Annotated in this window: 116 protein-coding genes, 1 tRNA gene and 1 other RNA gene (1 of these 118 running past the window's edge); 53 read left to right on the top strand and 65 right to left on the bottom strand. The window is 63.7% G+C overall.

Annotated elements, in window-relative coordinates:
- The 4 genes in view from cobG to ASD44_RS07505 are tightly spaced (each overlapping or abutting the next) and all read left to right on the top strand, a layout consistent with a single transcriptional unit that may run on beyond the window.
- Positions 1–50: the final stretch of a precorrin-3B synthase gene (cobG, locus tag ASD44_RS07490; protein ID WP_056110313.1), read on the top strand. 1264 nt of this gene lie to the left of the window's left edge; 50 of the gene's 1314 nt are visible here — the last part of the coding sequence; its start codon lies beyond the left edge, outside the window; the stop codon is at positions 48–50.
- The gene (locus ASD44_RS07495; protein WP_056110316.1) at positions 47–679 is read left to right on the top strand and encodes a precorrin-8X methylmutase; all 633 of its coding nucleotides are present in this window, start codon (positions 47–49) and stop codon (positions 677–679) included. The genes cobG and ASD44_RS07495 overlap by 4 nt, the downstream gene beginning before the upstream one ends.
- Positions 676–1440, top strand: a complete 765-nt coding sequence (locus ASD44_RS07500; protein WP_056110318.1) for a precorrin-2 C(20)-methyltransferase — start codon at positions 676–678, stop codon at positions 1438–1440. Before ASD44_RS07495 ends, ASD44_RS07500 begins: the two co-directional genes overlap by 4 nt.
- Entirely contained in the window at positions 1437–2198 is a 762-nt protein-coding gene (locus tag ASD44_RS07505; protein ID WP_056110320.1) for a precorrin-3B C(17)-methyltransferase, read from the top strand. The genes ASD44_RS07500 and ASD44_RS07505 overlap by 4 nt, the downstream gene beginning before the upstream one ends.
- Here the strand turns inward: ASD44_RS07505 and ASD44_RS07510 are convergent.
- Positions 2165–2932, bottom strand: a complete 768-nt coding sequence (locus ASD44_RS07510) for a cobalt-precorrin-6A reductase (protein WP_056115639.1) — start codon at positions 2930–2932, stop codon at positions 2165–2167. The genes ASD44_RS07505 and ASD44_RS07510 overlap by 34 nt on opposite strands.
- A gap of 1 nt (position 2933) precedes the next feature.
- Here ASD44_RS07510 and ASD44_RS07515 point away from each other — a divergent pair, with 1 nt between their 5' ends.
- From ASD44_RS07515 to ASD44_RS07550, 8 genes are all read left to right on the top strand, one after another.
- Positions 2934–4178, top strand: coding sequence for a bifunctional cobalt-precorrin-7 (C(5))-methyltransferase/cobalt-precorrin-6B (C(15))-methyltransferase (locus ASD44_RS07515; RefSeq protein WP_056110322.1), 1245 nt, complete (start codon positions 2934–2936; stop codon positions 4176–4178).
- Positions 4175–4729 (top strand): cobalamin biosynthesis protein, encoded by a 555-nt coding sequence (locus ASD44_RS07520; protein ID WP_082542405.1) that lies wholly within the window; start codon positions 4175–4177, stop codon positions 4727–4729. Before ASD44_RS07515 ends, ASD44_RS07520 begins: the two co-directional genes overlap by 4 nt.
- A complete protein-coding gene (gene cobM, locus ASD44_RS07525; RefSeq protein WP_056110324.1) occupies positions 4726–5490 on the top strand; it encodes a precorrin-4 C(11)-methyltransferase in 765 nt (254 codons plus the stop codon). Before ASD44_RS07520 ends, cobM begins: the two co-directional genes overlap by 4 nt.
- Positions 5487–6299 carry a uroporphyrinogen-III C-methyltransferase gene (cobA, locus tag ASD44_RS07530; RefSeq protein WP_056110326.1) on the top strand — a complete coding sequence of 271 codons (813 nt, stop codon included), beginning with the start codon at positions 5487–5489 and terminating at the stop codon, positions 6297–6299. Before cobM ends, cobA begins: the two co-directional genes overlap by 4 nt.
- Complete coding sequence (locus ASD44_RS07535) at positions 6296–7612, top strand: cobyrinate a,c-diamide synthase (RefSeq protein WP_056110328.1); 1317 nt, start codon at positions 6296–6298, stop codon at positions 7610–7612. Before cobA ends, ASD44_RS07535 begins: the two co-directional genes overlap by 4 nt.
- A 67-nt stretch (positions 7613–7679) precedes the next feature.
- Positions 7680–8444: an adenosylcobinamide-GDP ribazoletransferase gene (gene cobS, locus ASD44_RS07540; RefSeq protein ID WP_056110330.1), complete on the top strand. Its 765-nt coding sequence runs from the start codon at positions 7680–7682 to the stop codon at positions 8442–8444.
- A gap of 24 nt (positions 8445–8468) precedes the next feature.
- Positions 8469–9479, top strand: a complete 1011-nt coding sequence (cobT, locus tag ASD44_RS07545; protein WP_056110332.1) for a nicotinate-nucleotide--dimethylbenzimidazole phosphoribosyltransferase — start codon at positions 8469–8471, stop codon at positions 9477–9479.
- A 401-nt stretch (positions 9480–9880) separates the two neighbouring features.
- Entirely contained in the window at positions 9881–10954 is a 1074-nt protein-coding gene (locus tag ASD44_RS07550; RefSeq protein ID WP_056110334.1) for an HPP family protein, read from the top strand.
- Between the two features lie 20 nt (positions 10955–10974).
- Here the strand turns inward: ASD44_RS07550 and ASD44_RS07555 are convergent, their stop codons facing one another.
- Positions 10975–11841, bottom strand: coding sequence for a bile acid:sodium symporter family protein (locus ASD44_RS07555; RefSeq protein WP_056110336.1), 867 nt, complete (start codon positions 11839–11841; stop codon positions 10975–10977).
- A gap of 170 nt (positions 11842–12011) precedes the next feature.
- On the opposite strand from ASD44_RS07555, the gene ASD44_RS07560 reads away from it, so the two are divergent.
- Together ASD44_RS07560 and ASD44_RS07565 are read left to right on the top strand one after the other, a co-directional pair.
- Positions 12012–12087, top strand: a tRNA-Lys gene (locus ASD44_RS07560).
- A gap of 132 nt (positions 12088–12219) precedes the next feature.
- Complete coding sequence (locus tag ASD44_RS07565; RefSeq protein ID WP_156459806.1) at positions 12220–12582, top strand: YMGG-like glycine zipper-containing protein; 363 nt, start codon at positions 12220–12222, stop codon at positions 12580–12582.
- A gap of 30 nt (positions 12583–12612) precedes the next feature.
- Here the strand turns inward: ASD44_RS07565 and ASD44_RS07570 are convergent, their stop codons facing one another.
- Entirely contained in the window at positions 12613–13518 is a 906-nt protein-coding gene (locus ASD44_RS07570) for a PhzF family phenazine biosynthesis protein (protein ID WP_056110338.1), read from the bottom strand.
- 111 nt (positions 13519–13629) lie between these two features.
- On the opposite strand from ASD44_RS07570, the gene ASD44_RS07575 reads away from it, so the two are divergent.
- Genes ASD44_RS07575 through ASD44_RS07585 form a run of 3 tightly spaced genes read left to right on the top strand, consistent with a single transcriptional unit; the run spans position 13630 to position 16828 of the window.
- Positions 13630–14919: an efflux RND transporter periplasmic adaptor subunit gene (locus tag ASD44_RS07575; protein WP_056110340.1), complete on the top strand. Its 1290-nt coding sequence runs from the start codon at positions 13630–13632 to the stop codon at positions 14917–14919.
- A gap of 2 nt (positions 14920–14921) precedes the next feature.
- The gene (locus ASD44_RS07580) at positions 14922–15623 is read left to right on the top strand and encodes an ABC transporter ATP-binding protein (protein ID WP_056110342.1); all 702 of its coding nucleotides are present in this window, start codon (positions 14922–14924) and stop codon (positions 15621–15623) included.
- The gene (locus ASD44_RS07585; protein ID WP_056110344.1) at positions 15623–16828 is read left to right on the top strand and encodes an ABC transporter permease; all 1206 of its coding nucleotides are present in this window, start codon (positions 15623–15625) and stop codon (positions 16826–16828) included. The genes ASD44_RS07580 and ASD44_RS07585 overlap by 1 nt, the downstream gene beginning before the upstream one ends.
- A gap of 21 nt (positions 16829–16849) precedes the next feature.
- Here ASD44_RS07585 and ASD44_RS07590 read toward each other — a convergent pair whose 3' ends face one another.
- On the bottom strand, positions 16850–17572 hold the full coding sequence (locus ASD44_RS07590) for an NUDIX hydrolase (protein WP_056110346.1): 723 nt from the start codon (positions 17570–17572) through the stop codon (positions 16850–16852).
- 6 nt (positions 17573–17578) lie between these two features.
- On the bottom strand, positions 17579–18691 hold the full coding sequence (locus tag ASD44_RS07595) for an endonuclease/exonuclease/phosphatase family protein (RefSeq protein WP_056110348.1): 1113 nt from the start codon (positions 18689–18691) through the stop codon (positions 17579–17581).
- A gap of 180 nt (positions 18692–18871) precedes the next feature.
- On the opposite strand from ASD44_RS07595, the gene ASD44_RS07600 reads away from it, so the two are divergent.
- Entirely contained in the window at positions 18872–19420 is a 549-nt protein-coding gene (locus ASD44_RS07600; protein ID WP_056110350.1) for a BA14K family protein, read from the top strand.
- Between the two features lie 271 nt (positions 19421–19691).
- Here ASD44_RS07600 and ilvC read toward each other — a convergent pair whose 3' ends face one another.
- The 3 genes from ilvC to ASD44_RS07615 all read right to left on the bottom strand — a co-directional run bounded on the left by ilvC (position 19692) and on the right by ASD44_RS07615 (position 22112).
- Positions 19692–20777 carry a ketol-acid reductoisomerase gene (gene ilvC, locus ASD44_RS07605; RefSeq protein WP_274533093.1) on the bottom strand — a complete coding sequence of 362 codons (1086 nt, stop codon included), beginning with the start codon at positions 20775–20777 and terminating at the stop codon, positions 19692–19694.
- A gap of 3 nt (positions 20778–20780) precedes the next feature.
- Positions 20781–21473 carry a TetR/AcrR family transcriptional regulator gene (locus ASD44_RS07610; protein ID WP_056110352.1) on the bottom strand — a complete coding sequence of 231 codons (693 nt, stop codon included), beginning with the start codon at positions 21471–21473 and terminating at the stop codon, positions 20781–20783.
- 303 nt (positions 21474–21776) lie between these two features.
- A complete protein-coding gene (locus ASD44_RS07615) occupies positions 21777–22112 on the bottom strand; it encodes a hypothetical protein (RefSeq protein WP_056110354.1) in 336 nt (111 codons plus the stop codon).
- 186 nt (positions 22113–22298) lie between these two features.
- Here ASD44_RS07615 and ASD44_RS07620 point away from each other — a divergent pair, with 186 nt between their 5' ends.
- The gene (locus ASD44_RS07620; RefSeq protein ID WP_162246734.1) at positions 22299–23099 is read left to right on the top strand and encodes a hypothetical protein; all 801 of its coding nucleotides are present in this window, start codon (positions 22299–22301) and stop codon (positions 23097–23099) included.
- A gap of 29 nt (positions 23100–23128) precedes the next feature.
- A complete protein-coding gene (locus ASD44_RS07625; RefSeq protein ID WP_056110359.1) occupies positions 23129–23974 on the top strand; it encodes a hypothetical protein in 846 nt (281 codons plus the stop codon).
- 32 nt (positions 23975–24006) lie between these two features.
- On the opposite strand, the gene ASD44_RS07630 is transcribed toward ASD44_RS07625, so the two are convergent.
- Both ASD44_RS07630 and ASD44_RS07635 read right to left on the bottom strand, forming a co-directional pair.
- Positions 24007–25920 (bottom strand): potassium transporter Kup, encoded by a 1914-nt coding sequence (locus ASD44_RS07630; RefSeq protein WP_056115648.1) that lies wholly within the window; start codon positions 25918–25920, stop codon positions 24007–24009.
- Between the two features lie 103 nt (positions 25921–26023).
- The gene (locus tag ASD44_RS07635) at positions 26024–26764 is read right to left on the bottom strand and encodes a pyridoxine 5'-phosphate synthase (RefSeq protein WP_056110361.1); all 741 of its coding nucleotides are present in this window, start codon (positions 26762–26764) and stop codon (positions 26024–26026) included.
- A gap of 107 nt (positions 26765–26871) precedes the next feature.
- Here ASD44_RS07635 and ASD44_RS07640 point away from each other — a divergent pair, with 107 nt between their 5' ends.
- Positions 26872–27279 carry an STAS/SEC14 domain-containing protein gene (locus ASD44_RS07640; RefSeq protein WP_056110363.1) on the top strand — a complete coding sequence of 136 codons (408 nt, stop codon included), beginning with the start codon at positions 26872–26874 and terminating at the stop codon, positions 27277–27279.
- Positions 27280–27296: 17 nt separating this feature from the next.
- On the opposite strand, the gene ASD44_RS07645 is transcribed toward ASD44_RS07640, so the two are convergent.
- From ASD44_RS07645 to ASD44_RS07670, 6 genes are read right to left on the bottom strand one after another with little or no spacing between them, the layout of a single operon-like run.
- The gene (locus ASD44_RS07645) at positions 27297–28424 is read right to left on the bottom strand and encodes an ATP-dependent RecD-like DNA helicase (protein ID WP_056110365.1); all 1128 of its coding nucleotides are present in this window, start codon (positions 28422–28424) and stop codon (positions 27297–27299) included.
- Positions 28425–28478: 54 nt separating this feature from the next.
- A complete protein-coding gene (locus ASD44_RS07650; RefSeq protein ID WP_056110367.1) occupies positions 28479–29075 on the bottom strand; it encodes a LysE family translocator in 597 nt (198 codons plus the stop codon).
- Positions 29076–29129: 54 nt separating this feature from the next.
- On the bottom strand, positions 29130–29702 hold the full coding sequence (gene ilvN / locus ASD44_RS07655) for an acetolactate synthase small subunit (protein WP_056110369.1): 573 nt from the start codon (positions 29700–29702) through the stop codon (positions 29130–29132).
- Positions 29703–29725: 23 nt separating this feature from the next.
- Positions 29726–30082 carry a type II toxin-antitoxin system VapC family toxin gene (locus ASD44_RS07660; protein ID WP_162246417.1) on the bottom strand — a complete coding sequence of 119 codons (357 nt, stop codon included), beginning with the start codon at positions 30080–30082 and terminating at the stop codon, positions 29726–29728.
- A 22-nt stretch (positions 30083–30104) separates the two neighbouring features.
- Positions 30105–30389 carry an AbrB/MazE/SpoVT family DNA-binding domain-containing protein gene (locus ASD44_RS07665; RefSeq protein WP_056110373.1) on the bottom strand — a complete coding sequence of 95 codons (285 nt, stop codon included), beginning with the start codon at positions 30387–30389 and terminating at the stop codon, positions 30105–30107.
- Positions 30390–30448: 59 nt separating this feature from the next.
- Positions 30449–32230 carry an acetolactate synthase 3 large subunit gene (locus tag ASD44_RS07670; protein WP_082542407.1) on the bottom strand — a complete coding sequence of 594 codons (1782 nt, stop codon included), beginning with the start codon at positions 32228–32230 and terminating at the stop codon, positions 30449–30451.
- A gap of 421 nt (positions 32231–32651) precedes the next feature.
- Between ASD44_RS07670 and ASD44_RS07675 the strand changes: the two genes are divergently transcribed.
- Positions 32652–34478, top strand: a complete 1827-nt coding sequence (locus ASD44_RS07675) for an ATP-binding protein (RefSeq protein ID WP_056110375.1) — start codon at positions 32652–32654, stop codon at positions 34476–34478.
- A gap of 146 nt (positions 34479–34624) precedes the next feature.
- Here ASD44_RS07675 and ASD44_RS07680 read toward each other — a convergent pair whose 3' ends face one another.
- On the bottom strand, positions 34625–35416 hold the full coding sequence (locus ASD44_RS07680) for a GGDEF domain-containing protein (protein WP_056115654.1): 792 nt from the start codon (positions 35414–35416) through the stop codon (positions 34625–34627).
- Positions 35417–35542: 126 nt separating this feature from the next.
- Positions 35543–36484: a tRNA (adenosine(37)-N6)-dimethylallyltransferase MiaA gene (miaA, locus tag ASD44_RS07685; protein WP_056110377.1), complete on the bottom strand. Its 942-nt coding sequence runs from the start codon at positions 36482–36484 to the stop codon at positions 35543–35545.
- Between miaA and serB the strand changes: the two genes are divergently transcribed.
- Both serB and ASD44_RS07695 read left to right on the top strand, forming a co-directional pair.
- Positions 36474–37361, top strand: a complete 888-nt coding sequence (gene serB / locus ASD44_RS07690) for a phosphoserine phosphatase SerB (protein ID WP_082542554.1) — start codon at positions 36474–36476, stop codon at positions 37359–37361. The genes miaA and serB overlap by 11 nt on opposite strands.
- On the top strand, positions 37358–37930 hold the full coding sequence (locus ASD44_RS07695; RefSeq protein ID WP_056110378.1) for a GNAT family N-acetyltransferase: 573 nt from the start codon (positions 37358–37360) through the stop codon (positions 37928–37930). The genes serB and ASD44_RS07695 overlap by 4 nt, the downstream gene beginning before the upstream one ends.
- Positions 37931–38010: 80 nt before the next feature.
- On the opposite strand, the gene ASD44_RS07700 is transcribed toward ASD44_RS07695, so the two are convergent.
- From ASD44_RS07700 to ASD44_RS07725, 6 genes are all read right to left on the bottom strand, one after another.
- Positions 38011–39585 (bottom strand): DegQ family serine endoprotease, encoded by a 1575-nt coding sequence (locus ASD44_RS07700; RefSeq protein ID WP_056110380.1) that lies wholly within the window; start codon positions 39583–39585, stop codon positions 38011–38013.
- 152 nt (positions 39586–39737) lie between these two features.
- Positions 39738–39923: a DUF2065 domain-containing protein gene (locus tag ASD44_RS07705; protein ID WP_056110382.1), complete on the bottom strand. Its 186-nt coding sequence runs from the start codon at positions 39921–39923 to the stop codon at positions 39738–39740.
- 5 nt (positions 39924–39928) lie between these two features.
- The gene (locus tag ASD44_RS07710; protein ID WP_056110385.1) at positions 39929–40882 is read right to left on the bottom strand and encodes a protease modulator HflC; all 954 of its coding nucleotides are present in this window, start codon (positions 40880–40882) and stop codon (positions 39929–39931) included.
- Positions 40882–41994 carry an FtsH protease activity modulator HflK gene (gene hflK, locus ASD44_RS07715; RefSeq protein ID WP_056110387.1) on the bottom strand — a complete coding sequence of 371 codons (1113 nt, stop codon included), beginning with the start codon at positions 41992–41994 and terminating at the stop codon, positions 40882–40884. Before hflK ends, ASD44_RS07710 begins: the two co-directional genes overlap by 1 nt.
- Before the next feature lie 206 nt (positions 41995–42200).
- Positions 42201–42707 carry a dihydrofolate reductase gene (locus ASD44_RS07720; RefSeq protein ID WP_056110388.1) on the bottom strand — a complete coding sequence of 169 codons (507 nt, stop codon included), beginning with the start codon at positions 42705–42707 and terminating at the stop codon, positions 42201–42203.
- Complete coding sequence (locus tag ASD44_RS07725; protein WP_056115663.1) at positions 42704–43738, bottom strand: DUF4424 domain-containing protein; 1035 nt, start codon at positions 43736–43738, stop codon at positions 42704–42706. Before ASD44_RS07725 ends, ASD44_RS07720 begins: the two co-directional genes overlap by 4 nt.
- Before the next feature lie 122 nt (positions 43739–43860).
- Here ASD44_RS07725 and cobF point away from each other — a divergent pair, with 122 nt between their 5' ends.
- Positions 43861–44631, top strand: a complete 771-nt coding sequence (cobF, locus tag ASD44_RS07730; RefSeq protein ID WP_056115667.1) for a precorrin-6A synthase (deacetylating) — start codon at positions 43861–43863, stop codon at positions 44629–44631.
- 54 nt (positions 44632–44685) lie between these two features.
- Here cobF and ASD44_RS07735 read toward each other — a convergent pair whose 3' ends face one another.
- From ASD44_RS07735 to ASD44_RS07785, 11 genes are all read right to left on the bottom strand, one after another.
- A complete protein-coding gene (locus ASD44_RS07735) occupies positions 44686–45099 on the bottom strand; it encodes a type II toxin-antitoxin system VapC family toxin (RefSeq protein WP_056110390.1) in 414 nt (137 codons plus the stop codon).
- Positions 45096–45341 carry a type II toxin-antitoxin system VapB family antitoxin gene (locus tag ASD44_RS07740; protein WP_056110393.1) on the bottom strand — a complete coding sequence of 82 codons (246 nt, stop codon included), beginning with the start codon at positions 45339–45341 and terminating at the stop codon, positions 45096–45098. Before ASD44_RS07740 ends, ASD44_RS07735 begins: the two co-directional genes overlap by 4 nt.
- 96 nt (positions 45342–45437) lie before the next feature.
- The gene (locus ASD44_RS07745; protein WP_056110395.1) at positions 45438–45779 is read right to left on the bottom strand and encodes a winged helix-turn-helix domain-containing protein; all 342 of its coding nucleotides are present in this window, start codon (positions 45777–45779) and stop codon (positions 45438–45440) included.
- A gap of 82 nt (positions 45780–45861) precedes the next feature.
- A complete protein-coding gene (modC, locus tag ASD44_RS07750; protein ID WP_056110397.1) occupies positions 45862–46977 on the bottom strand; it encodes a molybdenum ABC transporter ATP-binding protein in 1116 nt (371 codons plus the stop codon).
- Positions 46974–47678, bottom strand: coding sequence for a molybdate ABC transporter permease subunit (modB, locus tag ASD44_RS07755; protein ID WP_056110399.1), 705 nt, complete (start codon positions 47676–47678; stop codon positions 46974–46976). Before modB ends, modC begins: the two co-directional genes overlap by 4 nt.
- Positions 47679–47710: 32 nt before the next feature.
- Positions 47711–48520 (bottom strand): molybdate ABC transporter substrate-binding protein, encoded by an 810-nt coding sequence (gene modA, locus ASD44_RS07760; protein ID WP_056110401.1) that lies wholly within the window; start codon positions 48518–48520, stop codon positions 47711–47713.
- A 208-nt stretch (positions 48521–48728) separates the two neighbouring features.
- Positions 48729–49460, bottom strand: a complete 732-nt coding sequence (locus ASD44_RS07765; protein ID WP_082542408.1) for an MIP/aquaporin family protein — start codon at positions 49458–49460, stop codon at positions 48729–48731.
- Positions 49461–49465: 5 nt separating this feature from the next.
- Positions 49466–49975 (bottom strand): arsenate reductase ArsC, encoded by a 510-nt coding sequence (locus ASD44_RS07770; RefSeq protein ID WP_056110403.1) that lies wholly within the window; start codon positions 49973–49975, stop codon positions 49466–49468.
- Between the two features lie 8 nt (positions 49976–49983).
- Positions 49984–50316, bottom strand: a complete 333-nt coding sequence (locus ASD44_RS07775) for a metalloregulator ArsR/SmtB family transcription factor (RefSeq protein ID WP_056110405.1) — start codon at positions 50314–50316, stop codon at positions 49984–49986.
- A 114-nt stretch (positions 50317–50430) separates the two neighbouring features.
- On the bottom strand, positions 50431–51225 hold the full coding sequence (locus tag ASD44_RS07780) for a thymidylate synthase (RefSeq protein ID WP_056115670.1): 795 nt from the start codon (positions 51223–51225) through the stop codon (positions 50431–50433).
- Positions 51226–51407: 182 nt separating this feature from the next.
- Positions 51408–51716 (bottom strand): DUF2853 family protein, encoded by a 309-nt coding sequence (locus ASD44_RS07785; RefSeq protein WP_056110407.1) that lies wholly within the window; start codon positions 51714–51716, stop codon positions 51408–51410.
- Positions 51717–51882: 166 nt separating this feature from the next.
- Here ASD44_RS07785 and ssrA point away from each other — a divergent pair.
- Positions 51883–52241: a transfer-messenger RNA gene (gene ssrA / locus ASD44_RS18125) on the top strand.
- Between the two features lie 94 nt (positions 52242–52335).
- Here the strand turns inward: ssrA and ASD44_RS07790 are convergent.
- Together ASD44_RS07790 and ASD44_RS07795 are read right to left on the bottom strand one after the other, a co-directional pair.
- Positions 52336–54138 (bottom strand): ABC transporter ATP-binding protein, encoded by a 1803-nt coding sequence (locus ASD44_RS07790; protein ID WP_056110409.1) that lies wholly within the window; start codon positions 54136–54138, stop codon positions 52336–52338.
- A complete protein-coding gene (locus tag ASD44_RS07795) occupies positions 54128–55930 on the bottom strand; it encodes an ABC transporter ATP-binding protein (RefSeq protein ID WP_082542410.1) in 1803 nt (600 codons plus the stop codon). Before ASD44_RS07795 ends, ASD44_RS07790 begins: the two co-directional genes overlap by 11 nt.
- Before the next feature lie 403 nt (positions 55931–56333).
- Here ASD44_RS07795 and ASD44_RS07800 point away from each other — a divergent pair, with 403 nt between their 5' ends.
- The 3 genes from ASD44_RS07800 (at position 56334) to ASD44_RS07810 (ending at position 60225) form a co-directional block, all read left to right on the top strand.
- The gene (locus ASD44_RS07800) at positions 56334–57485 is read left to right on the top strand and encodes a nucleotidyltransferase family protein (RefSeq protein WP_056110414.1); all 1152 of its coding nucleotides are present in this window, start codon (positions 56334–56336) and stop codon (positions 57483–57485) included.
- Between the two features lie 519 nt (positions 57486–58004).
- On the top strand, positions 58005–59606 hold the full coding sequence (locus ASD44_RS07805) for a GMC family oxidoreductase N-terminal domain-containing protein (RefSeq protein ID WP_056110415.1): 1602 nt from the start codon (positions 58005–58007) through the stop codon (positions 59604–59606).
- Between the two features lie 67 nt (positions 59607–59673).
- Positions 59674–60225 carry an AAA family ATPase gene (locus tag ASD44_RS07810; protein ID WP_056110417.1) on the top strand — a complete coding sequence of 184 codons (552 nt, stop codon included), beginning with the start codon at positions 59674–59676 and terminating at the stop codon, positions 60223–60225.
- 39 nt (positions 60226–60264) lie between these two features.
- On the opposite strand, the gene ASD44_RS07815 is transcribed toward ASD44_RS07810, so the two are convergent.
- Complete coding sequence (locus ASD44_RS07815) at positions 60265–60930, bottom strand: NADPH-dependent F420 reductase (RefSeq protein ID WP_056115674.1); 666 nt, start codon at positions 60928–60930, stop codon at positions 60265–60267.
- A gap of 80 nt (positions 60931–61010) precedes the next feature.
- Complete coding sequence (locus ASD44_RS07820) at positions 61011–62216, bottom strand: multidrug effflux MFS transporter (RefSeq protein ID WP_056110419.1); 1206 nt, start codon at positions 62214–62216, stop codon at positions 61011–61013.
- A gap of 161 nt (positions 62217–62377) precedes the next feature.
- On the opposite strand from ASD44_RS07820, the gene ASD44_RS07825 reads away from it, so the two are divergent.
- From ASD44_RS07825 to ASD44_RS07840, 4 genes are all read left to right on the top strand, one after another.
- On the top strand, positions 62378–63058 hold the full coding sequence (locus ASD44_RS07825) for a TetR/AcrR family transcriptional regulator (protein ID WP_056110421.1): 681 nt from the start codon (positions 62378–62380) through the stop codon (positions 63056–63058).
- Between the two features lie 169 nt (positions 63059–63227).
- Complete coding sequence (locus ASD44_RS07830; protein ID WP_056110423.1) at positions 63228–63767, top strand: SspB family protein; 540 nt, start codon at positions 63228–63230, stop codon at positions 63765–63767.
- Between the two features lie 14 nt (positions 63768–63781).
- The gene (locus ASD44_RS07835; RefSeq protein WP_056110425.1) at positions 63782–63979 is read left to right on the top strand and encodes a DUF4169 family protein; all 198 of its coding nucleotides are present in this window, start codon (positions 63782–63784) and stop codon (positions 63977–63979) included.
- A gap of 4 nt (positions 63980–63983) precedes the next feature.
- Entirely contained in the window at positions 63984–64205 is a 222-nt protein-coding gene (locus tag ASD44_RS07840) for a ribbon-helix-helix domain-containing protein (protein WP_056110427.1), read from the top strand.
- 83 nt (positions 64206–64288) lie between these two features.
- On the opposite strand, the gene ASD44_RS07845 is transcribed toward ASD44_RS07840, so the two are convergent.
- The gene (locus ASD44_RS07845; RefSeq protein WP_056110430.1) at positions 64289–68194 is read right to left on the bottom strand and encodes an AsmA-like C-terminal region-containing protein; all 3906 of its coding nucleotides are present in this window, start codon (positions 68192–68194) and stop codon (positions 64289–64291) included.
- Between the two features lie 168 nt (positions 68195–68362).
- Between ASD44_RS07845 and ASD44_RS07850 the strand changes: the two genes are divergently transcribed.
- Positions 68363–68773: a DUF3011 domain-containing protein gene (locus tag ASD44_RS07850; protein WP_056206750.1), complete on the top strand. Its 411-nt coding sequence runs from the start codon at positions 68363–68365 to the stop codon at positions 68771–68773.
- A 62-nt stretch (positions 68774–68835) separates the two neighbouring features.
- Here the strand turns inward: ASD44_RS07850 and ASD44_RS07855 are convergent, their stop codons facing one another.
- Positions 68836–70251, bottom strand: a complete 1416-nt coding sequence (locus ASD44_RS07855; protein ID WP_056110435.1) for an FAD-linked oxidase C-terminal domain-containing protein — start codon at positions 70249–70251, stop codon at positions 68836–68838.
- A 110-nt stretch (positions 70252–70361) separates the two neighbouring features.
- Between ASD44_RS07855 and ASD44_RS07860 the strand changes: the two genes are divergently transcribed.
- Positions 70362–70844 (top strand): thioesterase family protein, encoded by a 483-nt coding sequence (locus tag ASD44_RS07860; protein ID WP_056110436.1) that lies wholly within the window; start codon positions 70362–70364, stop codon positions 70842–70844.
- 152 nt (positions 70845–70996) lie between these two features.
- Entirely contained in the window at positions 70997–71194 is a 198-nt protein-coding gene (locus ASD44_RS07865; RefSeq protein WP_056110439.1) for a hypothetical protein, read from the top strand.
- A gap of 196 nt (positions 71195–71390) precedes the next feature.
- Here the strand turns inward: ASD44_RS07865 and ASD44_RS07870 are convergent, their stop codons facing one another.
- The gene (locus tag ASD44_RS07870) at positions 71391–71639 is read right to left on the bottom strand and encodes a hypothetical protein (RefSeq protein ID WP_056115677.1); all 249 of its coding nucleotides are present in this window, start codon (positions 71637–71639) and stop codon (positions 71391–71393) included.
- A 332-nt stretch (positions 71640–71971) separates the two neighbouring features.
- Between ASD44_RS07870 and ASD44_RS07875 the strand changes: the two genes are divergently transcribed.
- Positions 71972–73066, top strand: coding sequence for a histidine kinase dimerization/phosphoacceptor domain -containing protein (locus tag ASD44_RS07875; RefSeq protein ID WP_244478734.1), 1095 nt, complete (start codon positions 71972–71974; stop codon positions 73064–73066).
- Between the two features lie 8 nt (positions 73067–73074).
- Positions 73075–73524 carry a response regulator gene (locus tag ASD44_RS07880; RefSeq protein WP_056115682.1) on the top strand — a complete coding sequence of 150 codons (450 nt, stop codon included), beginning with the start codon at positions 73075–73077 and terminating at the stop codon, positions 73522–73524.
- A gap of 45 nt (positions 73525–73569) precedes the next feature.
- Here the strand turns inward: ASD44_RS07880 and ASD44_RS07885 are convergent, their stop codons facing one another.
- On the bottom strand, positions 73570–74448 hold the full coding sequence (locus tag ASD44_RS07885) for a dienelactone hydrolase family protein (RefSeq protein ID WP_056110442.1): 879 nt from the start codon (positions 74446–74448) through the stop codon (positions 73570–73572).
- Between the two features lie 142 nt (positions 74449–74590).
- Here ASD44_RS07885 and ASD44_RS07890 point away from each other — a divergent pair, with 142 nt between their 5' ends.
- Entirely contained in the window at positions 74591–75025 is a 435-nt protein-coding gene (locus ASD44_RS07890; protein ID WP_056110444.1) for a hypothetical protein, read from the top strand.
- A 14-nt stretch (positions 75026–75039) separates the two neighbouring features.
- Here ASD44_RS07890 and ASD44_RS07895 read toward each other — a convergent pair whose 3' ends face one another.
- Positions 75040–75492, bottom strand: coding sequence for a pyridoxamine 5'-phosphate oxidase family protein (locus ASD44_RS07895; RefSeq protein WP_056110447.1), 453 nt, complete (start codon positions 75490–75492; stop codon positions 75040–75042).
- A gap of 67 nt (positions 75493–75559) precedes the next feature.
- Between ASD44_RS07895 and ASD44_RS07900 the strand changes: the two genes are divergently transcribed.
- Positions 75560–76144, top strand: a complete 585-nt coding sequence (locus ASD44_RS07900) for a LysE family translocator (RefSeq protein ID WP_310189099.1) — start codon at positions 75560–75562, stop codon at positions 76142–76144.
- A gap of 28 nt (positions 76145–76172) precedes the next feature.
- Here ASD44_RS07900 and ASD44_RS07905 read toward each other — a convergent pair whose 3' ends face one another.
- The 8 genes from ASD44_RS07905 to ASD44_RS07940 form a co-directional block, all read right to left on the bottom strand.
- Positions 76173–78488 carry a glucose/quinate/shikimate family membrane-bound PQQ-dependent dehydrogenase gene (locus ASD44_RS07905; RefSeq protein WP_056110451.1) on the bottom strand — a complete coding sequence of 772 codons (2316 nt, stop codon included), beginning with the start codon at positions 78486–78488 and terminating at the stop codon, positions 76173–76175.
- 255 nt (positions 78489–78743) lie between these two features.
- A complete protein-coding gene (locus ASD44_RS07910) occupies positions 78744–79175 on the bottom strand; it encodes a type II 3-dehydroquinate dehydratase (RefSeq protein ID WP_056110453.1) in 432 nt (143 codons plus the stop codon).
- Positions 79176–79185: 10 nt separating this feature from the next.
- Positions 79186–80487, bottom strand: coding sequence for a TRAP transporter large permease (locus ASD44_RS07915; RefSeq protein WP_056110455.1), 1302 nt, complete (start codon positions 80485–80487; stop codon positions 79186–79188).
- On the bottom strand, positions 80484–81002 hold the full coding sequence (locus ASD44_RS07920; RefSeq protein WP_056110457.1) for a TRAP transporter small permease subunit: 519 nt from the start codon (positions 81000–81002) through the stop codon (positions 80484–80486). The genes ASD44_RS07915 and ASD44_RS07920 overlap by 4 nt, the downstream gene beginning before the upstream one ends.
- Positions 81003–81074: 72 nt before the next feature.
- On the bottom strand, positions 81075–82061 hold the full coding sequence (gene dctP / locus ASD44_RS07925) for a TRAP transporter substrate-binding protein DctP (RefSeq protein WP_056110459.1): 987 nt from the start codon (positions 82059–82061) through the stop codon (positions 81075–81077).
- Positions 82062–82097: 36 nt separating this feature from the next.
- Complete coding sequence (gene dctP / locus ASD44_RS07930) at positions 82098–83084, bottom strand: TRAP transporter substrate-binding protein DctP (RefSeq protein ID WP_056110461.1); 987 nt, start codon at positions 83082–83084, stop codon at positions 82098–82100.
- A 45-nt stretch (positions 83085–83129) separates the two neighbouring features.
- Positions 83130–84020, bottom strand: coding sequence for an SMP-30/gluconolactonase/LRE family protein (locus tag ASD44_RS07935; protein WP_056110463.1), 891 nt, complete (start codon positions 84018–84020; stop codon positions 83130–83132).
- The gene (locus ASD44_RS07940) at positions 84017–84925 is read right to left on the bottom strand and encodes a shikimate dehydrogenase (protein ID WP_082542557.1); all 909 of its coding nucleotides are present in this window, start codon (positions 84923–84925) and stop codon (positions 84017–84019) included. The genes ASD44_RS07935 and ASD44_RS07940 overlap by 4 nt, the downstream gene beginning before the upstream one ends.
- Before the next feature lie 278 nt (positions 84926–85203).
- On the opposite strand from ASD44_RS07940, the gene ASD44_RS07945 reads away from it, so the two are divergent.
- Complete coding sequence (locus tag ASD44_RS07945; RefSeq protein WP_056110465.1) at positions 85204–85887, top strand: TetR/AcrR family transcriptional regulator; 684 nt, start codon at positions 85204–85206, stop codon at positions 85885–85887.
- Positions 85888–85914: 27 nt separating this feature from the next.
- Here the strand turns inward: ASD44_RS07945 and ASD44_RS07950 are convergent, their stop codons facing one another.
- Positions 85915–86352: a VOC family protein gene (locus ASD44_RS07950; protein WP_056110467.1), complete on the bottom strand. Its 438-nt coding sequence runs from the start codon at positions 86350–86352 to the stop codon at positions 85915–85917.
- Between the two features lie 678 nt (positions 86353–87030).
- Between ASD44_RS07950 and ASD44_RS07955 the strand changes: the two genes are divergently transcribed.
- Together ASD44_RS07955 and ASD44_RS07960 are read left to right on the top strand one after the other, a co-directional pair.
- Entirely contained in the window at positions 87031–88941 is a 1911-nt protein-coding gene (locus tag ASD44_RS07955) for a sugar phosphate isomerase/epimerase and 4-hydroxyphenylpyruvate domain-containing protein (RefSeq protein WP_056115688.1), read from the top strand.
- Between the two features lie 91 nt (positions 88942–89032).
- Positions 89033–91801 (top strand): UvrD-helicase domain-containing protein, encoded by a 2769-nt coding sequence (locus tag ASD44_RS07960; RefSeq protein WP_056110469.1) that lies wholly within the window; start codon positions 89033–89035, stop codon positions 91799–91801.
- A gap of 4 nt (positions 91802–91805) precedes the next feature.
- Here ASD44_RS07960 and ASD44_RS07965 read toward each other — a convergent pair whose 3' ends face one another.
- Entirely contained in the window at positions 91806–92846 is a 1041-nt protein-coding gene (locus tag ASD44_RS07965) for a DUF4062 domain-containing protein (protein ID WP_162246418.1), read from the bottom strand.
- An 850-nt stretch (positions 92847–93696) separates the two neighbouring features.
- Here ASD44_RS07965 and ASD44_RS07970 point away from each other — a divergent pair.
- Entirely contained in the window at positions 93697–94347 is a 651-nt protein-coding gene (locus ASD44_RS07970) for a hypothetical protein (protein ID WP_056110473.1), read from the top strand.
- A 243-nt stretch (positions 94348–94590) separates the two neighbouring features.
- Entirely contained in the window at positions 94591–95064 is a 474-nt protein-coding gene (locus ASD44_RS07975; RefSeq protein ID WP_200946454.1) for a VOC family protein, read from the top strand.
- A gap of 273 nt (positions 95065–95337) precedes the next feature.
- Here ASD44_RS07975 and ASD44_RS07980 read toward each other — a convergent pair whose 3' ends face one another.
- Positions 95338–96201 (bottom strand): DMT family transporter, encoded by an 864-nt coding sequence (locus tag ASD44_RS07980; protein ID WP_056110476.1) that lies wholly within the window; start codon positions 96199–96201, stop codon positions 95338–95340.
- A gap of 88 nt (positions 96202–96289) precedes the next feature.
- On the opposite strand from ASD44_RS07980, the gene ASD44_RS07985 reads away from it, so the two are divergent.
- The 4 genes from ASD44_RS07985 to ASD44_RS07995 all read left to right on the top strand — a co-directional run bounded on the left by ASD44_RS07985 (position 96290) and on the right by ASD44_RS07995 (position 101008).
- Positions 96290–97714, top strand: a complete 1425-nt coding sequence (locus ASD44_RS07985; protein ID WP_082542413.1) for a PLP-dependent aminotransferase family protein — start codon at positions 96290–96292, stop codon at positions 97712–97714.
- 62 nt (positions 97715–97776) lie between these two features.
- Complete coding sequence (locus ASD44_RS18355) at positions 97777–97962, top strand: hypothetical protein (RefSeq protein ID WP_156459810.1); 186 nt, start codon at positions 97777–97779, stop codon at positions 97960–97962.
- A 16-nt stretch (positions 97963–97978) separates the two neighbouring features.
- Complete coding sequence (locus ASD44_RS07990; RefSeq protein WP_056110479.1) at positions 97979–99373, top strand: DUF2778 domain-containing protein; 1395 nt, start codon at positions 97979–97981, stop codon at positions 99371–99373.
- 141 nt (positions 99374–99514) lie between these two features.
- Complete coding sequence (locus tag ASD44_RS07995; RefSeq protein ID WP_056110481.1) at positions 99515–101008, top strand: esterase-like activity of phytase family protein; 1494 nt, start codon at positions 99515–99517, stop codon at positions 101006–101008.
- A 62-nt stretch (positions 101009–101070) separates the two neighbouring features.
- Here the strand turns inward: ASD44_RS07995 and ASD44_RS08000 are convergent, their stop codons facing one another.
- The 3 genes from ASD44_RS08000 to ASD44_RS08010 all read right to left on the bottom strand — a co-directional run bounded on the left by ASD44_RS08000 (position 101071) and on the right by ASD44_RS08010 (position 102281).
- Complete coding sequence (locus ASD44_RS08000; RefSeq protein WP_056110485.1) at positions 101071–101385, bottom strand: long-chain fatty aldehyde decarbonylase; 315 nt, start codon at positions 101383–101385, stop codon at positions 101071–101073.
- A gap of 70 nt (positions 101386–101455) precedes the next feature.
- Positions 101456–101737, bottom strand: coding sequence for a hypothetical protein (locus tag ASD44_RS08005; RefSeq protein WP_056115691.1), 282 nt, complete (start codon positions 101735–101737; stop codon positions 101456–101458).
- Positions 101738–101831: 94 nt separating this feature from the next.
- Positions 101832–102281, bottom strand: coding sequence for a low affinity iron permease family protein (locus tag ASD44_RS08010; RefSeq protein ID WP_056110486.1), 450 nt, complete (start codon positions 102279–102281; stop codon positions 101832–101834).
- Positions 102282–102556: 275 nt separating this feature from the next.
- Here ASD44_RS08010 and ASD44_RS08015 point away from each other — a divergent pair, with 275 nt between their 5' ends.
- Positions 102557–103738: a hypothetical protein gene (locus tag ASD44_RS08015; RefSeq protein ID WP_056110487.1), complete on the top strand. Its 1182-nt coding sequence runs from the start codon at positions 102557–102559 to the stop codon at positions 103736–103738.
- A 76-nt stretch (positions 103739–103814) separates the two neighbouring features.
- On the opposite strand, the gene ASD44_RS08020 is transcribed toward ASD44_RS08015, so the two are convergent.
- The 4 genes from ASD44_RS08020 to ASD44_RS08035 form a co-directional block, all read right to left on the bottom strand.
- A complete protein-coding gene (locus tag ASD44_RS08020; protein ID WP_056206755.1) occupies positions 103815–104105 on the bottom strand; it encodes a hypothetical protein in 291 nt (96 codons plus the stop codon).
- Positions 104106–104289: 184 nt separating this feature from the next.
- Positions 104290–104931, bottom strand: coding sequence for a DapH/DapD/GlmU-related protein (locus tag ASD44_RS08025; RefSeq protein ID WP_056110491.1), 642 nt, complete (start codon positions 104929–104931; stop codon positions 104290–104292).
- A gap of 104 nt (positions 104932–105035) precedes the next feature.
- On the bottom strand, positions 105036–105515 hold the full coding sequence (locus ASD44_RS08030; protein ID WP_244478824.1) for a CreA family protein: 480 nt from the start codon (positions 105513–105515) through the stop codon (positions 105036–105038).
- A gap of 76 nt (positions 105516–105591) precedes the next feature.
- Positions 105592–106098, bottom strand: coding sequence for a cytochrome b/b6 domain-containing protein (locus ASD44_RS08035; RefSeq protein ID WP_056110493.1), 507 nt, complete (start codon positions 106096–106098; stop codon positions 105592–105594).
- Between the two features lie 227 nt (positions 106099–106325).
- Between ASD44_RS08035 and ASD44_RS08040 the strand changes: the two genes are divergently transcribed.
- Positions 106326–106904: an SCO family protein gene (locus tag ASD44_RS08040; protein WP_056115696.1), complete on the top strand. Its 579-nt coding sequence runs from the start codon at positions 106326–106328 to the stop codon at positions 106902–106904.
- A gap of 19 nt (positions 106905–106923) precedes the next feature.
- Positions 106924–107796 (top strand): 50S ribosomal protein L11 methyltransferase, encoded by an 873-nt coding sequence (locus tag ASD44_RS08045; protein ID WP_056110496.1) that lies wholly within the window; start codon positions 106924–106926, stop codon positions 107794–107796.
- Positions 107797–107812: 16 nt separating this feature from the next.
- Here the strand turns inward: ASD44_RS08045 and ASD44_RS08050 are convergent, their stop codons facing one another.
- Complete coding sequence (locus tag ASD44_RS08050; RefSeq protein ID WP_056110498.1) at positions 107813–107992, bottom strand: hypothetical protein; 180 nt, start codon at positions 107990–107992, stop codon at positions 107813–107815.
- 203 nt (positions 107993–108195) lie between these two features.
- Here ASD44_RS08050 and ASD44_RS08055 point away from each other — a divergent pair, with 203 nt between their 5' ends.
- Complete coding sequence (locus ASD44_RS08055; protein ID WP_056110500.1) at positions 108196–110043, top strand: aminopeptidase P family protein; 1848 nt, start codon at positions 108196–108198, stop codon at positions 110041–110043.
- Here ASD44_RS08055 and ASD44_RS08060 read toward each other — a convergent pair.
- Both ASD44_RS08060 and ASD44_RS08065 read right to left on the bottom strand, forming a co-directional pair.
- The gene (locus tag ASD44_RS08060; RefSeq protein ID WP_056110502.1) at positions 110040–110336 is read right to left on the bottom strand and encodes an AzlD family protein; all 297 of its coding nucleotides are present in this window, start codon (positions 110334–110336) and stop codon (positions 110040–110042) included. The two genes, ASD44_RS08055 and ASD44_RS08060, sit on opposite strands and share 4 nt — an antisense overlap.
- Positions 110333–111058: an AzlC family ABC transporter permease gene (locus tag ASD44_RS08065; protein ID WP_056110504.1), complete on the bottom strand. Its 726-nt coding sequence runs from the start codon at positions 111056–111058 to the stop codon at positions 110333–110335. Before ASD44_RS08065 ends, ASD44_RS08060 begins: the two co-directional genes overlap by 4 nt.
- Positions 111059–111113: the final 55 nt, after the last annotated feature.

The following is a 111113-nucleotide window of genomic DNA, read 5'->3' on the forward strand; positions in this document are numbered from 1 at the left end:
GACTGGGTGCGCAAACCATCGTCGCCTCCTTCACACAGGACCGAGCATGACCGCCTACGACTATATCCGCGACGGCAACGCCATCTACGAACGTTCCTTCGCCATCATCCGCGCGGAAGCCGACCTGTCGCGCTTTTCGCAGGCCGAGGCGGATGTCGCCATCCGCATGATCCATGCCTGCGGCCAGGTCCAGGCCGCCGCCAGCTTCGCTTTCTCCAACGATTTCGTCAGCGCCGCGCGGACCGCGCTCGCAGCCGGCGCACCCATCCTCTGCGATGCCGAGATGGTGGCGCATGGCGTCACCCGCGCCCGCCTGCCTGCCGGCAACGAGGTGATCTGCGCGCTGCGCGATCCGCGCACCGCCGAAATCGCCGCGGAAATCGGCAACACCCGCTCCGCCGCTGCGCTCGACCTGTGGGGCGAGCGCATGGCGGGCGCGATCGTCGCCATCGGCAATGCGCCCACCGCCCTGTTTTATCTGCTGGAAAAGCTGCGCGACGGCGCGCCGAAACCCGCCGCCATCGTCGGTATGCCGGTCGGCTTCGTCGGCGCCGCCGAATCCAAGGACGCGCTGGCGGAAAATTCCTATGGCGTGCCCTGGGCCATCGTACGCGGCAGGCTCGGCGGCAGCGCCATGACCGCCGCCGCCCTCAACGCTTTGGCGAGGCCGGGATTATGAATGTCATCGTTCAAGGCCGACTCATCGGCGTCGGCACCGGCCCCGGCGATCCTGAACTCATCACCCTGAAAGCGGTGCGCGCGCTGGGCGAGGCCGATGTCGTCGCCAATTTCGCCAAGCGCGGCAACAATGGCAATGCCCGCGCCAGCGTCGCCGGCCATTTGCGGCCCGATGTGATCGAATTGCCATTGCTCTATCCGGTAACCACCGAAATCGACAAGGACCACGCCGACTACAAGGCACAGATCCTCGCCTTCTACGAAGAATCCGCCGAGGCGGTCGCCGCGCACCTGGCGGCGGGGCGGACGGTCGCCGTGCTGTCGGAAGGGGACCCCCTTTTCTACGGCTCCTACATGCACCTGCATGTGCGGCTGGCGCACCGCTTCCCGACCGAGGTGATCCCCGGCGTCACCGCCATGTCCGGCTGCTGGTCGCAAACCGGCCTGCCCATCGTGCAGGGCGACGATGTGCTGAGCGTCCTGCCCGGCACGATGAGCGAGTTCGAGCTGACCCGCCGCCTTGCCGATACCGACGCCGCCGTCATCATGAAGGTGGGGCGCAATCTGCCCAAGATCAGGCGCGCGCTGGAAGCCGCCGGCAAGCTGCGCGACGCCGTCTATGTCGAGCGCGGCACCATGACCGGCAGCACCTCGATCCGCCTGGCGCAGAAAAGCGACGACAAGGCGCCTTACTTCGCCATCGTGCTGGTTGCCGGCTGGACGGGCAAGCCGAACGCCGCACTTGCGGAGAGCGCCGAATGAGCGGCCGGCTTGCCGTCATCGGACTGGGTCCCGGCAACGCCGATCAGGTGACGCCGGAGGCGAGCCGCGCCGTCGCCGAGGCGCGTTTCTTCTACGGTTACAAGCCCTATCTCGACCGGCTCGACCTCGACGCCGGGCAGACGCGCATCGCCTCCGACAACCGCGAGGAGCTTGCACGGGCAAAGGAAGCTCTTGCCAAAGCCGCCGAAGGCCATTCGGTAGCGGTGGTTTCCGGCGGCGATCCCGGCGTCTTCGCCATGGCCGCCGCGATCTGCGAGGCAATCGAGATCGGGCCGGAAGCCTGGCGCGAGATCGAGGTTGCGATGGTCCCCGGCGTCACCGCCATGCTGGCGGTCGCCGCCCGCATTGGCGCGCCGCTCGGCCACGATTTCTGCGCCCTGTCGCTGTCCGACAATCTCAAGCCATGGGAGTTGATCGAATTGCGGCTGCTGGCGGCAGCGGGCGCCGGCTTCGTCATCGCGCTCTACAATCCGATCAGCAAGGCGCGGCCCTGGCAGCTCGGCCGCGCTTTCGAATGCCTCTCGGCCATATTGCCCGGCACGACGCCGGTCATCTTCGGCCGCGCCGCCGGCCGCCCGGATGAGCGCATCGAGATCGTGCCGCTCGCGGAGGCGAAGCCTGAAAGCGCCGACATGGCGACCTGCGTCATCATCGGCTCGCCCGAAACCCGCATCATCGAGCGGCCGGGCAAGGCGGCCCTGGTCTATACGCCGCGCTCCGCGACGGGGCCGAAGTGATGATCGACCATGGCCATCAGATCGTCCACGCTCTGCCCAGCCGGTGCCTCCGGCAGGAGCGGCCGTCGCACCATGACGACTTCGATGCCCAGCGCCCGCGCCGCGGCGATCTTGCCATAGGTGGCCACGCCGCCGCTGTTCTTCGAGACGACGGCATCAATGCGGTGTTGCGCCAGCAAAGCCCGCTCGTCACCTTCGGCAAACGGCCCGCGCGCCAGCATGTAGACCGCCTCCGGCACCGCCAGCGGCGGATCGACCGGATCGACGCTGCGAACGAGATAAAAATGCTGCGGCGCGGCTTCGAACGCCGCCACCTCCTGCCGTCCGAGCGCGAGGAAAACGCGGCGTCTCGCGCCGCCCAGCGCGCGCACCGCGCCCGCCCCATCGTCCACCAGCGTCCAGCGATCGCTGCCGACCGGCTCCCATTGCGGCCGCCGCAGCGCCAGGATCGCGACGCCGGACCTTGCGGCAGCCTCTGCCGCGTTGGCGGAAATGCGCGCCGCGTAAGGGTGCGTCGCGTCGATCATCAGATCGGTAGCAGTCTTTCGCAGATAGGCGGCCAGCCCGTCCGCGCCGCCGAAACCGCCGCTGCGCACCGGCACGCCTTGTTCCACAGGACTTTCCGTGCGTCCGGCCAGCGACAGGGTGACGGCGCAATTGTCCCGCGCGGCCAGCCGCCCCGCCAGTTGTCGCGCCTCGGTGGTTCCGCCCAGGATCAGAATGCGGTGGGTCATCATGCCTGCTGAAAATGAAAAGCTCGCCGCCTGGCTGTCGCTCGTCGGCATCGGCGAGGATGGTGTAGCGGGTCTCGGCGACGAGGCCAAGCGCCGCATCGGCGAGGCGGAAATCGTCTTCGGCGGCAAACGCCACCTCGATCTCGCCGCGCCGCTCATCAAGGGCGAGGCACGCCCCTGGCCCACGCCTTTCGATGCCGCGATGACGGATGTTTTGGCGCACAACGGTCGCAAGGTCTGCGTCGTCGCCTCCGGCGATCCGTTCCTGCACGGCGTCGGCGCGACGCTTGCCCGCAAGGTCCCGGCGGCCGAGATGCATGTCATCCCCGCTCCTTCCGCTTTCTCGCTGGCAGCGGCGCGGCTTGGCTGGCCCTTGCAGGACATCGAGACGATCTCGCTGCATGGCCGCGACCATGATCTCATCCGCCCGCTGCTGCATCCCGGCACGCGCATCCTCGCCCTGACCTCCGACGCCGCCGCCCCGGCGGCCATTGCGTCCCTGTTGGCCGGTCTCGGGTTCGGTGCTTCCCGACTGACGCTTCTCGAAGCGCTCGGCGGGCCGGGCGAAACCATCCGCGCCTGCCGCGCCGATCCCTTCGACCTGCAAAACATCAATCCGCTCAACGTTCTGGCGCTGGAGCTTGAATCGGACCGCGAAGCCCGCATCCTGCCGCTGACGCCGGGCCTCGTTGACGATCTGTTCGAGCATGATGGCCAGATCACCAAGCGCGAAATCCGCGCCGTTACGATTTCTTCGCTGGCGCCCCGGCGCGGCGACCTTTTGTGGGACATCGGCGCCGGCTCCGGCTCCATATCGATCGAATGGATGCTGGCGCACCCGTCCCTGCGCGCTGTCGCCATTGAAGCCGACCCTCAACGGGCCGCCCGCATCCGCCGCAATGCCGCCGCCTGTGGCGTCCCCGGACTGACGATTGTTGAGGGTAAGGCGCCTGAAGCCTTGCGCGACTTGCCAACGCCGGATGCGGTCTTCATCGGCGGCGGCGGCACGGACAGGGGCGTGATCGAGGCCGCCATCGCCACGCTGCGCCCCGGCGGCCGGCTGGTCGCCAATGCGGTGACGCTCGAAATGGAAAGCCTTTTGCTGGCCCGCCATGCCGAGTTCGGCGGCGATCTGGTGCGGCTGGCCGTGTCGCGGGCAGCACCCGTCGGCTCGATGAATGGCTGGCGTCCGGCCATGCCGGTGACGCAGTGGAGTTGGACCAGGCCGCTTGGGGAAAAGCCATGATGGTGGCGGGCATCGGCTGCAAGAAGGGCGTCGGCGAACGCGAGGTGATGGAAGCGCTCGCGTCGGCGCTTTCCGCGCATGGCCTTGGCCTGACGGCGCTCGACGCCATAGCCACAGCCGCAGCCAAGCGCGCCGAGCCGGCCATCGGCGAGGCGGCGCGCCGCCTCGGCCTCCCGCTCCATATCATTCAGGATGACGCCTTGCAGGCCGCCTCGGACGGGTGCCTCACCGCGTCCGGACATTCGCTGGCGATTTCCGGTCTGCCTTCACTGTCGGAAGCCGCAGCCCTCGCCTCCATCGGTGCGGGTGCGCGACTTCTGGGACCTCGCACCGTGCACGGCAACGTGACCTGCGCGCTGGCAACGTTGGATGGCGTCTTCCCTTCTCCCCTTGTGGGAGAAAATGGCTCGGCGCGCAGCGACAAGACGGATGAGGGGTCGTTCGCGGCGCAAATTACCCCTCATCCGACCTCGCCCTCGCCTGGCTCGAGGTCGGCCACCTTCTCCCACAAGGGGAGAAGGTATGGCGATAAATCGGAGCCCCGCCCATGACCGTTCATTTCATCGGCGCCGGGCCGGGCGCCGCCGACCTCATCACCCTGCGCGGTCGCGACCTGCTCGCCTCCTGCCCGGTCTGCCTCTATGCCGGCTCGATCGTTTCGCCGGAACTGCTGCGGCATTGCCAGCCCGGCACGCGCATCGTCGACACCGCGCCGTTGTCGCTGGATGAGATCGAAGCCGAATATGCCGCCGCTCATCAGGCCGGCCAGGATGTCGCCCGCCTGCATTCAGGCGATCTTTCGGTGTGGAGCGCGGTGGCCGAACAGGTCCGGCGGCTGGAGCGGCTGGGCATCCCCTACACGATGACACCCGGCGTGCCGGCCTTCGCGGCGGCCGCTTCGGCGCTTGGTCGCGAGTTGACCATCCCTGAAGTCGCGCAAAGCCTCGTGCTGACGCGCGTTTCCGGCCGCGCCTCGAAAATGCCGCCGGGCGAGACGCTCGCCGCCTTCGGGCGCACCGGCGCCACCCTCGCCATCCATCTCGCCATCCACACCATCGACCGCGTCGTCGCCGAACTCACTCCGCTCTACGGCCCGGATTGCCCGGTCGCAATCGTCTTTCGCGCCTCCTGGCCGGACGAACGCGTTCTGCGCGCCACGCTTTCCACCATCGAAGAAAAGCTCGCCGCCGATCCGATGGAACGCACCGCCATCATCTTTGTCGGCCAATCGCTGGCAGCGGCGGATTTCACCGAAAGCTCCCTCTACGACGCTTATTACCAGCGCCGCTTTCGCGGTCGGGAGGGCTTGTGAGCAACGCCAGCAAAGAGCCGGAAAGCGCACTCGTTCGCGCATTTGCGCGGCTGAAACTCGAACCGAGAAAGCTCCAGGCCGGTCATGTCTGGCTGGTTGGCGCCGGGCCGGGCGATCCCGGCCTGCTGACAATCGAGGCGCTCAGCGCACTCGATCAGGCCGACGCGCTTGTGCACGACGCGCTGGTGTCGCCGGAAATCGTCGCCGTCGCCGAGCAGGCGGAAAAATTCTATGTCGGCAAGCGCGGCGGCAGGCTTTCCATCCCGCAGGGCGAGATCAACGCCTTGCTGGTGCGGCTGGCGCGGGAGAACCGCAAGGTCGTGCGGCTGAAAGGCGGACATCCCTATGTTTTCGGGCGGGGCGGCGAGGAAACGCTTGCCCTCGCACAGAACGGCATCCCCCACCGGGTGCTGCCCGGCGTCACCTCGGCCTTCGGCGGGCTGACCTCCGCCGGCATTCCGGCAACCATGCGCGGCGTTAACGGCGCGATCATCCTGGCCACCGGCTTCGCCGCCGTCTCCGACGACCGCCCGGACTGGACGGCGCTTGCCCGCACGGGCCAGCCCATCGTCATCTATATGGGCCTGACCCATATGCAGGCGACCGTCGCCGACCTGCTCGCCGGCGGCCTGCCGGAAACGACGCCGGCGGCTATGGTCGAAAACGCCACCCTGCCGCAGGAACGCACCGTGGTGGCGACGCTGGGCACACTGGTCGAGGCCGCGCAACGAGAAGCGGTCGTGTCCCCCGCCCTGATCGTCGTCGGCGGCATCGTCGCCATGCGCGACAGGCTGCGGGGCGGCGCATGAGCGCCCGCGGCATCATCGTCGGCGCGCCGCGTTCCGGCTCCGGCAAGACCAGCGTCACCATCGGCCTGCTGCGCGCGCTGGCCCGACGCGGCATCCGCGTGCGCGGCGCGAAGTCAGGGCCGGACTATATCGATCCGGGCTTCCACGCCGCCGCCACCGGCCTGCCCGGCGTCAATCTCGACAGCTGGGCGATGCCGCCGGCGCTGCTCAATGCACTGGCTGCCAGGACGGCCGAAGACGCGGATTTCGTCGTTCTCGAAAGCGCCATGGGCCTGTTCGACGGCATTCCGGGGGCGCCGGGGCGCAGCGGCGCCGCCGCCGATCTCGCGCGCCTTTACGGCCTGCCGACGCTGCTGGTGCTCGACGTTTCCGGTCAATCCACCACCGCCGCCGCCGTGGCCAAGGGTTTTGCCACCTACGATCCGCAGGTCCGTATTGCCGGCGTCGTGCTGAACCGTGTGGGCAGCGACCGTCATCGCCGCCTCTGCGCCGACGCCATCGAGGCGCTCGGCTTGCCGGTCGTCGGCGCGATCATGCGGGATCCGACGCTGACGATGCCGGAACGGCATCTCGGTTTGGTCCAGGCCAGCGAGCACGCCGGCCTCACCGCCTTCATCGATAAGATGGCGGACATGGTCGAGGCCTCGCTGGACCTGGATGCAATCATGAAACTGGCCGCGCCGCTTGCACCGCAGTCCGGAGACTTCGGTTCGGCCCTGCCGCCACCGGGCCAGCGCATCGCGCTCGCGGAAGACGCCGCCTTCACCTTCCTCTATCCGCACGTCGCAACCCATTGGCGGGACGCCGGCGCGGAGATCGTGCCGTTCTCGCCGCTGGCAAATGAAGGTCCGCGCGCCGACTGCGACGTCTGCTGGCTACCCGGCGGCTATCCGGAACTGCACGCCGGACACTTGTCCGCCGCGAACCATTTCCGTGCCGGAGTGCTGCGCTTCGCCTCGACCAAGCCGATTCATGGCGAGTGCGGCGGCTTCATGGTCCTCGGCGAATCCCTTGAGGATGCCGGGGGCGAAACGCACGCGATGCTCGGCCTGCTCGGCCATTCCACCAGTTTCGCCAAGCGCAAGATGAACCTCGGCTACCGTCAGGCGCAACTGAGGGCCGAGTGCGCCCTCGGCCGGGCGGGCGCGACCATACGCGGCCACGAATTCCACTATGCCCGAATGACGGAAACAGGCAATGACGAGCCGCTGGCCGATCTTGCCGACGGCCAAGGCAACCCGCTGGGCGCGTCAGGCTTCAGGCGCGGCCAAGTCAGCGGCACATTCTTCCACGCCATTGCGAGGGGTGAGTGATGATACTTTCCCTCAGCGTTCCTTCGCGACCTAAAGTGCCGTCGCCTCAGATGGCGAGCGGCCGCAAATGAGTATATTCCTGAAATCGTTCGCCCCGCGCGACATCCTGCTATGCCTCGTCTTCTTCACCCGGCTGCCGCTGCCGAGCCTCGATTTCCGCGGTCGCACGCTGGCGCAGGCCATATGGGCCGCGCCGATTACCGGCATTGCCATCGGCCTGATCGCCGCTCTGGTTTACGCCATCGCAAAGGCACTTGGCCTCGCCGCCGGCCCCGCAGCGGCGCTGGCCCTCGCTACCGACATGCTGGTCACCGGCTGCCTGCACGAAGACGGCCTGTCCGACGTGGCGGATGGCTTCGGCGGCGGCAGGACGCGCGAACGCAAGCTCGAAATCATGCGCGACAGCCGCATCGGCGCTTATGGAGCCTGCGCACTGGCCCTGTCGCTGCTGCTGCGCTGGACGGCGCTGGCCGAAATCGGCAGCGCCTGGTTTGCCGTTCTTGCGCTTGTCGGCGCGCATGGTGCATCGCGCGGCCTGCTCGGAGCCTTCATGCACAGACTGCCGCCGGCGCGAGAGGACGGCTTGTCTGCGAACGCTGGCATGGTCGGGCGGGAGACCGCCATGATTGGCCTGGCGATTGGCGTCGTCCTGCTCCTGCCGCTCGGCCTTGCCGGCGCGATCATCGCTGCAATCGTCCTCGCCCTCGTCTTCTTCGGCTTCCGCGCGCTGTGCCAACGCCAGATAGGCGGCCAGACCGGCGATGCGATCGGCGCCCTGCAGCAAGCCGCGGAGATATCCATCCTTCTTGTTGCTTCCGTGTGCCTGGCCTGATTCAATCCCGGAGTATTCGTCCCTATGCCCTTCAAGTCGCTCGATGAATTGCGTTCCGCCTGCCTCGATCTGCCGAACGGCGACCAATCGGCGGCTGATGCCGCCCTGCGCCGTCAGGACGTGCTGACCAAGCCGCAGGGCAGCCTCGGTCGGCTGGAATCCATCGCCGCATGGCTGGCGCGCTGGCAGGGCCGCGAAATGCCAAAGCTAAACAAGGTCAAGGTCTTCGTCTTTGCCGGCAATCACGGCGTCACCGCGCAGGGCGTCTCGGCCTATCCTGCCGAAGTGACCGTCCAGATGGTGGCGAATTTTTCCAGCGGCGGCGCCGCCATCAACCAGCTTGCGCGCATCGCCGGAGCGGAACTTGAGGTGATCCCCCTCGGCCTCGACACGCCGACCGGCGATTTCACCCGCACCGCCGCCATGGACGACGAGGCCTTCCTGGCCGCCGTATCGGCCGGCTACGACGCGGTCGATGCCGATCTCGATCTCGCCTGCTTCGGCGAAATGGGTATCGGCAACACGACGCCGGCAGCGGCGATCTCCGCTGCCCTGTTCGGCGGCGGCGGCCTCAAATGGGTGGGGCGCGGCACCGGCGTCGACGATGCCGGCCTCGACCGCAAGGTCACAGCCATTGAGGCAGGCCTCACGCTTCACGCCGCAAGCCTGACCGATCCTTTGAAGGTGGCGGCCGCGCTTGGCGGACGGGAGCTGGCCGCTATCCTTGGAGCGACCCTTGCGGCGCGGCACCGCAATGTGCCGGTCCTGCTTGACGGCTTCGTCTGCACAGCGGCGGCAGCGCCACTGGCGCGGCTGCACCCGAACGGCCTCGCCCATACGCTCGCGGCTCATGTTTCCGCCGAGGCCGGCCACCGCAGCCTTCTGGAAGCGCTCGGCCTGCCGCCGCTTCTCGACCTCGGCATGCGGCTGGGGGAAGGCTCCGGCGCGTGCCTGGCGGTGAACGTCGTCCGGTCGGCGCTGGAATGCCATGCGCGCATGGCCAGTTTCGCCGAGGCCGGCGTGTCCGAGAAATAGCACACTCGAAACCATGGCTCGGGCGCGCCGGTGCTAGCGCAGCGGCGGCACCGGCATCGGGTTCGGCTGCGGCGCGGGCGGCGGCTGCGGATCGGGGTCCGGATCGGGAAACGGATCCGGCATCGGCCGCGGGGCATTGTCGTGGTTCATGACGCTTCTCCTCAAGATGGGAGAACGCTTGCTTTCGCCCTGACGTTCCGGTGGAGCCGGCAGGAAATTGTTCCCAACGATCCAGGTCGGAAAAATCGGCGACAGGCTGAAGGGAGTCCTGAGAAAATATTTCTCCCGAGCACTGCGTTTCAGAACATTACGGCTTGTTCTCTGCCTAAATTTCGAGCATTTCGGACATACAATGCGACTTTTTTGATCGTCGCGAAACCACGGTTCAAAGTCTCGCAAGCATGGCCCTTCGTCTGTTCGTTCCGATTCTCGCCGGCGCCACCTTGCGGGAACGGCTTTTTGCATGCCTTGGCGCGGTGATCGGCATCGCCTTTACGGGCGCCGTCTGCAGCCTGATCATGAAGGGCAGCTATCACACGCCGCTGATCGTCGCCCCGATGGGCGCTTCGGCCGTGCTGCTGTTTGCGGTGCCGGCCAGCCCGCTGGCGCAACCCTGGTCGATCATCGGCGGCAATACCATTTCGGCCTTTGTCGGCGTCGTCGTGGCCTATTTCGTCCGCGATCCTGTGCTCGCATCCGGCCTTGCCGTCGGCATCGCCATCGGAGCGATGTCCTTTACCCGCAGCCTGCACCCGCCCGGCGGCGCGGCGGCCCTGACAGCCGCCCTTGCCACACCCGCCGTCATCGATGCCGGCTTCCTGTTTCCGTTCGTCCCCGTGGCCATCAACTCCGTTCTACTGGTCGGGGTGGGCCTTGTCTTCCACAAGCTTGGCAAACGCAATTATCCGCATGTCGTCCAGACCGTAGCCAGCACGCATGGGACCGCCGATCGTCCGGCGCAACTGCGCGTCGGCTTCCAGCCGGAAGACATCGATACCGCGCTGGCGGCGATCGACGAGACCTTCGACATCGACCGCAAGGACCTTGACCGGCTGGTGCGCCAGGTCGAGCTTCAGGCGCTGGTGCGCTCCAGCGCCGCCCTGCTGTGCGAAGACATCGTCTCCCGCGACGTCATCCAGGTTGAGGAGAACGCACGTGTGGTCGATGCGAGAGATATGCTCATCGACCATAATATCCGCACCCTCCCGGTCGTCACCGGCGACGGACGGCTGCGGGGGATCGTCGGCCTGCGGGAGCTAGCAGATGCCGGCGGCACCGTCGGCGCGCATATGTCGCCGGCCGCGACCGCCTCCATGTCCACGCCTGCCCTCGCCCTGCTGCCGAAGCTGACGGACGGGCGAACGCACGCCGTCGTGGTGGTCGACGAAGAGGCCCATGTTCTCGGGATCATCACCCAGACGGACCTCCTGGCGGCGACCGCGCGGCTGCAGATCGGCGAAGCCGTCGCCGCCTGATTGGACCGCGCGCCCGTCGCTCAGGCTATGTATTGCCTGTTGAGAAGCCAGACGAACATCCCGCCGACAATATAGGCGATCAACCCGTAGGCAGCCGGCGGGATCGCCATTTCGGGATTGTTGAGCATGTATTCGCTCATCGCCAGCGCGATAACGAGCGCTGCATTGTGAATGCCGATCGACATCGACAGCGCAACCGCCTGTGGCCGCGCTATTCTCAGCAGTTTCGGCACGAAATATCCGACAGTGACGCTTATCAGATTGTAGGCAAGCACGAAGAGCCCGATCGCCGGCGCCCAGACGGCCAGCAGATTCCATTGGCTGATCAGCGCGAATAGAACCACCATTCCCAGGAAAAGCGTGGCCAAAAGCTTTACCGGGCGGTCGAGACGTTTCGCCAGTGCGGGATAACGCCGGCTGATGAGAGCCCCGATAAGGGCGGGAATGATGGCGATGGCGAAGATTTGCGCCACCTGATGTATCTGCAGCCTGACGGCCCCGCCTTCCCCGTAGAAGACCAGCAGGGACAGATTGACGATGATCGGCAGGCTGACCATCGCCACCAGCGTGCCGACCGCGGTGAGCGTGATGCTTACAGCGACATCGCCCCTCGCGAGATGTGTGTAAAGGGCCGCCGATGTTCCCCCGGGGCTTGCCGCGAGCAGCATCATCCCGACGGAGATGGCCGGCGGCAAATGCGAGAAGTACACCAGGCAAAAGCAGATTGCCGGCAGGACGAACACCTGACAGCACAGGCCGACGATCACCTGCCAAGGTCTCGACAGAACACGCGCGAAATCCTCGAGCTTGAGCGATAGGCCTAGCCCCAGCATGATGATGCACAGTGCGGCGGGCAGGCCGACGCTCAAAGCGAGACTTGAATGCATGCGCCACCCATTTGACCGGGTTGCATCTTGCCAAACATATGTCTCTGAAGTCTTACCGGATGAATTCGACATCCACCCGGATGCGATTTGTCGGAAATGAACAGCGCGGGGCTGGACATGCACAGATGAGGCGGCTATATGCCCGCCGACGCTGGCTTTGCCAGTTGGTTGGGTGCGTAGCTCAGTTGGTAGAGCAGCTGACTCTTAATCAGCGGGTCACAGGTTCGATCCCTGTCGCACCCACCAATCTTTCGTTAAATATCCCAGATAAATCATTTGTTTTATTTACCTCTTCCGGTCGATAGTGGGGGCCGGCGCGAACTTCCGCCGCAATTGCACGGCTATTCGCAGCAAGAGGCTTTGACAGAGGACGGACCAATGACACTGACCAGGACCACCGCTGTCGCGGCGGCTATCGCCATTTCGTTTCTCGCCGGCTGTGCCCAGACGGAGCAGCAACAGCGCGCCACCGGTGGCGCCGCCCTCGGTGCCGTTGGCGGCGCTCTGGTTGGCCAAGCCATAGGACGCAATACGGAGAGCACGCTCATCGGCGCAGGCGCAGGCGCGCTTCTCGGCGCCGTGGTAGCCACTTCCTCCGGGCCGCAGCCGCGCGGCGAGGAAATGTGCCGCTATCGCGCCCGCGACGGACGCATCTTCGTCGCTCCCTGCGACGAGCGCTACTACAGCCGTCGAAACGACTACCGAGACGATTACCGGGACGACTACAGGCGTCGCTACTGATCCCGAGAGCCCGGCCGGGTCATGCGGCGATCAGGCGAATAGTATCCCTTCCGCTACCTTGATCGCATGGCCGCCGATGCGGCCGGCTTTAAGCCGGCCGTCTTCAACCTCCAGTTCCAGCCCAAGGCGCGAAGGCCGCCCCATTTCCAGGCCCTGCTCGATCCAGAACCGCGACAGCCCGTCCCCCGGCTGATCGAAACGCATGATCGCTCCCGCGAAGGCGGCTGCCGCCGAGCCGGTTGCGGGGTCCTCGTAGGACGGAGTTCCGGGCACCAGCATGCGGGCATGGAAGGCGCTGTCATGGTGGACCGTCTCGCGGCAGTAGACATAGGCGCTGGCGACCGCGGTATCGCTTTTGCGCGGCGCCAGTTCCAACCAGGCCTGATTGTCGAGCCGTATTCGGGATGCGGCGTCGAGCCCGGCGACCGGAATGGTCACGTAAGGCACGCCGGCCGAGAAAAGCGAGACGCGGTGATTTTCGAAGCCGATCTCGTGCGGGCCGAGCCCGAGCGCCGCGCCGACAGCTTCGGCGCTGGCGTCGAGCTTCAACGCTTCCGGCAGCTTCGGCAGGTCGAACTCGGCATAGCTTACCGCGCCGTCGGTTTTGACGGCGCAGCGTACCGGGCCGATATTCTCCTCCAGCACCAGGATGCTGTCGCCAGCGTCGGCCAGTTCCGTCAGCGCCACGGCGGAACCGACCGTCGGGTGTCCGGCGAAAGGCATTTCGTAGTCGGGCGTGAAGATGCGGATGCGCGCCCGATGGTGCGGGTTTTCCGGCGGCAGCACGAACACCGATTCGGACAGGTTGAATTCGCGCGCAATGCGCTGCATCGCCTGTGTGTCCAGGCCCGCGCAATCCAGCACGATAGCCAGCGGATTACCGGCCAGTGCTTCCTCGGTAAAGACGTCGTAGATCAGGTATTTGCGGCCGTTCATTGATCGATTCCATTGCGCCGTCGCCAACATGAGCGAAATTTAATTTGAAATTCGGGCCGTTAGGGCTGATTTGTGAATGGTAGGGATAACTTGCCACCATAGGGGCGTGCCGTGGACCAGTCTGTCAATCGGCCAGAGGCGCAAGAGGATTCCGCCATCGAGACAGCTCTTGGGCTTGACCGGGAAGGTGCTGGCAAGAGCCGGCGCAAGGGCTGGCTCTATGTGCTTGCCGCGATGGCGCTGATCGCAGCCGCCGTCGTCGCCTACCAGTGGTATGCAGCCGCCCCGGCCAAGGTCGAATACACCACCACGCCCGCCGCCGTTGGCGACCTCACGGTCGAAGTCTCCGCCACCGGCACGCTGCAGCCGCTGACGCAGGTCGACATTTCGAGCGAGCTTTCGGGCGTCGTCCGTTCCGTCGCCGTCAACGAGAACCAGCAGGTCAAGCAGGGCGAGGTGCTGGCAGCCCTCGATACCTCAAAGCTCGAAGCCCAGAACGAGCGCGCCAAAGCCTCCGCCAAGGCGGCCCAGGCCAAGGTCGAGGACGCGCGCGTCACGCTCAAGGAAAACGAGCAGGCGCTGGCGCGCAGCACCCAGTTGGCGAAGCGCGGCATGACCGCCGATCAGGCGCTCGAAACGGCCACCGCGACGCGCGACCGCGCCAGGGCGGCGCTCGATAGCGCCGAAGCGAACCTCGCCATCGCCAACGCCGATTTGAAGCTGCAGCAGGCCGACCTCGCCAAAAGCACCATCTATGCGCCCATCGACGGCATTGTGCTGACCCGCTCCGTCGATCCCGGCCAGACCGTCGCCTCCTCGCTGCAGGCGCCGGTGCTGTTCGTCATCGCCGCCGACCTGCGCAAGATGGAGCTGAAAGCGGCGATCGACGAGGCGGACATCGGCGCGGTCAAGCCTGGCCAGAACGCCCGCTTCACCGTCGATGCCTTTCCGGAACGCCCCTTCGATGCTGCGATCCGCGACATCTCCTTTGCTTCCGTCACCACCGACGGCGTCGTCACCTATGACGCGCGGCTCGATGTCGACAATGGCGAACTGCTGCTGCGCCCCGGCATGACCGCCACCGTTTCGGTCGTCACCCAGCAGGCAAAAGCCGCGCTGACCGTGCCATCCGCTGCCGTCCGCTACCGTCCCACCGAAACCAGGGAGCGCAGCTTCAGCCTGCTCAGCATGTTCACCGGCAGGCCCGGCGGCCGTTTCGGCGGCGGCCGCAACCGCACGCAGCCGCCGGCGGACGGAACCCGCACCCTCTATGTGCTCAAGAACGGCGCGCCGCAGCCGGTCAGCGTCAAGCTCGGCGCCACCGACGGCGACATGACGCAGGTGCTCTCCGGCCTTTCCGAGGGCGATCTGGTCATCACCGCCCAGCAGCAGCGCGGCTGACCATGGCCGCGCCCCTCATAAGCTTCGACCGGGTGTGGAAGACGTATGGCGAAGGCGAAGCCCGGGTTCACGCGCTCGCCGGCGTCGACCTTGCCATCCCGCGCGGCGAATTCGTCGCCATCATGGGGCCGTCCGGCTCCGGCAAGTCCACCTCGATGAACATCATCGGCTGCCTCGATACGCCCACCGCCGGCACCTATTCCTTCATGGGGGTCGATGCCGGTCGGCTCGACCGCAACCGGCGGGCGCAATTGCGCAATCTCTATGTCGGCTTCGTCTTCCAGGGCTACAATCTGCTGCCGCGCACCACCGCGGCGGAGAATGTCGAGCTGCCGCTGATCTATCGCGGCGCACCCGCCGCCGAGCGCCAGCGCCTCGCCATGCAGGCGCTGGCCGAGGTCGGGCTGCAGGGGCGTGAACATCACACGCCGGCCGAGCTCTCCGGGGGCCAGCAGCAGCGCGTGGCGATCGCTCGCGCCATCGTCACCCGACCCACCCTGGTGGTGGCCGACGAACCCACCGGCAACCTCGACACCGCCCGCAGCCACGAGATCATGGAGTTGCTGACGCGTCTGAATCAGGAACTGGGGCTGACCATCGTCATGGTCACCCATGAAGCCGACATCGCCGCCTACGCCCAGCGCACCATCCGCTTCCTCGACGGCCATGTGGCGTCGGATTCGAAGACGCTGGAGGCGGCGTGATGATCTGGGAAACCGTCCGCCTCGCGCTCCGCTCCGTCCGCCGCAACGCGCTGCGTTCCTTCCTGACGCTGCTCGGCATCGTCATCGGCGTCGCCGCCGTCATCGCCATGCTGACCATCGGCTCCGGCACCACCGCCAAGGTGAAGGAAGACATCTCCAAGCTCGGCTCCAACCTGCTCGTCGTGCGCGCCGGAAGGCCGGCGGGGCGCGGCCCCGACCAGGTGGTCAGGCCGCTGGAACAGAAGGACCTGACCGCGCTGACCGAACATCTGACCGGCGCGCGCGCCATCTCGCCTGCCGCGCAGAAGCAGGTCCGCGTCATCTACGGCACCGAAAGCATCACCGCCGGCGTCACCGGCACCGACAGCGCCTTCCTGATCGCCCGCGACTGGACGCTCGCCTCCGGCCGCGCCTTCTCGGATTCGGAGGTGCGCAGCGGCACCGGCGTCTGCCTGATCGGCGAGACGGTACGCCAGCAGTTCTTCGGCGCCGGCGATCCCGAAGGCGAGATCATCCGCGTCAACCGCAGCTCCTGCAAGGTCATCGGCCTGCTCGCGCCGAAGGGCTATACCGGCTTCGGCCAGGACCAGGACAATGTCGTCATGATGCCGCTCGCCGCCTTCCAGCGGCGTGTCGCCGGCAATCGTGACATCGACAACATCTACGTCGCCGCCGACGACGCCACGCCGACTTCGGAACTCCTGACCCGCGTCGAAGACATATTGCGCGACGCCCGCAAGACCCCGGTCGACCGCGAAAGCGACTTCGACATCCGCGACATGACGCAGATCGCCGACACGATGGCCAGCGCCACCACCACCATGACCGGCATGCTCGGCGCGGTCGCCGGCGTCTCGCTGCTGGTCGGCGGCATCGGCATCATGAACATCATGCTGGTGTCGGTCACCGAGCGAACGCGCGAGATCGGCATCCGCCTGGCCATCGGCGCACATGAAAAGCACATCCTGATCCAGTTCCTCGTCGAGGCGACGGTGCTGTCGCTGCTCGGCGGCATCATCGGCATCGCCCTCGGCCTGTCGCTTGCCGGCATTGCCTCGCTGACACTCTCGATACCGTTCGCGCCGAGCCTGGCGGTCGTCATGCTCGCCGTCGGCTTTTCCGCACTGATCGGCATGGTGTTCGGGTTCTTCCCGGCCCTGCGGGGCGCACGCCTCGACCCGATCGACGCATTGCGGCACGAATGAAAGACGGCGGGAATTCGAACTTTAACGCAGCGGCTGGTGCGAAAAGTGCCACTCGATCAGCGGCCGCATATGCGGGGCGAGATCGTCCGGCAGGTCCTCGGCGCTCTGGATCACCACCGGCCCGGCGATTTCCGGCTCCGCCTGCGTGGCGACATAGTCATTGATCCTGTTGATGATGGCGTTCGCCGTCAGCGGCATGGTGTAACGGCGGATGATCACCGTTCCGGCCTGCGTCGACAGGATATAATAGCGTCGTCCGACCTTCGCGTCGGCCAGATCGAGCCCGGTTTCCTCCCGCACCTCGCGGTGCATGTTGAAGTCGACATCGACCTTGCCGTCACGGAAATCCTCGAGCTCGAATGAGCCGGCGGCGAAATAGATGCGGCCTGGATTGGCCGTATGCGTTCCCATGCGGATCGCCACCAGGGCGTTGTCGCTGGAGATCAGCATGGCATGCGCGAAGACATGGCCGGTTCCCGGCGTCTCCCGATTCCTGCGCCAGTACAGGAAGGTGGAATACTTCACGATATGGCAGCGGCCCGTCAGCGTTCCGTCGCGGTAGGACAGTTCGGAAAGCAGTGCCACCCGTCCGTCGAAAAGATGCGGATTGATGGTGATCTCGTGGCCCCAGTTGTCCTCGATTGCCCGACTGTTGCCGATTTCGAAGGGATGCGGCGCGGAATCGAGCCGTACATCGACGATATCGACCGGAAGGATGGTGCCGCGGGGCAGATCGATGCTCATGCTACCTCAAGCCAGATCGAGTGTGACGGCGACCGGGCAGTGGTCGGAAGCCTTGGGCCGATCCCAGCCGACACGCGGGAAACGTTCGACTTCCTGACCGGCGGGAAAGGGTGTGCGGAAGGGCTGCCCGTTGCGGATGATGTCGGGCACGGCGTTGGCGTTGCGCGCGGCGAGCCCTTTCGACAGCAGGATATAGTCGAGCTGGCACAGATGCCGCTCCTGCGGGCCGCGCGTATGAAAAAGCGTCCAGCGGTCCAGTTCCGGACGCCGCTCCACCAGATTCTCGCAGAAGCCGCCCGCCGTCAGCACGTTGAGGCAGGACTGCGCATCGTCCACCACGTCGAACTGGTAGCCCGAAAAGCTGTCGCCGCCGATGACGACGCGCTGGCGGTAGTCGTTCATATCGCCGCAGATCGCCCAGCTTTTGTCGGCGGCATGGTCCTTGCCGAACCGTTCCTCGATAATCCGCCGCACCGCCTGCGCCTCGGCGATGCGAACAGGCATCGAGGCCTGCCGCCCGTCCAGCCCGTTGCGCGGCGGCCCCATCGATTTGAAATGCACGAGATAGAGCGTCAGCGGCTTGCCGCCGACTTTCAAATCGATCTCGAGGCAATCGCGGCGGAATATCCTCTCATTGGGTTCGTTGCCGAGCGCCGCCAGCTCCGGCGTGTGCAGCCCGAACTGCTCATAGGTCACATAGGCGTGGCTGGTCATGCGCACGAATTCGATCGGCTCGCCATGTTCCGTCTCGGTGCGCATCATCACCGCCACGTCGATGCCGCGCGAATCATTGCCCGACGTCGTGTATTTCTGCCGGTAGCCCTGCCCCACCATCTTGAACAGATAGCCATATTCGAACGCCTTCAGCGCCTCGATATTGTCGACCTCCTGCAGGCAGATGATGTCGGCTCGTGTCGCCGCGATGGCGAGCGCCGAAAGCTGGCGCGTGTCGTCCGACTGCGCGATTGTGCGCGCCTGCTCCAGCAACCGGTATTCCGCCTCGTTCTGGATGTCGAACAAAGCGAGCGTCCGGTCCTCGTTGAGCTGATTGCGATAGCCTGAAAAATCGAACCTGTTCATCAGGTTCTCGACATTGAAGGTGGCGAGGCGAAGCGACATGGGCACGAGCTTTGCCCGCAAGCGGCGCGGAAGACAAGGGGCCGGTCTTTGGAACCGCTTCCAGGTTCGCTTCCATCGCCGGCGCCGCAACTTATCCGTTCATCGTCCGTTCATTCGCCAGGATGCATTTTCCGTGTCACCAGGGTGCGGCGCGGGGCTGGCAATGCTGGGAGTAGTGTCATGACGTCTCTTTTAGTCTCATCACTGAGGTCGGGCCTGATCGCGCTCGGTCTGGTCGCAGGATTTGCAGCGCCTTCCTTCGCCGGTCCGGCCAATCTGGCCGTTTCGCCGGCCGAGCGGCTGGCAGGCGGTCCGGCGAGCCAGATAATCCCCATCCAGGATGCCTGCGGCACCAGACGCTGCCTGCAGCCGCAGGGCAATTATCGTGGCGATGGCGGCCGCCGTCATTTCAACCGCCGGCACGATGGCGGTCCGGCTTTCGGCGGCCACAGCAATTACCGGCGCCATTGGAACGGCAACAATGACGGCAGATGGCGCCGTCACTATCGCCACCATCGTCCCCGCTATTATGACGGTTCCGGCGTCTATCTGGGCCTTGGCTTCGGCGTGCCGGCCTATCGCTATGTCCAGCCGCGCCGCGTCTATCGTGGCGGTTCAAGCGCGCATGTGCGGTGGTGCTACAACCGCTACCGCTCGTACCGCGCCTGGGACAACACGTTCCAGCCTTACAACGGCCCGCGCCAGCAGTGCTGGTCACCCTATAGCTGAGCCGAGGCTGCGCAGACGTGAAAAAGCCGGCGGGTTGCCCCGCCGGCTTTTTGATTCACGCCTGATCGTCGTTCAGGGGCCGGAAGTTCGAAGGTAATTCGCCCTGCCCTTCTCCCCTTGTGGGAGAAGGTGGCCGAGCCAAGCGAAGCGAAGGAGGTCGGATGAGAGGTAATCCAGCCTGCTTTGCGGCGCGCCTGGCAACACCCCTCATCCGTCTCGGCCTCACCTCGACACCTTCTCCCACAAGGGGAGAAGGTAAGACAGAGGGGTCCTAATTCTTCGTCTTGTCGACCAGCTGGTTCTTGGCGATCCACGGCATCATGGCGCGGAGCTTCGAACCAACCTCTTCGATCTGGTGGTTGTCGTTGTTGCGGCGGATGCCCTTGAAGCGCGACATGCCGGCGCGATATTCCTGCATCCACTCGGAGGTGAACTTGCCGGTCTGGATGTCTTTCAGCACCCGCTTCATCTCGGCCTTGGTGTCGGCGGTGATGATGCGCGGACCCGAGACGTATTCGCCCCACTCGGCGGTGTTCGAGATCGAGTAGTTCATGTTGGCGATGCCGCCTTCATAGATCAGGTCGACGATCAGCTTCACTTCGTGCAGGCACTCGAAATAGGCCATTTCCGGCGCATAGCCGGCCTCGACCAGCGTCTCGAAACCGGCGCGGATCAGCTCGACCAGACCGCCGCAGAGCACCACCTGCTCGCCGAACAGGTCGGTCTCGCATTCCTCGCGGAAGTTGGTCTCGATGATGCCCGAACGGCCGCCGCCGACGCCGCAGGCGTAGGAAAGCGCCAGGTCGAGCGCATTACCCGATGCGTCGTGGTTGACGGCGACCAGGCACGGCACGCCGCCGCCCTTCTGGTATTCGCCGCGAACGGTATGGCCGGGGCCTTTCGGCGCGATCATCACGACGTCGATCGTGTCCTTCGGCTCGATCAGGCCGAAATGCACGTTGAGGCCGTGTGCGAAGGCGATGGCCGCGCCGTCGCGGATGTTGGGGGCGATCTCGTTCTTGTAGATGTCGGCCTGCAGTTCGTCCGGCGTCGCCATCATCATCAGGTCGGCCCACTTGGCCGCCTCGGCGACGGTCTTGACCTCGAAGCCGTCGGCTTCGGCCTTCTTGATCGTCGGCGAACCGGCCTTGAGGCCGATCACGACGTTCTTGGCGCCGGAATCCTTCAGGTTCAGCGCGTGCGCGCGGCCCTGCGAACCGTAGCCGATGACAGCCACTTTCTTGCCCTTGATGAGATTGAGATCGGCATCGCGATCGTAATAGACACGCATGTGGTTTCCTTCCTTGTTGCGTTGGTTTGATGTCTGGGTGCGCCCTTCGAGGCTCGCTTCGCTCACACCTCAGGATGAGGGAGATTGGCGCAAACCTCCCTCATCCTGAGGTGCGAAGTCTGAAGGATGAGCCTCGAAGGACGCACCGAAAAGAGCGAGAAACTGCTGCGTCGCCTGCGCGGCATCCCGCGTGATATCCGCAGCAGTCAATTTCAGCCTGTCGCCGAGCAGCAGACGGATCTGCACATCGCGGCCGACAAGCCCGAAAAAGGTCCGGAACGCCGTTTCGGTGTCGTCGAAGGCCAGGAGGCCGGCGTCCCGCGCCGCCTCCAGAAGCGGTTTCAGCCGTTCGCCGATGGCGAAGCGGCCATTGGCGAGCACAATGGCGCCGAGGTCGTCCTTGGCCGACGCCGCGTGCGAAACCGCCACCCGGTTGAGCGCGACCGAGGTCGGGCTGGAGATGACCCTGAGCCAGGTTGCAGCAAAACTGTCCAGGCTTTCGCGCAATGTGGCCGCGTCCAGCTTGTGACGGTCGTAATTGCCGGCGCGCACCTTGGACGCCTGCCACTGGACGGTGGCTGTCAGCAGGCCGTCACGGTCGCCGAACCATTTGTAGAGCGTTTCCTTGGAACAGTTCGCGCGGCGGGCGACGGCGCTCATCGTCAGCGCGTCCCCCTCCTCGACCAGCAGGCGCAGAACGGCGTCAAGCACGTCCTGCTGGCGCGCCGTCAGCGCCTCGCCTGTTTCAATCTCCGTGCCCAACTGCCAAAACCTTGCGACTGATCGGCCAGCCTCTTTGCGCCGTACCGTACGTTACGGTTCGGCATCTAGCGCATTCGATAAAGGAGGTCAATTGGTATAAATTCCCAGGAGGTTTTGTATCGTGGCCGCGGGGCCGCGCGGTAAGTACGGGGGAACGCTGCGATGAAATCCGTATGATGGCGGACCGCCGGCCGGCTAAGCCGCGACAAGGCAAAAGCCGGGGACGCCCCGGCTTTTGCTCCATACTTGTCCCGATACCTGCTGTGGACATCCACGCCAGTCAGGGCTCAGGCCTGAGGTCCACTATTTGACGACGATTGCGACTGTGCCCGACTGATAGCGCTTTACTTCGGTTCCGCTGGCGATCCCTGTGCCGTTCACCGCGCGGGTCGGAACGCGTTTCTTGCAATCTTTGCTGACGCGGCTGGACAACCCGCCGTCCGAATATCGCACCACCGCCGATTTCGGGATCCGGCCCTGGATCGCGGCAAAGCTCGGCGCCGGAGCATTGCAACCGTCACCGCGATAAGCGGTGATGTGCCTGGTCTCCCCGACGCGAAGCTCGACGCTCTTGTCGGCGCTCCCTACGGACACGCACCCACCCAGCAGCAGTCCAGCAACTACAACCAGCTTCCTCATAGGAACCCCCTTGAATCAATCGGCAACCAACCCGACGGACCATCCGCGAGCGCAACGCCGAGATACGTGCAACCGAGCGGAGAAATGGGTTCGCAGATCAAATGAAAACTTGAGCAATTCTCGGAAACTCCAGAAAAATGCGTTTCATGAAGATTGCTATCCTTATGAATTATATCGTAATTTTCCGTGACGAGAACCGGGGGCCTCGTTTTGAAGGAAGATGACTGGGACGACTTTCAGACCTGGAGCCAGTTGTTCGACGTCCTGTGCAAGCGGGACGGTCACTACGACAACGCATCGCTGGCGAGCGAATATTGCAACCATGTCGGCAAAAACGGTCGCGACAACTTCGACGCCATCCAGAAGAACTTGAGAAGCTGGCGGCTTGGTCGCCATCTGCCCTTGCGCCGCAACATGATGGTTCTGGCGAAACTGCTCGACGTCGAGCGGGACCCCTGCCTCAACAACCGGTGGATGCACCTCTATGCCGTGGCCCGGGGTGAACCCGCCATGGAGCCAGCGATGCAGCAGGAAGACGCAGGGCGACAGCCTGTCGCGGCCGCTGAACCGGCGAAGCGCCGGCGGCCGATTTGGCATTGGCTGGCAATCGGTGCCCTCGCCACCGGCACTGGTTTCACGTTCGATTTTGCGGTCGACCGCTGGGCTTTCAAGAAATTGCCGATGATCGGCTATGACGCGCGCGTGAGAATGGTGGTCGGTGAATCGCGGCTCATCCATGGCGATCGTGGCGACTGCGACGGCAGGCCCCCGGACTGGTACTATACCCTGCCGCGGGTGCCGGTCAGCGCGCTTGGCACGTTTTCGGATGGCGGCCTCGCCCGGAAAATGAGCAATTTCTGCAACCGTGTCGTTGAAGTGCGCGCCGTCCGCTTCACCGCGACCGACGCCGGCATGGAGGAGATAAGGCTGCTCGACGATTTCATGAAAATCGAGGTCACGGGCGCCGGCCATCCCAGGCAGGAGTAGCGCCTTCAGGACAGCAAGGAGGGAGCCATATGGAAGAAGCCGATTGGAGACAGTTCAGCCAGTGGCATCTGCTTTTCGACGAGCTGTGCAATCGGGCCGGCTTCTATGACGATGCGACGCTTGCTGGAGCTTACTGCACGCTCACTCAAAGCAAGGGGCAAAAGCAATTTGAAACGACGGTCCGCAACCTGAACAATTGGCGTTCGGGCCGTCATGTCCCCCGTGCGGGCAATTTGCGCATCCTGTGCAGGTTGCTGGATATCGCCGGCAATCCTGAACTTCAGGTCCAATGGAACGAACTCTACAAGCGCGCCAAGGACCTTGAAGTCGTTCGGCCGGCGGCATTCGGATCGCCTTTGCCCGTCGTGTCCCGATTTCCCGCCTCCGGCTATGTTGACTTACCCGCCACGACCTCGGCAACCCTTATCCCGACTGCCTATTACGGCTTCGGTGCAAGACCGAAGCGCTGGTCGCATCTGCAGGCGCTTTTGGGCGGGCTCGTTCTCCTGTGCATCGGTGTGGCGGCAGGCGCAGTCCTCGGCGCTTCGGGCTGGCGTCCTTGGGCCGGACCGGCGGACAACGCACCGATCATCGCCTTCAATCCAAAGATTGACATGAAGGTCGGTGAATCGCGGCCCATTTACGCGGAACGCAGCGATTGCGGAAAACTTCCGCGCGATTGGGCCGAGGTTCGGGCCGAACTGCCCTTTGCACGGACCGGCGAATTTTCGGACGGCGGACTGGCCCGCCGTTTCTCGAAATTCTGCAAAGGCTTGACCCCTGCACGCGCCATTGTCTTCACCGCTACCAAAGCCGGCATCGAGGAATTCGAAATCCAGGGCGATTTCTTCAAAATGACTGTAACGCCGCCCTAATACCCGGCGCTATTGGCCACAGAGGTTTGGCTCTAAATCGCCACCTGCGTGCCGATTTCCACCACGCGCCCGGTTGGGATCTGGAAATACTCCGTCGCGTCGGCGGCGCTGCGGGCCAGTCCGATGAACAGCTTGTCCTGCCACACCGGCATTCCGGAATTCGGCGACGATTTCAGCGAACGGCGCGACAGGAAGAACGACGTCGTCATGATGTCGAACTTCCAGCCCTGCTTGCGGCAGATCGCCAGGGCGCGCGGGATGTTGGGCTGTTCCATGTAGCCGAAGGTCAGGCTGACGCGCATGAACAGGTCGTTGATGGGTTCCATCTTGACGCGTTCACTATCGGGCACCACCGGCTGCGGCGCCGTCACGACGGACAGGATGACGTTCTGCTCATGCAGCACCTTGTAGTGCTTGAGGCTGTGCATCAGCGCCGTCGGCGCGCTTAGCGGATCGCTGGTCAGGAACACCGCCGTGCCCGAAACGAGCTGCGGCTTCTTTTTCAGCAGGTTGGCCGCGAGAAAATCGAGCGGCACCTCGTTGCGGCGCGTCTTGTCGAAGAGATAGCGGCTGCCCTTGATCCAGGTGACCATGATCAGTCCCATGACGCAGGCGACGCCGATGGAAACCCAGCCGCCCTCGAGGAATTTGACGATGTTGGCCGAGAAGAAGCCGATGTCGATGACGCCGAACAGGATCGCCAGCGCCAGCGCGCCGGCAAGCTGCCACTTCCACATGAAGCGCATGACGATGAACAGCAAAATGGTGGTCATCAGCATCTCGCCGGTAACCGAAATGCCGTAGGCGGACGCCAGCGAACTCGAATCGCCGAACCCGACGACCAGCAGCATCACCATGATCGCAATGAGCAGGTTGACGCGCGGCAGGTAGATCTGGCCGGACTGCATTTCAGAGGTGTGGCGCACTTCGAAGCGCGGCAGAAGATTTAGCTGGACGGCCTGCCGCGTCAGTGAAAACGCTCCCGAGATGACCGCCTGGCTGGCGATGACGGTCGCCGCCGTCGCCAGGGCGACCATCGGCACCAGCGCCCAGTCCGGCAGCATCTCGAAGAACGGGCTTTGCGGCATGATCACCTGCGTCAGCACGAAGGCGCCCTGACCGAAGTAGTTCAGCAGAAGGCACGGAAAGACGATGGCGAACCAGGCCATCACGATCGGCCGGCGGCCGAAGTGGCCGAGATCGACGTAAAGCGCCTCGGCGCCGGTAACGGCCAGGAAAACCGCCCCTACGGTCAGGAAGGCGACGTCCGACCGTTCCACCAGATAGGCGATGGCGTAGTAGGGATTGACGGCATAGAGCACGGTCGGATCGTCGGCGATGTGAATCAGCCCGGCCACGCCGAGCGCCAGGAACCACAGCGCCGTGATGGGTCCAAAGACGATCGCAACCCGGCCCGTGCCGAAACGCTGGACGGCGAACAGGCAGGCGAGGATCACCAGTGTGATCGGCACCACATAAGGATCGAACGCCGGCGTGACGACGCCGAGGCCCTCAACGGCGGAGAGCACCGAGATTGCAGGCGTGATGACCGCGTCGCCGAAGAACAGCGATGCCCCGCACAGGCCGATGCCCAGGACCAGCTTCGATCCGGCCGGATAGGCGCTGCGCGCCAGCGCCATCAGCGAAAGCGTTCCGCCCTCGCCCTTGTTGTCGGCGCGAAGCACGAACGCCACGTATTTGATGGTGACGATGATGGTGAGCGCCCAGACGATGAGCGACAGCACGCCGAGCACGTCGCTGCGCGATACGGCGCCCTCCGCCGTATGCAGCGCTTCGCGAAACGCATAGATCGGGCTGGTGCCGATGTCGCCGTAAACGACACCCAGAGCGCCCAGCATCAGCACGCGCGTGCTTTGTTGCTTGACCTCGGAATGGCTCGGCTGTTCGGCGGCTTCCGCCTCCCCAGCGCCATTGGCAAGGACCATCAGGTACACTCCATTAAGCGGGCGGTGCTCTACGCTTGCTGCAATGCAATATCAAGTGCCTTAACGGCATGTCGGGGTTTGCGCCTTGCGCTTGCAGCCGTCATCACCAGCCGCAAGCGGCAAGATAGCGCTTCACCGTGCCGGCCATCCCATGCTCCAGCGCATCAGCCGTCAGGCCATGGCCGATGGACACTTCCGCGAGCGCCGGAACGCGCTTTATCAGCGGCGGCAGATTGGCCACCACCAGATCGTGGCCGGCATTGACCTGCATGCCTGCGGCGAAAGCGGCGTCAGCGGTTTTTCCCAGTCTTTCCAGTTCGTTCGCGGCTTTTTCGGAATCGGAATGGAAGCCACCATAAGGGCCTGTGTAGAGTTCGATGCGGTCGGCGCCGGTGTCTCGGGCAGCGGCAATGCCTTCAGGATCGGAATCGGAAAACAGCGACACGCGAAACCCACCCGTCTTCAGCCGTGCGACGATCGGAGTGAGGAACGCGGTCTTCTCGCGGAAGTTCCAGCCATGGTCGGAGGTCGCCTGCGCCGGATCGTCCGGCACCAGCGTCACCTGTTCGGGTTGGTTCTGCTCGACCAGCCGCAGAAACTCCTCGGCCGGATAGCCTTCCATATTGAATTCCGCCTGTGGGAATTCGTCGTCGATCAGCGCGCGAATCGCCGGCAGGTCCGAATAGCGGGTGTGGCGCTGGTCGGGACGCGGGTGCACGGTCAAACCATGCGCACCGGAAGCCAGCGCAATCCTGCCGATCCCAATCATGTCCGGCCACGGCAGGTCGCGGCGGTTTCGAAGCATCGCGATGGCATTGAGATTCACGGAGAGCTTTGTCGGCATGAAGGGCTCCGGTAATGCGGGACCGCATCTATACTGCCTTTGTCGGGAACAGACAGCCCATTTCTGTGTTGCAATAGGATGATCGTGAACCTGCCAGGGAAAACGCCGTGAATTTTCTCGAATCCGTACCGGCCGTACGCCGCATTGAAACCAATAGATCCGACCTGTTTGCGATCGATATCGTCGGTCATGTCACCGCCGCGGACGCCGAAAACCTGTTTGGGCTCCTGGAGGCGGCTTACGCCCTTCATCCGCAAATCGATGTGCTTGTCCGCCTTGTCGACCATGACGGCGTTGATTGGACCGATTTCGACCCGGAAACGATGACGCAGGGCAAGGAGCACGCAGTCAAGCATGTGGGCAGATGCGCGACGGTCGGCGACCCCGACTGGACCTCGCACGTCACCGGCTTTTTTGCCGCTCCGCTGCCAATCGAAATTCGTCATTTCGCCACTGAAGACGAAGCCGCCGCCTGGGCTTGGTTGGGTGCGCGTGAAAAACCGGCCGATGTTTAACGGTCTTCGGTACGTATCTAGCGCACCACTGTCAGCCGTTCCGCCGCCCGCGTGATCGCCGTATAGAGCCAGCGCTGGCGGGTATCCTTGAACGCCCAGCTTTCGTCGAACAGCACGACGTCGTTCCATTGCGAACCCTGCGCCTTGTGGACGGTCAGCGCGTAGCCATAGTCGAAATCGTCGAATCGCTTCTTCTGCTGCCAGGAAATTTCTTCTTCAGGGCTCTCGAACGCCGCCTTGAGCAGCTTGATCTTGGCGACGCCGCGGTCGGGATCGTCCTCCTCAGGCGACACCAGAAGGTTGATGCCGGGCTTCACCGTTTCACGCGACGAGGTCATCACCTTCCACAGCGAGCCGTTAAGCAGCCCCTTGGCGGGATCGTTGCGCAGGCACACCAGCTTGTCGCCGGCCTGCGGATAGTCCGCGTTGAAGCCTTTCAGCTCGCGTAGCCGCTGATTATAGCGGCGGCGCGTCCGGTTGGTGCCGACGAGCACCTGATCGGCCTTCAGCACCAGCTCCTGGTTGACCTCGTCCTTGCCGATGACCTTGGCGGCGCCGTAGTCGCCATGCATGAACTCCCGGCCTTCCCGCACATCCAGCGCCAGCCGGATAATGGGATTGTCCCGCGCCTGACGATGGATTTCGGTCAGCAGATAATCCGGTTCATGATCGGTGAAAAAGCCACCGCCGGAAATCGGCGGCAACTGCCCCGGATCGCCCAGGACGAGGATCGGCGTGCCGAAACTCATCAAGTCGCGGCCCAGCTGCTCGTCGACCATGGAGCATTCATCGATGATGACCAGCTTGGCGCCGGAAATGGGGCTTTGCCGATTGAGCGAGAAGGTCGGCGACATCGAGGTCTTGCCGGTCGTTTCGTCCTCGACCGCCTCCTCGCCCTTGGGCCGGTAAATCAGCGAATGGATGGTGCGGGCGTTGACCGCGCCCTTCGAACGCAGCACCTGCGCGGCCTTGCCGGTGAAGGCAGCGAACTGGACCTGGCCATCGACATGCTCGGCGAAATAGCGCGCCAGCGTCGTTTTGCCGGTACCGGCATAACCGAACAGCCGGAAAAGCTGCGGGCTTCCGGCCTTCAGCCATTGCGCGACGGCTTTCAGCGCGGCGTCCTGTTGGGGAGAAAAATCCATCGTCCTGACTGACAGGATTCGCAATGGAAAGACAAGTTCGAAGCCGTTCCACCCTCACCGCAGCATTGGCCATAGCGTCGCTGCCAGAAGCACGCCCATGGCAATGTTGAACCATTTCAGCCGCACGGGGTCGGAGAGGAAGCCGCGCAGGCCCGTGCCGAAGCCGGCCCAGACCGAGACCGAGGGGAAATTGACCAGCGCGAAGACGACGCCGACCAGCAGCACTGACAGGAAAGGCCGTTCTGGATTGGTGTAGACGGCCATCGCCGTCACCGCCATTACCCAGGCCTTCGGATTGACCCACTGGAACGCGGCCGCCTCGATGAAGCGCATCGGCCTTGCTGCATCGTCTCCTGCGCTGGCCATCGAGCGTGACGTGGCGATCTTCCAGGCCAGATAAAGCAGATAGGCGCCACCGGCGACCTTCAGCGCCGTATGCAGCACCGGAAACGCCGTCAGAACCGCACCCAGGCCCGCGCCTACCGCCAGCAGCAGAATGAGGAAGCCGATGCCGATGCCGAGCATATGCGGAATGGTGCGGACAAAGCCGAAATTCACCCCGGATGCCAGAAGCATGAGGTTGTTCGGCCCCGGCGTGACCGAGGTGACAAAGGCATAGACCAGCAGGGCGAGGAAGACGTCGGGAGACATGGAATGTTTGCTCGCTCAGTCGGACGGAGCTTTGTCGTTCTATTCAAGGAACGGCTACATCCCCTGCGCGCCCCGGTTCATCGCCGCCACGCCGGTGCGGCAGATTTCCGCCAGCCCCAGCGGTCGCATGATGGCGATGAACTGATCGATCTTCGAGGTCTTGCCGGTGATCTCGAAGATGAAATGTTCTGTGTTGGCGTCGATCACGCTGGCGCGGAACGCATCGGCCAGCCGCAGCGCCTCCACGCGTGCGTCCCCCGTACCGGCCACCTTGACCAGCGCCAGCTCGCGCTCCATCGGGCGCTCCTGCCCCAGTTCCCTCGCACGGACGGTCAGGTCGACCACGCGGTGCACCGGCACGATGCGCTCGAGCTGGTGCTTGATCTGCTCCAGCACGTGCGGCGTGCCCCGCGTCACGATGGTGATGCGCGACTGGTGCTTCTCGTGTTCCGTCTCCGAGACGGTCAGGCTCTCGATGTTGTAGCCGCGGCCCGAAAACAGGCCGATGACTCGCGCCAGCACGCCGGGCTCGTTGTCGACCAGCACGGACAGCGTGTGGTTTTCCGGCTTCTCGGTCTCCTTGGCGATGAAGTAGGCGGAGCCGGTCGGTTGAAGATGGGGGTTCATGAAGGAAGCTTTCTGCGCTGCTGTTAAGGCGTAACGATTGGAACCGAACCGGCGATCTTCCTGGCGCGGCGTTTTAAACCTCTGTCGAAACTTGCGAGGCCTTCGCAGCCATCGGAAGCTCGAAGATGCATGGCGTCGGCGAAATCGAGACCCGCCCGGTGCGAGGAAATCACATCTGCAATATTACGACGGTTCGAAAACCCGATGTTGGCGCTGGCTACCAGGGTCGCGAAGGTTCGGTTGATATGCCCCTTGTCCAGCTTCATGACGCTGCGAAGCAACCATTCCGTCTCCAGAAGCACGGTGTCGGGAATAAAGACTTCCTTTTCACTCAAAAGCATGCGGGATCGTCGCGCCTGATCGGAACCGTCATCGATCAAAGCCCTCGCGAGGACATTCGTGTCAACGGCGAGTGGCATCGAACCTCCGAGCCGCCTCGGCAAGCATTGCCCGATCAATCTCTTCGTCGGTCGGGAAAGGTCTGTCGATCCGCACGACATGCTTCAGGAATTCGCCCGCAGGCACCTTGGGATACCTGGTGTCGAAATCCTCTATCGGCTGAACGAAAAAACCGCGCCCTTGCGGAACGAACTCGACCTCGGTGCCGTCGGCAATGCCCAGTCCGTCTCGAATCTGCTTCGGGATGACGACCTGCCCTTTGCTCGACACTCTTGCCCGCACATTCATCACGCACTCTCCCGGTAAAACTTAGTAAGAATATACGCCTTACCGTGTCTTACTTCAACTCAAACCAGTTCCCTGCCCTTGGCGTCGATGGCGTTGGCGACGGCTTCGTCCGTGGCCTCGTCCGGCAGCAGCATCTCGTTGTGCGCCTTGCCTGACGGGATCATGGGGAAGCAGTTCGCCAGCGACGCCACCCGGCAGTCGAACAGCACCGGCTTCCTGACGTCGATCATCTCGCGGATCGCGTCGTCCAGTTCGTCCGGTTTGTCGCAGCGAATGCCGTGTCCGCCATAGGCTTCCGCCAGCTTGACGAAATCAGGCATCGCTTCGGTGTAGGAATGCGACAGCCGGTTGCCATGCAGCAATTGCTGCCACTGGCGCACCATGCCCATATACTGGTTGTTGAGGATGAAGATCTTGATCGGCGCCTCGTACTGCACCGCCGTCGACATCTCCTGCATCGTCATCTGCACCGACGCATCGCCGGCAATGTCGATGACCAGCGCGTCCCGGTGCGCGATCTGCACGCCGAGAGCCGCAGGCAGACCGTAGCCCATCGTGCCGAGGCCGCCGGAGGTCATCCAGCGGTTCGGCTTTTCGAAGTGGAAATGCTGCGCCGCCCACATCTGGTGCTGGCCGACCTCGGTGGTGATGTAGGTGTCGCGGTCCTTCGTCAGCTCATAGAGCCGATGGATGGCGTATTGCGGCATGATGACGTCAGGGTTCGTCTTGTAGGCCAGCGAATCCCGCGCCTGCCACTTGGCGATCTGCTCCCACCACGGGTAGAGCGCTTTCTTGTCCGCCTTCGCCGTGGCGCGCCACAGCCGCACCAGATCCTCAAGCACCCGCCCGACATCGCCGATGATGCCGATCTCCGTCGGCACGTTCTTGTTGATCGAGGACGGGTCGACGTCGATGTGGATGATCTTGGAGTTCGGCGAAAACGCATTCAGGCGGCCGGTGATGCGGTCGTCGAAGCGGGCGCCGACGCACAGCATCACGTCGCAGTCGTGCATCGCCATGTTGGCTTCGTATGTGCCATGCATCCCGAGCATGCCCAGCCAGTTCTTGCCGCTGGCCGGATAGGCGCCAAGCCCCATCAGCGTCGAGGTGATCGGAAAGCCGGTCAGATCGACCAGTTCACGCAGCAGATGGCTGGCTTCCGGACCGGAATTGATGACGCCGCCGCCCGAATAGATGATCGGCTTCTTTGCCGTCGCCATCAGCGCGACCGCGGCCTTTATCTTCTCGAGGTCGCCCTGCAGCTTCGGCTGATAGCTGGTGCGCGGCGCGGTCTGTGGCGGCACGTAGGTGCCCTTGGCAAACTGGACATCCTTGGGAATGTCGACGACCACCGGCCCCGGCCGCCCGGTCGTGGCGACATGAAAGGCCTCGTGGATCGTCGCCGCCAGTTGGTTGACGTCCTTGACCAGCCAGTTGTGCTTGGTGCAGGGCCGCGTGATGCCGACCGTATCGCATTCCTGGAAGGCATCCGTGCCGATCAGCATCGTCGGCGCCTGACCGGTGATGCAGACCAGCGGAATCGAATCCGACAGCGCGTCCTGCAGTGGCGTCACCATGTTCGTCGCGCCGGGACCGGACGTGACGAGAACGACGCCCGCCTTGCCGGTGGACCGCGCATAGCCTTCGGCCGCATGGCCGGCGCCCTGTTCGTGCCGCACCAGGATGTGTTCGATCTTGTCCTGCTGGAAAAGCTCGTCATAGATCGGCAGCACCGCGCCGCCCGGATAGCCGAAGAGGTGTTGGACGCCATTGTCGATCAGCGCCTGCACCACCATCTCGGCGCCGCTCATCTCACGCCGCTCGTTCTTCTCACTGCTCATCGGTCTGCCCCGTATATCCTTGCCCGTTCCGGGCTTTTTGCTCGCCCCTTGGGCTTTTTGGTCGCATTGTCTGTTTCAGGCAATAAAAAAGGCCCCCGGAGGGAGCCTGTGTGTCGCGCATGGGGGGATTTCGCCCGGCGGTTACACCGCCTTGCCCACGCGCGTTCCTACTACGAGAATGGATGCCGTTTTCATGGGTGCGGACAATAAGTGCGAAACGAACCGTCCGTCAATGGCTCCCAAAGATTTCATCCAGCCAAGACCTGATGGACAGCCCCAAACGTCGATTCACCTCGCCATGGACCAGCAGATGCGTGCAATTTGCGGTCGTATCTTAAGGATGGCTACACCATGCGGCCTCACGGGAGTTTAACCGCGCTCGCGTAGGGTGCGATCCTAGGGAATCGGGACAGAAGCAGAAATGTTTGTCGAACGCGAAGCTTCCGCCGGCGAAGCAACATCGCAGGAACGCCGCGACGCCGCCCAGAATGACAAGCGCATTCTGGGCAATGTCGTGCAGTGCGATGGCGCGCGCGCCACGATAAGCGCTTTCGCCGACGATGCCGAGGGCACCGTCACCGCCCACTGGACCGTCGGCAAGATGATCTCGATCAATCTCGGGGCCACCCGCACCGTCGGCCTCGTCTATGCCATCGGCAAATCGCAGCGCATGTGGAACACCGACAGCCAGAACCCGATCGAAGTCGAGGTGGAACTGATCGGCGAAGTCCGTGACGGCGAAGAGCCGGGCTCCAAGCCTGTGTTCGACCGCGGCATCACCAACTATCCGCATATCGGCGCCATCGCTCACCGCATCCGCAGCCGCGACTTGCGGGCCGTCTACGATCTGGCCGGACGCCGCTCCATCAAGATCGGCTCCCTGTCACAGGATGAGGAAATCGAGGCGAATATCGCCATCGACGACACGCTCGCCCGCCACTTCGCCGTTGTCGGCACCACGGGCGTCGGCAAATCCACTGCCGTCTCGCTGCTCTTGCGCAAGGCCATCGCCGCGCGGCCCGACCTGCGCGTTCTGATCCTCGACCCGCACAACGAATTCGCCGGCTCGCTGCCGGAATATTGCGTCAGGATCGATAGCGCCTCGCTCGACCTGCCGTTCTGGATGTTCAAGCTGGAAGAATTCGCGGAAGTGCTTTTTCGCGGGCGTGAGACCGTCCCGGAAGAAGTCGACCTGCTGCGCGAACTCATTCCCCTGGCCAAGAACCTCTACAAGAACCCGGCCAGCGGAGCCTATCTGCGCCGCGGCGTCGATAACACGACCTCCGATACCCCCGTTCCCTACCGCATCGCCGACCTCATCAAGCAGGTGGACGAGCGCATGGGCCTGCTGGAAAGCAAGAACGACCGGCCGGCGCTGAAATCGCTTCGCGCGCGCATCGAATCCGCCGCCGCCGACCCGCGCTACCGCTTCATGTTCAATTCCCGGCTGATCGAGGACACCCTCCACCAGACGATTGGCAATATTTTCCGCGTGCCGCATCACGGTCGTCCGGTCACCTGCTTCGAAATGGCGGGCATGCCTTCCGAAGTGGTGAATTCGGTCTGTTCGGTATTGGCCCGGCTGGCGTTCGACCTGGCGCTCTGGAGTGAGGGCAAGCTGCAGCTTCTGCTGCTTTGCGAGGAAGCCCATCGCTATATGCCTGCCGATTCCCGGCTCGGCTTCGCGCCTACCCGTCACGCTCTGTCCCGCATCGCCAAGGAAGGCCGCAAATACGGCTGCTATCTCGGCGTTGTTACGCAGCGTCCCGGCGAGCTTGATCCGACCATCCTGTCGCAGTGCTCGACCTTCTTCGCCATGCGCCTTTCCAACGAGCAGGACCAGGCGATCATCCGCTCTGCGATTGCCGATTCCTCAGCCTCGACCCTGTCGTTCCTGTCGTCGATGGGCCAGCGCGAGGCAATTGCCTTCGGCGAAGGCGTCGCCACCACCATGCGGCTGAAATTCGAGAAGCTGGATCAGAAATTCATTCCCGGCACGGCAAAGCGAGCCGAAACCGTGGCGGATGACAGCCAGGAACTCGACCTCCCCGGCATTGTCGACCGGCTGCGCAACGTGCAGAAGCCGCAGTCCATTGCGGCACTGGCCGAGAGCATCGATCCCGGCCGCCAGGCAGGCGATCCCGACTATCGCAAGCCGGCGGCGCCCCGGCTTCATAGCGACGACGATTTCGATATGCGCTACGGCCTCAAGCCCGCGACCTTCGGCCTGCGCTCGCAGAACGATTGATGTGAGTCCTTCGAGGCTCGCCTCGCGGACGCCATTCCTTCAATTCAAAAGACTCGTGCGGAATAGCACTTCCGGACAAGGACCATCGACGCAACCTTCCTCATCCTGAGGTGCGAACGCAGCGAGCCTCGAAGGACGCATTAACCTCAGGCGCACACGCGGTTGCGGCCCTGCCGCTTGGCCTCGTAGAGCTGCCGGTCGGCGCGCCGATAGAAATCCTCGGCCGTTTCCGCGCTGTCCCACACGGCAAGACCAACGCTGGTGGTGATCTTCAGCCGCACATTGCCGGAAAGCACCGACATATTGGCGATGGCCTTGCGGATGCGTTCGGCGAACTTGGCCAGAAGGTCGGCGTCCATGTTGGGCGTGACCACCGCGAACTCCTCGCCGCCCAGCCGCGCCACCACGTCATGGTAACGGGTCATGTCCTTGAGGCAGTTCGCGACAGCCTTGAGAACCTGGTCGCCCACGTCGTGTCCATGGGTATCGTTGACCTGCTTGAAATGGTCGAGGTCGAGGATCATCAGGCCGACCGGTTTGCCGATGCGCCGGAATTCCTCGATATATTCCTTCAGGGCGTCGTCGAAATAGCGCCTGTTCTGCATGCCCGTGAGGCTGTCGGTCAGCGCCGCCTGCTCCATCGTTTCGGAGCGTGCGCTGAGCGTTTCGGTCATGGCGCGCAACTTGCCTTCCTCCTTCGCCTGCCTGCGGATCAGCGGATAGATGAAGAACATGCCGAAAAACAGCGCTGTCGCCAGAAGCACGCCGGTCGCCAGCACCAGCTTGGTCAGATGCTCGACATTGTCCGGCGTGAAAAAGCCCTGATCTTCGCCTGCGGCGGTGTGCAGATAGTCGTAAGCATGCAGCATCACCAGGCCCGCGGCCAGGATCACGAAGATGAAGACGAAGAAGGCCGACTCGGCCTGATGGAAGCGCATCGGTTGCCTGCTGCTCATACCGCTCTCTATATGCCAGCAAGGAGCTTACGTGCAGTTAATTCCAACAACCTGAGCGAGCAAATAACCGAAGGGTAAACGGTGTATTGGCGTTGCCGGAGCTTTGCATCAAAGTTTCGGCATCCGCGGATCGTTTGAACAATTTTGCCATTCCGCTCCGAACTGGTTTCGGAACCAAGTCGTCTGCCGTTTGGAATATTGCCGCGTTGCGATCTTGGCCCTTTCCACGGCCTCCTCGAGGGTGATTTCACCGGCCATGGCGGCTTGCAGTTCCGGAACGCCGATGGCCTTCATCGCCGGAAGCGCCGGGTCGAGATCGAGTGCCGCCAACTGCTTCACCTCTTCCATTGCCCCGAGATCGATCATGCGGTCGAAACGCCTGTCGATACGCGCAATCAGCTCGCTCCGTTCCGTGTCGACCAGCAGGAAACGCGCGCTGTCACGGTCTATCAAGGGCTTGCCACGCGCCGCCTGCCAGTCGAGCATGGAACGGCCCGAAGCGTCGAGAACCTCGAGCGCCCGCACGATCCGCTGCCCGTCGCTTCGCTTGAGCCGCGCCGCCATGGCGGCGTCCCGCGACGCCAGCCGCTCATGCAATTCGGGCGCGCCACGCTCCTTCAATTCGCGCCGCCAGCGCTCGCGCACAGCAACGGGTATCTCCGGCATTTCGGAAATCCCTTCCGCCAGGGCGCGGAAGTATAGCCCGGTCCCGCCCACGAAAATCGGCCGCGCGCCGGCGAAAATCCCGTCTTCGAGCAGCCGCACGACATCGCGCAGCCAGGCTCCGGTCGAATAAAGCGACGAGGGATGGACATGCCCGTAAAGATAGTGTGGCGCGCGCGCCAGCTCGGCTTGTGTTGGCCGGGCGGTGAGGACGTTGAGGATCGAGTAGCCCTGCATGGAATCGGTGTTGACGATGATACCGCCGAGCCGCTCGGCGAGACCGAGCGCCAATGCCGACTTGCCGCTGGCGGTCGGCCCGGCTATCAGGATCGCGTCCTTCACGCGGCCTTCGGTCGCCTCTTGTGCGGAAGTCTCCATGCCTCTCATCGCCACGCTTGTCTGCCATCCAGCCGCCGGCATTCTTTCGCCCGCCCTTGCGAATACGGCGTCGAGGTCGGTGAAGGCAAGCGCGCTCCGCTGGCTGGCCGATGACATCGCCTGTGACCTGCATCTTCAGGAAGACGCGGAAGCAGAAAAGGCGACCGCGGACCTGCGCGCCGCGCTTGCCGGCCAGCCGGTCGACGTCATCGTCCAGGAAGCGGAAAACCGCCGCAAGAAAATCCTCATTGCCGACATGGATTCCACCATGATCGACCAGGAATGCATCGACGAACTGGCGGACGAAGTCGGCCTCAAGGATCACGTCGCCGCCATCACCGCGCGCGCCATGAACGGCGAAATCGCTTTCGAGCCCGCGCTCCGGGAGCGCGTCGCGCTGCTGAAGAATCTGGATCTCGCGGTCATCGACAAGATCATCGCCAATCGCCTTACGCTCGCGTCCGGCGCCCGGACGCTGGTGCAGACGATGCGCGCCGACGGCGCCTGGGCCATTCTGGTTTCCGGCGGCTTCGACATCTTCACCAACCGCATCGCCGCCATGCTGGGCTTCCATGAGAACCGCGCCAATCGTCTGATCGAGGCCGATGGCCGGCTGGACGGCACGGTGGCCGAGCCGATCCTCGGCCGCGCCGCCAAGGCCGAGGCGCTGCTGGAGATATCCGCCCGGCTGGGACTGACGCCGGCCGACGCCATCGCTGTCGGCGACGGGGCCAACGATCTCGACATGATCCGGCTTGCCGGTACCGGCGTCGCACTTCACGCCAAACCGTCCGTCGCCGCGCAGGCCCGCGTCCGCATCGATCATTCAGACCTGACCGCCCTGCTCTACCTGCAAGGCTATTCCCGTAAGGATTTCGTCCGTTGACGCCGATCAACACGCAAAGGTTGATCTTGCGCAATTGGCGCGAAGCCGACCGCGACCTCTTCCATCGCATCAATTCCGACGACCGGGTGATGGCGTTCTTTCCGTTCCGCCGCAGCCGCGCCGAGGCCGACGCGAAGCTGGACGAACTCCGCGCCGCCATCGAGCGCGACGGCTTCGGCTGGACAGCCGTGGAAATCGCCACGACCGGCCAATGCATCGGCTTTGTCGGCTTGAACCGCGCCGGCCACCTGCCGAACCTGTCGGACGATGCCGTCGAGATCGGCTGGCGCCTGGCGCCGGAATTCTGGGGCCACAGCTACGTCACCGAGGCGGCATCGGCCTGGTTGGACTTCGGCTTCGAAACCTTGAAACTCGATGAGATCGTGTCTTTCGCGGTGGCGGACAATCACCGCTCGACCGCTGTCATGCAGCGCCTCGGCATGAAGCGCGACCCCGCCGCCGACTTCGATCATCCCGACGTGCCCGGGAGCCATTCGCATCTGCGCCGGCATGTCTTCTACCGGCTGTCGCGAAAGGATTGGCTGCAAGCAAAAAGGGCGGCACTCTAGCCGCCCTTTTTTATTCTAAATCAAAAACCTGAGAGCATTTCCAGATTCAGTTTATCTGGATCAGCGCGCTCTCGACCGGCCTAGTCCATACGGATCGTCACGAACCGCAGCTCGCCCGTCTTCGACGCCAGCATCAGCAGCGCATTCTTGCGGCCCTGCTCTTTCAGCGCGCCGATGCGATCCATCACGTCCTTCGGGCTGGCGACTGATTCCTGCGCGATCTCGGTGATGACCTCGCCTGCCTGGATGCCACGCTCGGCGGCGGCGGAGTCCTTGGCGACCTCGGTGACGACCACGCCCGACACGTCGGCCGCGATGCCGAACTTCGAGCGCGTCTCGTCGTTGAGTTCGCCGATGCTCATGCCGAGGACGGAAGCCGTCGCGACTTCGCCGCCATTGCCTTCGTCATCGCCCTGCTCATCGCCACTGCCTTCCTCGTTGCCGGCAAGCTTTTCGCCATCTTCGAGCCGCCCGAGCGTCACCTTGACGGTCTGCTCGACGCCCTTGCGCACGATCACCACGTCAACGGCCTTGCCCACCGGGCTCTCGGCGACGGCGCGCGGCAGGTCGCGCATCTCTTCGACGTCCTTGCCATCGAACTTGATGATGACGTCGCCAGGCTGGACCGTCCCGTTATCGACAGGGCCGCCCTTGATGATGCCGGCCACGAGCGCGCCTTTCGACGTCTTCATGCCGAGGCTTTCGGCGATGTCGTCGGTCACCGGCTGGATACGCACGCCGAGCCAGCCACGGCGGGTCTCGCCGAACTCGCGCAACTGGTCAACCACACCGGCCGCAAGCTGGGCGGGGATGGAGAAGCCGATGCCGATCGAGCCGCCCGACGGCGAAATGATCGCCGTGTTGATGCCGATCACCTCGCCATACATGTTGAACAGCGGGCCGCCGGAATTGCCGCGGTTGATGGCGGCGTCGGTCTGGATGAAATCGTCGTAGGGGCCGGAATTGATATCGCGGTTGCGGGCCGAGATGATGCCGACGGTCACAGTGCCGCCGAGACCGAACGGATTGCCGATCGCCATCACCCAGTCGCCGATGCGCATCTTGTTGGAATCGCCGAACTTGACCGCGGTCAGCTTGTGCTTCTTGGCATCGACCTTGAGCACGGCGATGTCGGTCTTGGTGTCGGTACCGACCAGCTCCGCCTTCAGCGTCACCCCGTCGGAGAAATTCACTTCGATGTCGTCGGCGTCGGCGATGACGTGGTTGTTGGTCACGACGATGCCCTGCTCGGCATCGACGACGAAGCCGGAGCCGAGCGACTGCACCTTCTGCGAGCCGCCGCCGCCATCCTTGTCGCCGCCGCGGTCCTTGAAGAAATCGTCGAAGAAATCCTGGAAGGGCGAGCCTTCCGGCAGCTGCGGCATCGGCACCGCGCCGGGGCCTTCCGTGCCCTTGACCGTCTGCGAGGTGGAAATGTTGACCACGGCGCCGAGCAGCCCGTCGGCGAGATCGGCCACCGAAGCCGGGCCGGCGGCAAGGGGCTGGGCCGAATTGGCGCGCGGCGTCGCCACCGGGGCAGACGGGGCCGGCGCGGTCTGGGCGAACGACTGGCTGGCGAAAGCGCCCGCCAGAAGCGCCGCCGCCGCGACGGTGACCGTCTTGCGCGTCGCACGCAGGAATATTTGGGGTGTCATCAACAGGCCTCCCGGCTTTTCAGGAAAAGGGCGTCGCGGTCTGGGTCGTGGACCAGATGACGCGTCGGGTCATGTTGGCAAGAAATACGGCACGTTTGCGGCTGTGCCTACAGGCTGCGGGATAAATCATCCGTTATCCGGGCAGGAAGATTTTATCCGCGAACCAGCCACACGATAAAGACACCGGCGGCAACTGCTACCAGCCCGGCGATGCGAAGCGCGTTTTCGGGCAAGGTCAGCACTTCCGTCGCCATCTTTTTGGCAAGTGCGGGAAAGCCGCCATAGACGACGCCCTCGATGACGAGGACGAGGCCGATGGCGGCCAGAAAGTCGTGCACCGGGCCTATTGCCCGGCGCCAGGCTGCGGCGCGGTTGATGCGGGCGCGGATGCTCTCGGGCCTGATGCGGCGGGAGCGTCCGAACCAGCCGGATCGCGGAAGAACCGGAAGAATTCCGAGTTCGGCGAAAGCAGCATGGTGGTGCCGGTGTTGTCCAGCGCAGTGCCATAGGCATTCATCGAACGATAGAAATCGAAGAATGCCGGATCGCGCTGGTAGGCGTTGGCGAAGGTGGAGCTTCGCTGGGCGTCGCCCTCGCCGCGAAGGATTTCCGATTCCTTCTGCGCTTCGGCGACGATTTCGACCACCTCGCGGTCGGCCCGCGCCTTGATGCGCTGCGCCGCCTCGCGGCCGCGCGCCCGCAACCGTTCGGCTTCCGCCAGACGTTCGGCCTTCATGCGGTCGAATGTCTGCTGCGACACTTCCTGGGTGAGGTCGGTACGGCGGATACGCACGTCGTCGATCTCCAGGCCAAGCGATGTCGCGTCCGGGCGCAACTGGTCTCGCACTTCGCGCATCATGTCGGCGCGCTCTTCCGAAAGCGCCGCCTCGAAGCCGCGAAGACCGTAGACCCGGCGCAGCGCCGCATCGAGACGTGTCCGCAACCGCTGCTCGGCGAGGTCGATGCTGCCGGAGACGGCAGCGCGGAACACGCGCGGATCGGAAATGCGATAGGCGAGGAAGGCATCGACTTCATAGAACTTGCCGCCCGAAACCTGGACGCGGATGTTGTCCAGTTCGAAACGCAGCAGCCGCTTTTCGATCAGCTGCACATTGTCGGCCTCGAACAGCGAGAACGGCGCCTTGAAGTAGATGCCGGGCTCGGTCTTCACTTCGACGATTTCACCGAAGCGCAGGATGATCGCCTGCTGGCGGGCGTTGACCACGAACACCGACGAGTAGATCAGGAACAGGATCACCGCGATGGCGACCACGATGAGGGGAAGACGGTTCGCCATCACTGGTTTCCTCCCGTGGCCGCGGGGGCCTTTGGCTGCAGGGCGGGCAACGGCAGGTAGGGCAGTACGCCCTGGCCGCTGCTTTCGTCCATGATGATCTTGTTGGAATCCTTCAGCAGTCGCTCCATCGTTTCCAGATAAAGACGCTTGCGCGTGACCTCGGGAGCCTTGGCGTATTCGTCATAGACCGAGATGAAGCGTTGCGCCTCGCCTTCGGCCTCCTGCATGACGCGGTTCTTGTAGGCTGCCGCCTCTTCGCGGACCTGCGCCGCCTGGCCGCGCGCGGCGCCGAGCTTCTGGTTCGAGTACTGGTTGGATTCCTCCACGAACCGGTCCTCGTCCTGTTCGGCGCGCTGTACCTCGTCGAAGGCGTCCGCCACTTCGCGCGGCGGCGCGGCGTCTTCGATGGAAATGGCGTTGACCGTCAGGCCCGACTTGTAGCCGTCGAGCGTCGACTGGATGATCTGCCGCACGGATTCGGCAATCCCTTGCCGGTCATCGCGGAAGATGTCCTGCGCCGGACGCCGGCCCACCGCCTCGCGCATGGCGCTTTCCGCCACCTTGCTCAGCATTCCGTCGGGATCGGAAACGTCGAAGAGATAGGCGCGCGGGTCGGCAACCTGATAGGCGACCGAAAACTGCACATTGACGATATTCTGATCGCCCGACAGCATCAGGCCCGACTGTCCGCCCGCGTTGGAGCCGTCGCCGATGCGGACAAGCTGCTCCGAAATCTTCGCGGTCTCGACCGTTTCGATCGGCCACCAATGGAAATGCAGGCCGGGCTCTGAAAGCTCCGGCTTCGGCTTGCCGAACCGCAGTTCGACGGCCACTTCGTCAGGCTGCACGGTATAGACGGCCTTGAATGCCCAAAGGCCGAGCAGCACCAGCACGATCAGGCCAATCATGGCGGGGCTGATGCCGCCACCGCCCGGCAAAGCCTGGCGCAACCTGTCCTGGCCGCGCCTGATGATGTCCTCAAGATCGGGAGGCGAACCTTGCGGGCCGCTCGGGCCTCGCGGTCCCTGCCCCCACGGGCCTTGATTGTTGCCGCCGCCACCGCCGCCGCCCCACGGGCCGCCGCCTCCGCCGCTTTTATCGTTCCAGGGCATGAATGTCCTTTCGCTTGCGTTCCCTCATACGCCGCGATGCAGCGCAATTGCCTAGGTTCTTCTATAGGGACGAGCCGGCGCGCTTTCAACGCGTCGCAGCCTCGAGTGGACCGTTTGCAGGCAATGAACCGCCGGATTCGGCGCGACCCTTTGTCTTGGCGGCCCATTTTACCGTTTCGGACGGACGATCCGTCCCTCGCAGCGTTCTACCGGCGGCGCTCATAAACCATGTAGCGGGTAGCGTGACTGTCCTTCTCGCCGGCTGGAATATCGGCGGCCGAGACAATCTGCCATTCATCGGGGTCGATGCGCGGGAAGAACGCATCGCCTTCGACCGAGGCCAGCACATGGGTGACATGAAGCCGGTCGGTCAGCGGCAAGGCCTGCGCATAGATTTCGGCCCCACCGATCACGCAGACCTCGTCGGCCTCGGCCATCGGACCGGTCCGCGCCACCTTGATCGCCTCGTCGAGCGAATGCGCGATGTCCGCCCCCTCGGCGGCGAAATCCTTCTGCCGGGTGATCACGATGTTCTGCCTTCCGGGCAGCGGCCGACGCGGAAAGCTCTCCCACGTCTTGCGGCCCATGACGATCGGCTTGCCCATCGTCTGTTCCTTGAACCGCTTCATGTCGGTCGACAGCCGCCACGGCAGCCCGTTGTCGCGTCCTATCACCCCGTTTTCGGCAATGGCGACGTAGATGGCGATCTTCATTGACCGCCGCTCCCGTTATCCGCATCGATCGGATTGAGGATCAATATGTCGATGTCGCGGTCGGGATAAAATTCGTCCGCCGTCATCTCGAACGTCGTCGGCCCGACCTTGCGCACATTGGTGCCGCAGAAGGACACCAGGTTCTTCGGATTGCCCTTGTCGATGGTCAGCTTGAACTTGCCGATATTGCCGAGCGCCCAGTTGCCGCCGCTGGTCAGCACATATTCGATCCGGCTTTCCCACATGTTGGCATAGCCGCCCTCGTTCATCCTGGCGGTCTTGCGCACCGCCGCCTCGAACGTCTTGTCGATGCAGTAGCGGCTCTTGTAGGCGTCATAGGAGCCCTGGAACTTGCCATCGTAGAAGAAACTCAGGCTGGAAGTCGCGCCGACACTCGGCTTGTAGCGGTGCGAAACCCGAACCGGCTTCTTCGCCGGGAACGTCGCCCGCCACCAATAGGCGGATTGCAGCCGCCAATACGGCACGCGCACCTTCTTCATGCCGCTGCCGTCATCGGATTCGTCGATGACGATGATGCCGCGCCCGATCCACTCGTCGGCGACGGTGTCGGGGAGCTTTGCCAAAGCCTCTCTGGCCTTGTCGCCGAATGGAAAGAGCGGAACGTTCTGCGTCGCGAGGTCCGCCGTCACATCGATGCCGGCGGCATAAGCCTTCTGCTCGAGTTCCGGCTTCACCGCGGCGCCGTCGATGCTCACCTCGAAACCGAGGAAATTGTCGTCCTGGGCGGCAGGCATGTCCGGCATCTCATACGGGCTGCCCTCGATATCCGGCATCGGAAACGCGACGATCGATTGCACATCCTGGTCGGAATTGTTGCGGAAGACATAGTCGACCGTCACTTTTTCCGGCGAGATGAACAGATCCTCGCTTTCCATCGCCACCGCGTCGGTGCGCGACAGCACCAGCCCGCCGGTGCCGAGCTCGGCGACGGAATCGTTGGCCAGCGCCGGCGTGGCGGCGACAGCCAAAACGGCCAACATCGGACGAGCGGCGAGCATGGCGCGAAACATCATACGATTCCCTCTGGCGAATATGCCGCCCGAGCGTACTTCTTTCGATCAAGGCAGGAAAGCGTTTGCCCGCTCTGATCGCGGCTCTGGACAGCACCACCGCCTTGGGGCAGGACTTCGCCATGCGAAATATCCTCGTCATCGGCATCGGCGCCGGCAATCCCGACCACATGACGGTCCAGGCCATCAACGGCCTGAACCGCGCCGACGTGCTGTTCATTCCCGACAAGGGCGCCAGGAAGAACGATCTGGCCGAACTGCGCCGCGAGATCTGCGACCGCTTCGTCACCAATCCGGATTCGCGCCGCGTCGAGTTCGACGTACCGGTGCGCGCCGAGCCTGCCCCCTCCTACGAAGCGACCGTGGACGACTGGCATGAGGCCATCGCCGGCATCTACGAAGCCTTGATCCGCGACGAGCTTGGCGAGGACGGCTGCGGCGCGTTCCTGATCTGGGGCGACCCATCGCTTTACGACAGCGCCCTGCGCATCCTTGAGCGGGTGCGGCAGCGCGGAAATGTCGCCTTTGAGCTGGAGGTGATGCCGGGCATCACCGCCATCCAGGCGCTGGCCGCAAGCCATGCCATTGCGCTCAACCGCATCGGCGATCCCATCCACATCACAACCGGCCGCCGGCTGACCGAGCAGGGCTTGCCCGACAATGCCGGCAGCACCATCGTCATGCTCGACGGCAAATGCGCGTTCCAGACCGTCGCCGACAAGGAAACGACCATATACTGGGGCGCGTATCTCGGTACCCCGGATGAGATCGTCGTTTCAGGAACGCTGGCGGAGGTCGGTGACGTCATCGCGAAAACCCGCGAGGACGCCCGCCGCCGCAAGGGCTGGATCATGGATACGTATTTGTTGAGGAAGGCTGCGGAAGAAGGATAAACGCTGCTGACCCCAAATCCGGAGAACGCCGTCAGGGAAGCCGAGCTGCGCCGTTCAAAACTCCCACGGAGAGATGAGCTCTAGGCCGCTCTCGCCGAAATCACGCAAATTGCGCGTCGCCAACCGGCCGCCGTTGACCCGGGCAATCGCGGCAATCATGCCATCGGGCGCCGACATGCCTCGGCCCTTGCGAACTGCGGCTCCCATGATCTCGCCATAGGCTAGGGCAGCTTCTTCGGTCAGGCCGAATATCCGGTCGGCAAACCGGCGACGCCAATCTGAAAGTCCCTGCTCCAGCCGCTCGGCGCGCTGATCGGGCCTTATCTTGTGGATGCCGAATGCGATCTCCGCGATCGTCACGGTAGACAGCGCAAGCTCTGCATCATGGCGCACCAGCCAGGCAATAACCGCCTCGTCTGGCGCTTTCTTCAAACTTTCAGAAACGACGTTGGTGTCCAGGAAAATCAAAGGTCGGGTCCACTGTGGGCCTGACGGCTTTCCTGAATGATCGTCTCGAGATCAATATCGCTGCCGTTGTTCGTCAGGCGCGCATAGAAGGTTGAGGCCGGTTCGCGGCCTGCTTCACGAATTTCGTAAGATTCAAGCGCTCGTTCGACCACGTCCGCGATCGAACGGTTTTCACGTCGCGCCAATCGATGCGCAAGATCGCGCGCCTTGGCGCTACGGACTGATAGTTGCGGTTCGGCCATGATCCAATTCCTTTCGAGAAATATAGCCGCTCGTCTATCTGCCATCAAGATGGCTATGGACGGCTAAGCATCAGAAAGGATAAACGTCGCCAAGCCTCACCCCGCGTCGATCTCCGCCTGCAGCGCCTGCATATGCGCCGTTGCGGCCGAGGCCGCCGCACGCTCGATGGCGCGGAAACGGCTGACAACCGCCAGACCCACCGCTGTGAGTTGCGCGCCGCCGCCCTTGCGGCCGCCTGTCTGCGCCGCAACCAGCGGCTTGCCGAAAACCCGGTTCATGTCTTCCACCAGGTCCCAGGCGTGCTTGTAGGACATGTCCATGCCGCGGGCCGCAGCGGAGATCGAGCCGAAGGCGGCGATGTTTTCCAGCAGTTCGATCTTGCCGGGTCCGATACGTCCCTCGGGATCGAGATTGATGCGCAGACTGAGCGAAGGCATGTCGTTCTCCCACTCTGCGCATTCATGTCACGCAGGCTTCGCCTTGAAAAGCGCTATTCCCGAATGACATAACGAAATGCACCTAGGCGTGCGCTTCCGGCAGGGGCAAACCGACCGCCATGTTTGCGCGGTCGAAGCTCACCGTCTTCACCACCGCGAATACCGCCATCCCCTTTTCAAGCGCCAGCGCCTGGCGCGACTGCTCGGTGATGCGGGCAAGCACCGCCACGCCGTTGCAATCGATGCGCACATCGACGCCCGACCCGCCGTCCGGAACCAGCGAAGCAACGCGCCCCGGCAGGATGTTCAGGGCGCTTAGGCCGCGCGGCCGCTCGGTCGCGATCATTACATCACGCGCGCGGATGCGCAGACGCACCGGCGCGCCGGCGGGCATGTCGAGCCGCGGAACGCGGATCTCGCCTGCGGGAGAGCCCAGCACGGTCATGCCGAAGGTCTCGTCATGGCCGGCCACGACCGTTTCGAGCACAGCCCCGCCCTCGCCGCGCTCCCCTGCCGGCAACAGGTCGAGCCGCTGCATGATCTCCGATGTCGGCCCAGCCGCGACGACCTTGCCCTCCGACAGCATCACCACGTCGCTGGCCAGCCGCGCCACCTCGGCCAGCGCATGGCTGACATAGACGATCGGAATGCCGGCCTCGTCGCGCAGCCGCTCGATGTAGGGCAGGATCTCGGCCTTGCGGCTATCATCGAGCGAGGCGAGCGGCTCGTCCATCAAAAGCAGTCGCGGACTGGCCAGCAGCGCTCGCCCGATCGCCACGCGCTGTTTCTCGCCGCCCGAAAGTCCGGCCGGACGCCGCTCCAGCAGGGGCCTGATGCCGAGCAGGTCGACGACCGTGTCGAAATCGGCGTAGCGCTGCGCGGCCGGCGTGAACCAGCGTCCATAGCGCAGATTGCCGGCCACGCTCATATGCGGGAACAGCCGCGCGTCCTGGAAAACCATGCCGATTCGCCGCTCGTGCCGCGGCACGAAAATGCCCTTGTCCGTGTCGACCAGCACGCGCCCGTCCACCGCCACGCGCCCGCGCTGTGGCCGCATCAACCCCGCAACCACATTGATGAGCGAGGACTTGCCAGATCCCGACGGGCCGAACAGCGCCGTCAGCCGCCCGGCGCTGTTGAAACGGGCTTCGAGTGCGAAGCCACCAAGCCTGTGGCCGATATCGATCTCGACGCTCATGCCGTTTCCAGCCGCCGTCCGACACGCCGCGCCAGCACCTCTGAAGCGATGAGCGCCGCCATCGAGATGATAACGCTGATCAGCGTCAGCCGAAGCGCGCCCGCGTCGCCGCCCGGCACCTGGGTGAAAGTGTAGATCGCCGAAGGCAGCGTCTGCGTCTCGCCCGGAATGTTGGATACGAAGGTGATCGTCGCGCCGAACTCACCCATTGCCTTGGCGAAGGACAGGATGGCGCCGGCGATGATGCCGGGGAGCATCAGCGGCAATGTCACCGAGCCGAACACCCAGAGCGGGCTCGCTCCCAGCGTGCCGGCGGTCGCCTCCAGCTTGCGGTCGACGCTTTCAATGGAAAGCCGGATAGCGCGCACCATCAACGGAAAGCCCATGATGGCGCAGGCGAGCGCAGCGCCCGTCCAGCGAAAGGAAAAGACGATGCCGAAATGCTCGGCCAGGAAGGCGCCCGCCGGCCCTCGCTTGCCGAAGCTCAACAGCAACAGATAGCCGGTTACGACCGGCGGCAGGATCAGCGGCAGATGCACGAGGCCGTTGAGCAGCGTCTTGCCCCAAAAGCGCCCCCGCGCCAGCAGCATCGCAATCAGGATGCCCGGCGGCAGGCTGAACAGCATCGCCACCGTTGCCACCTTGATCGACAGGCGGACCGCATTCCATTCGTCCGGAGTGAGGTCCGTAAGCCAGTTCATGTGCGCCGTAATGCCCCTCTTGCAGGCGGACCTTACTGCGCCCCCGGCAGCACCGTGAAGCCCTGTTCTTCATAAAGCGGCTTCGCGGTGTCGGACTCGGCGCATTTCAGCCAGGCCGACGTTTCCGCGTCCCTGGCATCGGCCGTCTCGGCAACCGGATAGACGATGGGAGGATGCGATCCTTCCGGGAACGTGCCGATGACCCGGACGCCGGGTTCGGCGTGCGCGTCGGTCTGGTAGACGATGCCGAGCGCCGCCTCGCCGGTCGAAACCAGCTTGAGCGCGGCCCGCACATTCTCGGCCTGCGCCACCTTGCCCTCGACGGATGACCAGACGCCAAGCGATTCGAGGGCCGCCTTGCCGTATTTGCCGGCGGGCACGGCTTTCACGTCGCCCATGGCAAGCTTGCCGTCGCCGAGCAGGCCGGCAAGGTCGAAACCCTTTTCCAGCTTGGCTTCGGTCGTCGAATCCCTGGCCGTCGATGCCGGGGCGATCAGCACGATGGCGTTGCCGAGCAGCAGCCTCTCGGTGTCTGGCTTGGTCAACTTCTTGTCGGAGAGATATTTCATCCAGTCGAGGTCCGCCGACATGAACACATCGGCCGGCGCGCCGCTCTCGATCTGCTTGGCCAGCGCCGATGACGCCGCGTAGGAAATGGTGGCCGCTTCGCCGACTTCCGCCGCGCAGGCCTTGTTCACCGCATCGAGCGCGTCCTTGAGGCTGGCGGCGGCAAACACCGTGACCTTGCTGTCGTCGGCCTTCGCCGCCGATGACAGCGCCAGCGCTGCAGCCAATAGTCCCGCACCCGCAAGTGCCTGGATCCCGAAACCTCTGCAATCCATGAAAATTCTCCCCTTGCGAGACCCGCTCACAGCCGAGCCGAAATCCGATATATCCAGATGAATATAACAATGGAAGGGGATTCTGGACAAAATAGCCGCCATGGCCATTCAGCATGGTCGCACCACGTCTCCTCGATAGCGTTTATGAAATATAGCGAACCGAACTTGATCCGGGAGAACCAGCATGAACAGCCGGCCTATGCCGTCATCAAGGCGTCCGACGTGATGATCGGGGTGGATTGATCGCAGCGGCGCCCTCTCCGACAGGCGCCTCAGCTGCGATTGCATCTGACGTTAACAGGTTGGCCGCGGCCATGGCGAGCAGCGCACCTGCAAATTGCGCGGCCACGAACGCCGGAATGTCCAGGGGGCGAATGCCCGCGAATGTGTCGGAAAGCGCACGCGCCAGCGTCACGGCGGGATTGGCGAAGGATGTGGAGGCCGTGAACCAGTAGGCGGCGACGATATAAAGTCCCACCAGCCAGGCAATCACATCGATGCGGTAGCGCTGCGCGGCGAGGATGGTGAAAACCAGACCGAAACTGGCGACAGCTTCGGATATCCATTGGCTCATGCCCGTGCGCGCGGTGGCGGAATACTGCAGCACCGGCAGTTCGAACATCAGATGGACGACAAGTGTTCCGGCAATTGCGCCGGCGATCTGGCATACGCCGTAGACAAGCGCGACGCCGCCCGGCATCCGCCGGTGCAACGCCGTCACCAACGTAACCGCGGGATTGAAATGGGCGCCTGATATCGGACCGAGGACCGTTATCAGCACGACCAGGATAGCGCCTGTCGGCAGCGTGTTGCACAGCAGCGCCAGCGCCCTGTCGTCGGTCAGGCGGTCGGCCATGATGCCGGAGCCGACGACCGCGGCGACGAGCATGGCCGTACCGAGCGCTTCGGCCGCGAGACGCCGATGCAACTCCGGGGCCACGGTCCTCAGCCGGCCTTGGGCAGGTCTTGACCGATCTCGTCCAACCGGCGTTTCAGACCGAGCTTGTCGATCGTCTGCATCGGCAGGCTGGCGAAGACCGAGATGCGGTTGTTCAGCATTCGATACGCCTCGGCGAAGGCCAGATGCCTTTCGGCATCGGTTCCTTCGGCCGCTGCCGGATCAGGCACGCCCCAATGCGCGGTCATCGGCTGACCGGGCCAGACCGGGCAGGATTCACCGGCTGCGTCGTCGCAGACGGTGAAGACGAAATCCATTTCCGGGGCGCCGGGGACGGCGAACTCGTCCCAGGCTTTCGAGCGCGCGAAGGCCGTGTCGTAGCCAAGGCTTTCCAGTAGACGGAGGGAGAACGGATGAACCGTTCCTTTCGGATGCGATCCGGCCGAGAAGGCGCGGAACCGCCCGTCGCCGACCTTGTTCAGGATAGCCTCGGCAAGGATCGACCGCGCCGAATTGCCGGTGCAAAGGAACAGGACATTGTAGATTTTCTGGTTCATCGAAACCTCTAGCAATCACAGGCGACGGCGTTGATGACAGGCCGGCAGAGTTCAGGCGATCCGTTGCAACAATCTTCCATCAGGAAGGCGAGCAGGTCACGGAAGCCCGTCATGTCCGCCCTGTATCGTATGGTTCTGCCATCGCGTTCGGAGCGGATCAGGCCGGCATGGACAAGGATCTTCAAATGGGCTGAGGTCGTGTTCTGGACAGCGCCGAGACGGTCGGCGATTTCGCCGGCGGCAACGCCGGAAGGCCCGGCCTTCACCAGCAGGCGAAAGACATCCAGCCTCGTCTCCTGGCCAAGCGCGGCCAAAGCTCCGGTAGCGGTCTTTCTATCCATATATCCAAAATCCTAGATACAACGATCCTTGGATAGCGCGAGCCAGGCGAATTGTAAATCCGCGGCGCGATAAATTTCGGGAACGGGAAGCCTGAAACCGAAGGCCAGGCGCGGTCAGACCGCGATCGGTGCCTTGATCGTGGCGTCGGCGACATAGTTGTCGAGGCGGAAATCCTCGAAGCGGAAGGCGAACAGGTCCTTCACCTCGGGGTTGATCCACATCGTCGGCAGCGTCTTCGGCGTGCGCTTCAATTGTTCGCGCGCCTGCTCGAAATGGTTCGAATAGAGATGCGCATCGCCCAGCGTATGGACGAAATCGCCGGGCTTCAAACCTGTCACCTGCGCCACCATCATGGTCAGCAGCGCATAGGACGCGATATTGAACGGAACGCCGAGGAAGATATCGGCGGAGCGCTGGTAGAGCTGGCACGAAAGCCGCCCGTCGGCCACATAGAACTGGAACAGGCAGTGACAGGGCGGCAGCGCCATCGCCTCCACTTCCGCCGGATTCCACGCCGAGACGATCAGCCGGCGCGATTGAGGATTCCGCTTTATCTCTTTGAGAAGATTCGCGATCTGGTCGATCGTACCGCCATTGCCATCGGGCCATGAGCGCCACTGCTTGCCGTAGACCGGGCCGAGGTCGCCATTCTCGTCGGCCCATTCGTCCCAGATGGTGACGCCATTGTCGCGCAGATATTTGACGTTGGTGTCCCCGGCCAGGAACCACAGCAGTTCGTGGATGATCGACTTCAGATGCAGCTTCTTGGTCGTCGTGACCGGAAAACCGCGCGAGAGGTCGAACCGCATCTGATAGCCGAACACCGAGCGCGTGCCCGTGCCGGTGCGGTCGCCACGGTCCGCGCCATAGTCGAGCACATGCTGGAGAAGATCGAGATATTGGCGCATCGCATTCGCCCTGATTCGCTGCTGCCCCATCATAGCGGAGGCGCAGCCGGCCCGACACCGGAAAGCAAGGCCGCCGAGGGTTGCGCCCGCTATCCCCAGCAGCGTGACAAGCGGGGACAGCGGAACAACGGCAAAAGCCGGCGCGGGTTGCGCCGGCTTGATCCGACGAGCGGCAATAACTCCTAGAGCGAGCCGAGTTTGCCGAGTTCCTTGGCGACGAGATAGTAGAAGGTCACGCGGCCCTTCGAGCTGTCGGCTGCCATCGCCTTCGCGACCTTGGCCACGGCGGCTTCCGCCTTGGCTGCATCGACGCCCAGCTTCTTTACGCCCCAATTGTCGCGGACGCGGTCGAGTTCCTTCTGGTCGGTTGCCGAAACCAGCGAGGAGTCGCGGTTGCGGAGCGCGATACCGAGATGCTTCACGATCTTGTCGACGGTCGCGGCATCGGCGGCGGCATCGTACTTCTTCACGTCTGCGAGATAATCGGCCATTTCATTCCCCTCTCGGAGTCATCGTTCAGTCGGCGCAATCCGGCCCTGGGGCCGCGCGCTGGATCGGAATCTCCTCACCAAGTGGACATTCCAAGCATCGCAAATGCAAGTCAACCCTGCGTGGCACATGCGCCGGGAGGCCCCACGGTTTTGAAGAGATTTTTACAGCCTTTTATTTTCCCGCGCCGGCCCCTATATTCGGCGGGTCGGCTTGACCGACTATGGCGATAAATGGGCGATGTAATAAGCCGTTCGGACCCGGGGGCGGTACCCGGCGCCTCCACCAAAAACCGCTGCTGGTGTCAGCGGCTTTTGCTGGGGGCGAAATAGGATCGACGAAGGTGTAAAGATCGTACTTTTGCCCGGCATTGTACCACCGTTATCGGGCTAAACTTGTAGTTGCAAACGACAACTATGCTGAGGCACGTCTCGCTGCTTAATGCGGCGCGATAGTCTCGAATCAAGTCCTAGGGGTTAGCACTTCTAGGCGGGGTCCGGAGGCACCTGGCAACAGAAGCCTCCACTTCCTTTTCCGGCCTTCACGGGCTTGTTCTGGCGTCATTTCCGCGTTTCGGTTTTACTGCTTTGGCCCGTGTCCGCGCCGACAGGGTCATTGGCGTCATCGCTCCAGCGCCAGGCCGTGTCCGTCGCGGTAGAGCGCGGCGAATTCGCCGGTGCCCTGAGCCAGCATTTCAGCCGGCGTTCCGTCATCAACGATACGCCCGTCCGCGACGACAAGCACGCGATCGGCGATCTCCACGGTCGACAGACGATGGGCGATGACCAGCGCCGTGCGGCCAGCCAGTAGCGCCCGCAGCGCCTTCTGCATCGTCCGTTCGGTTGGAATATCGAGCGCGGACGTAGCTTCATCGAGGATGAGCACCGCGGGATTGGCGAGGAACGCCCGCGCAAAGGCGACCATCTGGCGCTGCCCTGCGGACAGCCTTGTGCCGCGCTTGCGCACATCGGTCTGGTAGCCGCCGGGCAAAGCACGGATGAACGCATCAGCGCCAACCGCTGTCGCCGCGGCCTCGATCTCGGCCATCGTCGCCCCCGGTTTGGCGATACGGATATTGTCAGCCACGGAGCCCGCGAACAGAAAGCCATCCTGGGTCAGCATGACAACCGCGCCGCGCAGGTCGCGGTCTCTCAGATGACGCAGATCGACGCCGTCGAGCAGGATGCGTCCAGCCGTCGGGTCGTAGAACCGGGCGATTAGCTTGGCTATAGTCGACTTGCCGGCCCCGGTGGCGCCGAGCATGGCAACCAGTTGGCCAGGTTCGAGGCGAAGGTTCATGTCGCGAATGGCAGGCGCGCTTTCGGACAATCCGGATGTGGCGGCATGATAGCCGAACCGCACGCGTTCGAATACCACCTCGCCACGAACCGGGCTCGGCAGGGCGACTGGATGCCGTGGTTCGGCAACGCTGGACTCCTGTTCTAGTACTTCGGCCAACTTTGCCAGAGCCGTGAGTGCTGACTGCAGGGCATCCAGAATGAATGTGAGTGAAGTGAGCGGCGAAACAAGCTGGCTGATATAGAGTGTAAATGCAGCAAGAACGCCAATTTCGAGGACGCCATTGGCAACCGCCGAGCCGCCGACCATGATGACGGCGAGCGTTACAAAACTGAAGGTCAGTTCGAGAGTCGTCCAGAATGCGCCACGCACAGCCTGTATCTGGCGTCCAGATGTTCTTGCCCGCTCAATCAGGGGAGCAAACATCTCGTCGTGGCGTTTTTGCCGTCGAAATGCATGCGCTGTGCGCGCGCCATTGAGCGACTCGACCACTTGCACCGTCGCTTCGGCGATAGCTGCGCGATTGTTGACAAAGGCTTCGCTAAGCCGCCGCGCCATCCAAACCAGGAAAAAGGCGAGCGGCGCCAGCACCGCAAGGGTGATTGCCGCCAGCCACGCATCGAGCAACAGCATTGCACTAACCGTCATCAATACGCCGAGCCCAGCTTGCACCAGGGCGGCAAGGGTAACCCCGAACAAGGTATTGACGGACTCAACGTCGGTGGTCAGGCGGACAATGACCCGGCCAGAACTGAAGCGGTCGTGAAAGTCGATGGGCAGCCGTTGAATTTTCGCAAACAGCTCCGTCCTGAGGTCGAACACGACCAATTGGCCAAACGCCCCCGTGAGTTGCCGCCAGAGCAAACTGAGAGGCGCTATTGCGACCGCGCAAACCATGATGGCGGCGGTTATGCCAGCCAGCGGCCAGTAGTCGGAGGCCTGCGCGGCCGGGATCCCTGTGTCGATCGCCAGACTGACCAACCACGGCGTCGCCGCGACCAGGACCGTCTGCACAATGGCAAGAACGAAAAGAACGATGATCCGATACAGCCTGGGCCTTGCAAGCCGCCACAGAAGGCGGCGTGCAAGCCGGGGCGAACCGCCTGTCCTCTCGTCAGTCAGCATCAGCGATCTCCGCCGCTGGCCGGGCGTCCGTAGCGGCGATGAGAACCCGCCGATAGGCGGCCGAATTTGCCAGCAGTTCGTCATGCGTGCCGACGGCAACGATCCGGCCCTCCTCGAGCAGCGCCACGCGATCGGCGAGCATGGCCGTCGATGGACGACGGGCAACGAAAAGGGTGGTGACGCCCTTGAAGGCCTGGCGAAAAGCCCGCTCCAGCGCTTCTTCGGTGCGCACGTCCAGAGCGGACATCGGATCGTCGAGCACCAGCACACGAGGCCGGCCGAGCAAGGCCCTGGCCAGCGCGAGGCGCTGGCGTTGGCCGCCCGACAGCGTCAAGCCACGCTCGCCAACCACCGTGTCGAGGCCGTTCGGCAGGTCGGCGACAAATCCCGACTGCGTGACGGCAAGCACCGTCGCGATGTCATCGTCTTTGATCCCTTCGCGACCCAACGTCAGATTCTCGCGCACGCTGACGGAAAACAACAATGCATCCTCGAAGGCCATGCCGACAGCCCGGCGCAACGCGTCGATTTCGACATCGCGGACATCGACGCCACCGACGAGTACCCTTCCGCCAGTAACGTCAGCCAGGCGCCCGACGAGATTGGCGAGAGCGCTTTTGCCCGAACCTGTCGACCCGACAATTGCAATCGTCTCTCCAGCGCGGATAGTGAGATCGACCCCGGCGAGTACCTCAGCTCCTGTGCCGGGATAGCTGAAAGACACGTTTTCGAAGCGGACATCCAATGCTCCCGACGCCGGCAGCATCCGGGGCACTGCCGGATCGGCGATGTCCGATTGGGTATCGAGCAAATCAGCGACCCGCGTCATCGCATTCATCGACAACTGAAATTGGAAGAGCGTATTGCCCATCAAGTTTACGGGGCCGAGAACGCGAAAATAGAAGGTCGTGAAAGCGACGAATGCACCGACGGACACGGTTCCCTGGGCCACGGAAATGCTGCCGCCTCCGATAACCACCGCCAATAGCGCGATGGGATATCCGGCAAGAATGGCCGACACTATCGAGTTCAGCCGGATTTTTTCGATTTCGGCATTGCGCGATCGGCGCGCGGCAAGATCGAAACGATCGGTCATGAACGAACCGCCGCCAAGCGCCTTCAGCACCCGTATGGCTAACGCCGATTCTTCAACGGACGTCGCCAATGCCGCGTCGCTCTCTCTTGCCTCGTCGGCCGCTCTATAGAAAAGCTTTTGAAAAATAACGGTGGCAAAGCCAAGTGGCACCAGTCCGATCACAACCACCAAGCCAAGCACCGGATGGATAAGGATCAGCATTGCGGCTGTGAGAACAAGCGCTGTCGCGGCGGATGCCAGTTGCGGCAGAATTTGATGCAATCCGACAGCGATTTGACCTACATCGCCGATCAGATGTGACAGGGCTACCCCGCTGCCATGGCGATCATGGTACAAGGGAGAAAGCCGTTGCACGTGATGATATAAATCGCGGCGGAGGGCCATCTCCAGATTGATGATGGCCGGCGGCGGAAAAAACCTCAGCACGAAAAACAACGTTTGCGCCACAGCCAGCAAGAGCAGGATGCCGCCATATGACCAAAGGCCAGCATGGTCGCCTTTGGCGATGGGACCATCGATCATGCCGGCAACAACGAAAGGGATTATCGTTCGAATGACCAAAGCCATGACGTCCGCCGTGGGCATCAGCGCCAACGCCCACCAATAGGGGCGCCACCACGGCCAAAGCCGTAAGAATACGCGCGCCCGGGACGGCTGGTTGGACGGATTGTCAGGAGGCACGGTCAGCGAGCTCATGGAGAGTCTTTTACAAAGTCGTCGACTTAGGCTGGTTCAATCATGGCAACCTCACCGAGTTCCCGGAAAACGGCGTGATCCTCTTGAAGGCCACAAGAGGGACAAATTGCTGCGATTAGTCGCTTGAGAAGGTAAGTAGCGTGTTGCGGATCATTTGTCGTGTCCTCAAGAGCACACTCTTGCTCCAGTGAGCCGGCCCGGGGTTTCAGCAGGCCATTTGTTTTGAGTTCGAACGCAATTCACGCGCCGCATGGCCGCAAGCAACCCGCGTAGGCTGCCTCGACAATCCTGCGTGGCATGACTATGGACGAACAAGGCGCTAAACCCGGGAAACTGGATTTTTGATCCCGCGCACGACCGACACGTCGGTCCCATTTCAACTTCCCGACAACAAGAGAGATTCATGAACCAATCACTAAGCCCCGCCTTGCGTGACGTTCTCATTGGTCTGGCGCGCTTCGACAAGTCGCGTGACACGGAGGTGCGTTCCGCTCTGCACGGCCTGGAACCGGCCGACTGGGGACGATTGTTCGAACTGGCCGGCACCCATCGGGTGCTCGCAAACTTGAGTCGGATCGTAGCCGACATGGCCGACGCTCCTGCGCCCTCGAAGTACCTGGCTCGCCTGCTTCTCATGATGCTTAAGCAGCATGCGGCCATGCGGCGGTGGGAGTCGCAAACGACGGTCGCGGCACTACGGGCCGAAGGAATTAATCCTGTTGTGCTCAAGGGCTATGTGCTCGGCACGGAGTGCTATCCCGAGTTCTACTTGCGCGAGACGGTCGATCTTGACCTTTTGATTGAACGGGATCTCCTCGATCGGGCCGGGGCGGCCCTGGAATCGCAAGGCTTCACTCGTTCGCAGTTTGTGCCGGCCACCGGCGAGCTTGAGTCGCTTTCCGACGCCCGGATTGAGGGGTATCGGAACGAGCTGCAACACCTGGGAGAGTTCACGCGGCTCTCTGAGACAGGGGCGGCGCTCACGATTGACTTGCACTTCCGTCTCTCTACCGTTTTCGACCACCAGGAACCCGACACCCAATTGTTCCTCGTGAACACCGTAGACTATCCCGACGGCGGCTACCGGAAGCTCATGCCGGAATTGTTCGTCGCGCACCTCGCCTATCACGCCTGGTGGGACACGCAGGCGCTGACCAATGTGCGTAAGGGATTCGACCTGAGGCTCTTTCAGTACTCCGATATCCTGCTTGCCTTCCAGACTTGGGGCCTCAAGTGCGAGCCCGTTCTGGAGTGGGCACGCCGGGCAAACGTGTTCGAAGCCACGAATTGGGCGCTGTGGATGACGAGCGAGCTCTTTGGAGGTCTCGAAGGGGACGGCGCGCTGGACCGCGAACTCGCATCTCAGGTCGACAGCAGATTTACGGATCGTTGGCTTCAGCGCGGCACCGACACTCCGATTGGCCAGTGGGACAGACCCGGTCCGAGTCGGATCTTTGATATGCATCGGGGCGCACAGGCAACGGCGATGATCGTTGAGTGGCTCGACCGGCACACCAAACGCGGGGACGTGCTCACCTGGGTTGAACGCAACTAGCAATGAGAATCCCGTTCTCAGTCCTGGAGCACGAAGCTGGTCGGGTTGCAGCCTGATCTGGTGCGTATTGATTGGCTTTTCGGGTAGCCTTGAGAGCGGTTCCCGAGCATCAGGATTCGTTGCGGGTCTCGACGGTCCCGCAGTGATGCGTCAGCCGGGCGGGCAGTGCCATCGTCATCTCGGCGTCACCGAAGAGGTCAGGCCGCTGGCCGACGACAAGCAACGCAGGACCGATACCGCACCCGCAACGGGCGTCCCGCGGACCAGGCAAGGACATGTCACGTCCGGCGGCAGAAGGTGCGGCTTATCTGCAAGCCTCCCCTTCTCCCTCCCACCGAATCGCTGTTCCCGATCACTTTTGACGATCGATTTCCGGTCGTCTTTCCTATAATTCCTGGTTACGTGGCAATATCGGCCGACCGGCGAAGCGAGGGCTTTGCAGACGGCCCGGTATGAACTCTATTCCAGGCTGGCGAACGATCTGCCATCCTACTGGAAAGCGTACAGGGCAGGATTAGAGTGAGCGACCGGCGCAATATCGGAAGGTTCGACTACGTCATCGTCGGCGCGGGATCGGCCGGCTGCGTGCTGGCGAACCGCCTGAGCGCCGATCCGGCCAAGCGCGTCCTCCTGCTGGAGGCGGGCGGATCGGACAATTATCACTGGATCCACATTCCAGTCGGCTATCTCTACTGCATGGGCAACCCCCGCACCGACTGGGGTTATTCCACAGTCAGCGAGCCGGGCCTCAATGGCAGGTCCCTCGCCTATCCGCGTGGCAAGGTGATCGGCGGCTGCTCGTCCATCAATGGCATGATCTACATGCGCGGCCAGGCCGCCGACTACGACCAATGGCGCCAGCTCGGCAACCCCGGCTGGGGTTGGGACGATGTCCTGCCCCTCTTCGTCAAATCGGAGAACCACCATAGCCTCGACGGCCCCTTTCACGGCCAGGGCGGCGAGCTGCGCGTCGAAAAGCAGCGCCTGTCGTGGCCGATACTCGACGCCGTGCGCGAGGCCGCCGAAGAGCTTGGCGTGCCGCGGGTCGATGACTTCAACGCCGGCGACAATTTCGGCTCTTCCTATTTCGAGGTGAACCAGAAATCCGGCTTCCGCTTCAATGCCGCGCGGGCTTTCCTCAAACCAGTCCGCCACCGCAAAAACCTGACCGTCCTGACTTTCGCCCAGGCCGAACGCATCGTTCTGGATGGCCGGAAAGTCACGGGTCTCGATCTGCGCGTAAAGGGGCAGCCTGCTTATATCGACGTCGCCGGTGAACTGATCCTGTCGGCCGGGGCGATCGGCACGCCGCAATTGCTGCAGTTGTCGGGCATCGGTCCGGGCGCCCTGTTGCAGGCGCACGATATTCCGGTCCTGCACGACCTGCCCGGCGTCGGCGAAAACCTGCAGGATCATTTGCAGATCCGCACCGCCTTCAGGATATCGGGCGCGACGACGCTCAACGAGCGCCAGGCCAGGTTTTCAGGCAAGGCGCGCATCGCCCTCGAATATGCCTTGCGCCGCACCGGGCCGATGGCGATGGCACCGAGCCAGCTCGGCATCTTCATGCGATCCGACCAGCGTTTCGCCACGCCCAACATCGAATTCCACGTCCAGCCGCTGTCGCTGGAGCGCTTCGGCGAGCCGCTGCACAGTTTTCCGGCGATCACCGTCTCTGTCTGCAATTTGCGGCCGCAATCGCGCGGGCATGTGCGCATCGACTCTCCGGATTTCCTGCGACATCCGGAGATCGCGCCAAACTATCTGTCCACCGACGCCGACCGCGACATCGCCGCAACGTCCATCACCATTGCCCGCAACCTGATGCGGACGCGGCGGATGCAGGCCTTCAAACCCGAGGAATTCAAACCCGGCATCGAAATCCAGAAACCCGAGGACCTCGCCAAAGCCGCCGGCGACATCGCCACGACCATCTTTCACCCGGTCGGCACGGCGAAGATGGGCACCGACGATATGGCTGTCGTTGATCCGCAACTCAGGGTTTATGGCATCGATGGCCTGCGCGTCGCCGATTGCTCGATCATGCCGACCATCGTGTCGGGCAACACCCACGCGCCTGCGGTGATGATCGGCGAAAAAGCGGCGCAGATGCTCGCCTGACAGCTGGCCGCGAACGGCTGCCGCAATTCCTCCCCGTCGCCTCCCCTGTCATCCCCAAGGAACAGCCATGCCCAGCCATAGCGATGCTTTTTTCGTTCTCACCGGCGGACCGGGCTCCGGCAAGACAAGCCTGATCGAAGCGCTGCACGCCCGCGGCTTTCGCACCGCGCCGGAGGCCGGACGCGGCATCATCCGCGACCAGATGGAGATCGGCGGCAGCGCGCTGCCCTGGCAGGATCCGGCTCTGTTCGCCGAACTGATGCTGGCGTGGGAACTGCGCTCCTGGCGGGAGGCTCACGCCGCAGCCGGGCCGGTGGTCTTCGACCGAGGCGTGCCGGACACGCTGGGCTATCTGCGCCTGACCGCCCTGCCCGTGCCGGTGCATATGCGCGAGGCGGCAAAGCGTTTCCGTTACAATCGCCGCGTCTTCATCGCGCCGCCTTGGCCGGAAATCTTCACGCAGGACAGCGAGCGGCGCCAGACATTGGACGAAGCCTGGCGCACCCATGACGCCATGGTCGAAATCTATGCCGAACTGGATTACGAACTCGTCGCTCTGCCGCTGGCCTCAGTGGAAGAGCGCGCCGACTTCGTCACGGAACAAATCAGACAGGATTAAAGAGAGGCGAGAAGTCGGCATTGCACGCAAGCGGCGGCGTCAACGCCACCAGGAGCCATGCGGCAGCTCGACATCGCGCTGCGCCCGGCCCAGCGCATCGATGAGCCGCGCCCTGCCCAGCGGAATGCAGTAGGCCGGCTTCGCCCGCTCGAACCGCCAGCTTTCCTGAAGTCCGCCGGTATCGACCGTGTCGAAGCCGAACTGTTCGTGAAGATCGGCGACGACGCGCTTCGAGGCGACATCGTTGCCGGCTATGGGGAGCGCCCGGCGGCCCGAACCCGCCGTCAGCGGAACATTTCCCGGATTGGCGAGGTCGGCGGCGAGGATGGCGTTAAAGGCCTTCACCACCCGGGCGCCGGAAAAATGTTCGGCGACCATCTGGCTCGTCGTCTTCTTTCGCTCGTCCAGCGCGGCAATTCGCCCGTCGCGGTCTGGATAATAGTTGTTGGTGTCGATAAGGACCTTGCCGGCCATGGGTTCCGGCTCGACCGAGAACACCTTGGCGAAGGGAATGGTGACCACCACAACATCGCCGAAGCCGATGGCGTCATGGCTCGCACCCGCCTCGCAGCCTATCGAAGCCGCCGTCTCGGCCAGCGTTTCGGGCCCGCGCGAATTGCTGAGCATCACCGCGTGGCCTTTGGTGCTGGCCAGCCTGGCAAGCGCCTGCCCGATATTGCCCGCCCCGACGATGCCGATTTTCATGGGATCATTCCGCATTATTGTCTTCCGCCCACGCGCAACGCAGGCGGAAGGGAGTCAAGACCAGCACCGGAAGACGGCGTTCACTCGGCCGGCGCTTCAATCACCTGCCGGGCACGGCCAAGCGTGAACTGCGCCACGGTGAACGATATGATTGCGCAGATCGCGATGCCGGCCACCATTGGCACCGGCGTGCCATCGAAGAAGGCTCCCGACACGCCCATGGCCAGCGCGCCGATGGCGAACTGCAGCGTGCCGAGCAGCGCCGAGGCGGTGCCGGCGATGGCGCCGTGGTCATCCATGGCCAGCACCGAAGTCGAGGGGATGACCAGGCCGACGAAGCCGTAGCCGACGAACAGCAGTGCCGCCAGCACAGCCAGGCTGTCGATGCCCGACGCCATCAGCGCGAACAGCACGATCATCGTGGCGGCGTAGCCGGACACTGCGACGCGCACCACCCGGGCCAGCCCATACTTCTCGGCGAACTTGCCGGTGAGCTGCGACATGGCGAAGAACGACACCGCGTTGATCGAGAAGAACACGCTGTAGGCCTGCGGCGACAGCCCGTAATGATCGATCAGGATGAAGGACGAACTCGACAGATAGACGAAGAAGCTCGAGATCGCGAAGCCGCTGATCGCTGCGAGGCCGAGGAACTTGCGATCACGCAACAGGAAGGCGTAGGCCGAAAGCGCGATGCCCAGCGAACTGCCGACACGGTCTTTCGGCAGCCGCGTTTCCTTGATCGAGGTCGAGAGCAGCACCACCGCCAGCAGCGCCGCAATCGTCACCGCCCAGAACACGCCGCGCCAGCCGAACGCCTCGATGATGAAGGAACCGGTCAGCGGCGCCAGGATCGGTGAGATCGAGAACACCAGCATCAAGAGCGACATCAGCTTCGCCGCTTCCGTGCCGGTATGCAGGTCGCGCACCACGGCGCGCGGGATCGCCATGCCGGCGCAGGCGCCAAGGCCCTGGAAGAACCGGAACGCGACCAGCCATTCGATCGACGGCGCCAGCGCCGCGCCGATGCCGCCTGCCATGAACAGCGCCAGCCCGAAATAAAGCGGCGGCTTGCGGCCGACCATGTCGGAGATCGGACCAACAACGATCTGGCCGAGACCCATCGACAGGAAGAAGATAAGCAGGCTCCACTGTACGGCCGAAGTCGACGCATCGAGATCCTGGCCGATGGACGGCAGCGCCGGCAGGTACATATCGATGGCAAAGGGGCCGATGGCCGACAAAAGGCCGAGCACAACCGCGAGGCGGAGATAATTGGTAGGCATGACAATGGCTTCTTTCAGTCTGGTTCAGCCGGCGGGCGGCATAACCCAAGGACGTTCCATCCCTGACGATTCCGACTCGTGCGAGCCGCAATCCATATTTTGATTGACCAATTTTTTAGACACACTTGTCCAATTCGTCAATCACCTGTATATATTTTTTCATGAAAGCACACGCCTCTCCTGACACTTTCCCGCCACGCGGCCATACAGCCAAGCGCGTCTCCATCATTGATGCAGCCGGCGCGGTGTTCTGCCGGGAGGGCTTCGCAGGAGCCAATATCGACCTGATCGCGGTCGAAGCCGGCGTATCGCGGCAGACCGTATATAATCATCACGGCGACAAGGAAAACCTCTTCGTGGCGGTGGTGCGCGACCTGTCGGAACAGTCCAACGCCGGCGTGTTTGCCACGCTCGCCACCTTCCCCGATCACCCGAAGGACCTCGAGGCCGACCTCGCCGCCTTCGCGGTGCGGCTCAATTGCAACTGCCTCTGCAACCGCGAGGGCAAATTCCTGCGCAAGCTCATCCAGGCTGAGGGCGAGCGCTACCCTGAATTGTTCGCCGAGTGGCGCGACGAGGGCTCGACGAAAATCTGGTCCGCTCTTGCTGCCCGCTTCGCCCGTCTCGCCTATGCAGGGTTCCTCGACATCGACGACCCGGACCTGACGGCGCGGCAGTTCCTGGCCCTCGTCAATGCCGAATTGCAGACCAAGTTCATGTTCGGCCAGACACCGACGGAAGCCGAAATTCGCAAGGCCGCGGCCAATGCCGTGCGTACCTTCCTCCGCGCTTTCGGCAAGCAGCCGGCAAAAGCCAGACGGCGTGAAACCATCGAAGCATAGGGTCAGGACCTGTTAGTCCTGTCGCGGACGACTGTTTGTCCGACCGAATTTTCCGATCAATTTCTGTATCGGCCCCTGCCTATCGTCCGGCGGGGCCTTATATCCAGTTTACGAGGCCGCGAAGCTTGATTACAGCTATGCGGGCGATTCAAAGGACCCAGACCGCCGCATGGCCGACGACCACATCCGATACGACATCCTTACCCAGGAAGCCCTGCGCGGCGTCATGCGCAAGGTCCTGGCCGAGGTTGCGCGCACCGGTCTGCCCGGCAATCACCACTTCTTCATCACCTTCCTGACCAACGCGCCCGGCGTGCGGATATCCACCCGGCTGCGCGAGCGCTACCCGGAACAGATGACGATTGTCATCCAGTTCCAGTATTGGGACCTGAAGGTGTCGGACACCGGTTTCGAGATCGGCCTGTCCTTCTCGGACGTGCCCGAGAAGCTTGAAATCCCGTTCTCCGCCGTGCGCGGCTTCTACGATCCCTCGGTCAATTTCGAGGTCGAGTTCGACGTCCGGACCGAAGCCCCCATTGCGGCGACGGCGGAAAATGTCGAAACCGGCCCCGTCGCAATCCCGACGGAGAAAAAGCCGGAAAGCAAGAAGGCCGCCGATGCGGCCAAGACGGCCGCGGCCGCGGCGGCAGCCGATCCGTCCGGCAAAGGCGCCGACGTCGTGTCGCTCGACGCCTTCCGCAAGAAATAAGCTTCAGCACGGCCATGGCCGAAATCGTCAACCTCCGCCAGGCCCGCAAACGCAAGGCGCGCGCCGACAAGGAGCGCACGGCCGAGCAGAACCGCCTCCAGCACGGGCGCACGACGTCCGATCAGGTGCAGCGACGGCTGGCCAGCGAAAAGGCCAACCGCTTGCTCGACGGCCACCGGTTGGAGCCCCATCCTCCTTCGGAGGACGAGTGAAACCGTGAGCGCGGTCGAGAAGCGATCCGTCAGCATACGCGGGCACCGCACCAGCTACTCGCTGGAAAAGCCGTTCAACGACGAACTCATTGCTCTCGCCGCCGCACGGAACGTGACGCTGGCGGCATTGATTGCCGAGATCGACGAAGGCAGACCCCGCGAAAGCAATTTGTCGTCAGCGCTGCGGATTTATGTCCTCGAGCAGGTCAAGTCCGCCCGCCGCTGATATAGCCTGCGTCCGCAAAGGCTCGCGAACAACACCCGATCATCAGGCATCCTGGCTATCCGCATACGAATGACAGCCCAAAATCATTGAGTGTCGAACACGTCTCCCAGCGGCGACGCGTCCGGCTGGCGCAGCGGTGTTGGCTGTGGCGCCGGGGATGGCACCGGTGTCCGTTCCGCAGGAGGCGCGGGCTGGGGAGCCGGCTGAGACGCCGGGCTGCTGGCCTTGCGTTCCGCCTCCTGCCTGGCCTTTTCCTCCGACGCGATGCGCTGCGCTTCCTCGGCCTTGCGCTCGATTTCCTCGGCGACGGCTTTTTCAGCCGCCTTGCGTCCGGCTTCCTCGGCCGCAGCTTTTTCAGCGGCTTTCACCTTCTCTGCGTCCGCCGCCGCCTTCGCTTCGGCATCGGCCTTCGCCCTGGCGGCTTCTTCCGCGGCCTTTCTGTCTTCCTCGGCCTTGCGGGCCGCTTCCTCCTGCTGGCGGCGCAGTTCCGCGGCCGCACGCGTGCGTTCATCCTGCAGCGCAGCGTAATAGCGGACCTCGCGGCGCAGCCGTTGCTTTTCCAGCAATGAGGCCTGCATCGCCTCGACGCGTCGCTGCTCCTTCTCCAGCGCGCGCTGCGTCAGGAATTGCGCCAGCGGCGCACTGTCGAATGTCCGCACCGTCGCGCCAGGCGCACCGTCGAGACTGAAGTTCACGATCGGCTCCGAACCGACCAGCGCCTCGTCGCCCGGCCGGTAGGCGATCGCGCCGCGCGCCGCGACGGTGCCGGCGTTCAGGTCGGCGCTCAGATCGGCGCTCAGCGTCGCCGCCGGGTTTTCGAAGGTGACGGGCGGCGCCCGCAGCGTCCCGTTGGCAAGCGTGAAGGCGATGTCGGTATCGGCGGCGCCGAAACTGCCGGCTGCCGCCAGCGGCGGCGCAAAAGCGGCGGTTTTCCCGGCATCGATGTCGCGCCCGATGGCGTCGGCCTGCGTGATGAAAGCCGGAAACGCCTGCGGATTGACGTTGGCGATCGTCAGCCCCTTCAGCGAGACCGTCCCCGAGCCGGAAAGCGATGCGATCATCGCATCCACCGACTTGCCGCTGGTGGAAACCGTCGTCGTGAGCCCCGCCGCTCCGGTTAGGCCGGCATCGGGCAGCATCATCGTCAGGTCCGTGCCGGAAAGCGTCGCCTGGCCGGTGAAAAGGCCGGTGCCGCCATTGTTCTTCAGCTCGAACAGTCCGGCCAACTCGCCACCGAACAGTTTGCCCTTGATGTTCGAGACCGAAAGCGCCTCGTCGCCCAGTTTGAAAGCCATTGTCGCATCGTAGACCGTGGCGAAGGCGCCGGCCGCCAGCGCGCCGGTGCGGATGTCCAGGTCGGCGGTAAAGGGGGCGTTCGACTTTCCGGAGAAAGGAGCAACCGGCCAGCCCTCGGCGACGCTTTCCAAGGCGGTGCTGCCGAAAAGCATGGTCGCCACCGGTTCAAGATCCAGTTCGTCCAGTTCCAGCGCACCGGCCAGATGCGGCCGCCCGTCCTTGATCTCGGCATTGATGTCGCCCGCGACCGCCGCCTCGTTGATCGTTCCGTTGAGCCCGCTCAGCACCAGCAGGCCGCTGCCATAATCGGCGTCGGCGGCCAAGGTCGTGCCCATGCCAGCGCCCATGCCGGGCAGCGCGATGCCGGTCGTCATCAGCCACGGTTCGAGGTCGGCGGCGTCGAGGCTGGCCCTGCCCCTCGCAACGGCGCCCTGCTGACCATTCGCCACTGTTCCATTGAAGGTGAAGCTGAAATCATTGCCGGAAAGCCCGAACTGGGTGGAAAGACCGTCGCGCAACGTTCCCTTGGCGGACAGGTCGGTGCTGCCCTCGCCCGCCACCCCGAGCGGCAGAACCGGGACGCCGTAAAGCGCCAGCAGCGCGGTCGCGTCGTCATTCTTGGCGTTGAACGTCACGGTGAGTGGCGCATTCGCCAGATCGTCCGGCCTGCCCTGTCCCGAGAGCGAGGCGGAAAAGGCCGAGCCGCCGGCGCTGCCATGCGACGACAGCGCCACGCCGATGCTGCCATCGCCAGTGCCGGCCATGCTGGCGACCAGATCGACCTGCGCTTCATTGAACAGGCCCGGATAAGCCCTTGCGCGCGCCGCGAGCCCCTTCACGACCGCATTGCCCGGATAATGCCGCGCCGCCGCATCGATCAGCGGCGCAAGATCCAGCGACACGACCGATGCATCGATATTGCCGGTCGGATTGGCTGGGAAATCCTCGATGCGTCCGGTGGCGCTTATGGCCGCGCCTGCGAGCCCGTCGACCGAAAGCCGATCGATTTCCAGCGTGCCGGCGCGCAGCCGCAGCGCCGTGTCGATCCTGTCGGCGGTCAGGCCGGCGGCGGTGACGGGCCCGGCCTTGATCTGGAAATCGAGATCGCGGTCGGCAAAGCGGTTGGCGCCCTTGTCGGAAACGAAAAGCGAGACGAACGCCGTCAGCCCCTCGACGTCCAGTTCATCGCCGTCCAGCTTCATCTGCACCGAAGGCCGAGCGTTTTCCGGTTGGGCGGAATCGATCGAGCCGTGGAATCTGGCTTTGCCAAGGATCAGTTCGAGATCGCTGAAGGTCTGGCGCGCGTCGGTCATGTCGACGTTCGCCTTGAAGCCGGCGGCCGGAAGACGGCGGATCGCCTCATCGATATCCTTTGAAAGCCAGGCTGCGAAACCGGAAGGCTGCGCCACGGCAAGCAGCAGCGAACCCTTGAAGCCCAGCCGGCCGGCGACGCTCACCGCCCCGCTTGCCTCGAGTTTCGTGCGGCCGGGCAAGGTCGCAGCCAGCGATTTGACGGTCCACCCGGTTGGCGCGGGCTCTGCCGAAAGCCTGACATCGCGGATTGTCGTGTCGCCCGCCACCACCGCCGGCAGCTTCACTTCGACCGTGCCTGGAATCGTCGGCTTAGGCAGGTCGAGCAGCGCGGTTTCAAGCCCCGACACGCGTTGCGCCAGCGTCAGCGCGGCCTTGGTATCGGCGCCGACCGCCTCATCGAACTGCACCTGGGCGCCGCTGGCCTCGACGGCGAAGCGCGGAGCCGGCCCGAGATCGACCGACGCCTTTCCGTCCGCCGTGTAGGGATTGTTCAGCGGACCGGTTTCGAAACGGAAAGCGTCGACCGTCAGCTTGCGATGATCGAGTTGGAACTTGCCGTTCAACCTGTATCCGGGTTCCGCCTTGCCCGCGCTGACCTTGACCGGCTCGCCGTCGCTGCCGCGCAGTTGCGCAGTGTTCTTGTCGTCGCCGGCGATCCTGAACTGTCCTGAATAATCCGCCCCGCCCTTGTCGATGCGGGCGGTGCCGTCAGTCTCGACGGTCAGCGGATAGGCGTCGGGGTCGGCCCTGACACGGACCCTGAGCGCGCCGGTCTCATCCACTCTTCCCGTCGCCACGGCAATTTTCGTCCGCATGCCGTCGATGCGCAGCGACCCGTCCAGCCGCCAGGGACCGGCCAGCGATTTGGCCGAGATCGTGCTGTTGATCTCCGACAGCAGGTGTTTGCGCGCTCCGGACTCATGCAGAATCGTCACCTGTCCTTCGGTGACGGTGAGCTTTTCAATGGCGACGTGGCCGGCATCGAAGGGCGAGGAGGGGCGGATCGCCCAGTCGACGCCACCGTCCGCGGCGATATCCACCGTCGCCCTCGGCCGCACCAGCCGCATGTCGTAGATCAGCACTTCGCCGCGCAGGAAAGGCGCCAGCTCGGCGTCCATTGAAAAGGTTTCCACGGTCATGGCCGGCTGCCCGTCAGGGCCGCCCGCGACCGACACGTCGCTGAACGTCACCGATGGAAACGGCAGCAGCCTCGCCGTTGCGTCGCCCTTCACCGTTACCTTGCGGCCGAGTATGGCGCTCGCCTCGCGCTCGAAATCGGCCCGGTAGCCAGTCCAGTCGATAAAGGGAGGCGCCACCAGCGCCGCAAGCAGCACCAGCACGAAAAGACCGCCGAATATAACAAACAGGCGAGCGAGCATCACCCCGACATATTTTTAGGAACCCAACGCACTCTAGCCGCATTGGCGTGTCGATAAAGTGGCAATTCGTTAAGCCTGCCCTTTTCCAGGCTGCGGAGCGAAACACTGGGTGTCTTGCGCGCGTTATCGACTTTGCATAGGATTTTCCTGCGGGAGAAAGGTGAAGACATGCTGAGGTTTATTGCTGTTTTCTTCGTTGCATTCGCAGGCTGGGGATTGTCGCCTGCCGCGGCTCAGGGGCGAGCCATCGCCTGCGAATCGCAGGGCAATCAGTACACCGAGTGCCGGTCCTATTTCCGCGCCCCTGTGATCGTCCAGCAGAGGTCGAAGCGCAGTTGCGTGCGTAACCGCACATGGGGCTATGAGCGCGGCATCATCTGGGTGGACAATGGCTGCCGCGCCGTGTTCGCCGAAGGCGCCCGCCCGCGCTACCGCTCTGACTACGGCCGGAGATATGACAACCGCCGCTACGACGACGAGGACGACAGCGGCATCATGATCATGCCCGGTGACGACTTGTATGGCCGGCGTCGCGGAGAAGGCCCGCCTCCCTGCCCGTTCGGCGGGTGCCGGGACTGACGGACACCCTGCCGGACTTCAAGACCCGGCGACCCTGATTTCCCGTAAGCGCGGCAGGCCGGTCAGGTCTGCGCCGGCAGGATTTTTCCCGGGTTCATGATGTCGAGCGGGTCGAGCGCCTGCTTGATTGTGCGCATCACGTCGACGCCATGCCCGAGTTCCTTCCGCAGGAACCCGGCCTTGCCCTGGCCGATGCCGTGTTCACCCGTACAGGTGCCGTCCATGCGGATTGCGCGTTCGTTGAGCCGCGCGACGAATTTTTCCACCAGCGCGATCTCCTTCGGATCTTCCGGGTCCATCAGCGCCAGAACGTGGAAGTTGCCGTCGCCGGCATGGCCGACAATCGGCGCGATCAACCCCATTTCGGCGATGTCGGCTTCCGTTTCCGTCACGCATTCGGCCAGCCGCGATATCGGCACGCAGACATCGGTCGACAGGCCCTTGGCGCCGGGCCGCAGCGTCAGCGACGCCCAGTAGGCTTCATGCCGCGCCTTCCATAATTTGGCCCGCTCTTCCGCCACGCTGGTCCACAGAAACGGTCCGCCGCCCTGCTCCTCGGCGATCATGCCAAACGTCTCGGCCTGCTCGGCCACGCTCGCCTCGCTGCCGTGGAACTCGACGAACAGGCAAGGGCTTTCCGGATAGTCCAGCCTGGAATAGGTCTTCATCGCCCGCATCTGCAGGGCGTTCACCAATTCGATCCGCGCCACCGGGATGCCCATCTGGATCGTCGCGATCACCGCCTGGCAGGCGGCGTCGAGGCTCGGAAACGGGCAGACGCCGCCGGAAATCGCCTGCGGAATGCCCTGCAATTTCAACGTCAGCGCGGTGATGACGCCAAGCGTGCCTTCCGAGCCGATCAGTAGCCGGGTCAAATCATAGCCGGCGGCGCTCTTCTTGGCCCGCTTGCCGGTCGTGACAACTTCGCCGCTCGCCATCACCGCCGTCAGCGACAGCACATTCTCGCGCATCGTGCCGTAGCGCACCGCATTGGTGCCGGAAGCGCGCGTCGCCGCCATGCCGCCAAGCGTGGCATTGGCGCCGGGATCGATGGGAAAGAACAGCCCTGTATCGCGCAGGTAGTGATTGAGGTCTTCGCGGGTGACGCCGGGCTCGACGGTGCAGTCGAGATCCTCGGCATTGACGGCCACGATGCGGTTCATGCGCGACGTATCCACCGAAACCCCGCCGCCCGGCGCGTTGACATGCCCTTCCAGCGAAGTGCCGACGCCGAAGGCGATGACCGGCACGCGGTGCTCGGCGCAGGCGCGCACGATCTCCTGCACCTCGGCCGTGCTTTCCGGCCAGACGACGCCGTCCGGCGCCTGGTTGGGAATGTAGGTTGTGGTGTGGCCGTGCTGTTCGCGCATCGCCTGCCCGGTCTGCAGCCGCTCACCGAAACGCTGCTTCAGGATGCCGAGCACGGCGGCAATGCCTTCCTCGTTGCGGTTTACCGATGCCAGGTCGCCCAGCGCCATGTTGTTCCTCCGCATAGGGGCCGGAGCTGCCCCCAAAGATGCCCTTGTCCTTCGATCCCCGATGCGTAGTCTGATCGGCCGCAGCCTGTCCAGCCTTGGAAGACCTTTCGATGACCCCAGCGCCTTATGTTTCCGCAGCCATGAAGATAGAGCCCGAATGGATCGACTATAACGGCCACCTCAACATGGCCTACTATAATGTTCTGTTCGATCGCGGTTCCGACGCGGCCTTTGAATTGATGGGCATGGGGCCGAACTATGCCAGGCAGCGCCGCCACACCACCTATGTCGCGGAAGCCCATGTCTGCTATGTGCGCGAATTGCATTTGAAGGACAGCGTCACCGTCTCCTTCCACCTGCTCGACCATGACGAGAAACGCATACGCGCCTACCAGGAAATCCGCCACGCCGAGGGCTGGCTGGCGGCGACATGCGAGACGCTGACCCTGCATGTGGATATGGCCGGGCCGAAAGTCGTCCCCTTCCCCGCCGACATCGTGATGAACGTCGAGGCCATGCGGGCCGCCCACGCGCATTTGCCTTCTCCACAGCGCGCAGGCGCCTCGATCGGCATCCGCCGCAAATCGGCTTGACCCGCCGAGCCCGTGCTCGTTAACCTTAACAAATCTTGAAGGTGCATAAGCCGGATCGGCTCTTGAACGAATCGGCAAGGGATTCAAGAACCGTTGTCAGGATTGCGGAACCAGGCGGCGGACGAAAAAGCAGGCCGGCTTGAGGAACGAGCATGAAAATCGACATCGAGGCCGCCTCGGCAAAGCTCGCAGCCGATCCGCGCATCAGCGATTATGATTTCTGGCGGTCGCTCAAGAACCTCAACAACGAGATATTCCAGATCGCCAACAGCAACGAGCCTATCCCCATGGATATGATCCGCTGGCGCGTCATCCTCAAGCAGGCCCGCTCCAAGCGCGGCCACGCCTGAAATCTGCCCCGAGCCTAATGGCCCGAACGCATTCGTCCGCCTGAGATTTTGTATTTGCCTTGACCATTTCGTCTTGGCTGGATAGCGACTTGCCCTGATGCATGTCGCCCAAATACGCAGCGGTTTTGGGAAAGCGACATGCATAAAAACGAGAAGTTAAAGCACGTCGTTTGAATCCATTTTCATCCGGCGTGCTTTAGAACGCGTAGGCCGCCGTGGCTCCCAGGGCCAGGATGACCGCCAGCGCTACCAGCGCGGCATAGATACGCGGCAGGTCGAAGAGAATCGCGTGGCCCGCGACCCATGCGGCGGTCGCGGCGCCCACCGCCATCAGAAAACCGTTGCGGTCCCCGTTGACCAGATTCGCAGCCATCAGGCCGCCGGTGACTAGCGCCCCGAACACGATGATGACGGCGATTGCCGCCTTGTCGAAATTATCGTCCATCCGCGATTCCTCGAACTTTCGCATCTATATCGCCGGGACAGGTTTACGCCAGTTCCCATGCGGAGCAAGCGCAAAGTGAAGCCGGACAGACCCCATCCGCGCAGATTCGCAGTTTCCGTTTGCGTCAAACCCGCGCTTCAACTGCGCATAGATCGCGGATTCCAGAATTGATATGGAAATCATGACGTTATCGTCGGATCCGGAATCCATTTTTCATCTCGAAACGATTCAAGATTGAACCAAATCCGCTCCCGGCCCGTTTATGCCCGCCAGAGGCTTGGAGTGAAATGATGGAATTTAAACCGACCAGGGAATCACCTGACGCGTGGCATATGACGGACGACCTGCATGCCGAACACGGCAAGGGCGATCCATTTGCCGCAGCCATCCGTGCGACCCGCATGTCGATGATCATCACCGACCCGCGCAAGGCGGACAATCCAATCGTATTCGTGAACGACGCCTTTCTGCGGCTGACCGGATATTCGCGCAATGAGGTCCTCGGCAGCAACTGCCGGTTCCTCCAGGGCCCCGACACCGATCGCCAATCGGTCGAGCGGGTGCGCCAGGCCATCCAGGCCAACTCGGATATATCGATCGATATTTTGAACTACCGCAAGGACGGCTCGGCATTCTGGAATGCACTGTACATCAGTCCTGTTTCCAACGATCGCGGCGAGGTGCAGTTCTTCTTCGCCTCGCAACTGGATGTAACCGACCGCAAGGAGTCCGAGCACAGGGTGAAGGCGGACAAGGAGCGTTTCGAAGCCGCCGTCAAGGAGCGAACCCGGGAGCTGGAAGAGGCCCTCGAAGCGCAGACGGTTCTGATCCACGAGGTGGATCACCGGGTCAAGAACAACCTCCAGATGGTCGCGTCGCTGATCGTCATGCAAAAGCGCACCATAAAGGACGAGGAAACGCGCCATTCGCTGGATGCCATGCTTTCGCGGATTGAAGCGCTTGGCACAGTCCATCGGCGGCTCTATCAGTCGAAGGATGTCAGCCGTTTCGATCTGGCCGACTTTGCCGACGATCTGATCTCCGATCTGCTGACCGCGTCGGGCCATAGTGAAATCCGTAAGGAACTGGATCTGCAGCCAGTCATTATATCTGCTCACAAGGCGACACCTGTTGCGCTGATGATGAACGAGCTTGTCACGAACGCTTTGAAGCACGCCTTCAAGAACGGTGGAGACGAGAGCTTGAAGGGCACGTTGGGCGTGCGGCTTCACAATCACGGTGAGCACATCAATATCGAAATCGCCGATGACGGCGTGGGTTTTGACGGCAAACAGGAAAACAGCACCTCCTTCGGGACCCGCTTGATCCATTCGCTGGCCCGCCAATTGCGTGCCGAAGTGACTTGGGAGAACGCCAATCCCGGCACCCGCGTGAAGATAAAACTGCCTGCCGACGAAATGCAGTGAGGTATATGATGTTGAAGCCGCTCAAGGTGCTGATTGTCGAAGACGAGGCGCTCCTTGCCATGGAGTTGGAAAGCCTGATCGAGGACGCCGGTCATGAAGTCGTCGGCTGGGCAACCTCGTCCAGCGAAGCCCGCGAACTGATCGATACGGTCGACGCCGACATCGCCTTCGTCGATATTCACCTGACAGACGGGCCGACGGGGGTCGATGTCGCCGAGTATATAGTCGGCAAGGACAATTCGATGGTCGTGTTCATGACGGCCAACTCAAAGCGAATTCCGGAGAACTATGCCGGCGCTGTCGGCGTCATCGCCAAGCCCTATACGATGGCCGGCCTGAATTCGGCGCTGCGCTATTTGCAGGAAGGCGTGCGGGAACCACCACCGGTTTCAACCTGTCCGACCGGGTTCACCCTGTCGCCCGACTATCAATCGGCGTGGTCGCCTTCCCACAATTGATGAAAAGCCCACCCTCCGCGGGTGGGCTTTTCGAGTCGGATTGATCTAGGCCGAAAGATTTTCCTTGAAGAAGCTCACCGTCCGCTGCCAGGCAAGGTCAGCCGCCGCCTTGTTGTAGCGGGCTTCCGACGTTTCGTTGTTGAAGGCGTGGTTGGCGCCCTCATAGATGTAAAGCGTGTATTTCTTGCCGTTCTCGTCCAGCGCCTTGCGGAAGGCATCGATGCCGGCATTGATGCGCTCGTCCAGCCCGGCATAGTGGAGAAGCAGCGGCGCCTTGATCTTCGGCACGTCCTCCGGCTTAGGCTGCGCGCCATAATAAGCCACCGCCGCGGCAAGATCCGGCGCGTTCACCGCCAGCATGTTGACCGTGCCGCCGCCCCAGCAGAAGCCGACCGCGCCGACCTTGCCATTGCCGCTCTCGTGGCCCTTGAGGAACGCGACCGTGGCAACCGCGTTGGCCTGCACCTGGGCGGGATCGAGTGTGGAAAACTGTTGGCGCGCCTTTTCCTCATCGGCTGGCGTGCCGCCGAGCGGCGACATGAAATCCGGCGCCAAGGCTACATAGCCTTCCAGCGCCACCCGCCGCGCCACATCCTTGATATGGGCGTTCAGGCCACGGTTCTCGTGCACCACGATCACGGTGCCGAGCTTGCCCGACTGGTCGGCGGGCCGCGCCAGATATCCCTTCATGTCGCCACCGCTGCCCGGATAGGTGACGTCCTCGGCCTTCAGCCTGCTGTCATCATCGGCGATCACCGCCGCTCTGGCGGCATTGGTGGCAAGCATCGGCGCGATGGCGACCGCTGCTGCGCCCGATCCGGCCAGTCTGGTCAGCGTCTCCATGAAGCCGCGCCGGTCGAGCGTCAGATGCGTATATTCATCATAAGCGTCTATCATCGCCTGCGTGATCAGGGGCTTGTTCATTTTTGTGTTCTCCGTTCTGCGCCGATGCGATTAGATAGCGGTCGAACCTGCATGGTCTAATCACGACGAAGTGAGTGGCCCGTGTAGGCCGGTCATGCCGCTATCGGGCGGCGCGCTGCGGCAGGGGCGAGAGAGGAAAGACATGAACGTCCAGGAGATCATCTACGCCATCTCGAACAAGGTCGATATCGACCCGATGACCATGGAGAAAGTGGTCGGCACCATCCTGTCGGTGCTGCAGCACGAGACGGAAGGCACCAGCGCCGAACGTCTGTTCGACAAGCTGCCGGGTTCGCTGCAACTGGCCGAGCAGTATGACGTCATGGCCCCGAATGCCAGTTCAGGCGGCGGGCTTCTGTCCTCCCTGCAAGGTGCGCTGGGCGGTGCCCTCGGCGAAAAGGCCGGTGCCCTCATCAACGGCATCGCCCAGTTGAAGGCGACCGGCCTCGATATGGCACAGATCCAGCAGGCCGGCACGGCGCTGATCGAGGAGGCGAAGTCGGTCGCCGGCCCCAAGGCCATCGAGGACGTTCTGGCCCAGGTGCCGAGCCTGAAAGGCCAGCTTGGGCTCACCTGAGTGTGCGGCCCCGTTTAGGTCGCATTGACGGCTTCGCGCCCGACAACCTCATCGATGACAAGGCGGTAGAAAAGAGGGTGAGAATGATCCTCGGCTGGTGCGCCTGAGGGTTTCAATGCGCCTGGTTCCCACCAATTGGCGTACTTGCTGAGCAGGGACCAGGCCCGCTCTCGTTCAACCATCAAATCCGCGTCATCTGAGAGTTCCTCATAGTGACCCTGCACCATGACGCTCGTCCAGGAACGGTTGTCTGAGAATTGCTCGACGACCATGGCTGCCTGCGGATTGGCGCGCATGATGTCTACTTTCTTGCCGGGCATCGAGAACGAGTAGATAGCATTGTTTTCGAGTGCATAGTAAATTGGAACCACGTAGGGACGATCGTTCAAAGCACAGGCCAGATAGCCGAGGCGCTGTGTCTCCAAAAACTTGGTACACTGCAGCCTGCTCATTGTTTGAACCTGCATCCGATTCCCTCCTGCTCGAGCACCGATGCGATTGTCGCAGATATTGCCTCCTCTGACGACGCCATTCTTGATCACGGCGCTGCTGGTCGAGCTGACGCCTGGCCCGAATATGACCTATCTCGCACTGGTGTCCGCCAGCAATGGACGGCGCGCCGGATTGGCCACCGTTGCCGGTATAGCGATAGGCCTGGCGACCATTGGACTGATTGCAGCACTGGGCGTCGCTGAAATCATACAAGCCTCCGCCATTGTATACGAGATGCTGCGGTGGTCCGGCGTGATCTTCCTGCTTTATCTCGCTTGGGAAGGATGGATCAGCGGCACTGATGTGGTCGCCAGCGCCCCGACTGAACATGGCCGATATTTCACTCGAGGCTTGATTACAAATTTGCTCAACCCGAAAGCGGGCGTCTTCTATATCTCTGTATTGCCGACATTCATTGACCCGACCGTGTCGGCCACACGACAGGCGATGATACTCACAGCGGTCTACGTAACCGTTGCAACGCTTATACATCTTGTCATCGTGCTCCTGGCTGGATCGCTGGAACCCGTTTTGAACGACCCCGGACGGGAGAGACTCGCCAGGAGGTTCTTTTCCTTGCTGCTGGCTGCCGTTGCGCTTTGGTTTGCATGGACAACGGCCCGCTGACCGTCACCAATGGCAAACCTTCATACGCCTACTTCCCCAGCGTGTAGGCCATGACGTAGTCGCCCGCCTTGGTGCCGACCGAGCCATGGCCGCCGGCGACGATCACCACCATCTGGCGGCCGTCCGCAGTCTCGTAGGTCATCGGCGTCGACTGGCCGCCGGCCGGCAGGCGCGCTTTCCAAAGCTGCTTGCCGGTGGTCAGGTCGTAGGCGCGCAGATAGTCATCCACGGCAGCCCCCAGGAACACGACGCCGCCGGCGGTGATCATCGGCCCGCCGATGCCCGGCACGCCGACCTTCAACGGCAGCGGCAGCGGCGTCATGTCGTAGACGGTACCGTTGCGGTGCTTGTAGGCGATCTTGCCGGTGCGCAGGTCGGCGCCGGCGACATAGCCCCAGGGCGGCGTCTGGCAGGGAATGCCGAGCGGCGACAGGAACGGTCCCATCACCACCGCATAGGGCGCGCCCTCGTTGCGGTTCAGCCCCTGCTCCGACCCCCTGCCCTCGTCGTCGGGCGCAGGCACCTGATCACGCGGCACCAGCTGCGATTTGAACGCCAGGTAGGTCGGCATGCCGAACATCACCTGTCGCACCGGATCGACTGCGACCCCGCCCCAGTTGAACACGCCGAAATTGCCGGGATAGACCAGCGTGCCCTGCACCGAGGGCGGCGTGTAGCGGCCTTCATAGCGCAGGCCCTGGAACTCGATCCGGCAGGCCAGCTGGTCGAATAGGGTGATACCCCACATGTCCTTGCCGGTCAGCGGCTTCGGGTTGAAACTCAGCGCCGATACCGGCTGCGTCGGCGAGGTCTTGTCTTCGGGGATCGCCCCGCCCGGCGCCGGCACTTCCTTCACCGGCAGGATCGGCTCGCCGGTCTCGCGGTTCAGCACGTAGATGTCGCCCTGCTTGGTCGGCCCGACCAGCCCCGGCACGACGCCGGAGGCGGTGGTGATGTCGACCAGCGACGGCTGCGCCGGAACGTCCATGTCCCACAGATCGTGGTGCACCGTCTGCCGCACCCAGCGCACCTGCCCGGTATTCAGATCGAGCGCGGTGATCGACGATGCGTATTTCTCCACCGCCTCGCTGCGGTTCATGCCGAGCTGGTCGGGCGTCTGGTTGCCGAGCGGAACATAGACCAGCCCGAGCTTCTCGTCGGCGCTCGCCGTCGACCACATGTTGGGCGAGTTGTGCGTGTATTCCTGCCCGGCGGGCAGCGGCGTCGTCACGTCCGGATTGCCCGAATCCCAGTTCCACACCAGCGCGCCCGTATCCACGTCGAAGGCGCGAATGACGCCGGACGGCTCCTCGGTCGAATAATTGTCGTTGACCGCGCCGCCGACGATGATCTTGCCGCCGGCGATCAGCGGCGCCGAGGTCGAGTAATAATAGCCGTCCTTCGGAAACGGCATGTTGGTCATCAGATTGAGCGTGCCGCCTTCGGCAAAGCTGGGGCAGACCTGGCCGTTCGCCGCGTCCAGCGCGATCAGCCGCGCATCCGAGGTCGGCAGGTAGACGCGCTCGGCGCAGGCGCTGCCGGCGGCGAGCTTGACGTCGTGGTAGTAGGAAACGCCGCGGCAGGTCTGGTGCTGGCGCTGGTTCTCCGGCCCGATCTTCGGATCGAAGCGCCACTTCTCCTTGCCGGTCGCCGCATCGATGGCGATGGCGAAATTGTGCGGCGTGCAGATGTAGAGCGTCTCGCCGATCTTCAGCGGCGTCACCTGATAGGTGGTTTCCGTCACGTCGTCCGGCCCGCGAATGTCGCCCGTCCGGTAGGTCCAGGCCGGCTCGAGCTTGGCTACGTTGCCGGGATTGATCTTCGTCAGCGGCGAATAGCGCTGGCCGTAGGGCGTGCGGCCGTAGAAGTGCCATTCGCCGGGCGGCACCGCGCCGCCGAGATCGGCCGAGGGCGTCACCGCATCGGCCGAAAGTTCGCCCGAAATGTCGTATGGATCGACCGACATCGAATAGCCGGCCACGCCGAACGACGCCAGCACCGCAAGGATCAGCGGCGCGCGGCCGTCGCGCCCGGCAAGCCTGCGCCGCACCCACGGCGTCAAAAGCCACAGCGCGATGAGCACGATGATGCCGCCGCGCGGCCCGAGCGACCACCAGTCGAACCCCGCTTCCCACACCGCCCAGATGAGCGTCGCCAGTAAGATGCCGGCATAAAGCCAGAGCGCCGTGCTGCGCCTGCGCCACAACAGGAAAGCCGTGGCAAGAAACGCCAGTCCGGCGATGAGATAGTACCAGCTGCCGCCCGCCGCGATCAGCCATCCGCCCCCTATGCCAAGGTAAAGTCCGATGAGGGCGAGGATGATCGAGGTGATCAGGACGGCCATGGCGTGACCCCTTTGCAATTCACTGCGCGCGGACCGAAAAACCGGTCCGGATTATGTCAATCCGTCGAGCCTTTCCCGATAGCGTCGCCCTGTCAAGCAGACGGGGGTCACGCGGCGGTCACGAACAAGGGAAACCCGGACATGGTGGCTTTGGCCCATGAATGCTTTCGTGGTCCGACTGCACCCGTCGAGGCCTCGTTGCTCAGTGAAGCGCGCCGCCGGAGGAGAAACAATCCCGTACAGCCTGACGGTGTTTCAGACGTCCAGCTGCTCCACCAGCCACTGGATCGCCAGCCCGTAGCCGCGCGGCCCGAGCCCGGCCAGCACAGCCGTGGCCGCCTTCGACATCAGGGAATGGTGGTAGATTTCCTCGCGCCGGTGGATGTTGGAGATGTGGAACTCGACGATAGGCCCGGGAAACATCTTGAGCGCGTCGAGGATGGGGATGGACCGGAAGCTCAACCCGGCCGGATTGATCAGTATGCCGGAGCCCTCGTCGATCGCCTCGTGGATCCAGTCGACGATCTGGTGCTCGGCATTCGACTGGTGGAACCGCACGCTATGCGGCCCCGCCGCGTCGCGGCACAGCGCCTCGATCTCGGCAAGCGTGGTGCGTCCGTAGATTTCCGGTTCGCGCGTGCCCAGCCGGTTCAGGTTCGGACCGTTGATGACATAGATCGGCTTCATGGTTCGCGTCCTATCCCTGGTATCCCAGCAGCCGCGGCAGCCATAGCACCAGCGACGGAAAGAAGGTGATAAGCCCCAACGAAACGATCATCGCGTAGAGGAAGGGCATCGTGTCCCGCACCAGGTCGCGCAGCGGCACTTCGGCGATTCGCGTCATGATGAAAAGCAGCAGCCCATAGGGCGGCGTGATCAGCCCCAGCATGATGTTGACGACGACCATGACGCCGAAATGCACCATGTCGATGCCGAGCGCATGCGCCGTCGGGATCAGCACCGGCACCACCACCAGCAGGATCGTCGTGCCCTCGAGCACGCAGCCGAGCAGCAGCAGGATGATGTTGACCAGGATCAGGAAGCCGGTCGGCGACAGGTCCCAGCTCGTCAAAAGCACGCTGATCGACTGCGGGATGTTCTCCACCGTGACGACATAGTTGAACACCAGCGCGCCGGCGATCAGCATGCCGATCGAGGCGGTGGTGCGAGCGCTCGACAGCACCGAGCGGTAGAATTCGCCGAAGGAAACGCTGCGGTAAAGCACCACGGAAATCAGCAGCGCATAGGCGGCGGCGACGGCCGCTGCCTCGGTCGGCGTGGTAATGCCGGTATAGATGCCGCCGAGCAGCACCACCGGCATCATCAGCGACGGCAGCGCCCGCCAGGTGACGCCGGGCAGTTCGCGCACCGGTGTCGGCTTCTCGACCGGGAAATTCTTTCGCCGCGCATCGAAGAACACGATGACCATCTGCGACAGCGCCATCAGCAGGCCGGGGATGACACCGCCGAGGAACAGGTAGCCGATCGAGGCATCCGACACGAGCGCGTAGATGACCATGGGGATCGACGGCGGGATGATCGGGCCGATGACGGCCGTCGCCGCCGTCAGCGCCGCCGCGTAGCTCGCCGGATATTTCCCGTCCTTGGTCATCAGTTGCTGCATCATCTTGCCGGTGCCGGCCGCATCGGCGATGGCCGAGCCCGACATGCCTGCGAAGATGATCGACTGCAGGATGTTCACATGCGCCAGCCCGCCGCGGAAACGGCCGACGACGGCGTTGCAGAACGCCATGAGCCTGTCGGTCATCGAGCCGATGTTCATCAGTTCGGCGGCGAGGATGAACAGCGGAACCGCGAGGATGATGTAGTTCGAATACATGCCGTTGAGGAACTGCTCGGCCACCGTTCCCATGTCGAGGCCCGCGAGCAGCAGGTAGAGGATCGAGCCGGCGATCATGGCGTGGCCGATGGGCAGGCCGAGGAAGGCCAGCGCCGTGATGGCGACGATGGAAAGCGAGAATGGGCTTGTCAGGTTCATACGCCGGATCCCGCCTTGGTCGGATCGAATTCTTCCGGCGCCTTGCCGAACATGGCCTGCCACGACAGCCACAGATAGCGGGCGATGATGGCGATGACGAAGACGATGTAGATGGAATAGAGCCAGTCGAAGCGGATCTTCAGATAGGCGGTCTTCTCCACGCGCATGAAGGTCACATAGTCCCAGACTGCCGGGAAAGAGACGGCGTAAAGGACGATGAGGGCGAAGGCCGAGATGAGGAACATGACGCGCCGCGCCTTGGCGCCGACCGCCGAATAGATCAGGTCGAAACGGATTTCCTCTTCCTCGCGCACGACGAAGGCGGCGCCGAACAGCACCAGCCAGATCCACAGGATGACGCTGATCTCGTTGGTCCAGCCGATCGGCAGGTTGAGCACGTAGCGGAAGACGATCTGCAGCAGGAACGCCGCGAACATCAGCGCCAGCATTGCCGCCAGGATGTTCTCGGCGCGGCGGTAGAGCCAGCCGCCTGTCTGTTTCAGTCCGGGAGTCATGAGCCTATCCAGCGCAGCCGATTACGGTGGCGAAGATGCCGGGCCGCGAAGAGCGGCCCGGCATGATCGCATTCACATCGCGTTGATCTTATCGATCATGCCGGCCGGCCAGTCCTTGGCAAGGTCGGACGCCAGGTATTTTTCCTGCGCGAACTTGCGGAAGGCCGCGACATCCGGCTCGTACACCTTCAGGCCCTTGCCCTTGAAGGTTTCGACCAGTTCCTTCTCGTGGTCGAGATGCTTCTGCGTCGAGAACTCGATCGCGGCGTCCGCGGCAGCCTGGAACTTGGCCTGCTTGTCGGCGCCCATCTCATCCCAGACCTTCTTGGAAACCGCCAGCAGGTCGAAGCCGACGAGATGCGAAGTCATGACGATCTGCGACATCACTTCGTAGAACTTCATGTTCTCGACGTTCGGCAGCGGGTTGTCCTGGCCGTCGATGGCGCCGGTCTGCAGGCCTGTATAAACCTCGGCATAGGCCATCGGCGTCGGATTGGCGCCGAGCGCCTGGCCAAGGAACTGCCAGGCGTCGCCGCCCGGCATCCTGAGCTTGATGCCGGCCATGTCGGCGGGCGTCTTGATTTCCTTGTCGGGCTTGAGGCCGACCTGGCGCAGGCCGAAATAGGTCGGCCCGAGGATTTTCACGCCGAGCTGGTCCTCGGTCATCTTCTTCAGCTCCGCGCCCTGCTCGCTGGCGAAGAACGTCTTCAGATGCGTCGCGTCGCGGAACAGGTAGCCGGCGGTGACGATCGACCATGCCGGGATCTGCTTGGAAATGTCCTGCGGGGCGATGTTGCCCATTTCGAGGTTGCCGCGCTGCATGGCGACGAGCTCGGTGCCCTGCTTGAACAGGTTGCCGCCATAGTAGCCTTCATAGGTGAAGTCGTCCTTGATGGCGTCGGCGAACTTCTTCATCATCTCGGCGCGGATATCCTGCTCCGAGAAGACGGCCGAGAAGCGCAGTTTCGGCTTGTCCTGCGCGAAGGCAGGCAGGGCCGAGGCGATGGCGGCGGCCCCGGTCGCGGCCAGGAACAGGCGGCGGTTCATTTCAAGTTTCATGTCAGTACCTCCCAGTGTTGATCATGCACGATAATTTCAAAGCGCGTTGATCCGCTCGACCATGCCGGCGGGCCAATCTTTCGAAAGCGGCGATTCCAGGTATTTCTTGTTGGCGTAGGCGCGGAACGCATCGACGTCGGGCGTATAGACGTCCAGCTTCTGCTGCTTGAAGAAGTCGATCAGCTCGGCTTCCTGCTTGACGTATTCGGCGTCGCTCCAGGCAAAGGCGGCGTTCGCCGCGTCCTGCATCTTTTTCTGCTGGTCCGGCGTCAGGCTGTCGAACAGCTTGGCGTTGATGAGCAGCAGGCCGAAGCCGACATTATGGCCGGTGAGAACGATCTGGTTCGTCACCTCGTAGAACTTCATCAGTCTGTCGTTGGGCAGCGGATTGTCCTGCGCGTCGATGGCGCCGGTCTGCAGGCCCGTATAGACCTCCGCGTAGTCCATTGCGACGGGATTGGCGCCGATGGATTCGCCGAGGAACTGCCACGCCTCGCCGCCCGGCATCCTGAGCTTGATGCCGGCCATATCCTCCGGCTTCATGATCTTCTTGTCGCCCTTGAGGTTGACGTGCCGCGCCCCGTAATAGGCCGGCGCCAGGACAACGACGCCCATCTCGTCGCGCGCCAACTTCTTGAACTCCGCGCCGACGTCGCTATCGAAGATCGCCTTCATGTGCCTGGCGTCCCGCACCAGATAGGCTGCCGTCAGGATCGAGAAGGCCGGAACCTGCTTGGCGAAATCCGAAGGCGGCATCAGCGCCATCTCCAGGTTGCCGCGCTGCACGGCGACGATCTCGGTGCCCTGCTTGTAGAGCGACGAACCGAAATAGGGTTCGAAGGCGAAATCGGCCCCCAGTTCCTTGGCGAAGATGTTGACCAGCGCCTGCGAGCGTGGCGCATCCGCCGTCGTGGAATCGGCGAAGCGCAGCTTGATCGCCTCGGCCATAGCCGGACCGGCCATCGCCAGCACGCCGAGAGAAATCGCGCCCGCCAGCAGCGTCCGTCTTGTCACCCTGTTCATTCCAGTCCTCCCGTTTTCCTCCCGGCGTTTTCCCGCCGGCCAATTTCACGCGCCGAAACGATGCTCCGGCAGCCCCTGCCCGACGCCCTCTATGGCGAACAGCCCGCCAGCCTGCGGCTCCTCCGCGAGTTGTTCCGGGCTCAGGAATTTCCACGCCGTCGTCACGTAAAGCGTCTTCAGATCGCGTCCGCCGAACGCCAGGCATGTCGGATTGGTCACCGGCATTGCGATCGTGCGATCGATCCGCCCGTCCGGCCGGTAGCGGACGATCCGCCCCCCGGCGAAGAACGCCGCCCACAGGCAGCCGTCGGCATCCACGCACGCCCCGTCCGGCCTGTCTCCGCTGGCCGAATAGTCGGCGAAGACACGGCGGTTGGCGATCACCCCGTCGTCGAGGTCGAGATCGTAGGCGAAGCTGGTGTAGCGGCGCGTGTCGGTAAAATAGAGCGTCCTGCCGTCAGGCGAGAACGCGATGCCGTTGGAGACGACGACGCCGGTCTCGACGCGCGTCGCCACGCCGTCCGTGTCGACGCGGTAGAGCGATCCGTTCGGCTGCGACAGGCCGTTGTCCATCGTGCCGACCCAGAAGCGGCCGCGCGCATCGACCCGGCCGTCGTTCAGGCGGTTGTCGAGCCCGTGCTCCAGCGTGAGCAGGTCGCAGCGGTAGCCGGTATCGGCGTCGCGCGAGTAAAGCGTCAGGTCTTCCGCCAGCAGCCTGTCGCCGGCCTTGGTCAGCGCCTGGGTGCCGGCATAGGTGCCGGGCAGCGCCACGGCCTCCTGCGCGCCGCTTGCCGGATCATAGGATCGCAACGCCGGGTTTTCGATGTCGATCCACCACAGCTTTTGCGTGCGGTCGCACCACAGCGGCGTCTCGCCGAGGCGGTCGCGGCTTTCCACCACGCAGTCGATACGGACGTTCGGCGTCACCGCGTTCATAGCGCCGCCTCGAAATGGCCGGCCATGGCGCGCCGGTCCGCCGGGCGGCCGGTGAACAGTTCGAACGCGCGCACCGCCTGGTAGATCGCCATGCCGGTTCCCGGCAGCGTCCGGCAGCCAGCCGCCCGCGCCTGCGCGAGCAGTTCGGTGTCCGGCGGAAAATAGATGATGTCGGCGACCCATTTTTCCGGCCGCAGCAGCGCCGAATCGAACGGCGTGCCCGGATATTTGGCCATGCCCACCGGCGTCGTGTTGACGATGCCGTCGGCGGCCCGCACGGCGGCGGATGGATCGGCGCAGGCCTCGACGCGGTCGCCGAAGAAAGCGCTCATGCGCAAGGTCAGGTCTTCGGCGCGGCCGGGCTCGGTATCGACGATCGAAAGCCGCCCCGCCCCCAGCTGCATGAGAGAATGGCCGACGGCGGCCCCCGCGCCGCCGGCCCCGAACAGCGCGACGCGCCCCATCGGCGCGCCCGCCATCGATTCGTGGAAACTCTCGGCAAAACCCCAGCTGTCGGTGTTGTGGCCTTCCCTGCGGCCGCCCGCGAACACCACCGTGTTGACCGCGCCGATGGCGCGCGCCTCGTCCGACAGGGCGTCCAGCACCGGGATCACCGCCTGCTTGAACGGATGCGTGACGTTGAGGCCATGGAAACCGGCGGCTTGAGCGGCTGAGACTACCTCGCCGAGCGCCGCATCTGGCAGGCCGAGCCGGTCGAAATCGAGCAGCAGGTAGGAATAGGCAATACCGAGCCGGCGCGCCTCGCGCTCATGCATGCCCGGGGTGCGCGACGACTGGATGCCCCTGCCCGCGAGGCCGACAATAACGGTATCGTGGCCCGTTCCGGCGGCGCCGCGATGGTCGGCCACAAGTTGGCCAAGCAGGTCGACGAACGTGTCGGCCATTCCCGTCTGTTCCTCCCTCGGCGAGCCGCCTCCAGGCTCGCGGACGATCCGCGGATCGCCCTCTTCTCCCATCGCACAGTTCTTCCAGTGTCCCCTTTCAAGGCGCCATTCCTGTCAGGCGTCTCTCCCGGCGACTTGACTTCCCGGTGCTTCGCTTTCGCAGCGCTCTTGTCTTCATGCGGGACCCGCCGGTAAATGGAGCCGTCCCGATTTGCGGACAATGTACTAACTGGTTAGTTTAGTCAATTGCCGATGGAACTCGGTGGAACGGAATTGGCATGGCAGCGGTGAAACCCGGACAAAAGCCCAAGAAGGATCGGGGCGCGACACGCGTCCAGGACCCGGACGGCACGCGCCGCAACATCCTTGAGATCGCTTCGAAGGAGTTTGCGCTGAACGGCCTGTCGGGCGCGCGGATAGACGAGATCGCGGCCCAGACACGCTTCAGCAAGCGGATGATCTACTATTATTTCGGCGACAAGGAGGGGCTGTACCTCCATGCGCTGGAGAATGCCTACCGGCAGGTGCGCGAGGGCGAGGCGCGGCTCGACATCGAAGGGCTGCCGCCGGTCGCGGCGCTGACCCGCCTGGTCGAATTCACCTTCGACCACCACCATCTGCATGAGGAATTCATCCGCATGGTGATGATCGAGAACATCCATCACGGCGTGTATCTGGAACAGTCCGACGTCATCCGCGAACTGAACGTCACCGCCATCGACCACATCGCCCGCGTCTATGCGCGCGGCGTCGAGGACGGCAAGTTCCGGCCGGGCCTCGATCCGGTCGAGCTGCATTGGCAGGTCAGCGCGCTCTGCTTCTTCAACGTCTCCAACCGCGCCACCTTCTCGAAGATTTTCGGCCGCGACATCGGCGCGCCCGATCAGCTTGAGCGGCTGAAGCGCAACACCGTCGATATGGTGCTGCGGTTTGCTTCCAAGGCCGAGGTGCTGGGGGAGTGAACCTGGACAGGAAGTTCGTAATTGTCCTCAGCCCAGTTCCTGGGCGAGTCCGATGAGAAGGCCTTCAGGCCCGCGAATGTAACAGAGCCGATACACGTCTTTGTACTCGACGACCTCGCCTACAAGCTGCGCGCCGCGCTTGCTAAGCCTCTCAAGCGTGTCGTCTAAATCGTCGACGGTGAACATGACGCGGAGGTAGCCTAACGCGTTGACCGGGGCATTCCGGTGATCCGCGACGACCGCCGGCCGGATAAAGCGTGAAAGCTCGAGCCGGCTGTGGCCGTCCGGCGTGCGCATCATGGCAATCTCGACATGCTGGTCGCCCAGCCCGGTCACACGCCCGGCCCATTCTCCTTCGACCGTGGCCCGCCCTTCGAGTTCGAGGCCGAGTTCGCGAAAGAAATCGATTGTCTCCCCGAGGTCTTCGACCACGATTCCCACATTGTCCATCCGCTTGAGCGCCATTTCAGATCTCCGGTGTGCCGTTCCAGGTCATTCCAATCTAAACGTGCCCAGCATAAAGGCTGCCGCCCATTCTTCACAATCTGGAATTGCCTTCCGCCCGCCGCGACAGGAGTCCCTTCTCCCCCGAAGCGAGGTCGGATGAGGGGTGCTCCAGCCAGCGCAGCCCACGCTCCGGCCAGCACCCCTCATGCGTCTCGGCGCTGCACGCCGATCCACCTTCTCCCACAAGGGGAGAAGGCAACTCCCCACCCCGCCTGCGGCGCGACCCTTCCACAAAAGGGGACGGAAGAGGCCACACCTTCGTCATCCCGGGCGGAGCAGGCCGAAGACCGTCGCGCAGACCCGGGACCCATTGAGCAGGGCGGCCGGGTTCGAGGTTTGCACCATCAATCGCGAGGCGCGCCACCGCCCAAGAGCAGGAAGGCGCACCAACGCAAGGACCGGGCCGCGCCTGACTATCTTGCGGCCAGGGGTCCCGGATAGCCTCCGTTTCCCTCCGGCTTCCGGGATGACGCATGGTGCGCTCGGCCCGCTTCCGGATGACGAAGGGCATGCGCGGACCCCCGATGCTCCGCATCACCCTTGCCGCCCTTGCCGCCGTCTCCCACCCTTGCCGCCGCTCTCGCCCTGCCATAATGTACGAACCAGTTCGTACATTATGGCTTCGGGAGGGTCGTGGTGAAAACATCCATCGCAACGGTTTCGATTGCCGGCGACCTTGCCGAGAAATTCGCCGCCATCGCCGCCACCGGTTTCGACGGCGTCGAGATTTTCGAGAACGATTTCCTCGCCTTCGACGGCTCGCCGCGCGATGTCGGCCAGATGGCGCGCGACGCCGGCCTCGCCATCACCTTGTTCCAGCCATTCCGCGATTTCGAAGGCCTGCCCGAGCCGCAGCGCAGCCGCGCCTTCGACCGCGCCGAGCGCAAGTTCGACGTCATGCAGGAACTGCGGACCGACCTGATGCTGGTGTGCTCGTCGGTATCGCCGGTTTCGCTCGGCGGCATCGACCGCGCCGCCGCCGATTTCCACGAACTGGGTGAGCGCGCCGCCCGGCGCGGCCTGCGCGTCGGCTACGAGGCGCTGGCCTGGGGCCGGCATGTCTACGACCACCGCGATGCCTGGGAGATCGTCCGCCGCGCCGATCATCCCAATATCGGCCTGATCCTCGATTCCTTTCACACGCTGGCGCGCAGGATCGACCTCGCCTCCATCCGCTCGATCCCGAAGGACCGGATTTTCATCGTCCAGCTTGCCGACGCGCCGCAGATCGAGATGGACCTGCTCTACTGGAGCCGGCATTTCCGCAACATGCCGGGCGAAGGCGACCTGCCGGTGCGCGACTTCATGCAGGCGGTGGCGGCGACCGGCTATGACGGCTATTTGTCGCTGGAAATCTTCAACGACCAGTTTCGCGGCGGCTCCGCCCGCGCCATCTCGGTCGATGGCCACCGCTCGCTGGTCTGGCTGATGGATCAGGTGCGCCGGCAGGAGCCTGAAATCACGGCCTCCGTTCCGGCCATGCCCGACCGCATCACCGTCGAGGGCGTCGAGTTCATCGAGTTCGCCGCCGATCGGCAAGGCGCCGGGGAACTCCGGATGCTGCTCGAAACGCTTGGCTTCACCGAGGCCGGCCGGCATGTATCGAAGGACGTCACGCTCTATCGGCAGGGCGACATCAACATCGTCGTCAACACCGAGCGGCAGGGCTTCGCCCATTCCTCCTTCGTCGTCCACGGCACCTCGGCCTATGCGATCGGCCTCAAGGTCGAGGACGCCGCCGCCGCCGTGGCGCGCGCCCGGGCGCTGGGCGCGGAGGTGTTCCACCAGCCGGTGGGACCGGGAGAATTGTCCATCCCCGCCGTGCGCGGCGTCGGCGGCGGGCTGGTCTATTTCATCGACGGCAAGACCGATCTGGCCAGGGTCTGGGACATCGAATTCGCGCCGCTCCCCGCCACAAACGCTCAGGGCGGCGTCGGCCTGACCCGCATCGACCATATCGGCCAGACGATGGCGCAGGAGGACATGCCGAGCTGGCTGCTCTTCTACGTCTCGCTGTTCCAGACCACCAAGACCCCGCTGGTCGATGTGATCGACCCCGGCGGTATCGTCCGCAGCCAGGTTATCGAGGGAGCGGACAAGCGGCTGCGGCTCACCCTCAACGGCGCCGGGAGCCGCCGCACGCTGGCCGGCCATTTCGTCGCCGAGACGTTCGGCTCCGGCGTGCAGCATCTCGCGCTCGCCACCGGCGACATCTTCGCCACCGCCGAGGAGCTGCGGTTGCGCGGCTTCGAGCCGCTGGCGATATCCCCCAACTACTACGACGATGTCGAGGCTCGCTTCGGCCTCGAACCGCAACTGGCCGACCGGCTGCGCGCCGCCAGCATCCTCTACGACCGCGACGATCATGGCGAGTTCTTCCAGCTTTACGCGCCGACCTTCGGCGAGGGCTTCATCGTCGAGATCGTCGAGCGGCGCGGCGGCTATGCGGGTTACGGCGCGCCCAATGCGCCCTTCCGCATCGCCGCGCAGAAGCGGCTGATGCGCCCCAAGGGCATGCCGAAAGACGGCGCCGCCGCCTTCCTGTAGAGACGCCGGCAGAGAACACTTTGGCAACATTGCCGGGCTGCCGGACCGAGATTGCTGGCCTTTTCGCCCCGAATCACTACATTCGGAGGAAATGTCCGGCTTTCCCGACGACGACATGCCCTTCTTCGATGAACCGGGCGCGAGGCCCTCTGCCCCGTCCGGCGGGAAGAGTGCGCCCTCGGCCGCGCCGTCCGGCATCGCCGCGCGCGCCATGGCGGCCCGGCAGGGCGGCAACCAGCCGCCCGATTATCTGAACGGCCTCAACCCCGAGCAGCGGCTGGCGGTGGAAACCACGGAAGGCCCGGTGCTGGTTCTGGCCGGCGCCGGCACCGGCAAGACCCGCGTGCTCACCACCCGCATCGCCCACATTCTGGCCACCGGAAAAGCCTGGCCGAGCCAGATCCTCGCCGTCACCTTCACCAACAAGGCCGCGCGCGAGATGAAGAACCGCATCGGCCTGCTCGTCGGCGAGGCGGTCGAGGGCATGCCGTGGCTCGGCACCTTTCACTCGATCGGCGTGAAGCTGTTGCGCCGCCACGCCGAGCTGGCCGGCCTGCGCTCCGATTTCACCATCCTCGACACCGACGATGTCGTGCGGCTGATCCGCCAGCTCATCCAGGCCGAGGGGCTGGACGACAAGCGCTGGGCGCCGCGCACCTTCGCCCAGATGATCGACGGCTGGAAGAACAAGGGCCTCGGCCCCGCCGACATTCCCGAGGGCGACGCCCGCGCCTTCGCCAACGGCAAGGGCCGCGAGCTCTACAAGGCCTACCAGGACCGGCTGATCACGCTCAACGCCTGCGACTTCGGCGACCTTCTGTGCCACCCGATCCGCATCTTCCGCGCCCATCACGACGTGCTGGCGGAGTATCACCGGCGTTTCAAATACATCCTCGTCGACGAGTATCAGGACACCAACACCGCGCAATACATGTGGCTGCGCTTGCTGGCGCAACGGCCGAAATCAAGTGACGGCCTACCGGCCGAAGGCCGAGGCGGCGACCGCCGCCCGCCCGACGTTTCGGGCGCGCCCGCGCAGGCCAGTGAGCGAAGCGAACGCGCGGCCGCGAGCGAAAACAAAGTCAACATCTGCTGCGTCGGCGACGACGACCAGTCGATCTACGGCTGGCGTGGCGCGGAAGTGGACAACATCCTGCGCTTCGAGAAGGATTTCCCCGGCGCCGCCGTCATCCGCCTCGAGCGCAACTACCGCTCGACCGCCCACATCCTCGGCGCCGCCGCCCATCTCATCGCCCACAATGAGGGCCGGCTCGGCAAGACGCTGTTCACCGACCGCCCGGACCCCGAGGACCCGAAGGTCAACGTCCACGCCGCCTGGGACAGCGACGAAGAGGCCCGCGCCGTCGGCGAAACCATCGAGGCCTATCAGCGCAACAGGCACAACCTCAACGACATGGCGATCCTCGTGCGCGCCTCGTTCCAGATGCGCTCGTTCGAGGACCGCTTCATCGAGATCGGCCTCAACTACCGCGTCATCGGCGGTCCGCGCTTCTACGAGCGCGCCGAAATCCGCGATGCACTGGCCTATCTGCGCGTCGTCGCGCAGGGCGCCGACGACCTCGCCTTTGAGCGAATCGTCAATGTGCCGAAGCGGGGCCTCGGCGAAGCCACGATCAGCCAGATCCACGCCACCGCCCGCGCGCTGCGCATTCCCATGCTGGAAGCCGCCGCCAGGCTCGCCGAAAGCGACGAGCTGAAACCGAAGCCCCGCGCCGCGCTCCGCGAGGTCGCCGCCAATTTCGAGCGCTGGCAGACGGCGCTGGAAACCACGCCGCACACCGAGCTGGCCGAGACCATCCTCGAGGAGAGCGGCTACACCGACATGTGGAAGAACGACCGCTCGGCCGAGGCGCCGGGACGGCTGGAGAACCTCAAGGAGCTGATCCGCTCCATGGAGGATTACGAGTCGCTGCGCTCCTTCCTCGAACATGTCGCGCTGGTCATGGACGCCGAGCAGAACGAGGGCATGGACGCCGTCTCGATCATGACGCTGCATTCGGCCAAGGGGCTGGAATTCGAGACCGTGTTCCTGCCCGGCTGGGAGGAAGGCCTGTTCCCGCACCAGCGCGCGCTGGACGAGGGCGGCCGCTCCGGCCTGGAGGAGGAGCGGCGGCTGGCCTATGTCGGCCTCACCCGCGCCAAGAAGAACCTGCATCTGTGGTTCGTCTCCAACCGCCGCATCCACGGCCTGTGGCAGTCGACCATCCCGTCGCGCTTCCTCGACGAACTGCCGGAAGCCCATGTCGAGGTGCAGGAAGGCGGCAATTCCTATGGCGGCTACGGCAACCCCTATGGCGGCGGTAATTTCGCCGGTGGGCGGGGCGGCTTTTCCGGCGGACGCCAGAACCCCTACGGCGCCTCCCGCTTCGACACTTTGAAGACCGGTGCCGAAGGCATCGGAAGCGCCGGTGGCGCTTTCGAAGGTCGAGAAGGCCGGGTCGATGCCGGAGGCAGCGGGCACCCGGCAGGCGGCCGATCAGGCGCCTTCTCCAACACCTACGCGACGCCCGGCTGGGCGCGCGCGCAGCAAAACCGCACCGAGGCGACGAGCCGCAACTGGGGCACGCGCTCCGGCCACCAGGTCGAGCGCATCGGCTATGGCGAGACGGATTCCGGCTACGGCGCCGGACGCGGCTCGGTCAAGGGCCGCACCATCGAGGGCGAGCTGGTGGCGAAATCTGTCGCCGACACCCCCTCCCCCTTCAACGTCGGCGACCGCGTCTTCCACCAGAAATTCGGCAACGGCAACATTGCGAGCATCGAAGGCAACAAGCTGACGATCGACTTTGATAGAGCGGGGCAGAAAAAGGTTCTGGACGGGTTTGTGACGGGGGTGTGAGGTGTCAACTCTTTACTTGCGCCATTAGACGCGCGAGATAACGCTCTCCTTCTTCCGTCAGTATGATGCCTCGAAATGTTGTTCCTTTATCGTCCTCTTTCTCATCATATGCTATATATCCAAGCTCTTTGAATTGAAAAACACAAGCCTCCACTTGCCCTGGCTGAATATCAATATTTCTCTTTCCAGATCGATCGATAACTTTTAACCTAATATACTCTACTAAACTATCTTCAAACGGATATTTGTCCATCGAATTCATTTTTCTCATAATATATCCGTACATAGGGGGTGCAATTGATCGAAATATTTCATCCCATGAAACGTCCACAGCTTGCGAAACATACCTCTTCGATTCATCTTGAAAGAAAACATTAAAACGAAATTTGTCTGCCCCTTGACTCAATAGCGAGCGATCGATCTCTTTCGTCAACAGCGCACCATCACGAAGCCGTCTCTCAAGTTTCTTTATCTTGTTCGTAGCCTCCTCTAGAGAAGCTTCCAATTTTCGCTCTCGTATCTTGTCTTCCTCGCTCCTAGCTTGGTCGGATCTAAGCCATCCTACCCTTGGCCGTACTCGAGTTTCATGCATCAAGCTCTTGATGACGGCCATTCCCAACTCAAGCGGATCGGCAAATTTTCGACAGGTACGTGCCATTACCTTTTTACGAAACTCGTCAAGCTTGGTTCTTCTTTCCAGATCAGTCTCTACATATTTTGCCGCGACTAAATCTAAATTTGATCGAACAAAACCTAATACGGGAAGCCCCTGTTCAACCGCGTAATCATACTCCATTTCCGTGTAGCTTTTCCCAGAGGGGCCCAACGAACCGTATTTTCCTCCAACAATCACTATATAATAGTCTGACTCTTCAATGACTCTTTTAATCAATTCCCATTGGGTCTCGTCTGAAGCCGGGAACAGTTCCATCCCCGACGGAAAGTGACCGCCTTCCAAAATCGCCTGCGTAGCTTGCTGACGTTCCGTGCGTAAATCTTCGTAGGTAGATGAGACAAACACTTGGTATCTTACTGGCTGTGTCACCGGAAGCCTCCCTTCCCCTGGACATCCTTCTATTTTGCACAAAGCATTTCAATGCGAATACATGACATTGAACAGGTTTTTTAATCTCAGGCTATTATGCGGTTATTAGTTAGCCTGCCCTCAGTTGTCTTCTCCTGTATGAGGAACCTTCTTGCGTAAATTACATGCGTTTCCCTTTCCGGCTGTGCGTTGTCAGCCAGGCAAGATCGCGCTCATATCAACCTCTTCTGGGAGAAAGCGATTTCAGCGTCTTAGCGAGCGGCCGAGCCTGCGAGGGCGAGCGAGCCAAGTGCTAGAAATCGCAGGGAGGCCATAAGAGGCGCAACCTCTCTCTTCTTCATCCCAGGGCGGAGCCGAGCGGAGCGAAGGCGGAGACCCCGGGATCCATGCCTGAACGGCATGTCCGCGTGAAGCGGTGGGCGAAGGGCACCCGGTTCTGGGCCGCCCCGCATATGATCGATGGTCAGGCATGGATCCTCCGGTCGCGTTCGGCTTCGCCTTCGCTTGCCCAGGGTGACAAAGCGGCGCCGCACCCTCCTTCTCCCCCTGTGGGAGAAGGTGTCGCCCTTGTCGGGAGCGAAGCGAGCGACAAGATAAGGCGACGGATGAGGGGTGTTGGAAGGAATGAGGCGTTGACACTCCGGCCAGCACCCCTCATCCGACCTCGCTTCGCTCGGCCACCTTCTCCCACAAGGGGAGAAGGGAGGGTCAAAACCCCGCTCTATCCACGCCCCGCCGGTGTCCCCCATAATCCAGCCGCCCGTATGCCAAGGAGACGGCACTGGACTGGAAAATTGCAATCGAAATCCATCGCGAAGCGCTGAGGCGCATCCTGGCGGCGCTCGTCGCCATGGCGGGTTTTCCGGTTTGGCACGCTGGCGGCGGCGCGGCTGGCACGGATGCGGGCATCACCCTGCCGCGCCGGCTGCATCGCGCCGTGCTCGCCCTTTTGCGACCGGCCGAAGCCGCCGCGCGGCGGCTGGTCATTATCGCCGCGCGCGGCCTCGTCGTGGTGCTACCACCGCGCAAATCCTCACAGGAGGGTTCGGCCCTGCGCATCGCCGGCAGTCTGCCGACGCCGCCGAAAGCCGTCGCGCGCGCCCTGCCGCTGTTCGATCCTTTACCGCGCTGGACCCAACACATTTCTCATTCGGCCGTGCCGCGAATTTCCGTTCCCGGCTTCAGCGCGCCCTTCCCGGTCGCGCTCCCTTCGCCGCACGATCCGATCGGCGCGGCGCGTCTCCTGCTGCGCCTCGAGGCGCTGGGTTCCGTGCTGGACGACCTGCCGCGCCATGCCCGCCGCCTCGCCTGCCTGCGGGCGGCAAGGCGCCAGCCCGCCGCGTCGGCGATTGCCGGTCCGGTGCGGCTCAAGCGCACCTGGCCGCTGCGGCCGGGCCGGCCGCCGGGCTCCCGGCCAAGCCGGCGATCCGCCCATGCGGTTCACGCGGTTCTGGGCGATCTCCAGGGCCTCGCCGTCTGGGCGCTTTCAGACACGTCCTGACGGTCGGTCCCTCCAGCGTTGCGGCCAATGCCATCCGTCGAAGCATGTCGCTTGCCGACGGTCGTTTCCGCGCGCCTCTGCTGTCGTCATCCCGGAAGCCGGTGGAAAATCAAGCAGCATGACGCGCGTGGTCGAACGGACGAAAATTTCGATGCCCGTGTCGGCACCGCGCCTCCCGGAACGTCCTATGCATGGCCGTCGTTTCAGGACGGACAGTTTGAACCGCAAGGAGCCCCCATGACCATTCCGAAAAACACCATCTGCATCTGGTACGACAAGGACGCCGAGGCGGCCGCGAACTTCTACGCCTCGGTCTTCCCGGATACGAAGGTCGGCGCGATCCACCGTTCGCCGAGCGACAATCCGGGCAACAAGGAAGGCGACGTGCTCGTCGTCGATTTCACCGTCTGCGGCATCCCCTGCATCGGCCTGAATGGCGGCACGATCTTCAAGCAGACGGAAGCCTTCTCCTTCCAGATCGCCACCGACGACCAGGAGGAGACCGACCGCTACTGGAACGCCATCGTTTCCAATGGCGGCCAGGAAAGCGAGTGCGGCTGGTGCAAGGACAAATGGGGCGTTTCCTGGCAGATCACGCCGCGCACCCTGACCGAGGCGATGGCCGCCGGCGGCGCCGAAGCCAAGCGCGCCTTCGACGCCATGATGAAAATGCAGAAGATCGACGTCGCCAAGATCGACGCCGCGCGGCGGGGGTGAGAGCCCGGTTCGCCGCAGGCGAATCCATCGTGCCGGTGGCACGATGGAAGGGCTCGAACGCCGGGGAGCTGCGGAGCAGCGGGGGCCCCCGGCAGGGACAGCGGACGCGAACGCCTCCTACCTCCCCCTTGTGGGGAGGTCGGCGGGCAAGGCCCGCCGGGTGGGGGTGGATCAACGAAGAAGGTTTTTCACCCCCACCCCCTCTTGCAAACTTCGCTTCGCTTCCATCGCTCGTCCGACCCTCCCCACAATGGGGAGGGTAAAACGCTCCTCCTACCGGGCGAACCGCCTCGCCCCGGCCACGCACAGGATCACCGCCACCGTCACCGCCAGCATCAGCGGCGTCACCGGCTCATGCAGCAGCGTCGCCGCCAGCGCCAGGCCGAAGAAGGGCTGCAGCAGCTGCAGCTGCCCGACCGCCGCGATGCCGCCCTGCGCCAGTCCGCGATACCAGAACACGAAGCCGATCAGCATGGAGAACACCGAGACGTAGGCGAGGCTGGCCCAGGCCGGCGTTTCTATGTTCGAGAAGCTCGGCGGCAGGGTGAGGCAGACCAGCACGGCCATGACCGGCAGCGACAGCACCAGCGCCCAGGAGATGACCTGCCAGCCGCCGAGCCGCCGCGACAGCCGCGCCCCCTCGGCGTAACCGAGCCCGCAGGCGAGGATCGCCGCCAGCATCAGCCCGTCGCCGATGGGCGAGGCCTCCAGCCCCTGCGACAGCGCGAACCCCGCCACCAGCGCGCTGCCGGCCACCGAGAACACCCAGAAGATCGGCTTCGGCCGCTCCCCGGCGCGCATCACGCCGAACACCGCCGTCGCCAGCGGCAGCAGCCCGACGAAGACGATGGAGTGCGCCGCCGTGACATGCTGCAGCGCAAGCGCGGTCAACAGGGGGAAGCCGATGACGACGCCCAGCGAGACCACGGCGAGCGCCGCGAGGTCGCCGCGCGCCGGCCGCTTCTCCCGAAACATGGCGAGCAGGCCAAGCGCCAGCACGCCGGCGATCGCCGCGCGGGCGACGGTCAGGAACACCGGGTCGAACTGCAGCACGGCGATGCGCGTCGCCGGCAGCGATCCGCTGAAGATCACCACGCCGACAAAGCCGTTGAACCAACCGGCGGCTGACCGCTCCATGCCATGCTCCTTCGAAACTGCCCGCTTCGTATCGGCGTTCCGGACTGGCGAAACCAGAAACGGTTCGTTACAGTTCGTTCAAACTGTTATGGCGTCGAGTTCAGTACAGATGAGTGACTCCCTTGCCGGCACGCGGGTCGAGCATGTCATGCGAACGGTGCGCCAGCGCATCGCCGGGCGCAGCCTCACCGTCGGCGCGAAACTGCCCTCCGTCCGCGCCATGGCCTCGGCGCTCAAAGTGTCGCCCTCGACGGTGGTGGAGGCCTATGAGCGGCTGGTCGCCGAAGGCGCCATCCGCTCCCGTCCGGGCTCGGGCTTCTACGTCGCCGGGCAGGCGACGCCGCTGGCCCTGTCGGAGGTCGGCCCGAAGCTCGACCGCGCCGTCGATCCGTTCTGGGTTTCCCGGCAATCGCTTGAGGCCGGCGAGGCCAGCCTGAAGCCGGGTTGCGGCTGGCTGCCGCCGTCGTGGATGCCGCAGGACGGCATCCGCAAGGCGCTGCGCGCGCTCTCCCGCGCCGACGGCCCCGCCCTGGCCGACTATGGCTCGCCGCTCGGCTTGCCGCCGCTGCGCCGGCTCATCGCCCGCAGGATCGCCGAACGCGGCATCGAGGCGGCGCCGGACCAGATCCTGCTGACGGAGTCCGGTACGCAGGCGCTGGACCTGCTCTGCCGCCTGCTTCTGGAGCCGGGCGATGTGGTACTGCTCGACGACCCCTGCTACTTCAATTTCCAGGCGTTGCTGCGCGCTCACCGGGTCCGCGTCGTCAGCGTGCCCTATACGCCGACCGGTCCCGATATCGAACGTCTCGAAGCGGTGCTCGCCGAGCACCGGCCCCGTCTCTACCTCACCAATTCCGCCATCCACAACCCCACCGGCGCGGTGCTGTCGCCGGTCGCCGCCCACAAGGTGCTCAAGCTGGCCGAGCGGTTCGCGCTGACGATCGTCGAGGATGACATCTTCGCCGATTTCGAACACAGCCCGGCGCCCCGTCTGGCTGCGTTCGACGGATTGGACCGCGTCATCCACATCGGCAGTTTCTCCAAGACGCTGTCGGCCTCGGCGCGCTGCGGCTATGTCGCGGCGCGGCCCGAATGGATCGAAAGGCTGATCGACCTCAAGATCGCCACCTCCTTCGGCGGCGGCCGGCTGGATGCCGAACTGGTGCTGGCCGTCCTGAGCGATGGCGGCTACCGGAAGCACCTGGAACATCTGCGCGGCAGGCTGGCGCGCGCCCGCTTCGACGTCGCGGGGAGGCTGAGGACCATCGGCGTGACGCCCTGGCTCGAGCCGCAGGCCGGCATGCTGTTGTGGTGCCGGCTGCCGGACGATGTCGATGCCGCCGACATTGCCCGCGCGGCGCTTGCCGAAAACATCGTGCTCGCGCCGGGAAACGTGTTCAGCCCGTGGCAATCGGCCCGAAGCGCGATGCGGTTCAACGTCTCGCAGATGTCGGACGACCGCATTTTTCAGGTGCTGGACAGGGTGTTGCGGGGCACCGTGCAAAACCGCTGATGCGTCCTTTTCTTGACTCCACGCCAAAAACCGGGCTTTAGAAAACCCAAGGAGAGTGGGACTTGCCGCTTTTCGTGGCCGGAAAACGCGAATGCGCGCATCGGCCCGCCAGAAAAATGGCGGCGGCACAGGGATTGGTTAACCAACTTTGTCCATCTTTTGAATCAATCGGCAACAACGGCATGGCGCGGGGGCGCGCCGCAGGTTTGTTCGGCAGCGTCGGTCCTGAAGGCCGCGACGCCGGTTGAGAGAAAATTGGTTGGTATGGCGTATTTGTTTGTGAAGGGCGGACGTTCCGCCAGCGGCTCGACCCGCAAGCCGGCTGGCTATGGCAGCGTCCTGCGCTGGGCCGTGGTCCCCGCTGTCGGCGCCGGCCTCGTCCTGTGGTCGCTGGCTATGATGGCCGGCCTGTCCTCGGCGGCGAACACGCTGGCCTCGGACCTGAATCCGCATGCCCTGCCCTCGTCCACGCTCGCTGCCCTTTCCGGCGCGCCGCGGCACAGCCTCCGCCTTGCCGGCGCACAGCCTTCGGCTCCGCGCGAGGCCCGCGTCCTGCCGGGCTTGAAGCCGTCCGGCGTGGAAAAATCGGTTCGCCTCGCCGGCCTCGACGCTACGCCGCTTGCGCATATCCAATCCGCCGCCGAGCGTTTCGACCGCAAGGTAGCCGAGGCGGCGTTGTCGCCGGCCAAGCTTGCCGCCGCCTTCGCGCAGGCCGATATGGTCCTTGCCAGCGCCGAGCCGGCCCCGCCACCCCTGCGCGAGCGCTTCTCCAGCGGGATATCCGTTCACGGTGCGCCCGAGGCATCCCGTTTCGGCCCCGGCGTCACCGAGACTGTACGTTCGTCGCGCCTCGCATTGGCGCTTGCCGCCGCCGGTGAGGTCGAGGTCGCCCTCGTCTACCCGACCGCGATCGCCTCAGACGTGCCGGACGGCATTTTTGTGTCGCCGCTGGAACCGGTCGAGGCAGAAGGCGACACGGTCCTGCTCGCCGCAATTCCCGAGGCTGCGCCGTTGCCGACGCGTCGTCCGAAGCTGACCGAAACCGCGCGCGCCGAGGCTGCACCCTCCAATGCCGCGCGGCCGGACGCCGGACCACGCATCGCCGAAGCAGCCAAACCCGCGCGCAAGCCCGCCGAAAAGCCGAAACAGGAAATGCTTGCCTTCGCCCGTCCGGACAATCCCGATGGCGGCGGCATTTTCAAGAAGCTGTTCTCGGCCCCGCGCCCCCGCAAGGACACCGCCATCTACGACATCAGCGCGCAAACGGTTTATATGCCCGACGGCACGCGGCTGGAAGCGCACTCCGGCATCGGACGGATGGTCGACAATGTCGCCTATATCGGGGTGAAGAACCTCGGCCCGACGCCGCCCGACACCTACAGGATGGTGATGCGCGAATCGCGCTTCTATGGCGTCGAGGCGATTCGCCTGCTGCCGGTCGACGGCAAGACCAAGCATGGCCGCGATGGGCTGCTCGCCCACAGCTATCTGCTGCGTGGCGGCGCTGCGCAGTCGCATGGCTGCGTTGCCTTCAAGGACTATCCGAAGTTCCTCAAGGCCTTCAAGGCAGGCAAGGTCAAGTACCTCGTCGTCGTGGCTGGACGCGGCGGCCGAAGCCAGCCCGCCACGCGCATGGCCCGGAACGGCAACGACGCCTGATCCCAAGCCGGGAAACGGGCGACCTTTCAGCGTCACGGCGTTGTCACGCACCTATCATGTTGGCGGCCTAGACAGGCAGGCGAACGTTCCGGCCATGGCCGGAGCGCGGTTCAGCCGTCTATCGCCCATGAGAGGTCCACCATGAAGAATATCCACCCTCCGGTCGCGCGTGCCATACTCCTGGCAGCGCTGACGGCTCTTACGTCATCCGTCGCCCTGGCTGACAATTCCGCCACCGTTGGCGGCACCGCCTTCGTCAACAAGGGACTGGTCGGCGCCGGCCGTATCCCAGCCAACCAGAAGGACCAGTTCGGCGAGACCTTCGGTTCCGGTTCCGGCATGGCCATCGACCAGCAAGGCTGGACGCGCGACGCCAACGGCTACAAGGGCACGTTGTGGCTGCTGCCGGACCGCGGCTACAACGCCGTCGGCACCGTCGATTACCGCCCGCGCCTCAATACGCTGTCGATCGAGTTCTCGCCGGTCGTTCCGGGCGCGACGCCTGAAGCCGGCAGCCAGCAGGCCGGCGTCAAGGCGACGCTGACCGACAGTCTGCTGCTCACCGACAATGCCGGCGCCGACACCACCGGTCTCGATCCGCTCGATGGCGTCCGCGCCGCCGCCGGCGACATGCCGATCCTGCCGGAAGCCAACGGCAAGATCGCGCTCGACAATGAGGCGATCGCGCGCCTGCCCGACGGGACCATGTTCATTTCCGACGAATATGGTCCGAACATCTACCGTTTTTCGGCCGAGGGCCGGTTGCTGTCGGCGACGCAGCCGCCCGCCGCCATGGTACCGATGCGCAAGGGCGCGGCCAATTTCGCCTCCAACAATCCGGGACCCGGAGCGGCCGGGCCGGAGCCGAAGAACCCCGAGACCGGCCGGCAGAACAATCAGGGCCTTGAAGGCATGGCGCTGACGCCAGACGGCAAGACGCTCATCGCCGTGCTGCAATCGGCGGCGCGGCAGGATGGCGGCGACGCGCCCTCGACGCGCCAGAATACCCGCGCGCTCGTCTATGATGCGACCGACCCGTCTCAGTTGAAGCTTGCGCACGAATACATCGTGCCGCTGCCGGTCTTCACCGATGCCAAGGGCAAGACCACGGTTGCCGCCCAGAGCGAGATCGTAGCGCTCACCGACAAGACCTTCCTCATGCTGTCGCGCGACAGCGGCAACGGCCAGGGCCTCAAGGGCGACACCTCGCTCTACCGCTCCATCGACATCGTCGACGTTTCTGCCGCGACCGACATTGCCGGAACCGATTTCGACAAGGACAAGCCCGCCGCGCCGAAGGGCGTCGTGGACGCATCGATCAAGCCGGCAACGCTCACGCCTTTCATCGACATGAACGGTGGCGCCGAGCTGGCCCGATTCGGCCTGCACAACGGCGCGCCGAACGACAAGGACAATCTATCCGAGAAGTGGGAAGCGATGTCGCTCGCCAGCGTGCTCGACCCCAAACTGCCGGACGACTACTTCCTCTTCGTCGCCAACGACAATGATTTCCTGACGCAGGACGGCTATCAGGTCGGCGCAGCCTACAAGGCGGAGGACGGTGCCGATGTCGACACCATGTTCCTCGTCTATCAGGTCACCCTGCCAGGGTTGACGACGCACGCATCCCAGTAACGTCAGATTTGCCAGGGACCATTGAAAAGGGCCCGATTTCGGGCCCTTCGCGTCGATCCGTATCAGTCGACCTTCTTTTCACCCTTCTCGCCGGCTTTGACGATGTCTCCGGTGGTGAAGAGTATTTCCTTCAGTTCGGTGCGCCAGTCCGGCTTGGCCCGCAGCAGCCACTCCAGATCCATGCCGAAATGCTTGAATTCTTCCTTCTGCGCGTTCTCCATAATCGCCCGCGCCGACTTGTCCTTCTCAACCGAGATGCGCTGTTCATACCAGCTTATCGCCTCGGCTTCCTCGATCAGCGACGTGATCATGCGCGCGAATGTGCGCACCTTCTGCGTCAGCTCTTCGGGTGGCTCGTGATATTGCTCGGTGGCCATGGTTCTCTCCGATTGCCTCTATTGCCTCCAGCAACGGACGACGTGCCAAGAGGGTTGCGATGCCGGCTGTTCAGCCGCGCATGTCCTTGAGTTTCTCCGCCGCCGACGCCGCAAGGTCGGCATAGCGGTCCTCGAGGCGCTCCGCGGCCTCGATGATCGGAAAATCGTGGCCGAATTTCTCCAGCGCCATGCGTAGCTTCTCGACGAAGTCGGCCTGAGTCTCCAGCGCGGAAAACAGCGCCCTCACCTGCGCCTCGCTGATCTCGGGATCGTCCAGCATCGACGGCACGTCGCGGCTCATCCTGTCGCCCGTCTCCGTCTGTTGCCTGAGGATTTCCAGCCAGTCGTTCAAAAGCGGCTCTCCGTTCATCGGCGGCACCATGCTCGGCGCATCAGGCCGGGTCAATCATTGTAACGGCGACAGCTGCCGGAAAAGAGCGCGGCGATCAGGCAGCGCTCTGGCGCGGCTTCTGTTTCCTGGAACTGACCGTCTCGGCGGTCTTGCGCGCGATCTTCTTGACCTTTTGTTCCTCTTCCCGGTCGTGGCGCTTGGCGGCCTCTTCGCATTTGTTGCGGATTTCCTCCACCTCGCTTTCCGTCAAATGTTCGATGCCAATGAAATGATTCTGCGCCTCGCCCACCCGGATCAGCTCGTCGAGCTTCGCCTGAATGGCAGCGCCATCGCGGTTCTGGGTGTTCTGAATGAGAAAGACCATCAGGAAGGTGATGATGGTCGTGCCGGTGTTGATGACCAGTTGCCAGGTGTCCGAAAAGCCGAAGACAGGCCCGCTGACAGCCCAAACGATCACGGTCAGGCAACAGATCGCGAAGGTGAGCGGCAGGCCGGTTATATGGGCAACCTTGTTGGCGACCTTGGTGAAAAGCTTTTCGAACATGGGATTCCCTTTTTGCGTTCAGAAACATCCGCCCCCTCGCAAAAGTTCCAAGGCCGCCGGCATGGCTTTGCAACTGATAGCAACCATAGAGTGAGCAGCAAATAAAAAGCACTTTAAAGTTGATTTGAGACACTCTCCCTGCAGGCAAAGAGCCTGTTCCTTCCGCCCAAAGCGGTACCTCCGGCCCCTTCCGCCAGCCGCCACCCCGCATGGCGGAAGGGGTCTCTCGCCGGGGTGCTGCCAAGTTCGCGGCATGCCGGGGAGATGGTCGAACGATGCGCCGCCTTGCCGCGATTGTCCTGTTCGCCGCGGCCGGCATCGGCCACGTGGGCGCAAGTCGGGCAGGCGGGGAACCGGTTCAAGACTGGCAGTCCACGGGCAGCATCGAGCGGCACTTCACCAGCAACGCGCTGGACAGCGACCGACCCGTGTCCGACTGGTACACGCTCATGCGCGGCACGCTGCAGCGCCAGTTCGGTGAGGACGACGCCAAGCTCACGCTGTCCGGCGAACTCCAGGCATCGCGCTACGATCAAATTTCAATCGAAGACGACCGGGCGCTCCTGCTCGCGGCAGAAGCATTCCGGCGGTTCGGCGCCGCGGTCGAACTTCGCGGCACGCTGAGCTACCGCGTCGCGCGCGAGGGCGATGACCTGTCGATAGGCCCGCTGACCCTGGGCACCGCGACGGCGAAGCAGGTCCTCACCGGCCAGCTCCAGCTCGGGCTGAACCTCGGCAAGGCCACGACGCTGATCCTGGAAGCCTCCGACAGCGTGGAGAATGTCGGCCGCACGCATTTCCAGCATGACATCCTGCCGGCGACGCGGCTCGACCCCGACCGCGACAAGCGCCGCTTCGCCGCCCGCCTGACCCGCACCGCCGGTCGGCTGGCCTTCGGCGGCTCGGCTTCGGCTCTGCTGGTTTCGGTCGAAGAACTGGGTACGCCCCCGGTAGGGCTTTCGTTCGCGCAGTACGGGCTGCGGGCGGAAGCCGTCATGACCGGCGAGGACGGCTCGACGCTTGGCCTTGCGCTGGGAGCCGAGTTGCTGCGCACATCGGTGAACGGCCTCTACAGCAAGGTCAGGCCGGAATGGCAGTTGACGGCTTCCAAACCGCTGCCCCTGGGCTTCGAACTTCGCGGCGCCTGGTTCGGCCGCTACGAAACCGCCGACAGCGACGATCCGCTGGCTTCGTGGCTGCAGCGCGCCGAGGTCGAGACAAGTCTGAAGCTTCGCGAGGATCTTGTTCTTGCCGCCGGCGTTTTCCGAGAGAACAAGCGCAATCTCCTGTTCGAAAACGACGAACGCGGCCACGGCTTCTTCGCCGAAGCGACCTACAAGGCCAGCGGCAAGCTGCATATCGTGGCGCGGGTGGATTTTTCCAGGACCTTCAAGACCGTCGTCGACATTCGCGAGGAAACCACCGATATTTTCATCGCCATGCGGTCCAGGCTCTAGCGAATACGAAAAAACGGGAAGGTTCGGCTGAACCCTCCCGCCCCCTGCCGGGCAATTTAATGTCCGGCCGTCCCGTTCAGTGCTTCTTGATCTTGTAGCTGTTGTTGAGGGTGTTGATGCCAATGCCGCTCAGCACGCCGCTGAGGACGTTGGTCTTGTTGCCGTTCAGGATACCGGAAACGACGTTGCCGCTGAGAATGGCATTGCCATTGCCGATGCCGTTGAGGACGCTCACATCGCCGAGGCCGATGTTGACGAACCCGCTCGAATATCCCGAATGCCCTCCCTTGCCGAAGCCGCCGGCCTGCGCGCCAACGGCAGAAAAGGAAACGACAGCGGCGGTCAAAGCAAATGCGTACTTGTTCATGACTCACTCCTATTGTTGCTGAGGTTTCCTTCCGCTTTCCAAAACGTATCTCCGAGTTCATTACTGCATTTCAGCCAGATAACTTCAACCTTGGATTGTTTGATTTGATCAATACAACCCGTTTTCCAATTTTTAACTTTAATCTTTTACGTTAAGCGACGTGGTTACCGGCGCAGCCGGATATTCACGAAGCGCCGTTTTCCCAGCGGTCGAGAAAAGCCCCGATGGCCAGCGACTGCATGTCGGGAATGGCTTTTGCCAGCCTCTCCGGCGGCCAGTCCCACCAGGCCAGCCGCTCGATGCGCGCGGCGATGTCCGGTTCGAAGCGGCGGCGCAAGAGACGCGTCGGCACGCCGGCCACGATCGTGTAAGGCGCAACATCCTTCGTCACCACGGAATTGGCGCCGATCACCGCGCCATTGCCGATCGTGACGCCCGGCATGATGACCGCCCCGTGGCCGATCCAGACATCGTTGCCGATGGTGACGTGCTTTTGTCGCCGGCGCTCGCGAAATGCCGCATCGACCCCCAGCCAGCGGAAATACTCATTTGGCCGGTAGCTGACCTTATGGGTCGTCAGCCGCTCAACAGGGTGTTCGAGCGCATGGATGCGGCTGTTGGCGGCGATGGAGCAGAATTTGCCGATGCTCGTGTAGATCGCCTCGGAATGCCGCTCGAAATAGGAGAAGTCGCCGACATCGACCTCCCGCAACACGACCCGCTCGCCGATGGAAACATGGCGCCCCAGCCGGCATGACTTCAACTCAGCCGTTGGATGAATGCGCGGCTCGGAATCTTTTGCGATGAGGTCGTCTCGGCGGTCCATATCGCGGCTTTACGCCGCCGCGCCAGGTGCCGCAAGCAAGAGGTGAACGAGATTCAGGACACGGCGAGCAGAAAAAGCCGTTTGCAGGCCGACCTTACCTGAATCTACTGCGGCTTCCCCTTCGCCCACACCACGCTCTGCCCATAGAGCGGAACGGTGGTGAGCGACATCTTGGCCGAGCCGTCCTGCACCTGACGGGAATGCGACAGATAGATCAGCGTCTCTGTGGATTTATCGTAGATCCGGTTCACCACCTGTTTCTTCCAGATCAGGCTGATGCCCTGCTTGAACACCTCCTCACCCTCCTCGCCGAGGTCGATGTCGCCGATGGTGATGGGTCCGGTCTGCCGGCAGGAGATGGAGGAATCGGACGGGTCCTCGAACCAGTTGCCCTTCTGCAGCCGGTCGATCACGCCGCGGTCGAAATAGGACACGTGGCAGGTAATGCCTTCCACCTTGGGATCCTTGACCGCCTCGATGACGATGTCGTTGCCGAGCCAGTCGACGCCGACCTTTCCGACCTCCTGTGCAGCGGCGGCACCGGCGCAGGCTAGAATGGCGATGGCTAGGAAGCCCTTCAAGATATGCCGCACGGTCGAACTCCTGCCTATGTTTATGGTCAGCGACAGGTGGGAAGGAGATGCGGATTTTGCAAGCAGTTCATGCCCGGCCAAATGCGATCATGCGGCGAAGCACATTGGTCTTGAGCACGAAATGCTGGACGAGCGCGCCGGCGATATGGATCGCAACGACGTACATGAGCACCGTCTTGCCGATCAGATGCGCGCCTATGGCGCCCTGCACCCCGAAAAACCAGGACACCGCGCCGGAGAACGGCACCAGGAAAATCAGCAGGTAAATCAATCCGTGCGTGATATGCGCAAGCCATTTCAAGGGCTCAGGCTCATCCGCCGGCAGCGACGGCACCCCTCGCGTTGCCCGCAGCCACAGCCGCACCGCAGCAAGCACCAGAACGATCACGCCGAAGGCGGCGTGCATGTAGGCAAGCGGCAGGTCGGCGGCGGAAACTTCCTGCCCGCGCACGAATGCCCGCCATGCGTGCTCCATACCCTCGGAAAACAGGTACTGTGCGAGGATAAGGACCGCGATGGTCCAGTGCAGGATGATCTGGGTCCGGGAATAGGCTGAGGGCGCGGCGTTGGGCATTTGCAGGCTCCGTGGTCGGCTTCGATGCTAATGCCAACCGGACGGGACAAGTCAAATGAAGGTTTGGTAATGCCGGTTAAAGCCGCCCCGGGTTGCGGCATTGCGGCGTCTTTGCCCGACGTCGCCGCGGCGGTAAGCTTGTCGGCGAAACCCGCGTACCGTATCAGGCAGTCCTGAACGCGCGCGGCCGCGCCGTGACGGCGCGCAACGACCGGATGGATTGCCTTATGATGCGTTCGATACTGATCGGCATTCTCGTGCTTATGGCGGCAGGCATCGGCTGGCTGACCTTCGACTGGTATCGCGGCCACTATGGCGGCGAGCCGTTCGGCGCGTCCTTCACGCTTGTCGACCAGAAGAACCAGCCGATCACCGAGGCCGCCTTCCGCGGCCAGCCGAGCGTCGTCTTCTTCGGCTTCACCCACTGCCCCGAGGTCTGCCCCACGACGCTGTTCGAAATGGCCGGCTGGCTGAAGGACCTCGGGCCCGATGGGCAGAATTTGCGCGCCTATTTCGTCTCGGTCGACCCCGAGCGCGACACGCCGGAGATCATGAACACCTACATCAGCAACTTCTCCGACCGCATCCTCGGCATAACCGGCGATCCGGAGAAGGTCCACGCCATGGCCAAGTCGTTCGGGATCTACTGGAAGAAAGTGCCGACGGACGGCGGCGACTACACGATGGACCACACCGCATCCGTGCTGCTGCTCGACGGCAAGGGCGACTTCGCCGGCACGATCGCCTATGGCGAGAGCGCCGAAACCGCCAAGACCAAGCTCAAGAATTTGGCTGCCAAGGGCTGATCACCGAAAGTCGCTGCAGATGGGCCAGACGCGCCTTCACTTGACTGCCTCGAAGGCGGAAGCCGACCGGATCTTCGCCGCGCTCGAATTTGCGTTCGAGGAAGACGGCTTTCCCCTCGCCGTGCTCGAACTCGACGAGGAGCGCGACCTACACGAAGTATCCCTTTACGCAGAAGACGATCTGGACGGCGTCGAGAACCGCATCCGCGACATCCTGGCCGGCCTGTCGCTGTCGCGCGCCGTCGAGCGCGAAGCGCTGCCCGACATCGACTGGGTGGCGCAATCCCTGGCGGGGCTGAAACCGGTCCGCGCCGGACGTTTCCTCGTCCATGGCGCTCATGATCGCGGCAAGCGCCGCAATGGCGATCTGGCGATCGAGATCGAGGCCGGGCTGGCCTTCGGCACCGGCCATCACGGCACCACGGCGGGTTGTCTGAAAATGCTGGAGCGGGTTGTCTTGCGCGAGCGCCCGAGAAACGCGCTCGATCTCGGCACGGGTAGTGCCGTGCTGGCGATCGCCCTGGCGAAACTCGCCCGCATTCCGGTGCTGGCGACCGATATCGACCCGGTCGCCGTCCGCGTCGCGGCCGCCAACGTGCGGCTGAACCATGCGGCTTCGCTCGTCACCACGGCCACGGCGCCGGGATTCCATCATCCGGTCTTTAGAGACCGGGCGCCGTTCGATCTCATCGTTGCCAACATACTGGCAAGGCCGCTGATGCGCCTGGCGCCGGCCATGGCCCGGCATATATCGCGGGGCGGTTCGCTCGTCCTGTCCGGCATTCTCGACCGCCAGCGGGACGCGGTCGTCTCAGCCTATGTCGGCCAGATGTTCCGGCACGTCCGCACGACGCACCGCGAAGGATGGGTGACCATCCATCTGAAGCGCTGAAGGCGCGGCATATCGCTCAGATGTAGAGCGAACGCGAGCGCTTCTGCAGATCTTCGCGATTGTGGCCGAGGGCCTTGAGCGTCTCGTCGTCATAGGAAAGTAGCGCACCATTGACATAACGGGCAGCTTCGCGCTGGCGCGCGGTGATGAGGGCGTCGAAGGCGTTCCTGAAGAAACCGCGGGTCGAAGTAGCCATGGTCGTTCTCCTGTCCAGAAAGGTTCAACTCGTTCCTCCCTGCAAAATAGGTAAGCATTACTGACCTTGTTTGAGAACAGCCGATTGAGCATGGGACCCATGCAGCGATGCAGGGCCGACAAGAGGCTGGATCAAGCGCCCCGCATTGCCAGCCAACCGGCGGATGGGTACGGTCGCGTCACAAGCGAGGAGATGGCGGCAGCATGTTTCAGACTTTCGATCCGGCAGGCGATCCTTCCGTTGGCAAGCCGCGCGTGGCGATGCTGCGCAAATGGCTCTCGGACAACGCTCTCGACGGCTTCATCGTCCCGCGCGCCGACGAGCACCAGGGCGAATATGTGCCCGCACGCGCTTCCAGGCTGAAATGGCTGACCGGTTTTTCCGGCTCGGCCGGCGTCGCCATCGTGCTGAAGGACCGCGCCTTCGTCTTCGTCGACGGGCGCTATACGTTGCAGGTGCGCCAGGAAGTCGATCTCGACGTCTTCGCCATCGAAAGCCTCGTCGATAACCCGCCGCGTCTCTGGATCGGGGACAATCTCGGCAAGGGCGCGCGTCTCGGTTTCGATCCCTGGCTGCACACAACAGGCGAGGTCAAGGCACTCAGGGCGGCGGCCGAAAAAGCCGGCGCCACCCTTGTCCCGGTGGAAACCAACCCGGTCGACGCCATCTGGAGCGACCAGCCCGAACCGCCGCTTGCCCCGGTCGAGTTGCACCCGATCGCCTTTGCCGGCGAACTCGCCAGGGAAAAGCTGGCGCGGTTGGCCGCCGCCATCACCAAGGAAGACGCCACCCACGCCGTGCTGACCGATCCGTCGTCGATCGCCTGGGCCTTCAACATACGCGGCGGCGACGTCCCGCACACGCCGCTGGCGTTGGGCTTCGCGATCCTCGCCGCCGACGGCAATCACCAGCTTTTCATGGACAGCCGCAAATTCTCGCGCACCGTGAATGCCTACCTCACGCAGTTGGCCGAACCGCACGAGCCGGCGGAGTTCGAGCCGGCCGTGGTGAAACTGGCAAAGGGCGGCGCGAAAATCGCCCTCGATCCGGCGCTTGCAGCCGAAAAGCTGCGCATGCTGGTCGAGGAGAATGGCGGCACGGTCGTCGCCGTTCCAGACCCTGCCCGCATCCCGCGCGCCACCAAGAACCAGGCCGAGATCGCCGGCAGCCGTGCCGCGCATCGCCGCGATGGCGCCGCGGTCGCCAAATTGCTGTGCTGGCTGGACCGTCAGAAACCCGGATCGCTGGACGAGATCGCCGTGGTGACGAAGCTCGAGGAATGCCGCCGGCAGACCGGCGAGGAAACGCAGATGCCGCTGCGGGACGTCTCCTTCGACACGATTTCCGGCGCCGGGCCGAATGGCGCCATCATGCACTACCGGGTTTCGCGCACCACCAGCCGCGTGCTCGGCGACGGCGAATTGTTCCTGCTCGATTCAGGCGCGCAATACCAGGACGGCACCACCGACATCACGCGCACGGTGCCGATGGGCAAGCCGACGCAGGAGATGCGCGACCGTTACACGCTGGTGCTGAAGGGCATGATCGGCATTTCGATGCTGCGTTTTCCCCCGCGCACGCGCGGCTGTGACATCGACGCGGTGGCGCGCATGGCGCTGTGGCGGCACGGTCTGGACTTCGCCCACGGCACCGGCCACGGCGTCGGGTCTTATCTCGCGGTTCATGAAGGCCCGCAGCGCATCGCCAAGACCGGAACCGAAAAGCTGCTGGAGGGCATGATGATCTCCAACGAGCCGGGCTACTACAAGGAAGGCGCCTACGGCATCCGGCTGGAGAACCTCATTCTGGTCTCGCCCGCCGAGGCGGTCGGAGGCGGCGACATCGACATGCATTCCTTCGAGACACTGACGCTGGCGCCCTTCGACAAGCGCATGCTCAACACCGAACTGATGACCCGTGAGGAACTGCACTGGCTGGATGCATACCATGCCCGCGTGCTGGCCGAGATCGGCCCCATGCTGGACGGCGAGGCGCTGGCCTGGCTGGAAAAGGCTTGCGCGCCGCTGCCGCACGACGACAAGACTGCTTAAGCCATGAACTGCCGGGCGGCGATCAGCACCGCCGCACCGACCAGAAACATCGGCATCAGACCGAAGCGCAGCGAGACCAGCAGCGCGATCACGATCGCCAGCCATTCGGCGGGACCGGCATTGATCATCTCTGGCGCCACCAGCGTGGTCAGCACAGCTGCCGGCACCGCATTCAGGCCCGCTTCGACGCGCGGATGAATCCTGTCGAACCGCGAAATCACCAGATGGCCGCCGACCCGCGTCAGATAGGTGGCGACGGCGGCCGCGAGGATGATCCATATGTTGACGCTCACGCCAGCGGCTCCCCATCCGGCTTCGCCGGCACGATGGCGGCAAAGAGGATGCCGGCCATGGCGCCGATGGTGACATGCCAGGGCGACCCGACGGTCTTGTAGGCGATGATGGAGGCGACCGCGCTTGCCGCCACCACCGGCAGCCACAGCGGCCGCTTGCGGAAGCCCATCACCAGGCCGAGGAAGTAGATCGGCAGCAGGAAGTCGATGCCGAGCGCATGGGTATCGGGAATGAGGCTGCCGAACACCGCGCCAATGACGCCTTCCGCCACCCAGCAGACATAGACGACGATCCCCGCGCCCAGATACCAGGCGAAGCCGACCTTGCCGCGCTCCTCGGCTTCACGCTCGGTCAGCACATATTGCGGGTCGGTCAGAAGGTGATAGCCCAGCGCCTGCTGGATCAGCGGCCAGCCCGAAAGGTGACGGCCGACCGCCGCCGAATAGAGAACATGGCGGAAATTCACCGCCAGGATCGACAGAACGATCAGCCATGGCGCGACCTTCTGGCCAAACAGGCCGATGCCGACCATCTGGCTCGCACCCGCATAGACGGTGGCGCTCATCAGGAACGCCTCGAACACGGTGAAGCCGTTCTCGACCGACAACGCCCCGAACAGCAGGCCGAACGGCGCCGAGGCAACGACGACCGGAAAGCCGAGCCGCATGCCGCGCCAGAATTCGCCTGCCACGGCGCGTTCGGAAACAATTTCCGACGTCATCGACAACTCCTTGAAAGACGGAACTGTTTAGAAAGCGGCGCCCGGGCTGTCACAC

The organism is Mesorhizobium sp. Root554 (genome assembly GCF_001427025.1).
Classification (GTDB): domain Bacteria; phylum Pseudomonadota; class Alphaproteobacteria; order Rhizobiales; family Rhizobiaceae; genus Mesorhizobium.

Coding starts and splice junctions, on each gene's coding strand:
- ASD44_RS07495 (WP_056110316.1), top strand. CDS start 47: ATGACCGCCTACGACTATATCCGCGACGGCAACGCCATCTACGAACGT.
- ASD44_RS07500 (WP_056110318.1), top strand. CDS start 676: ATGAATGTCATCGTTCAAGGCCGACTCATCGGCGTCGGCACCGGCCCC.
- ASD44_RS07505 (WP_056110320.1), top strand. CDS start 1,437: ATGAGCGGCCGGCTTGCCGTCATCGGACTGGGTCCCGGCAACGCCGAT.
- ASD44_RS07510 (WP_056115639.1), bottom strand. CDS start 2,932: ATGACCCACCGCATTCTGATCCTGGGCGGAACCACCGAGGCGCGACAA.
- ASD44_RS07515 (WP_056110322.1), top strand. CDS start 2,934: ATGCCTGCTGAAAATGAAAAGCTCGCCGCCTGGCTGTCGCTCGTCGGC.
- ASD44_RS07520 (WP_082542405.1), top strand. CDS start 4,175: ATGATGGTGGCGGGCATCGGCTGCAAGAAGGGCGTCGGCGAACGCGAG.
- cobM (WP_056110324.1), top strand. CDS start 4,726: ATGACCGTTCATTTCATCGGCGCCGGGCCGGGCGCCGCCGACCTCATC.
- ASD44_RS07535 (WP_056110328.1), top strand. CDS start 6,296: ATGAGCGCCCGCGGCATCATCGTCGGCGCGCCGCGTTCCGGCTCCGGC.
- cobS (WP_056110330.1), top strand. CDS start 7,680: ATGAGTATATTCCTGAAATCGTTCGCCCCGCGCGACATCCTGCTATGC.
- cobT (WP_056110332.1), top strand. CDS start 8,469: ATGCCCTTCAAGTCGCTCGATGAATTGCGTTCCGCCTGCCTCGATCTG.
- ASD44_RS07550 (WP_056110334.1), top strand. CDS start 9,881: ATGGCCCTTCGTCTGTTCGTTCCGATTCTCGCCGGCGCCACCTTGCGG.
- ASD44_RS07555 (WP_056110336.1), bottom strand. CDS start 11,841: ATGCATTCAAGTCTCGCTTTGAGCGTCGGCCTGCCCGCCGCACTGTGC.
- ASD44_RS07565 (WP_156459806.1), top strand. CDS start 12,220: ATGACACTGACCAGGACCACCGCTGTCGCGGCGGCTATCGCCATTTCG.
- ASD44_RS07570 (WP_056110338.1), bottom strand. CDS start 13,518: ATGAACGGCCGCAAATACCTGATCTACGACGTCTTTACCGAGGAAGCA.
- ASD44_RS07580 (WP_056110342.1), top strand. CDS start 14,922: ATGGCCGCGCCCCTCATAAGCTTCGACCGGGTGTGGAAGACGTATGGC.
- ASD44_RS07585 (WP_056110344.1), top strand. CDS start 15,623: ATGATCTGGGAAACCGTCCGCCTCGCGCTCCGCTCCGTCCGCCGCAAC.
- ASD44_RS07590 (WP_056110346.1), bottom strand. CDS start 17,572: ATGAGCATCGATCTGCCCCGCGGCACCATCCTTCCGGTCGATATCGTC.
- ASD44_RS07595 (WP_056110348.1), bottom strand. CDS start 18,691: ATGTCGCTTCGCCTCGCCACCTTCAATGTCGAGAACCTGATGAACAGG.
- ASD44_RS07600 (WP_056110350.1), top strand. CDS start 18,872: ATGACGTCTCTTTTAGTCTCATCACTGAGGTCGGGCCTGATCGCGCTC.
- ASD44_RS07615 (WP_056110354.1), bottom strand. CDS start 22,112: ATGAGGAAGCTGGTTGTAGTTGCTGGACTGCTGCTGGGTGGGTGCGTG.
- ASD44_RS07625 (WP_056110359.1), top strand. CDS start 23,129: ATGGAAGAAGCCGATTGGAGACAGTTCAGCCAGTGGCATCTGCTTTTC.
- ASD44_RS07630 (WP_056115648.1), bottom strand. CDS start 25,920: ATGGTCCTTGCCAATGGCGCTGGGGAGGCGGAAGCCGCCGAACAGCCG.
- ASD44_RS07635 (WP_056110361.1), bottom strand. CDS start 26,764: ATGCCGACAAAGCTCTCCGTGAATCTCAATGCCATCGCGATGCTTCGA.
- ASD44_RS07645 (WP_056110365.1), bottom strand. CDS start 28,424: ATGGATTTTTCTCCCCAACAGGACGCCGCGCTGAAAGCCGTCGCGCAA.
- ASD44_RS07650 (WP_056110367.1), bottom strand. CDS start 29,075: ATGTCTCCCGACGTCTTCCTCGCCCTGCTGGTCTATGCCTTTGTCACC.
- ilvN (WP_056110369.1), bottom strand. CDS start 29,702: ATGAACCCCCATCTTCAACCGACCGGCTCCGCCTACTTCATCGCCAAG.
- ASD44_RS07665 (WP_056110373.1), bottom strand. CDS start 30,389: ATGAATGTGCGGGCAAGAGTGTCGAGCAAAGGGCAGGTCGTCATCCCG.
- ASD44_RS07670 (WP_082542407.1), bottom strand. CDS start 32,230: ATGAGCAGTGAGAAGAACGAGCGGCGTGAGATGAGCGGCGCCGAGATG.
- ASD44_RS07675 (WP_056110375.1), top strand. CDS start 32,652: ATGTTTGTCGAACGCGAAGCTTCCGCCGGCGAAGCAACATCGCAGGAA.
- ASD44_RS07680 (WP_056115654.1), bottom strand. CDS start 35,416: ATGCGCTTCCATCAGGCCGAGTCGGCCTTCTTCGTCTTCATCTTCGTG.
- serB (WP_082542554.1), top strand. CDS start 36,474: ATGCCTCTCATCGCCACGCTTGTCTGCCATCCAGCCGCCGGCATTCTT.
- miaA (WP_056110377.1), bottom strand. CDS start 36,484: ATGAGAGGCATGGAGACTTCCGCACAAGAGGCGACCGAAGGCCGCGTG.
- ASD44_RS07700 (WP_056110380.1), bottom strand. CDS start 39,585: ATGACACCCCAAATATTCCTGCGTGCGACGCGCAAGACGGTCACCGTC.
- ASD44_RS07710 (WP_056110385.1), bottom strand. CDS start 40,882: ATGGCGAACCGTCTTCCCCTCATCGTGGTCGCCATCGCGGTGATCCTG.
- hflK (WP_056110387.1), bottom strand. CDS start 41,994: ATGCCCTGGAACGATAAAAGCGGCGGAGGCGGCGGCCCGTGGGGCGGC.
- ASD44_RS07720 (WP_056110388.1), bottom strand. CDS start 42,707: ATGAAGATCGCCATCTACGTCGCCATTGCCGAAAACGGGGTGATAGGA.
- ASD44_RS07725 (WP_056115663.1), bottom strand. CDS start 43,738: ATGTTTCGCGCCATGCTCGCCGCTCGTCCGATGTTGGCCGTTTTGGCT.
- cobF (WP_056115667.1), top strand. CDS start 43,861: ATGCGAAATATCCTCGTCATCGGCATCGGCGCCGGCAATCCCGACCAC.
- ASD44_RS07740 (WP_056110393.1), bottom strand. CDS start 45,341: ATGGCCGAACCGCAACTATCAGTCCGTAGCGCCAAGGCGCGCGATCTT.
- ASD44_RS07745 (WP_056110395.1), bottom strand. CDS start 45,779: ATGCCTTCGCTCAGTCTGCGCATCAATCTCGATCCCGAGGGACGTATC.
- modC (WP_056110397.1), bottom strand. CDS start 46,977: ATGAGCGTCGAGATCGATATCGGCCACAGGCTTGGTGGCTTCGCACTC.
- modB (WP_056110399.1), bottom strand. CDS start 47,678: ATGAACTGGCTTACGGACCTCACTCCGGACGAATGGAATGCGGTCCGC.
- modA (WP_056110401.1), bottom strand. CDS start 48,520: ATGGATTGCAGAGGTTTCGGGATCCAGGCACTTGCGGGTGCGGGACTA.
- ASD44_RS07770 (WP_056110403.1), bottom strand. CDS start 49,975: ATGAACCAGAAAATCTACAATGTCCTGTTCCTTTGCACCGGCAATTCG.
- ASD44_RS07775 (WP_056110405.1), bottom strand. CDS start 50,316: ATGGATAGAAAGACCGCTACCGGAGCTTTGGCCGCGCTTGGCCAGGAG.
- ASD44_RS07780 (WP_056115670.1), bottom strand. CDS start 51,225: ATGCGCCAATATCTCGATCTTCTCCAGCATGTGCTCGACTATGGCGCG.
- ASD44_RS07785 (WP_056110407.1), bottom strand. CDS start 51,716: ATGGCCGATTATCTCGCAGACGTGAAGAAGTACGATGCCGCCGCCGAT.
- ASD44_RS07790 (WP_056110409.1), bottom strand. CDS start 54,138: ATGCTGACTGACGAGAGGACAGGCGGTTCGCCCCGGCTTGCACGCCGC.
- ASD44_RS07795 (WP_082542410.1), bottom strand. CDS start 55,930: ATGAGCTCGCTGACCGTGCCTCCTGACAATCCGTCCAACCAGCCGTCC.
- ASD44_RS07800 (WP_056110414.1), top strand. CDS start 56,334: ATGAACCAATCACTAAGCCCCGCCTTGCGTGACGTTCTCATTGGTCTG.
- ASD44_RS07810 (WP_056110417.1), top strand. CDS start 59,674: ATGCCCAGCCATAGCGATGCTTTTTTCGTTCTCACCGGCGGACCGGGC.
- ASD44_RS07815 (WP_056115674.1), bottom strand. CDS start 60,930: ATGAAAATCGGCATCGTCGGGGCGGGCAATATCGGGCAGGCGCTTGCC.
- ASD44_RS07820 (WP_056110419.1), bottom strand. CDS start 62,216: ATGCCTACCAATTATCTCCGCCTCGCGGTTGTGCTCGGCCTTTTGTCG.
- ASD44_RS07825 (WP_056110421.1), top strand. CDS start 62,378: ATGAAAGCACACGCCTCTCCTGACACTTTCCCGCCACGCGGCCATACA.
- ASD44_RS07830 (WP_056110423.1), top strand. CDS start 63,228: ATGGCCGACGACCACATCCGATACGACATCCTTACCCAGGAAGCCCTG.
- ASD44_RS07835 (WP_056110425.1), top strand. CDS start 63,782: ATGGCCGAAATCGTCAACCTCCGCCAGGCCCGCAAACGCAAGGCGCGC.
- ASD44_RS07845 (WP_056110430.1), bottom strand. CDS start 68,194: ATGCTCGCTCGCCTGTTTGTTATATTCGGCGGTCTTTTCGTGCTGGTG.
- ASD44_RS07850 (WP_056206750.1), top strand. CDS start 68,363: ATGCTGAGGTTTATTGCTGTTTTCTTCGTTGCATTCGCAGGCTGGGGA.
- ASD44_RS07855 (WP_056110435.1), bottom strand. CDS start 70,251: ATGGCGCTGGGCGACCTGGCATCGGTAAACCGCAACGAGGAAGGCATT.
- ASD44_RS07860 (WP_056110436.1), top strand. CDS start 70,362: ATGACCCCAGCGCCTTATGTTTCCGCAGCCATGAAGATAGAGCCCGAA.
- ASD44_RS07865 (WP_056110439.1), top strand. CDS start 70,997: ATGAAAATCGACATCGAGGCCGCCTCGGCAAAGCTCGCAGCCGATCCG.
- ASD44_RS07870 (WP_056115677.1), bottom strand. CDS start 71,639: ATGGACGATAATTTCGACAAGGCGGCAATCGCCGTCATCATCGTGTTC.
- ASD44_RS07875 (WP_244478734.1), top strand. CDS start 71,972: ATGACGGACGACCTGCATGCCGAACACGGCAAGGGCGATCCATTTGCC.
- ASD44_RS07880 (WP_056115682.1), top strand. CDS start 73,075: ATGTTGAAGCCGCTCAAGGTGCTGATTGTCGAAGACGAGGCGCTCCTT.
- ASD44_RS07885 (WP_056110442.1), bottom strand. CDS start 74,448: ATGAACAAGCCCCTGATCACGCAGGCGATGATAGACGCTTATGATGAA.
- ASD44_RS07890 (WP_056110444.1), top strand. CDS start 74,591: ATGAACGTCCAGGAGATCATCTACGCCATCTCGAACAAGGTCGATATC.
- ASD44_RS07895 (WP_056110447.1), bottom strand. CDS start 75,492: ATGCAGGTTCAAACAATGAGCAGGCTGCAGTGTACCAAGTTTTTGGAG.
- ASD44_RS07905 (WP_056110451.1), bottom strand. CDS start 78,488: ATGGCCGTCCTGATCACCTCGATCATCCTCGCCCTCATCGGACTTTAC.
- ASD44_RS07910 (WP_056110453.1), bottom strand. CDS start 79,175: ATGAAGCCGATCTATGTCATCAACGGTCCGAACCTGAACCGGCTGGGC.
- ASD44_RS07915 (WP_056110455.1), bottom strand. CDS start 80,487: ATGAACCTGACAAGCCCATTCTCGCTTTCCATCGTCGCCATCACGGCG.
- ASD44_RS07920 (WP_056110457.1), bottom strand. CDS start 81,002: ATGACTCCCGGACTGAAACAGACAGGCGGCTGGCTCTACCGCCGCGCC.
- dctP (WP_056110459.1), bottom strand. CDS start 82,061: ATGAAACTTGAAATGAACCGCCGCCTGTTCCTGGCCGCGACCGGGGCC.
- dctP (WP_056110461.1), bottom strand. CDS start 83,084: ATGAACAGGGTGACAAGACGGACGCTGCTGGCGGGCGCGATTTCTCTC.
- ASD44_RS07935 (WP_056110463.1), bottom strand. CDS start 84,020: ATGAACGCGGTGACGCCGAACGTCCGTATCGACTGCGTGGTGGAAAGC.
- ASD44_RS07940 (WP_082542557.1), bottom strand. CDS start 84,925: ATGGCCGACACGTTCGTCGACCTGCTTGGCCAACTTGTGGCCGACCAT.
- ASD44_RS07945 (WP_056110465.1), top strand. CDS start 85,204: ATGGCAGCGGTGAAACCCGGACAAAAGCCCAAGAAGGATCGGGGCGCG.
- ASD44_RS07950 (WP_056110467.1), bottom strand. CDS start 86,352: ATGGCGCTCAAGCGGATGGACAATGTGGGAATCGTGGTCGAAGACCTC.
- ASD44_RS07960 (WP_056110469.1), top strand. CDS start 89,033: ATGTCCGGCTTTCCCGACGACGACATGCCCTTCTTCGATGAACCGGGC.
- ASD44_RS07970 (WP_056110473.1), top strand. CDS start 93,697: ATGGCGGGTTTTCCGGTTTGGCACGCTGGCGGCGGCGCGGCTGGCACG.
- ASD44_RS07980 (WP_056110476.1), bottom strand. CDS start 96,201: ATGGAGCGGTCAGCCGCCGGTTGGTTCAACGGCTTTGTCGGCGTGGTG.
- ASD44_RS07985 (WP_082542413.1), top strand. CDS start 96,290: ATGGCGTCGAGTTCAGTACAGATGAGTGACTCCCTTGCCGGCACGCGG.
- ASD44_RS07990 (WP_056110479.1), top strand. CDS start 97,979: ATGGCGTATTTGTTTGTGAAGGGCGGACGTTCCGCCAGCGGCTCGACC.
- ASD44_RS07995 (WP_056110481.1), top strand. CDS start 99,515: ATGAAGAATATCCACCCTCCGGTCGCGCGTGCCATACTCCTGGCAGCG.
- ASD44_RS08000 (WP_056110485.1), bottom strand. CDS start 101,385: ATGGCCACCGAGCAATATCACGAGCCACCCGAAGAGCTGACGCAGAAG.
- ASD44_RS08010 (WP_056110486.1), bottom strand. CDS start 102,281: ATGTTCGAAAAGCTTTTCACCAAGGTCGCCAACAAGGTTGCCCATATA.
- ASD44_RS08015 (WP_056110487.1), top strand. CDS start 102,557: ATGCGCCGCCTTGCCGCGATTGTCCTGTTCGCCGCGGCCGGCATCGGC.
- ASD44_RS08020 (WP_056206755.1), bottom strand. CDS start 104,105: ATGAACAAGTACGCATTTGCTTTGACCGCCGCTGTCGTTTCCTTTTCT.
- ASD44_RS08025 (WP_056110491.1), bottom strand. CDS start 104,931: ATGGACCGCCGAGACGACCTCATCGCAAAAGATTCCGAGCCGCGCATT.
- ASD44_RS08035 (WP_056110493.1), bottom strand. CDS start 106,098: ATGCCCAACGCCGCGCCCTCAGCCTATTCCCGGACCCAGATCATCCTG.
- ASD44_RS08040 (WP_056115696.1), top strand. CDS start 106,326: ATGATGCGTTCGATACTGATCGGCATTCTCGTGCTTATGGCGGCAGGC.
- ASD44_RS08045 (WP_056110496.1), top strand. CDS start 106,924: ATGGGCCAGACGCGCCTTCACTTGACTGCCTCGAAGGCGGAAGCCGAC.
- ASD44_RS08050 (WP_056110498.1), bottom strand. CDS start 107,992: ATGGCTACTTCGACCCGCGGTTTCTTCAGGAACGCCTTCGACGCCCTC.
- ASD44_RS08055 (WP_056110500.1), top strand. CDS start 108,196: ATGTTTCAGACTTTCGATCCGGCAGGCGATCCTTCCGTTGGCAAGCCG.
- ASD44_RS08065 (WP_056110504.1), bottom strand. CDS start 111,058: ATGACGTCGGAAATTGTTTCCGAACGCGCCGTGGCAGGCGAATTCTGG.